Source organism: Aquisalinus luteolus, assembly GCF_009712425.2.
GTDB classification, from domain to species: Bacteria; Pseudomonadota; Alphaproteobacteria; order Caulobacterales; family Parvularculaceae; genus Aquisalinus; species Aquisalinus luteolus.
In genome coordinates, this window is the sequence record NZ_VCJR02000007.1 from 1 (window position 1) to 91,690 (window position 91,690).

Sequence of the window (91,690 nt, forward strand, 5' to 3'; positions counted from 1 at the left end):
CATAAGGGTGCCTCCTGTTGCGTTGACCTTGCGCTCACATCGTCGCGCGATGTGCGGAGGCCATCCACCCCATCAGGTTTGGCCCATGTTTCTAAAGAGCACGGGCAGGCTCTTTGGTCGTGATCCAACGGCGAATGCGTTGGTCATGGGGGTATCGGGGGTAGCAGGAACGCTCCCCTGATTGGCGGGTGTCGGGGGCCATTACCCTGACGAGTGATCCATCGACGATACGATGGCATGGCGGCGAAAAGGCTCAATGCCTGACAGTTGCCATTCGCCGGGGGGTGCAACGGGGGCCAGCATGGCCCCCTTCCGAGGCGCGCCAGCGCCGAAGCAAGCGGTGCGCTACGCGCACACAGCTTGCAGTCATCCTGAATTCTCTCTCGATGGCTCAAGTGAAGCGTAACTGACGCAATAGGGAAGTGTCAGTTCGAGGCACCAACTGCCCCCCTTCCCCGATCTGCAGCAACTCGAAGAAATTAGACAATTCCCCCAAATGGACCGAGGCGGCATTCTATTGATAGGGCGAAAGGACCTCGCTGCGCCTGCCTATGAAAACGGAAATTGATCTTTCTCCAGAACTTTTGACATGGCTATTCTCTCCGGAATGGCCAGACAAATTTCAGGATCAAAGTGTTTCTGAGAAAGTCCGCTTACTGCTCTTACTTCTTGCATCCGGCGAAGCACCATTTGTTACGGAGGACATGCCCACGTATGCCACCGAACTGCGCAAGGCATAGCCATATTTCAATAAGAGAGTGCGAGCCCGAGGCGCAGCCGAGAGCGAGCGCAACAATGCCCCCTTCCGCTTAAGCAAAATTTGCAGGCGAAGTCCCTGGGCGCAGACCAGTGACGAGCCCGCGTGAACTCGGCGCAGGACGTAGGCGAAGCACGAAGCCGGAGAGACGGGTGAGCTAAGCGAGGTCGTCTTCTTCGGCGACCGGCGAGCCGTAAAGCGGACTAGCCGGGTGGCTGCGTGTGCCGCATATCGATCATCAGATCTTTCGGCAGAAAAGAGCCTTCAAAGCGCCTCTTCGCCAGCCGGGATTTCAGGTGAAGATTCCGCGAACATTTGACGCCACCCCGAATCTCCTGGGTTATAGAGAGAATACTCGATTGCTCTCTGGAAATACTGAAAGGCAGACCTTTCCTTACTTTTTCGAATTACGATCTCCGGACGTTCTGCCGAGCCCCTTAGTAACAGTCTGGGAGAAAGTATGGCCACGCCCCGTTCAGAATTTCGATCAATGAACTTTATCGAAAACGGAAGGAAATACGCTCCCCAGATAGATAACCGGCCGAGGCCACTATCGGTGCTCATTTCCTGCCAGCGATCGGACCATTTCTCAAGCAAATTCCAGCAGTTTTTTGCTTGTTCCTTAAATCCAGGCGACTCCATATACAAGGACCAAACATCTGACGCAGACGGACAATTATTTTTATTCACTTTAGGTGGAATTGCAGATTCGTGCATCCCAATAATCGTGACATTGACGTTTCGAGCTAGGGCATCTTCAAACAGAGGCCAGAAGCGCTCGTCACCTCCCTTGTCAGCATTGGTCATAAACCAGTGATTTTGAGCTACCAAAACCAAATCCTGTTGAGCAACTTTTATGCACTCTTCCAGATCGTATGGGGAGGTCTCTTGTGCGGGAAATAGCAAGGGTCGTCCATAACCTACCCACCGACTCGTTTCATCCGTCACATAAGTGCGTGAGTGAGCAGTAGTAATGTCCGAAATCTCTGAGAATAGTTTCTCAAATTCCTTTGCCGTAACGCTCTCCTCCTTTCCCCCTAAGACATCAGAAATCCAAGTTCTAAGTTCCGTTTCTTGAAACTTTTTATACTGAAATTGTTCCATCGTTGTTGGCAGCAACTTTTCGGAGCAGTTAAAGAGAAGAATAGTTATCTGGGGGTCATAATGCGAAAGAGCTGCAAACTCGTAATCTATGTACTCGCTATCGATGGAATCTTGTGTGTAAATCACAAGGCCATGCGCAGATTGGAGCAATCCATCTTCAAGCTTTTGACGCCATACGCCGCTACCGATACTTTCGGAGGATAGGAAAGTCTCAACTCCGCCAATACTATCGAGGAACCTCTTGACCGCGCTAGCAATCTCGCCTCCATACTCGCCGGACCAAGACAGAAACGCATCATAAGAAATCTGTCGACCAGTTTCAATTTCGTCTTCAAACCCACGGTTTTCTAAGAAGACCTTTATCTCACCACAACGGCGAGCCAAAAACCAATCTATGATGCCATACGTAAAGGCTTTGCCACGCCCCTCGGGCACACGGTCAAGCTTTCTCATAAAATCTTGACGTTGAGAGTTAAGTTTCGATTCCTTTCCGAAGCCTTCAGTCTTCAACGGCGCGTTGCGTTTGTTGAGATAAGGGGATAATTCCTTAATTAGCGAGATATAGAAACGATTTTGCGGGTCCGTATTCTGCTCTCGCACAAGATCACGAAAGTCATGAAGGCCACTTTTTCCCTTTGCATTCTTGGTCTCAAATAGAAAATCATAGATTTCTTTTGAACTGCTCATTGCATTCTCCCTCGAAAGTTCTGGACTTGAGGTAGATTGAAGCAGTAATCCCAATAGGTCTAGTTACTCACGGATTAAGGTTTGGCAAGTTATTGTCTGGCGGGTCATACTTTTTTCCGTTCGACCAGTACTCTTGCTTTACGACTTTTCCAGTTGAGGGGTCACGTTCTATTATAGCGGGGCCGTCCGCTCTATGACATTTACCGTCAAGATACCACTCTTCTTTTTTAATTATCTTGGAATTTGGATCAGTATCGATGATCGCGGGACCATCTGCTCTTGAGTATCTACCGTCCTGAATAAATTCCTCATGATCGACGAATCCCTCTGCGTTGCGCTCTATAATAGCCGGTCCTTCGTCTCGATGATGTTCACCTTCGAAGTAGTAGCGCTCTTCAAAAATGACCCCACTTTCACAATCTTGAATTATCATTGCCGGTCCTCCGACCCGATGCAGCTGACCATTGAAATACCATTGCTCGGTACGCTGATCGCCATCGGAATGGAGAACAGCGGGACCGGAGGTCCTGTGTAGACGACCGCGCGAGTAGTACTCTTCGATAACTGTGTTCCCTGAATTTTTCTCAGTCACCGTTACGGCTGGCCCATTGTGGCGATCAAGTTCTTTTGCGAGATTGCGCCATTCTTCGCGCAGGTATTTTGTTCCCAATCGCCCCTTGTCGTCAAAAATATTCACCGCGTAACGCCACATACTCGTCATTATACAGAATATAGAAATTTCATTCAACAAAAAGCGCGCTAAGTGCGTTCCGGAGGTTTTGTGGAGGTTTTGGAGGGAAGTCCGCGTAGTCACAGCTTCTCTTGTTCCGTCCATACATGAAGTGCGCCTCGAGGATCGCAAGGGATGCGTTCTCGAGAAACTAACGGCCCGGGTCGTTCTCAAACCTTGGAGAACGACGATGTCATTGGGATTAGATGTATTTACGGCAGTTTCTGACGAAGCTCAGCCCGCAAAAATCGCCGCATTACTGAACACGGCAAGCATGTTGGTAGTCCCGCCGGACTTTATCCTGCTTTCTCCACGCTACAAGCATGAGGTGGCGAAAATCTTGAAAGAAACTAAGGAGTCTTTGAAAGGTACAGAGTACGCGTCAGAGCGCGAAGGTACAGCCGATTTCATATGCGCTTTGCTGAGCGCTCCCGCTTTTCCTCGCATTCAATACGTGTCTGGCAAAGGGTACCACATCTATCCGGACATGCTTTATGACGTCCTTCCGGAAGATATGTCGCTCTCGTGGTTCAGCGAACTTCTAAGCTATGCGGATGAAATGCCTAAGCGCAAATCCAGCGTCAAAATCCTTCCGCGGATGCGCCTCATGAGCGTGGTACTGGCCTTGTACGGTCGCCCTGTGCCGTTGCGGTATTAAACGTAGGCGGCGACGCCCAATAAGAGCGTCGCCGCACATCATAGTAGTGACATCTGCGTGTCATTTGGATCACTAATCCGATAAACCTGCCTCGTCATCGCGATAGTTGCTTTCCCCTGCCAGATTGGTTTCATGGAGACATGGTTATGGACCTCATGGGATACCCAGAGCTTCAGGCCTGCGCCCTGACGGGTGATGGAAAATTCATTTGGTCCGCCTGAACCGCTGAAGATGCCAAAGCAGGATTTTAACGCCTCGGCTATCTGCTCATCCGTCATACCGGCGGCAATCTCACCCGCATAGCGTCTCGCAAAATCGCGGGTGGCGGCCCGGAAGGCCGCCACTTTCTCAGATGGTGTCAGGGAGGACATCAGTATTCCTCCGCCAGCATGATGGTGAGAACCCGGTAGGACTTCGCCGGGTCAGCCGGGTCTTCTGCTCCGGCGCTGAAACTGTCATCGGTGTAGTAGTCGATCTTGAAGAAAACCCTCTCGCCCGTCGCCAGAATGATGCTGCCAAAGTCATGCTCACCATAGGGATCATTATCCTCGGTGAAGGCAGAGAAGCTGCGGACGCGCATCCAGACATCGACGATCTGTTCGGCCTCCAGGGCCATGATCCCGTGCGTCATCAGGATGGTGCCAAGCTGTGGCTCGTTTGCGCCGAGGAACACTGGCACCCCGACGCGGGCGCGAAGCTGATCGTTCAGCTTCGCTATGGTCTCGCGGCGGCTCATACGTCCAGCTCCGTATTGGCCGGACGATCGTCCTCGTTCACGGGGAGTAACAGGAGCACTCCATCCCGAAGGTCCGGAATCATGCGAAATTTTGCGACTAATCCGCGCTCAGCCTGTGCTCTTTGCCAGCACGACCCGAGTTCGATTGGGTAGCCTAGTTTTCGCTGTCCGTTGTTGTCGACACCATCATAGGGCGCAAAGCCGATGCGATAGACGGGTTTGGATTTTGGTTGTGTATCAGTCATGGTCTTAACCTTTCTTGTTCCGAACGGGGAAGTCCGTCCGTGAAAGGCGACAGGCCGGGCGCGATCCGGCGACGATCATGGGCAACACGGGCCTACGCCTTGCAAAGCAAAAAGGGGGCTTCAGCCCGCAAGGCGTTTGGCTGGTGCGGGCAGCCCATTGATCGCCCGTCAGGGTTTATCGGCGGGCAGCCAGGCAGGCTTTCAGATTGGACGGATATTCCCGAAACCGGCGGAACAGGTGAAGGCCAAGGCCCCTGATCACAGATCCAGACGATCCATAGCCCGCGAGAGCGAGGAGCGGCTGACTTTGTAAAACCGCGCCACTTCGGACAGCTTCTCGCCCCTGATCGAAATACGATGGTGTGCGTGCAGCGCCAGCGCAGGCGATACGACAGGCTTGCGCCCGATACGCTTTCCCTTGCGGCGGGCAGCATCAATGCCCTGCGTGGTCCGCTCAATGATGAAATCACGCTCGATCTCGGCAATAACGGAGAAGAGATAGAAGACGAGACGGCCACTATGCGATGAGGTGTTGATCCCCTCGCTCGCGGAATAAAGGTGGATGCCATCCTCGCCGAACTTGGCCAGCAAATCCGCCAGATGCAGTACGGAACGCCCCAGCCGGTCGAGCTTGAACACGATCAGCATGTCACCCTCGCGTAGTTCGGCCAGCGCCGCATCGAGGCCCGGACGCTTGGTCTTCGCGCCTGAGACGCCATGATCGCGGAAGATTTTCTCGCAGCCAAGCTGCTCTAACGCATTGATTTGCATATCGATCTTCTGCGAGGGCAGAGAAACCCGGGCATAGCCGAGCCTGCGCCCCGTGAAGTCCAGGTCCAGCCAGGTCATAACGCTTTCTCCTGCAACGGAAAAAACCGTCCGAAACCGAACGATTTCGGACGGGCGCCATATTTTGATCTCCGGGAAAATGCGCAAACGCTAAAATGCTGTAATTCCAATATAACCTCTCTTCAGATTTTTTCCATATCAAAGTTTTTCGGAACTGTCCGAATACGTTCCTTTTTGAACATGGCAGACCCAGCCCTCCCCGTCCCGGCAAAAGGCCGCTCCGCGCCGATTTATCCCCAGAGAACTCGCGCGGGAAGCGACGCAACTCAACCTCACCCGGAGGCCTCAGTCCATTTTCTTGACTTTGCCATGAAAAAAGAGCATATTATGCTCCGTATACGCACCAATATGGAGGGTGCAGGAATGAAACAGGCCTTTAGAAAATCACTGGCACCTTTTGCCGCCGTCGCTTTCACAGCGTTTGCGCCGCTGGCCGGTAATGCGCTGGCGGGAGAACCGGCAGAGCTCTCCAGAGAAGCGAGAGAGTATATGTCAGCGACAAAGCGAGCTGATGACTTTTCAAAAACACCTTACGGGTTTGGTATGGTCATTACCGGATATGTGGATGATGGCAATGGAAACAGAATTTCCGGTGAGCAGATCAAGGCGGATTTTGAACAGGCTCTCGTTGATAAATATCGTCTTTCGAGGCAAAACATTCTAATTGTGACGGCTAAGCCGGACCGCCGCGGAGCAAGCTGCGTTGTTTATATTGGAGGAACACCGATGGAAACTGGCGGGATTGATAAATGCGCCAGAAACATGAAAAATCTGGTCCGGCAATATCGTGAGCATTACGGTCTTGATAGTTACGCGATGAATAACCAGCCGAATTAAATCATCCCTGCACTGTAGGTATTCGACGCCTGATTATCTCGCTTGTTTGCAGCCTCTCCAGCTTCTACTTTCAATTCATTATCCGCAGAAGTTTCGTTGCCCATTTCGAGTAAGGCATCGTGGTTTTTCGATTTGAGCGCCTCAAGCTTTTCCGGGCCTTCGGGCAGTTCCGAGATTTCCTTCTCTATTTCTTTCGCGCGCTTCTCAACTGCTGACAGCTGACGTTCGTTGTCTTCGATCATCTCGGCATTGGATTGATCGGTATCGACGCCGATCAGGGCGGCTAATCGCATGTGCTCGCCATTGTCGCGGTCGAACTTTCCGTCCGCCAAGAGCTTGCGCAGTTTCAGACCGGCTTCCTGCTGCTCGCGCAGCATCTCATATTCTTCCATCAGTGCCGCGAGCTGCTCTTCCTGCTGCTGGCGCAATTCCTCAATGGCGAGCTGCAGGGATATATCCCCGTCCTTTTCTTTCTTCGCCGTATCTGTCTGGGTGTCATAGACCTCGGCGGCCATGTTCGCCGTCAGGAGTGATTTTGATGTGCTGTGGCCGCTACGCGCCGCCAGGACAAGCCCTTCATTGAACTTGTCGAACGCTTCCTGATTCACGCTTTTGGCAAAGTCTTCCGCCAACATCCACACTCCCCCGCCATATCCCCATACGGCGCATGTTTATTGTTCTTTATACTGATTATAAGGAGGTATGCTTAATAAAATGCTAACAATATGTAAAAGTCGTTAACTCGATCTTAACTTTCGATAAAATTTGTTTCGAATTTTATGGAGTTGAATCGGGCAGCGCGCGATAGGTGGCGAGGACGTATTCAAGCCGTTCCGGTGCTTCGTGCCGGATGATATCGCTCAGCCACTGGCGGATGCGGGCGGGCTTCACCTCGTGAGGCAGCTCCGGGTATTGCGCGAACAGCGCTTCGGGTTGCTGGCCAGTCCGGGCGATCTGGGTTTGCAGGTCTTGCAGATAGTCCTTCGAGATGCGGACCTTGCCGCTCGCGATGCTGCGCAGCTTTGCCAGTTCCTTTTCGCCCTTGCTGGCAAGATCGGATAGTGCGTGACGCAGGCGTTCATACTCTGCCTCCGGCATGGTTTTGCGGGAACCGGTGAAATATTTATAGAGCGTGATCGGCTTGCTCTCGATCTCGGGATAAAGGTCGCAGAGCGTTTCCGGTGCGATGTTCAGCCGCTCGAAATCCGTGCAAAGCTCCCGTCCTTCGGGACTGTCCATGCGTATAATGCCCCGGCGGCGCAGGTGGCGCGTATCAGTGCCCGCTCCATCGGGCAGCGAGGCATAGAGCGCAACATAGAACGCATACACATCGGCGCGTATCGTTTTGTAGTCGCCAAACAGCGAGCGCTCGACATTGCCCACGGTGAGGTTTTCGGGCCGGTTCTTCACCCCGCGCACAACGGCTTTCAGCCCAAGTCCCGTCCGTGTGATCTCCGCCTCGATATGCTCCCGCATATCATCCGTTACCGTCGTATAATTATATCTGCTTCGAATCTTCCCAGCCATTGCAGCAAAATTTTATCACGAAACTTCGCTCGCATAAAAATTCTTGTTTAATTCCCCCGGGAACGAATTCCGCCTGATCTATAACGCCTCCATCGGCAAACGAAATGGAGGCTCGATATGTACAAAAAGTCCGGGGACGGTGATCTCAGCGGCTTCTCTCGCACCCAGCGCTGGCTGGCAAATGCGGGGTCGGTCGTTTCGACATTCTTCATCACACCCCTTGTGTTCGGCTGGTCGATCGATTTCGTCATCGACTACGCAGAAGCTCAGTACTTCAACGGCATTGACTGGCTCGTCACCCTTGTCTGGGGTTTCATCCTGACCGTGACGATTTTCTTTCTGAGCCGTGCAGTCCTGGCCGTTCTCATCGAACTGAGCCGCATGCTTACCCACAAGCGGTTCTTTTAATCCCACAACAACCTGGAAGGAGGTCTCCAATGGGTAACCTTAGACATAAACGAACGACGGTCTCAAGTCAGTTCGAAGAAGAACCAGACGGCGGAGGTTTTTGGGGCTGGCTGCTGCTCGGCGTCATTATCCTCGTCATCCTGATCGCCGCTTCGTAACTGAAAGGAGGTCCGGCTATGGGCGGGAGCATTGCTCCCGCCCTTTTTTTGCGTGCAATACGGAGGATTTATGACGCACGGGCTTTTTGATCCCGAAGATCAGCGCTTCGGGTCCGCCCGCTTCGCGGGGCACGATGAAATCGCTCGGGCGGGTCTGATCCGTAATGACGGCATTCCAATCGGGTTTCATGAAAACAGGGCCCTGAAATTAAGTGGGGACGCACCGCTTCTCACAGTGGCCGGTTCGGGGTCCGGTAAACTCCGTGATAATCTGGCCTATGTCGTATGCAGCGGCTCAAACACGCCGATGATGTGGCTCGATCCGCGCGGCGAACTCGCGGCGATTTCGCTATGGATGCTGTCCGCGCACGGGATCTACGGCTTTACCTGGAACCCGACCGCGATGGCGGGCCTGCCGCAGCACTCATGTAATCCTCTGGACATCTTACGCCTCAACAGCCCGACATTCGAAGCCAATTGCAAATTCATTGCCGAGGGGCTTATCCCGCTATCAGGATCAGGCAATGGGAAATATTTCGAACTGCGGGCGCGGGACTGGGCTGAAAACATAACAAAGGCCCGCGTTGAACAGAACGGAAGCACCAGCCTTCCCGACCTGTACCGGACGATCAACATCATCGAATCCGATCCTGAAGCCTGGGCCGCTCAGCTGGAGTTCATGCTCTCATCGCGGTTTGAATCCGTTGCGCGGTGCGCCGCCGAGATGCTGACAAAGCAGCAGGAGGCACCGAAGGAATTCGGATCGATCCTTGGCGAGATTTATGCCTACACGTCCTTCTTGAACGATGCCGCCTTGCGGGAGTCCCTTGAAGGCGGAGATTTCTCTCTTGCCGATCTTGTCGATAACCCGCGCACCGTGCGAATTTACCTGAACGTCCCGGCAGACTACCTTTCCATGTGGTCTCCGGTCCTGCGCATTTTCTTCACCGTGGCAATGCTCTATAAGACCCGCTCGCCGCAAGCTCCGCGAATTTTACTGGGGGTTGATGAGGCCGGTCAGCTTGGTCGCTTCGAGGCGCTCAAGCGGGCATTCACCTTCGGGCGCGGCGCAGGCATTCGGACAATAGCCCTGTTCCAGGATATTGGCCAAATCAAGGACAACTTCGGTGCCGCAGGTGTGCAGGGTTTTATCGGCTCGTCCCAGTGCCGCCAGTTCTTCGGCGTACGGGATTACGAGACGGCGCAGCTGATATCCAACATGCTTGGCAACCAGACTCTGACTTATGATGACAGGTTGCGGCAGGAACAGGCCGAACGCCAGCGCTGGGCGGCGGCGCAACATATCATTTCAGGCGGCGATCCCCTTACCGCTGCCTATGATCTTCACCACTTTGAACAAGAAAGCCAGCATCGCACCAAGCAGCAGCGCCCCTTGCTGAGCCCGGATGAAATCCTGAGCCTGCCGGAAGATAGGCAGCTTCTTTTTGTCTCGGGCAAGAACCTGAAGCCGATCCTGGCTGAAAAGTATCCATATTTTTACCGGCGCGAGATGGCTGGGAAATACTTTCCAAACCCAAACCATCCGCCAATCGATTCAATTCTGATTCAAGGCCGCTTCCGGCGTCATCGCATACCCGTTCACAAGGGACCGGTGCCAGAAAACTATCGGCATTTCCCCCAGTACAAGGATGGTTACGGGCTATGGCTAGAGGGTTATCCACTCTAACGAAAGGAACTCTATGACCAAGGATCAAGGCCAGCATAATGCAGGCGAAGCCACGAAAGATACTGATATCAACAAAAAACAACCCAAAGAGGTTCTGCATGCAGATGATCGCGGGAAAACGACATACTACAACAAGGTAGGTGTCGCTTTCGACAAAAAGGATGGTAATGGGCTAGTCGCGCGGACGGTGTTTGGTACTCTTATCATTCGATCACCAGAAGAACGCCTCGAACAGCAAAAATCCGGCAGCGGCGTGCGTGAAACTGCTGACAAAGAACGCGAGGCCGGTGAATGAAAAACAGCTTCACCCAAGCCTCAAGAGGTCCGAAGCCCGATATTAAAACCAAAGCCGAGCTTCTTCATCACATCGCAAACCGCAAGAGGCCCATGCCGGAGCGCACCCTGACGCCCATGGGGCCGCAAAAGCTTGTCGCTCACCGGCAAGCATACCTGAGCACTGAAAAGCGCATCGCTCAATTAAAAGAGGGGCTAAATGGCGCTCAGGGAAAGCTGGAGAAGGGTCTTGCGCATACGAGGCTTCACGGAAAGGCGAGAATGGATTTCGGGCACTCAAGATAAAGCTGGACAAATCCGGAATTATTTGTTTGTATAAGGAATACTTTCCTATTATTGCGTCTGGATTCAGGCCTAAAGCTCGACAAAGCCCCGCCAATTCCCCCGGCGGGGCTTTTTTCATGCGGTAATATCCGGCGCATTTATCTTCAAGCCAAAACGGAGAACAAGCTATTGAAACCAACGCCCCCGCCATCCATTCAATTCAACTATGAAACCTACGCCCATCACCTCGCCGGACTTGACCTGACAGAAGATCAGGGACGGCAACTTCTGGACAGCCTCTTTACCATCATGGAGCAGTTCGTCGATATGGGTTTCGGCGTCCACCCGATCCAGGTCGGACAATTCGAAAGCGCCTGTGGAAAAGATCGTAAAATCGACTCTGACAGCCGTTTTTCAGGCCATTCCGTGCTATTATCAGATGACATGATCACTGCCTTGGATACGGCTAATGTTCAATCAGAGAATGATACGGGGGCAGAGTAATGCGCAAGAAATATGAAGGCTCGACAAGATCAGAAATCACCAAGGCATTGGTTTATTGCAGGGTTTCGACGGTCAAACAAACGGTCGTGGGAACGGGGCTGCAGACACAAGAACAACGCTGCCGCGCATACTGCCGCGATAAAGGATATGAAGTCGAGGCAGTGTTTCCCGATGATGCGTCTGGCGGCGGCGACTTTATGGCCCGTCCTGGCATGGTGGCGCTTCTGTCTTTTCTCGATGCCAATCCGCACACTAATTATGTAGTCGTGTTCGATGATCTGAAAAGATTCGCGAGGGATACGATCTTCCACTTCAATTTGCGACAAGCGCTCGCGATGCGTAAAGCAACCGTCGAGTGCTTGAATTTCCGCTTTGATGACACTCCAGAAGGTGAGTTTGTCGAGACAGTATTTGCCGCTCAAGGTCAGCTTGAGCGTAAGCAGAATGCCCGGCAAACGCTCCAGAAGATGAAAGCGAGAACGGCGGCAGGATATTACTGCCGAAACAAAGTCTGGGGCTACCGCTACAAGAAAATTCCCGGCAACGGAAAAATGCTTGTCCCGGACGGGGCCAGAGCAACGGTCATCCGGGAAGCCATTGAAGGATTTGCGTCCGGTCGGTTTGAAACCCCCGCTGAGGTCGCCAGATTTCTGAAAGCGCAACCATGCATGCCAAGTGGAATTACGCGCCAGAGAGCTACGGACGTGCTCAGGCGATCACTTTATGCAGGGTACATCACGCTGCCCTCCTGGGGCTTTCATATGCACCCGGCAAAGCATAAACCGCTGATCAGCCTCGCCACATGGCAGAAGGTGCAGGATAAGCTGGATGGCAAGAAGAAGCGCCCGGCGCGTAGCGACATCAATGAGCTCTTTCCGCTGCGGAATTTCGTGGCCTGCGAGTGCTGCGGGCGGGCGATGACCGGCGGCCAGTCGAAAGGCCGGAACAGGAAATACGCCTACTATGTGTGCCAAACCAAAGGCTGCGACTACCGCAATAAGTCTATCCGCACGGAAGTCGTGGAAAGTGCTTTTTCAAGCCTTATCCGGACAATTCGGCCCGCCCCTGAATTGATCAATGCAGCGAAGGATATGTTCGCTCGCATCTGGGATAACCGCGCGGCAATGGCTGAGCATCGCCAAGCCGAGATGAACGCGGCGCTAGCCGATCTGGAAGCCGAGAAGAGCAAAATGATAAAGCGGCTGGTAGCGACCAACAACGCCAGCGTTATCGCTGCTTATGAGGAGGAGATTGAGAAAATGGACCGTAAGAAAAGCGTCCTGACAGCACGGCAGTCAGCAAGACTTGAACCGCAAAATCCGTTTGATGAGAGCTTCAAAATGGCCATGAATTTCCTCTCAAACGCTTGGATTCTCTGGGAAAAAGGTGACTTCATGCAGAAGCGTTTTTTGCTCCGCCTCGTGGTGCCCGAACCTATTCGCTTCTGCAGGGAAAAAGGGTTCTTGAACCCGGATTTAGCCTTGCCTTTCAAGACTTTGCAGGCGCTCAATATTCAAAACGAAAATATGGTGCGGACGGCGGGACTTGAACCCGCATGCTCGAAGAGCGACAGATTTTAAGTCTGTTGTGTATACCAATTCCACCACGTCCGCGTCTTGGCACCATATCAGGCCAGGTCCGTTATAGACCGGTTTTCAGCAGCGGATGCAAGACCAACTCACCGGCAGGGGCAAGCGACTGCGGCCGGGCCTTGATGCCGGTAGAGAGCAGCCCGATACTGGCTCATGTCAGCCACATGCACACCAAGGACTGATCCGATGAGCCGGCCTGAAGCGCGCCTGCGCGATGCATACCCCCTGTTCCGCCCGATCCAGACCCGCTGGATGGACAATGACGTCTACGGTCACGTCAACAACGTCGTCTACTATTCATGGTTCGACACGGCGGTTAATGGCTGGCTGATCGAGGCTGCCGGGCTGGATATCCATGAGGGCAACGTCATCGGCCTTGTCATCGAGACACAGTGCAATTATTTCGCGCCGCTGGCCTTCCCGGACCGGATCGAGGCGGGCATCGCTACAGCCCATATCGGCCGGTCCTCCGTGCGCTACCAGATCGGCCTGTTCGCCGAGGGTGCGGACAAGCCTGCCGCGCAGGGCCATTTCGTTCATGTCTATGTCGACAGGGATGGCAGACGGCCCGTCGCCGCCTTGCCCGAAAAGATGCGCGCCGCACTGGAGATGATACAGCGCCCATAAAAAACCCTCCGCGATCAGGCGAAGGGTTTGTTTCTTGAAAATGTCGATCAGCCTTGCCGCGCCGGAATTGGCTCGATCAGGCCCCGTCAGGCGGCGGCAGGTCACGTGGGCTCGGGCGGTTCCCGTTGCCGCTGCTGGTCGCCTTGACGATAAGCCAGACGATCAGGGCAATGAACAGGAACGGGCTGGCGACCACCAGAATCGCGACGAATATACCGAAAAACGCGCCGAGTATGCCGATCATCGCGCCGATCAGCCCCATCAACACACCGAAGATGGTGGCGACAATAGCGACCAGTACGGCCACAATCGTGGCGAGCACACCGACAATAACGGCGATGATAGCCTCGAACGGGTTCAGGTCATGCAGCGTCTGGCCGTCAACGGTGACGATCCCGCCTCCGAAATGATGCAGGGACAGGCCGCTGACCGCGAACAGACCAGCGACGACGAGAAGGACGATCAGCCAGGTATGGGTGCGGTTGGAGCGACGCTCCGGATTCATGTCAGTCATAATTCATGGTTCCCTTTCAGGAACGCCCTCATGACTATCATTTATTGTTTTTCGATAAAAAGTCAAGGGCGCGAGGTAAACTGACAGCCATTATCTTTGCGTGGTCCAGCAAACCAGTGACCGCTCGTAACCGCTTCATCACCCGGCCTTGCGCCGGAGAGCCGCTACAGACCATCCTCTCTACAGGATATTGTCATGACCGATCACGAAATCAAACCTGCCCTGTTGCGCCGTCCGGTTACCTGGCGCGTCGATAATGCCTGCCTCCACCGGCAGGATCGCGCGCGTGAGCCGATCACCCTGCCCTTTGACCGGATCACCAGCCTGCGCATGACGCGCACCGTGTTCCGCGGCCAGCGGCTGGAAAGGTTCGAACTCACAGGCCCGTGGGGCAGCGAAATCATCAGCGTCAATACAACTGATGTCGTTGCAGCATCGAACGAGCAGCTTGCCGCCTTTCACCGCCTGCTGATCGATACCCTGCCCCGGATATCCGAGGTGCGCCCCGACCTGGCCGTTATCCTTGCCGAGCGAAAAGGACCGAAATGGGCGCTGTTCTCCATCGGCGTCATCGCCGTCGTGGCAGCGAGCCTGATGCTTGTCATCGCCATGCTGACGGCACAGGACCGGCTGTGGGCCGCCGCCGTGCCGCTCGGTACGCTGTTCCTGTTTGGCCTGATGATCAGCCTGAATGTGCGGCCGTGGCAGGACCCGCCATCGGTGACGCCGGACGACCTTGCCGCCGAACTACGGCAGGGCCTGGAAAAAAAGGCGGAAGCATCGAAGACAAAGACCTAGCCGGCAGGCTTCTCCGCATCATCCTCCGCCTGCGGTGTATTCGGCGGTTGCTGACCGGGTTCCTGGGCTTCGGATCTGTTCCGGCGTCGTGCCTCATCTGTCTCCCGCGCGAGGCGGATATAGTCGATCTTAGCCGCACGCCGGTCCATCCGGTTCTGCATCTTCTTTTTCGACGACCCGCCAAGCCCCAGAAAGACGTGGGCGTAAACCACACCGAACATCACGACGAAAGCAAGACCAAGCCAGATCACGGGAACGCACTCCATCAAAAAAGCCCTGTGCAGGATTGCTGCACAGGGCTTCGTTATTACGCGATCGTCGCGGAAGTGAAAAGCCCGTTCAGAAGGCCTCGGCATCCAGCGCCATCATCGTCTCAGCGCCGGTCTTCAGCTTGGCGAGGTGGGCGGATGTTTCCGGCAGGATGCGCTCGACGAAATATTTGCCGGTGATGAGCTTGCCCTTGTAATAGGGGTCGTCATCGCCCTGCTTCTCGATCGCGACCCTGGCCATCTGTGCCCAGACGAAGGCGAGCGCCGTCAGGCCGAACAGGTTGAGATAGTCATGGCTGGCGGCCCCGGCATTATCCGGGTTCGCCATGGCGTTCATGCCCAGCCATTGGGTCGCTTCCAGCAATTCGCCCTTGGCTTTCTTCAGGCCCTCGATGAACGGCTTCAGCTCTGCATTGCCCTCATTGTCAGAGCAGAACTCATCGATCTCGGCAAAATAAGCCTGCCAGTAGCGGCCACCATCGGCCATCAGCTTGCGCCCGACGAGGTCAAGCGCCTGGATGCCGTTCGTGCCTTCATAGATCATGGAGATGCGCGCATCGCGATAGAATTGCGACATGCCCCATTCCTCGACAAAGCCGGACCCGCCGAAGACCTGCATCGCGTCCTGACAGCCCTGCACGCCCTTCTGTGTCAGATATGCCTTGATGACCGGCGTCAGCAGCGCCATGTAATCATTGGCCTTCTGCTTTTCGGTTTCGTCCTGCGACTTGTGCGACAGGTCCTCCTGCAGCGCCGCCCAGTATGTCAGCGCCCGGCCACCCTCGGTGAACGCTTTCGTATCCATCAGCATACGGCGCACATCAGGGTGAACGATGATCGGGTCGGCCGGCTTGTCCGGGAACTTCGTCCCGGTGATGGAGCGCGACTGCAGGCGGTCCTTCGCGAACTCCAGCGCATTCTGATAGGCAACTTCAGACGCGGCATAGCCCTGCATGCCGACGCCGAGACGGGCCTCGTTCATCATGATGAACATGGCGCGCATGCCCTTGTGCTCCTCGCCGATGAGGTAACCCGTCGCCTCGTCATAGTTCATGACGCAGGTTGCATTACCGTGAATGCCCATCTTCTCTTCAAGGCCACCGCAGGAAACGGCGTTGCGTTCACCCGGCTCGCCATTTTCGTCGAGGATGAATTTCGGCACGATGAACAGCGAGATGCCCTTGATGCCTTCCGGCGCGCCTTCGATCCGCGCCAGCACCAGGTGGATGATATTATCCGACATGTCGTGTTCGCCGGCGGAGATCCAGATCTTCTGGCCGCTGATCTTGAAGGTACCGTCTTCCTGCGGCACGGCCTTGGAGCGGATGAGGCCCAGATCGGTGCCGCATTGCGGCTCGGTCAGGTTCATCGTACCGGTCCATTCGCCAGTCGTCATCTTGGGCAGGTAGGTCTGCTTCTGCTCGTCGGAGCCCACTGCGTGGATCGCGCGCATGGCACCGGCGGACAGGCCCGGATACATGGCGAAGGAATGGTTCGCCGAGGACGTCATCTCGTTGATCGCATAGGCGAGCACCACAGGCAGGCCCTGCCCGCCATATTCCGGGTCCTGCGCGATCGAGCCGAAGCCGTTCTCTCGGAACTGGTCATAGGCTTCCTTGAAGCCTTTCGGTGTCGTCACCGAGCCATCGTCATGGCGCTTGCAGCCTTCAAGGTCGCCGACCCGGTTCAGCGGCGTCAGCACATCGCGGTGCCATTTGCCGCTTTCCTCAAGGAAAGCGTCGATGACATCCGGCGTTGCATCGGCAAAGCCCGGCAGGTTGGAATAGTTCTGCAGGTTCAGCACCTCGTGCAGCAGGAACTGCATGTCACGGATCGGGGCATTATAGGTCGGCATGTGAGTCTCCTCGAATTGATCGAAAGCGGGCGTTCAGCCGCCACGCGTGGTTGAGTAGGACTTTAGCCGTCGTGCCGCTCCGATAAAAGCCGCTCTTGCAGTTGGCACAGGGTCAGATCGTAGCAGATCGAAAGAGGGCTGCAGGTGGCGCATTGAGGGCGTCTGATGTGCATAGATTTTTGCCCTTTTGGTCTTCACCTGCCCGGCGAACCAGCTTAGCGATTGAAAGGTTAACGCGCTGGGGTACCTCCCGGAATAGATGTAAAAACAGGGCGGACGCCATGAAACCGAATACGCCGTGGAGTATCAAGGGGATAGACCCGGACGCACGTGATGCTGCAAAAAAAGCTGCGCGCGCCGCAGGCATGACCCTTGGCGAATGGCTGAACCACCAGATCATGGAAAGCAGCCAGGGCGCCTCCGAAGACGATGAACCGGCACCCGCCCGTGCGCAGGCGACATCGATGACGGCAAGCCCGATCACGCTGGACCATCTGCGTGAGCTGGTCGCTTCCCTCAACCGCCTGAACGACAAGCTGCAGCGCAATGAGAAGAACAATCGCGAGGAGATCGCCGGGCTAAACCAGGGCCTGACCTCGGCGCTGGAGCGTATCCATTCCATGGAAGCTGCTCGCGCCAGCAATTCCACCGACGCGCTGATCGCCCGCATCGAGCGGATCGAGGCAGGCGGCGTCAACCGCCAGTCCATCGACGGGCTGAAGGCACTGGAAAAGGCGCTGAGCCGCACGCTCACCCAGTTCGAGTCGATCCGCGAAGAGACCATCGGCCGGGTCGAGGCGAACGAGACCGCGATCGAGGGGCTGATGTCCCGGGTCGAAACGATCGATGCGCAATTCTCCGAAGCCATCATAGACCTGCGCCAGAACGTCGATGCCGTGACGATCCAGATCGGCGCGACGGAGAAATCCGTCAGCGCGCTGATGCAGGAGGCGCGCGAGGCCTCGAGCTCCAATGACGAGGCCTTTATCGAGCGCACCTCGAAGAAAATGCGGATTCTTGGTAACGAGATCAAACGCACCAGCGACCGCATCCAGGCGCTCGATTCCAAGATCCTGAAACTGGCCGGCCGCATCGATGCTTCCGAACAGCGCTCGGCTGAAGGCATCAGCGAGATTTCCCGCACCGTGTCCGAACTGTCGAGCGAACTGACGGCCTTTGATCGTGATCAGGGCAGCACGGTTACCGAGGCTCGCAAGGTGATCGAGAGCGCCTCCAGCGCCGCTGATGATCGCCTGGCCACGCTGAAAAAATCCTTCGACACGATGTTGTTGCGCATCGAAGGCATTGCCGATGGCGAACGCGCCGCGCGCGAAAACCAGCAACCGCGTTCAGAAGCACCTCGACAAACTCTGGCGACCACACCGGCACCGTCGGTATCGGAGCCGGTCACGCCGGAGCCTGCCCCGTCAGATGATGACGAGTTCGACAGCATGGCCGCCGAGCAGGCCGCCCTGAACGAACGGGAAGAGCTCCTCGCTGATGAACCAGCCGAAGACGATCTGCCGCCGCCTGTGGCCGACCTTCAGGAAGAGGTCGAGCTACCGGAAATCGATGAGGAGCTTCCGCCTGAAGTCGTCACGACCCCACAGGTGACGCCGGAAAAGCAGGACCCATTGCGCAGCGCCATGAAAGGCGCTGACGATGCCGCGCCTAATGAAGAGGATTTCGACGCCATCTTCGGTGAACCGGTCGCACGCGATCCATCCGACTGGGATGATGACGACACGCCGGAGCTGGATGTCACGCCCCAGCGACCTGAGGAAACAAGTCAGACCGCTGATGTGAAACGTCCGGCAGCCTCCCGCCCCGAGGAGACGCTGACACCGAAACAGAAAGTCATCCTCGCCGCCCGCGCCCGTCGCAAGCGGCTGGAAGAGCAGTCCCGCCCGGTCCCGGAGCAGAAAGCCACCACACCTCAATCTGCACCAAAAGCCGCAAGGATGATGGCAGAACGCGAGGAGCCGAAGACTGAAAGCAACAGCCTGATCGCTGGCATCACCGCGCGCCTGCGTGGCAATGGCGACAAGGAAGACGCCCGCGAGACACAGGCCGAGAAGCTGCGCCGCAAATACAGCACCAATGGCGACGCCAAGGGCGGCCTGCCGATGATCCCGCTGATCCTCGCCGGTGTCTTGGCTGTCTGTCTGCTCGGCTGGTTCCTGCTGAGAGATACGCTGCCGCAGAACGTGTCTGCCATCGACAGGCCGCTGCAGCCCCAGCAGCAGGCCCCGGCCCAACCGGTCGCGACCCCGTCAGAAAACTACGACCGCGCCGAAGCTGCTTTCAGCGCCGGCCGCACGCCAGAAGGTGTCACCCTGCTGCGGCAGTCCGCACAGGCAGGCTATCCCCCGGCCCAGTTCCAGCTTGCCGAGCTGACCCGCAATGGCGAGCTTGGCGTCACCGCAAACCCGGTCATGGCCCGCCAGCTCTATAGCGATGCCGCAGAGGCTGGCAACGTGCCCGCCATGCACAAGCTCGGCTCGCTCTATGCGTCGGGCGAAGGTGGCGAAAAGAACGACTTCACCGCCCTGACCTGGTTCGAACAGGCTGCTCAATATGGCTATGTGGATTCCATGTACAATCTCGGCCTGCTCTACGATCCGGAGGTCAGCCTTGAGGTCGACGACCAGGTCCTCGATAGTGCAGCCCAGGCCTATTACTGGTATTCCCTCGCCGACATGCTCGGCGATCCGGATGCCGGCGAGCTTGCTACCGAGACCGGTGCCGGCCTGTCGGAAGCAGACCGAGCCCAGCAGGACCAGCGCATCGCCGCTTGGTCGCCGCAACAACCGATCCAGTCCGCCAACCGCGAATTCACCGGTCGCTGATCGAACGCGCTTGGGAAACCGATTCCCGGCGCTGTGCAGATCCGCCTCACTGCCCTATATTGTCTTCGGGAGAAGCAATAGAGCGGGGATCTGATGGAACGGCCCTTTTTCAAGACCAGTGAGGAACTGCTTGTCGAGCGGGCCACTCTGCTCGGCTATTGCGGCCTCATGCCATTCGTCATCACTGCGTTTGTCTTGTGGACATCTCCCCATGTCATCCCCTTCGGCTTCGCCGGTCAGGTGATGCAATGGGAGCTGTATTACGCAGCGATCATCCTGTCCTTCATGGGGGGTGTCCGCTGGGGCCTTGCCATGATGGAGCCGACGATCCACACGATCAGCGAGTTCACCATCACCCGGCTGACCGGCTCGGTCGCCCCGGCCCTGATTGGCTGGATCGCCCTCGTCCCGGACTGGTTCATCCCCTTCGGCGATCCGGGCTATGCCCTGCGCCACGTGATCATCCTGTTCGCGTTCGTATACCTGCTGGTCTCTGACCTGCAAGCGGTGCGCGATGGCGCCGCACCGCTCTGGTACGCGCCGCTGCGGCGCAAGCTCACCTTCTTCCTGGGCCTGCTGCTGGCGCTGATCATCCTGCGGCTGATCATGTGGGGCTGGTAGGCGCCTTAGCCCCTGAACATCACGCTCTGGCTGTCCGCCCGCAGCGCCTTGCGCGGCACACGGAAGGTCGATGACTTGCCAAGCATGTGGACATCGAAACCCTTGGTGAAAAACGGCTGGTAGGCAGCGTCCAATACATTCAGCCCGCCTGTATAGGCGCCGAAGGATGGCAGGATCAGCCGCTCGCCATCGCTGACAAAACAGCGCCGCCGCAACGACCGTCCCTCATGGGCGACCCTGGCGGCGGGGTGCATGTGGCCTGCGACCTGCCAGTTTCCGCTGGCACAGGGCTCGTGTCCGAAGGATAGCCCGCCGATCTCGACGTCTTCATGCACTTCCCCGGCGAACCGTGCCGGCGGCTCGGGGTCGTGGTTGCCGAGAATCCAGACCCAGCGCTGAGGTTTCATCAGCCCTTCCAGCGTGGCGCCATCGGCCTCGCTCATGCGGCCCTCGGCGCGGCGGTCATGGAAGGCGTCTCCAAGCGAAATGATTATCATTGGCCGGTATCGCTCGATCACCTCGCCCATCATCCTCAGCGTACGGCGCGTATCGTATGGCGGCAGGAAAATACCCTTCTCACCGAACGACGTCCCCTTCTCGAAATGAAGATCCGAAAAGACCAGCGTTCCGCACTCCGGCATCCAAAGCGCACCGGAGCAGTCATAGACCACGGGCACGTCGGCAAGCGTGGCGGCAGCCTGGCAAGGCGCGGGCGGCGGAGCTTTTCTCATCGGGGACGGATGCATGATGTGCACCCTAAAGCGATGCGCACGAAAGGGGAACAGACCATGCTGCCGCAGGGGCAGATTTTTCTCCCCGGCATGAGGGCTAGTCTTCGAGCGCCTCGAAACGGATCTCGTCGGTGTTGTCATCGATACGTACCGGTTTGCCGTTCCGTTCCGCCGGGGTGTAGCGCATCTCGCCGACATAATAGAGCGCAAGATCCTCGAATGTCGCCGGATCGGTCCCGCTAGCCACGGCAGAATCATAGACTCGCGCATTCAGTGGCACACCATCGGCACCGATATCATAGGTGACGACGACGCAGGCACTGTCGCCCGTGCCGGTATAACTTTCGGGCATCGCCACACCGCGATCGTCAGTCGTGTCGAGACCACTGATCAGCGATGGCGGGTCATAGTCGATATACTGGCCCGGCTCCGGGCGGAAGCCGTGCGGATGGGGCGTAAAACCATCGCCCGGGAAGGTGCAATAGGCAGGGGCGAGCGCCACAGGCAACGGTTCTGGCTCTGGCTCAATGACAGGTTCAGGTTCGATGACGGGTTCAGGGTCAGGTTCGATTTCTTCCACAGTCACCGGCTCGGCGACAGGTTCAGGCACATCGTCCATGCTGCACATGAACAACAGGAATGCGGCGATCGCCAGCACGATCAGCACGGCCATAATGCGTCTGAGATTTTCCATCCGTACCTCCCTCACCACCCTGAACATGGTAAACGACAAAGCGGTTCCATTCCAGTCGCTTGTGAGGGCCAGCCTTCAATGGGGCCAGAAGCTAGTCGCGCATATCGGCGAGCAATTCCGCCTGTAGCTCTTCAAGGATAGCCTCCGTCGCCTCCCCCAGCACCGTTTCGCGGTTGATTTCCATCATCACCGGCACGGCGAGCGGCGAGACTTTCTCCAGCGGCTGGTGGCGGATATGCCCCTTCACCCGCGCCAGCAGGCCGGACAACCGCCCGAGCGACAGGAACCCGCCTGCCGCATCGGCCCATGCCGCCTGCATCAGGATGTGGTCCGGCTCATGCTCGCGCAGCACGTCATAGATCAGGTCGGCGGAGAACGTGACCTGCCGCCCGGTCTTCTCCTGTCCCGGATGGCGCCGCTCGATCAGCCCGGCAATGATCGCGCAATTGCGGAAGGTGCGCTTCATCAGCATCGCGTCGGACAGCCAGGTTTCCAGGTCATCGCCCAGCATGTCCTCGTCGAACAGGTCGTCCATGTCGACATCGCCCATCGGCTTGCGGCCATAGACCGAAAGCGCATATTCGGTCGGGCAGAATCCCAGCGGCTGAAGCCCCATCCGGTCGAGCCGCTTGGTCAGCAGCATGCCCATGGACTGGTGCGCCAGCTGCCCGTCAAAGGGATAGCAGACAAGATAATGCCGGCCTGACCGCTCGAAGGTCTCCACCAGCAATTCATTCGGCTTCGGGATGATCGATTTTTTCTGCTGCAGCTCCAGCCACTCGCGCACCTGGTCGGGCAGTGTGTGCCAGCTTTCCGGCGTGTTGATGATCTGGCGCACCCGGTCGGCAAGAAAGGTCGTCAGCGGGAACTTGCCGCCATTCCAGGACGGTATTTTTACCTCCGAATTCGGCGCACGCGTACATAGCGCCTCCATCTCGGCCATGCCCTCGAATTTCAGTACCTCGCCGCCGAACAGGAAGGTATCGCCGGGCACCAGCTGCTCGATAAACCATTCCTCGACGGTGCCGAGCTTGCGCCCGCCACGTACGCTGCCGCGCATCTTGCCATCCGGCCCGCGCCGGGGGCGCCCGAGGCGCAGCGTGACCGCTGGCGCTTCTACGATGGTGCCTACATTGAGGCGGTATTGCTGCGCCGCCTGCGGATTGCGGATCTTCAGCATGCCTTTTCGCTCGTTCTTCGCATCAGGCACGATCCTGCGGAACCGCTCATAGGCTTTCAGCGCATAACCACCGGTCGCGACGAACTCGACGACCCTGTCGAACTGCTCGCGCGTCAGGTAACCATAGGGTGCAGCGGAAGAAACCTCCCGGTACAGATCGTCAGGATGGAAGGGCGCGGCGCAGGCAACACCCCAGACATGCTGGGCCAGCACATCGAGCCCGCCTTTCCTTGGTGGTTCTCCGTCGAGAATGTTCTCGATGATCGCCCCTTGAGCGGCGGTGCATTCCAGCACCTCGAACCGGTTGGCCGGCACCAGCAACGCCTTGGACGGCTCGTCGAGGCGGTGATTGGCCCGGCCTATGCGCTGGATCATCCGCGAGGAGCCCTTGGGCGCGCCGATCTGCACGACGAGATCGACCTCGCCCCAGTCAATGCCGAGATCGAGCGTCGACGTACACACCACCGCCCGCAGCGTACCTGCAGACATTGCCGCCTCGACCTTGCGCCGCTGGGTCACGTCGAGCGAGCCATGATGCAGCGCAATCGGCAGGTTGTCGTCATTCATCGACCACAGCATGGAGAAGATGATCTCCGCCTGGCTGCGCGTATTGGTGAAGATCAGTGCTGTCTTTGATTTCTTGATGCGCTCATAGATTTCCGCATAGGCGTGGCGTGCCGAGTGGCCGGACCACGGGATGCGCTCGCCGGAGGACAGCACCTCGATATCGGGCCGCGCACCGCCCTGCCCCAGCACCAGGTCAGCCAGCGGCAACACCCCATCCTCATCCGGCAATTGCGGCACGAGAAAGCGCTGCAGGGGCTCGGCATCGGGCACGGTCGCCGACAGGCCCGTGGTGCGCATGCCGGGCGCCAGCTGCCACAGCCGCGCAAGACCTAGAGAAAGGAGATCGCCGCGCTTCGACGCGACCAGCGCATGCAGCTCATCAAGGATAACATGTTTCAGTCCACTGAAGAATTCTGCGGCAGACGGATGAGACAGCAACAGCGCCAGCTGCTCAGGCGTCGTCAGCAATATATCCGGCGGGTTGTCGCGCTGGCGCTGGCGCCGGTTCTGCGGCGTATCGCCAGTGCGCGTCTCGATCCGGATCGGCAGCTTCATCTCGGCCGCCGGCATCTCTACATTACGCGCGACATCCACCGCCAGCGCCTTCAGCGGCGAGATGTAGATCGTATGCAGGCGCGGTTCCTCGGACGGGTTCGCGGCGAGATCGATCAGCGATGGCAGGAAGCCGGCCAGCGTCTTGCCGCCGCCGGTCGGCGCGATCAGCAGGACGGATTTTCCCTCCCGCGCCTTTTCGATCACCGCCGCCTGATGGTCGCGCAGGTACCAGCCACGCCCGGCGAACCAGTCGGAAAATGTCCGGGGCAGCACCGAAGTATCCACCTTCGCTTCGGGGGCCGTTCGCCGTTTCGTGGTTCTGGTCTTCGCCATGGAGACAGATATAGCGGCGGGTCTCGTGCCGCCAAAGCGCAATCAGGCCTTCGCTGCCCGGCTCGCCCTTTGGTCGGCAACGGCAGCAGATTCCATCAGCGCGATAGCTTCGTCCAGCAGCTCGATGAACAGCCGCATGGCGAGCGCCTCGTCGCGCGCCCTGATCGCATGGTAGATCGCTTCATGGGCATCAAGGTCAGCCTTGCTCACCCCCTTGGCCTCATTGGTCTTGCGGATGGAAAAGCGCAGCGCCGTTTCGACCATGGGCGCGAACTGGCGCAGGAACCGGTTCCGGCATGCCTCGAGAATGGAAACGTGGAAGGCGATGTCTGCACTCAGCGCTTCCTCGCCGGGTGAAGCGCGCCGGAAATCAGCCATCGCCGCGCCGATTATGTCGATATCGCTGTCGGTGCCATGCTTGATGACCTCCACCGCTGCCGCCGGCTCGATCACCCGGCGTACGACCAGGAACTCGCGCATCAACTCCGGCGAAAACTGGCGCTGGAGGATCCATTCCAGCACATCCGGATCGAGAAAATTCCAGTTCGATTCCTGCTCTACATAGGTCCCGCGCTTAGGGCGCTGTCCGACCAGCCCCTTGGCCGTCAGCATTTTGACGGCCTCACGGGTTACCGTGCGGCTGGCATTGAACATGGCGCACAGATCTGCCTCGATCGGCAGGTTTTCACCGGCCGCCACATCGCCGCGCACGATCATGGTGCCGATTTTCTCGGCAAGGTCGTGGGTCAGGTTCTTGCCGCTCTCGCTGCGCACCATCTTATCGGGAAGTCCTCTTGCACCGGCCGACCGCGCCGACCCGTGATTTCCTAGTCAAAGGCGTAAAAGCTGATATTCACGCTGGGATAAAAGAATGTCGACGCGGAAATCTTGATCTGCCCCGGCACGTCTCGCATCTCGCCGGTTTCGCGGCCATAGAAGCGCGTGATCGATGCTTCCTCCGTAGACAAATCACCTGCGCCATCGCTCTCGACGCGTTCCAGCATCGGCATGTTCATATAGGTAACCGGCTCACCGACGATGCCTTCATCGAGGCAAGCCTCGACCGAGGACGCAATGGCCGCATAGGTCTCACCGAGTGGCAGGTCCTCTGCAAGGCGCCAGGTACAGCTATAGACGGTACCGAGCGCGTCGGTTTCTGCAACCTGGCAGCTCTGGGCGGCGAAGGGCTTTACCGTGCCGGCATAGAGCTTGCCGGTGCCGTCTTCCTCAGGCGTCACATCATCGCCCTTCAGCCCGTCAAACCCGTCATAGGCAGCGCGCACGATCTCCGCGACCGGCGCACAAAGGTTTTGTTCGTTTTCTTCGACCGCCCCATGATCGTGGGCCATGACCGCGAGCCCGGCGATAGCGAAAATTGAAATGAACATGTATCTGCTCCCCTCTGCTTAATTCCAACACAGAATCAGAAGCTTACTCTTTCGATTTGCCCATTTCCACCATTTTGCGGGCCTCGTCGGCGAACTTGCGCGCTTCCTCGCTGTCATCGCCCTCCTTCAGCAGCTTGATGTCATAGGGCACCTTGATGCCTTTTTGCGCTGCAGGACGCTCCCTGATCGTGTTCACCCACCGTTGAAGATGCTCATGAGGCGCGATATCGACACCGGACCATTTCCATGTACGCACCCAGCACCAGTTGGCTATATCGGCGATGGAATAGTCACCGGCCAGATATTCATTGTCGGCAAGATGGCCATCGAGCACGCCGAACAGCCTCCCGACCTCGCCCTGATAGCGGTCGATGGCTGGCTGGATCTTCTCCGGGAAGTAGCGATAGAAGACGTTCGCCTGGCCCATCATCGGACCAATCCCGCCCATCTGGAACATCAGCCACTGTATCACCCGGCTGCGGCCCTTTTCATCCGTCGGCAGAAGCTGTCCGGTTTTTTCGGCAAGATAGATCATGATCGCGCCGGATTCGAAGACGGTGAAGTCGCCATTGTCCCTGTCGGCAATCACCGGGATCCGCCCATTGGGGTTCAGCTTCAGGAACCAGTCTTCCTTCTGGGTGTTCTTCATCAGGTCTATGGCATGGACCTCATAGGGCAGGCCCAGTTCTTCCAGCGTCACAGAAGCTTTCCAGCCATTCGGGGTCGGTGCTGTGTAGAGATCGATCATATTCTCTCCTTTTAGAGGTTCTTCAGATTGGCTGCTTCTGTCGCAATCAGCTCGCGGCCGGTTACGCCAGCCTCCTTCAGCGCGGCATGCCAGTCTTTCATATGGGGTGCATTGCCATGGGCCTTGAGGGCCTCCCAGCTTTCCCAGTATTCCAGTATACGGAACTTGTCCGGCTCGACCACATCTATGCCATAGGTATATTCAATACACCCCTTTTCCGCACGCGTGGCCGCGATCTGCTCTCTCATGGCGCCCCCGAGGTCAGCCAACGCCTCCGCGCTGCTGATTGTGACTGTGCCGGTTACGATTATCATATCTGGACCTCCGCTGTTTCCAGTGATTATGCCCCGTCCCTTTGCCGGAGAACAGATCGCAAAGCAGTCACGCAAACGAGAGGCCATCTCATCTTTGTAATGAAACTGCCCCTGCCCCCAGCGTGTAGATGGGTGTGACGCAACACCATAGGAGTTTCATCATGACACAGATCGACAATGCCAAGATCCTGATTATCGCGACCGACGGCTTTGAACAGTCTGAACTGTTCGAGCCCTATGAAAAACTGAAAGAATATGGCGCCGAAGTTCTGATCGCCGCCCCGGAAGAAGGCTCCATCAAGGCATGGAACAAGACAGACTGGGGCAAGTCCATCGACGTCGACATGACCCTTGAAGCCGTCAACGCCGACCAGTTCGATGCCCTCGTTCTGCCCGGCGGGGTGATGAACCCGGACAATCTGCGGGCCAACAAGACCGCGATCGCGAAGATTTATGACTTCGTCGCCGCCGACAAGATCGTCGCCGCAATCTGCCACGCACCCTGGCTACTGGCCGAGGCTGGCGTCGCGCGTGGCCGGGACATGACATCCTATCACACCCTCAAGACCGACATTATCAATGCCGGGGCGAACTGGAAGGATGAAAAGGTTGTTGTCTCTAACGGGATTATCACATCTCGCAATCCCGACGACATTCCCGCCTTCATCGAGAAAATCGTCGAAGAGGTGCGAGAAGGTGAACATGAACGCAAGGTCGCGTGACACCGGCCCTGTCATGACCGCTGTCAGTCACCTCTCCTGACACGGTTGCTGGAACCCGCCTTCGGTCGTGACTGCCGGGGCGGGTTTCGAGCATTTTCTGCAGGCAATCCGCATCATTTTGCGACGCAATAATTCAATGGTAACCTGCTGAAGAGTATGGAAGACTTGGAAAAGCGCACGGGATTGTGGCGCTGACAGTATCTGGGGGCGTTTTACGGCATGGCTATTCAGGCAGCGATCTATCACCTGACCCACTATATTTACGACCGGCCCGTCAGCCTCGGGCCGCAGATCATCCGCCTGCGCCCAGCGGCGCACTCGCGCACGAAAGTGCTCAGCCACTCGCTGAAGGTCTCGCCCTCCAACCACTTCGTGAATACCCAGCAGGATGCCTACGGAAATTTCCAGTCCCGCTTCGTGTTCCCAGACCCGGTTCGCGAACTGAAGATCGAAGTCGACCTCGTTGCCGACATGACGGTCTACAACCCGTTCGATTTCTTCGTTGAATCGGCAGCCGAGGAATGGCCGTTCGACTATGACGAGGCAATCCGCGAGGACCTGTCGATCTACACGACGCCGGAACCAGCCGGGCCCGAGCTTCAGTCCTTCCTCGCCGGTGTCGACCGCACGCCGACCCGCACCATCGATTTCGTCGTCGAGCTGAACGCCCGCATCCAGCGCGAGATCGGCTATGTCATCCGCATGGAGCCGGGCGTGCAGACCCCGGAAGAGACGCTGAAATCGGCCAAAGGCTCCTGCCGCGATTCCAGCTGGTTGCTGGTCCAGGCGCTGCGCCATCTTGGTCTCGCCGCCCGTTTCGTCTCCGGCTACCTCATCCAGCTGAAGCCGGACCTGAAGGCCCTCGACGGGCCATCGGGCACCGAGGTCGACTTCACCGACCTTCATGCCTGGGCCGAGGTCTACCTGCCAGGCGCGGGCTGGGTCGGCCTCGACCCGACATCAGGCTTGCTGACCGGCGAAAGCCACATCCCCCTCGCCGCAACCCCGCATTATCGCAACGCCGCGCCGATCTCCGGCACCATCGGCACCAAGGCCGAGGTCGATTTCAAATACGACATGAAGGTGACCCGCGTTGCCGAGCATCCGCGCATCACCAAGCCGTTCTCCGACGACAGCTGGGACGATCTCGACGCCCTCGGCCAGAAGGTCGACGCAATTCTGAAAGAACAGGATGTCCGCCTGACCATGGGCGGCGAGCCGACCTTCGTCTCCATCGATGATTTCGAGAGCGCGGAATGGAACACCGCCGCCGTCGGCCCAACCAAGCGGGCCAAGGCCGATGTGCTGATCCGCCGCCTGCGCGACCGCTTCGCGCCCAGCGGCTTCATTCATTACGGTCAGGGCAAATGGTATCCGGGCGAAACCCTGCCACGCTGGACTTTCTCTCTCTACTGGCGTCATGACGGCGAACCGCTGTGGCAGAACACCGACCTAATCGCCGAAGAAAAGAAAAGCGACCAGAAAGATAACAGGACGCATACGGAACAGGAGGCAGGCGCCCTCCTCTCTGCCGTCGCCGATGAGCTCGACCTCGACCGCGATTATGTCAGGCCCGCCTATGAGGACCCGGCAGAATGGCTGCTGCGCGAAGCAAAGCTGCCGAACAATGTCGACCCGTCCAATTCAAAGCTCGCCGATGCCGAAGAGCGCTCGCGCATGGCGAAGGTCTTCGAGCGCGGGCTGACCGAGCCTGTCGGCTATGTCCTGCCGGTGCAGCGCTGGAACACGCGTGCCAACGGGCTGAGCTGGCTTTCGGAAGTCTGGCAGACGCGCCGTGGACGGATCTATCTCGTTCCCGGCGACTCCGCTGCGGGTTACCGCCTGCCGCTGGGCACCCTGCCCTATATCTCCAAGGCCGAATATCCATACGTTGTCGAGGAAGACCCCTCGGTCGAGCGCGAGCCGTTGAAAAAGCCCGAGCGCAAGCCGAACCCCGGCGAGATCAGCGCCGATGCCCGCGAACAGGCAATCGCCTCCTTCCAGCGATCCGAGCCGACCCGACAGGTCCCGCAACAGGTCAGCGAGATCGAGGGCCGTGTCCGCACAGCCTTGTCTGTCGAGGTGCGGGAGGGCCGTCTGTGCGTGTTCCTGCCGCCCGTCGAACGGCTTGAGGATTATCTTGACCTGCTCGATGCCGTCGAGAATGCCGCGATCAAGACCGGGCTTCCCGTCCAGATCGAAGGCTATCCGCCGCCCCACGATCCGCGGCTGAACGTGATCCGCGTTGCGCCCGACCCCGGCGTGATCGAGGTCAACATCCACCCCGCCGCCAGCTGGCAGGAATGCGTGGAGACGACCAACACGGTCTATGAGGAAGCGCGCCAGAGCCGTCTGGGGGCTGACAAGTTCATGATCGATGGCCGCCATACCGGCACGGGCGGCGGCAACCATGTCGTCGTCGGCGGGGCGACACCGAACGACTCGCCCTTCCTGCGTCGCCCCGACCTCTTGAAGAGCCTCGTCCTCTACTGGCAGCGCCACCCGTCGCTGTCCTACATGTTCTCCGGCATGTTCATCGGCCCGACCAGCCAGGCACCGCGCATCGACGAGGCCCGCCATGACGGGATGTACGAACTGGAAATCGCGCTCGCCCAGGTGCCGAAACCGGGCGAAGGTGACGCGCCCCTGCCCTGGCTCGTCGACCGCCTGTTCCGCAACTTGCTGGTTGATGTCACCGGCAACACCCACCGCTCGGAAATCTGCATCGACAAGCTGTTCAACCCGGACTCGCCGACTGGCCGTCTCGGTCTTGTCGAGTTCCGCGGCTTCGAGATGCCGCCAGACCCGCGTATGTCGCTCGCCCAGCAATTGTTGATCCGTGCCCTGATCGCCCGCATGTGGAAGGAGCCGGTTACCGGCAAGTTCACCCGCTGGGGCACGCAGCTGCACGACAAGTTCATGCTGCCGCATTATGTCTGGGCCGACTTCATGGAAGTGCTGGGCGACCTGCGCGAGCATGGCTTCGACCTGAAACCAGAATGGTTCGAGGCGCAGCTGGAGTTCCGCTTCCCGTTTTGTGGCGAGACCAGCTACTCCGGCGTCAAGCTGGAGCTGCGCCAGGCGCTGGAGCCATGGCACGTCATGGGCGAGGAAGGCGCGATCGGCGGCACCGTCCGCTTCGTCGATTCCTCCGTCGAACGCCTGCAGGTGAAGACGCAAGGCCTGAACCCCGACCGCCACGTCATCGCCTGCAATGGCCGCCCTGTCCCGATGAAACGGACCGAGACCGCCGATGTCGCCGTTGGCGGCGTGCGCTTCAAGGCATGGCAGCCGCGCTCCGGCCTGCACCCCATGGTGCCGGTCAACGCGCCGCTGGTCTTCGATGTCTATGACACATGGTCGGGCCGCGCGATCGGCGGCTGCGTCTATCACGTTGCCCACCCGGGCGGGCGCAATTACGACACCTTCCCGGTCAACACCAACGAAGCCGAGGCCCGCCGCCTTGCCCGGTTCGAGGCCCATGGTCACCAGCCATCGGGCTATCAGCTGCGAGAGGAAAACCCGGCACCGGATTTCCCCTATACGCTCGACCTGCGCCGCCCGGCTGGCCTCTAGACATGTAATCGGTCTATGCATCTGGCAGGGAAATCTGACAGATTGACACGATGCTGACGGTTAACGACGACCATATCCCCCTGTTGAAGGGCTACAGGCCGCTTGAGGGCGCCGCCGACGAGATGGTCGACGAGACGGGCGCACTCAGGCCCGTCTGGCAGCGCTTCATGAAGGAGATCGGCCGCCTCGGCCCCGAGGAAATCGCCGCCCGCGCCCGCCGCGCCGACCAGTATCTGAATGATGCAGGCGTCTATTACCGCTTCTATGATCAGGCCGGCAGCCGCGAGCGCGACTGGCCACTGGCCCATTTACCGCTGCTGATCGACGAGGCCGAATGGCGCACCATCGCCGACGGCCTGTGCCAGCGCGCCGACCTCTTGGAACAGGTCGTCGCCGACATTTACGGCCCCAACCTGCTGGTCGAACAGCGCCTGCTTCCGCCTGAACTGATTGCCGCGAACCCGGAATATCTCCGCCCCCTCGCCGGTCATATCCCGCCCGGCGGCAATTTCCTGCATTTCTGCGCGTTCGAGCTTGGCCGTGGCCCCGACGGGCGCTGGTGGGTATTGTCCGACCGCGCGCAGGCCCCCTCCGGTATCGGCTTTGCGCTGGAAAACCGCGTTGCCACGACCAAGGCTTTCTCAGACATCTACAACCGCCTGCATGTCCACCGCCTCGCGGGCTTCCACCGCCGCTTCCGCGATGCACTGATCCAGTTGGCCGGCAGCCAGGACCTGACCGCGATCCTAACCCCTGGGCCATTCAATGAAACCTATTACGAGCAGGCCTATATCGCCCGCTATCTCGGCATTTCACTACTCGAGGGCGAAGACCTCATCGTCACCGACGGGCAGGTAAAGGTTCGCACCGTGTCCGGCCTGCAGCCGGTCAACGTACTCTGGCGGCGACTGGATGCCGGCTTCGCCGACCCGCTGGAGCTGGACCAGGACTCCCAGATCGGCACGCCGGGCCTTGTCGAGGCCGTGCGCAACCGCTCCGTACACGTAGTCAATTCGCTTGGCTCGGGTGTTCTGGAAATGCGCGCCCTCCTCGCCTTCCTGCCCCGCATCGCCCGCGCGCTCACCGGCCAGCCGCTGAAGCTGCCCTCCATCGCCACATGGTGGTGCGGACAGGACGCAGAGCGGGAGCATGTGCTGGAGCACTTCGACAGGATGATGATCGGCCCGGCCCTCTCGGCCCGCATGCCGTTCGAGGATCTCGACAATACCATCCTCGGCGGCCTCCTCGCCGACACCGACAAGTCGAAGTGGCAGGAGAAACTGCAAAAAAATGGCCCCGGCTACGTCGGCCAGGAATCCGTACGACTTTCAACGGCGCCCGTCTTCACCGATGGAAAGCTCGAACCACGACCCGTCACCCTGCGCGTCTTCCTAGCCCGCACCCCCAATGGCTGGGCGGTTATGCATGGCGGCTTTGCCCGCATCGGCCAGTCGCTTGATGCCAGCGCCATCGCCATGCAGCGCGGCGGCCGCGCTGCCGATGTCTGGGTCGTGAGCGATAATCCCGTGCCGCAGGAAACCCTGCTGGAAAGCGGCGAGACAGGATTCGTGCGCCGCCTGCCCGGTACCTTGCCCAGTCAGGCGGCAGAGAATCTGACCTGGCTCGGTCGGTACACGGAACGCCTTGAGGGTACCACCCGCACGCTGCGCGCATGGCATGTCCGCCTTGCCGAGCGCGAGGACCCTGATGCGCCACTTCTCGCCCTTGTGCGCGACCACCTCGCCACGCTGGAGGTCGATGTCGCCGAGCCGGTACCCGCGCGCCTCGCCGACTATATCGACCGCGCCGTCATCACCGCCGGCAATATCCGCTCGCGCTTCTCGCCCGATGGCTGGCTCGCCCTGCGCGACCTGTCCAAGACCATCCATCAGCTATCGGCCAGGGTCGAGCCCGGCGATGACGCGACCCGCGCCATGACCGTTGTCCTGCGCAAGCTTGCCGGTTTCTCCGGCCTCGTGCACGAGAACATGTACCGCTTCACCGGCTGGCGCTTCCTCGAGATCGGCAGGCGGCTGGAACGGGCGATCCACATGACCCGCACCCTCGCGCTCTTCACGCAGGACGATGTGCCCGTCGGCGCGTGGGACATGCTGCTGGAGATCGCTGACTCCACCATGACCCATCGTCGACAATATGAATCGCAGCTCAACCGCCTGACGCTGATTGACCTGCTCGCGCTCGACCCGAACAATCCGCGCTCGGTCATGTTCCAGCTCGACGCCCTGCGCACGGAGATCGCCGCCCTGCCCGTCCCCGCCGATGCAGACCGCCACCACCGCCTGCAGCGTCAGGTTCTAAAGCTGCACACGGACCTTCAGGTGCTGGAACCCGGCGACGTCACAGGCGAGTTTCTCGGCACCCTTCAGGACGGGATAGAGGCGCTCTATGACAGCCTCTCCCAGACCTATTACTGAGGGCGCGCGATGCTGTACGATATCAGGCTGAAACTCTCCTATCGCTATCAGGGCCTTGTCGGGGGCAGCCGCCATCAACTGCGCGTCGCCCCGCCCTCGATCGAGGGTGTGCAGAGGGTTTTCTCGCAATCCCTGTCGATAGACCCATGGCCCACCGAGCAATCGGGCTTTACCGACTTTTTCGGCAATGCCGTCACGGCCTTCGCCAATCGTGACCCGCACGACCGACTCGACGTAACGATGGAGACCCGGGTCGAAGTTACGAGGCCCGAACCCTCCCTCGACGTCTCGGCTGATCTTGACGGTCTCGCTGCCGATATCGCCGCCAGCCACTCCCTCGCCCCGCAAAGCCCCCACCATTTCCTGCATCAGGGCAATTATACACCGCAGACGGAGGAGATGACGGCCTATGCCCGTGAGTGTACACAGGACAGCCCGTCCGTCCTCGCCCTCGCCGACCGGCTCTGCCGCCGTATCAAGGACGAGTTCCATTATGACGGCACGGCGACCACCGTCACCACAACGGCCGCCGAAGCCTTCGCAGGCAAGAGCGGCGTCTGCCAGGATTTCAGCCATGTGATGATCGCGGCCCTGCTTGGACTCGGCGTACCCGCCGGCTATGTCTCCGGCTGCCTCAGGACCGAACCGCCGGAGGGCGAGGAGCGACTGGAGGGCGCCGACGCCATGCATGCCTGGGTCAAGGTCTGGTGCGGGCGCGAAAGCGGCTGGCAGGAATTCGACCCCACCAACGGCATCCCGGCGTCAAGCGATCACATCACCATCGGCCATGGCCGCGATTATGCGGACGTCACCCCGATCCTCGGCATGCTGAAAACCGCAGGCGAGCAAAGTGCCGCCCAGGCCGTCGACGTGATCCCGGTGAAATCATCCTGAAGACGGATCATGTAAAACCGGGACCGCCTCAATGCGGCCCCGGCTAAAGGTAGGCTGTTGATAAAGGCGCCTACCTTATGGCAGCGCCTTGTAAACGAAGTCCGTATACAGCACGTCCCCTGATGCGCCTGCAGAGAAGAAGGCAGGACGCAGGCTGAGGAAGTCCCCGAAGACATTCTGGTGGAGACCGGAAGTCTCATAGCGCCACGGATGCCGCTGCCAGTCAGTGCCGTTGACGCTGTATTCCATCGTCACGATATGCCGGTCATTGGTCATGCGCATATGCAGCCTGTCCGTGTCGACGGGAATGCGCAGCCATCCCTGATCCTGATTGTAATTATAGGTATAGACCTCGCCATTGCCGAAACCGAAGCCGACAAAGCCCTTGCCATTGTAGAACTGCAGCAAGCCGCCAATTGCCTCGCCACGAGGCTCGCAGATGATCGAGACCTGATAGGCATGATCGCCAGCCTTGCAGGCGATGGGTGAACAGTTTTGCGGCCCCTCACCCTTAGCAGCAACAAGAAGACCGCCTTCCGTATACTGAAGCCTTCTGGCTTCATTCGCACCCGGCTCACAGAAACTCCACTGGATGCCGAACTTGTTGGACGAGAAATCGTCCGACAGGGCGCGTCCTGCGGGGCCAGCCTTGCCACCCTTCGGCTTTGGCAATGGCTGTGACAGGTCACCGCCCAGCGCGCGGAACCAGCCATCTTCGGTCCATTCGATCGGGTCGAGCAATGTCTGCCGTCCCAGCGTGCGATAGCCGTTTTCATAGCCATGGTAGACCATCCACCAGTCACCACCCGGGCCTTCGACCACCGTCGCATGACCACGGGACCACCAGCGCTCGTCCGGGTCGCTGGTCCGCACAATCGGGTTGTACGGACATTGCTCCCACGGTCCGTGGATCGACTTCGACCGGGACACGACAACCATGTGGCCGGTCGGCGGACCGGCCGTGCCGCCGACGGCAGCGACGAGATAGAAATACTCCCCGCGCTTCATCAGCTTGGGGCCTTCGCCGGCATACATCTCGACTACCCAGTCATCCGGATACTGCCATAGTTCGAATGTCTGCTCCACGGGTCCTGCCGTCGCCAGGCCGTCATCGGTCAGTTCCACACGGCTGCCGGCATTCATGAACAGGTAGCGCTTGCCATCCTCGCCGACGACATGGCCGGGATCGATACGGTTCGGGATCCCGAGGTCGATGGGCTCGCTCCATGGCCCCTCGATATCGTCCGCATAGATAACCAGAATGCTCTGGCTGTTGTTCCTCAGTGCCGGGATGTAGATGAAATAGCGCCCGTCATGCTTGATCAGGTCCAGCGCCCAGACGGAGCCTACCGATTCAGGCAGAGCTGCCGTCACCGGCGTCCAGTTGACAAGATCCGTCGACTTCCAGATGACGATGCCGGGCACGGAATCGAACGACGAGAAAGACATGTAATAGACGTCGCCATCCTTCAGGATGGTCGGGTCCGGATGATCACCGGAGACGATCGGATTGAGGAACATGCCATTGCCCAGATCGGCGATGCGCTGTCCCTCGATACCTCGCCGCCATTGTGGCAGATTTTCAGGCGGGCACGGTGCAGGTGCGCTGCCATCCTGCGCTCTCGCCGTACCGCCAATGGCAAGGCTGCCAGCGCCGCCAAGCAGGGCGGATTTCATCAAGTCTCGTCTTGTGGTCACATCATTCTCCAAACAAACTCTGTTTACCTGCCTCAGGCAATATCTGTCGCATTCTTGGCAAGCTTCCTACGGCGCGCGCTGGGTATACATACCGGCAACAGCCCCGGTGAAGCCGCCTGCCTGTGCCGTAGTCAGGACTGAACTATCACCCGCGTCAAGCAGGTAGGCATAGTCTTCCCCGTTACTTCTATAGGCAAAAGCGATCTCGCCTTTATCGATTTCCATGCGCAGCTGCCATGGCCCATCGCCAGACAGCGCGCTTTGTGCGAGAACTTCTCCCTCTGCTGGCTCGTCGGTGGAGCCGCGACGGCGAAGGACGATCGATCGCTCACCATTCTCTTCCACCACGATGCCGAAGGCGTAGTAATGGGCGCTGTTCTGTATGGCGAGCAGGCCCGCCTCGTCACCAGGCGTTTGCGACATCGCTGAAAGCTCCGTCTCGACAGTGGCTGTCATATGTTGCAGGCGGCGACCGATGAAGGAGGGTTGTGCTCCCGCGCCAACCCGTTCTGCGCGGGGCTCCAGTTTCAATTGCCCGTCTTCCATCTGCCACCACTCGGCCTTGGGGGTACGGATGAACAGCCATTGCGGCGCGAGGCTGTCGCGATCGAACTCTTCCCGCACGGTAAAATTACCCGTCGTCGGCGGCGTTGCCACATCACCAGCAGGCAGGTCCGGCTTCTTGGCGACGGCAGGCACAGCCTCACCCGGCTCAAGTATGATCGGCCAGCCATCCTGCCAGGTGACGGGCAACAGGAATGTTTCCCGTCCGGTGTGGAAGCGTCCCGGATCCTGCGGCGGCACATCGAGATCGTAGACGCGCGTGGCAAGGAAAACTGCCCACCAGTTGCCATTCCCGTCATCGAAAATATCGGCATGGCCTGTGGCAGTAACGGGGTTGTCCCGATCATCCGGCAAGCCGAACTGGGTCAGCACAGGATTGCCCGGATAGGGCTCATAAGGGCCAAACACGTTATCAGAACGATAGACAAGCTGGCCGTGATAATACCCGGTGCCCCCGCCCGGCGCGGAGAGAATGTAGCTCCCATCAACTTTGTAGATATGCGGCCCTTCGATATACTCCGTATGCCAAGGGGCTTCTGTGGCGCCATCAACCAGCATGACATCATCAGAAACCTGCTCGAAGGTTTCCGGATCGACCTCCATGACATACAGGGCTGAATGGGCATCGAACGACTTCTCGGGCGGAGTGCGCTGGTGCACGATGAACATCCTGCCGTCATCGTCGAAGAAAATGGACGGATCGATCCCTTCAAGATGAGGAAGCCACACAGGATCAGACCACGGTCCTGCCGGATCCTCGGCCGTCACGATGAAATTGCCACCACACGCGATGCAGGTGGTGGTCATGTAAAAGGTGCCGTCCTTGTGTTCGATCGTTGGCGCATAAATGCCGGTCTGCCCCAGATGAAGCCTGTCGAACGGCATCATGTCCGGCCTGTCGATGACATTGCCAAGCTGCGTCCAGTTGACGAGGTCCCGACTGTGATGAACCGGAACACCGGGGTAAAAGCCGAAAGTCGAGTTGACCATGTAGAAATCCGCGCCCACACGAACGACGCTGGGGTCAGGATAATACCCGGCCAGAATGGGATTCCTGTACTGATCATCGCCGATCGAACCGGCAAACTGCTCATCGGCACCCGTATATTCAAACCATGAGAAGTTCGCGGTTTCAGATACCGGTTCCGTTTCAACATCAGTTTCGACGTCAACGGTATTCCCACCTGATTGCCCGCAAGCGGTCAGACAGATTGCGACAAACAATCCGGACAGAGTCTTCCTGTACATTCCGACATTTCCCTATCTTGTCTTTTGTTGTTCCGTTCTGATCAGGGCAAGCTGGTAGCCCCCTCAAAACGCCTTTTTAAGCGAAGGTAGCTGGTGAAAGCCGGTCACATCAAGAACGGTCTTCGACACCAGACGTCTCGAGCCACCTGTTTTGGGCCATTTTGAGGGATACCGCGTCCATTTCATTCCCCAAGACACCGATTTCATGAAACTGACGATCCGTCTCGCAACAAAAGCCCGGGGCAGGTTCACGAGCATGTTATGGGATTAATCAGCAGGGATCCGGCTTTTTGTGTGCTTGTCGTCTGACAGGACCGGACTGATGGTTGCGAATATGCTTCCCGGGGGTATGGCGTTGGGCAAACGTCCTCCAGCTCAACAGCCTGCCCATCGGAGGCAAAGGCGGGGAGGTCCTTTGTTTACTCCATCGCCTTTTCCGTACCCATCCGTCCAGAAGTCACGATCCTTGTGACCCAAAAGATAAACTCAAAAACATTTCCGCGTAGCGGGAGTGAGGGGAAGGAACAGAGATGAAGATCAACGAAATGCTCCTCGGAGCAAGCGTAATAGCCTTGTCCATGGCCGGCACCATGCTGCCGTCCGTCGCCTGGGCACAAGCCGATGAGAGTAATGCTTCGGCACAGGAAGAATCCGAAGACGATGGCGACACGATTGTCATCACCGGGCGCCGCCAGGCGCTTCAGAGCGCGGACGAGCGCAAGAAAAACGCCGGTGCCATCCTCGACGCCGTTGTGGCGGACGATGCGGGCAAACTTCCGGACAACTCCATCACCGAAGTCCTGCAGCGTGTATCGGGCGTATCCATCGTGCGTTTCGCCGCCCTTGGCGACCCGGACCACTTCTCCGTCGAAGGTTCCGGCATCCAGGTGCGCGGCCTTTCCGGTGTTGCCTCCCGCCTGAACGGCCGGGAAATCTTCAGCGCCAATTCCGGCCGCTCCCTGCTCTGGGGTGACGTCACGCCAGAGCTGATGTCCGCGGTTGATGTCTACAAATCGACCTCTGCTGACATGATCGAGGGTGGTACAGGCGGCACGGTAGACCTGCGCACCAAATTGCCTTTCGACTATGATTACGGCATGAACTTCGCTGGCTCGGGCGAATTGAGCTATGGCGACCTCGCCAAGGAAACCGATTATTCGGCCTCCGGCCTCATTTCCGGCAAGTGGGACACCGATATCGGTGATATCGGCTTCCTGATTGACGGTGCCTACAGCCAGTTCTCGTCGAACTCCGACTTTTTCCGTATGGAGACCTACTACCGCACGCGCCTGAATAACTCCGACTATTTCATTCCGGGCGGCTATGACTATGGCGAGCAGGACTTCCAGCGCAAACGCGAAGGCATCTATGCTGCCGGTCAGTGGGCGCCAAATGATGAATTGCTCTTCACCGGTATCTTCTTCCAGTCCCGGTATCAGAATGAATCCCATGAGTATGGTTCGTTCGTGACATCGCAGACGCTTGCTGTCGATCCGTCGACGAGCACGTTCGACGACCAGGGCGGCCTGCTTCAGTCGGACGCCGTCTTCCAGCGCGACACGGCGACCTTCGCCCCCAGCGGTGCAACGATCACCAGTGGCGGCAATATGGGTGTCGCCCTCAGCGACTCCAAGACACAGGATATGTCGCTCGCCTTCGACTGGAGCCCGGCGAATTCCCGCTGGCAGGTCCAGGGTGCCTATCAGCGTATCGTCTCCACCGCTGATGCAGACAGCGTCTCGATCTTCCGCGATGTCCAGTTCCCGACCAGCTTCGGCCTGGACCTGACCGGTGACCTGCCGCAGGTTTCCCTGCCCGCCAACTTCCAGGAAAGCCTGGACGATCCGGCAAACTATGTCTGGTCGGCTTCCATGCCGCATGGCGAAAACAACCGTGGTACGCTCGATGCCTTCAACATCGACGCCAGCGTCCTGATCGGCGATGGTTTCTTCCGCTCTGCCAAGTTCGGCGCGCGCTGGTCTGACCGCTCCGAACGCGACTTCAATAATGGTTATGCATGGTCGGCCCTTGGCCGTGGCTGGAACGGCGATCCGCAAATGACCTTTGCAAACGCCGCCCCTGGAGATGTCAGCCAGCACCTGTTCGAAGACTTCTTCCGTGGTGATGCAACGCTGCCGGGCGAATTGCTCTTCCCGAGCCTTGATCTCGCCCGTCGCTTTGCATCCGATCCATCCTACCGTGACGTGCTGCACTCCTCCCCGCCGGACAATTTCTGCGGTGCGCCGTTTGCCAGCGATCTCTGGTTCAACTGCTCACCATCCGGCCCCGCTCCGTCGACCGGCTATGGCGGCGCTGACTATCGCCAGCCCGGCTTCGTCCTGCCACAGGACCGCACTGACTACTCCACCAAACAGGTTGCCGGCTACGGCCTCGTCCGCTTCGGTCACAACCTGGACAATGGCGCAGAAATCGAAGGCAATGCCGGCCTGCGTGTCGTCGAGGTTGAAAACACCAGTGAGGGCTTCTTCCAGCAGTTCTCGACAACGTTTGTACGCGATGGCCAGACCTATACCCTGGCTGACCGTTCGGAAAATCGGGTCGATGGAGCGAAGTTCACGAAGTACCTGCCATCGGTGAATGTCAGCTATTGGCCGACGGAAGAGATCGTTTTCCGCGGTGCCTATAACATCACCATGGATAATGCATCCTTCAACGCACTGCGCGCCTCTGGCGATCTCGGGGTTGCGACGACGACGAACCCGAACAGCACACCGAGCAACAACCTGCCGGGCGTGTTCACCAACTACACCACGACATCGGGCAATCCGAGGCTTGAGCCGACGACGTCCAACAACTTCGACTTCTCGGCCGAATGGTATCCGCGTGCGGGTACGACATTCCACCTCGCCGCGTTCTACAAGGACCTCGAAAACCTGCCGATCTACTCAGCGACCCAGCAACCGGTCACTGTCTACTTCGACGATGGCACGTCCGAGGAAGCCTTCGCGACCGCGACCGATGTGCGCAATGCCGAAGAGAATGCCAAGGTCCGCGGTGTCGAGGTCGGGGGTCGTATCTTCTTCGACAATGCCCCGGGTCTGTGGAGTGGTTTCGGTGTCGAGGCGAACTACACCTACATCGACAGCGAGAACCCGGGCGACCTGTATCGCGACATCGATGGCGTGACCCGCAACGATGCTCCGCTTCAGGGGCTCTCAGAGCATAACTATAACGCTACCCTGCTTTACGAACGTGAACCGTTCTCGGCACGGATCGCCTATAGCTGGCGCTCGAAATACCTGCAGTCGACCAATGCCAACGGCACGAACGTGACCTACACCTATTTCTCCGAACCGGGTGTCAGCACGTCCATCGCCACGGCCCTGCCGGTCTATGGCGACGCCTATGGCACGCTCGACGCCGGTGTTCAGTACCGGGTCAATGATAACGTCTCGTTGTTCCTGCAAGGCACCAACCTGACGAACTCGACAGAGGAAACGCTGATGGGCGGCTATCCTGATGGCAAGCTCTATACCCGCAGCTGGTTCCAGAGCGACCGGCGGGTGAATGCAGGTGTCAACCTGTCATTCTAGTCTGTAAGAGTGTAAGAAAGGCGCGGGTAACCAATTGGTCGCCCGCGCCTTTTAACCAGTGCCGGGTATGAACGAAGAACACCATATACTTATCGTCGGGGGCGGAACCGCAGGCTGGCTGACGGCAGGTTACCTTGCCCGCATGCTGGGCGCAGACCGTCCCGGCGGCATATCCGTCACCCTTATTGAATCATCAGACATCGGCATATTGGGCGTTGGTGAAGGCACCTTCCCCACCATCCGCAACACGCTTTCGCGCATCGGTATCGATGAGGCCGAAATGATCCGTCAATGCGGCGCGGCGTTCAAGCATGGTGCCATGTTCGCCGACTGGCAGAACACGCCGGGCACACAGGGCCCCGATCACTACTTCCACGGCTTTCAGGAAACAGGCGACCAGGGCGGACCTGAGCTGCTTCCCTATTGGCTGCTGGGTGTCGCCAGCAATACGCCGTGGGCTGACATCAATACACCACAAAAGCGCGCCGCCGATGCTTCGCGCGCCCCGAAACTGCCCTCACACCCGGACTTTGCCGGGCCGCTGAATTATGCATTCCATTTCGATGCAGCCACGCTCGCCGTCATGCTGCGCGATCAGGGCATCAGGAATGGCGTCAAGCATCTGACCGGCACGATCACGAATGTCGAGCTGGCCGAGGACGGATCGATTGCCGGCGTCGACAGCGCTGAGCATGGCCGACTGACGGCCAGCCTGTACATAGACTGCACCGGCTTCCGCGCGGCATTGATCGGTCGTGCCATGGACGTTCCGTGGAACTCTTGCCAGGACACGCTTTTCTGCGACCGGGCCGTGGCATTGCAGGCCCCCTACGAAACACCGGATGCACCGATCAAGCCCTATACCCTGTCAACGGCGCAGGAAGCAGGCTGGATCTGGGACATAGGACTGGAGACGCGCCGCGGCCTCGGCCACGTCTATTCATCGGCGCACACTGACGCAGATACAGCCGAACAGGCCCTGCGCCACTATGCCGGGGCCGCAGGCAAGGAGATGGACGCACGCCATTTCAGCTTCAAGGCAGGCTACCGCAAAGTGAACTGGCAAAAGAACTGCGTTGCCATCGGCCTGTCGAGCGGCTTTTTCGAACCACTGGAAGCAACGGGCATCGTCTTTTCAGAGATCGCGGCCACCCTTGTCGCCAATCTCTACCCCTGGGCAGGCGACCTCGAGACCTCGGCACGACAATTCAATCGCATCATGTTGCAGCGCTATGAACGGGCGCGCGACTTTATCAAGATGCACTATTTCCTCAGTAAGCGGCGCGACAGCCAGTTCTGGATCGATAACGCCAATCCGGATGCAACGCCTGACAGCCTCCATGAATTGCTCGACCGCTGGCGGTATCGCCCGCCGAACGAGATGGATTTCGACACCAATATCGACATCTTCACCCAGTCGAGCTGGCAATATGTCCTGTACGGCATGGGATGGAAAACCGACCTGTCGCACAAGGCGGGTTTCTATCGCTATCATGAAGATGCCCGCGCTGCCTTCGCCAAGATCGACAGTCAGGCGGCCTATGCCATCAACCAGCTGCCGTCGAACCGGGAACTGGTCAGCTACGCCCGTGACCACTCGTTCGGGGGGCACGCATGACGACGCAACAGGCCGCTGCCCCACTTTCCAGCATTGTCATTGTCGGCGGCGGTACGGCCGGATGGATGACGGCTGCAGCCATATCCCGCATGGTCGCCGCCGGTATATCCGTTCAGCTGATCGAGTCCGACCAGATCGGCACTGTCGGTGTCGGCGAGGCGACCATTCCCTCACTGCGCGATTTCAACCTTGCGCTCGGCATCAACGAAAACGAGTTTCTACGCGCCGTACAGGGTACGTTCAAACTGGGGATAGAATTTTCCAATTGGGGCAATGTCGGCGAGCGGTATATACACCCTTTCGGGAAATATGGCCGCAAGACCCACGGCATCGATTTTCACCAGATCTGGCTGAAACAGAAGCATCGCGGCGGCCAGGCAGACCCCGGGCCGATCGATGATTATTCCATATCCATCGCGGCGGCGCGAAACGGCCGTTTCTCCCGCCCGGTCGCCAATCCGGACGCAATCCTCTCGGCCCTGAATTATGCCTATCACATCGACGCAGGCCGCTATGCACAATATCTGCGCGACTATGCCGAGGACCGCGGCGTGAAACGCATCGAGGGCAAGATAATCAGTGTCGAACAGGCCCCGGACAGCGGCAATATCACCGCCGTAAAACTGGAAGACGGCAGCCTGGTCGACGGTGATTTTTTCGTCGATTGCAGCGGCTTCCGCTCTCTGTTGTTGGGGGAGACACTGGGCGTCCCCTATATCAGCTGGCAGCACTGGCTGCCCTGCGACAGGGCCTTTGCCGTTCCCAGCGCACCCTCAGGGCGTCCTCGCCCCTACACACGAGCGATGGCCGAAGACAGCGGCTGGCGCTGGAATATCCCCCTTCAGCATCGTACGGGCAATGGCCACGTCTTTTCCTCAGCACACGGTGATGAAGACACGGCCCTGCGCAAGTTGGCGGACGGCATGGAGGGACAGGCCATCGGCGAGCCACGGCTATTGCGCTTCGTTGCCGGGCGACGCGAGAAACTGTGGGAGAAGAACTGCCTCGCCATCGGCCTGTCAGGCGGGTTTATCGAACCTCTTGAATCGACGAGCATACACCTTATTCAGTCCGGCATCTTCAGGCTCATGGCCCTGTTCCCTGATGCCGGGTTCGATCCTGTGGAGATCAGGGAATATAACCGCTGGCTGATCGAGGAATATGAACATATTCGCGACTTCATCATCCTGCACTACAGGGCAACAGAGCGCTCCAACACCGACTTCTGGAAGTATTGCCAGACCATGGAAATACCGGACAGCCTTGCCGCGAAGATAGAGCTGTGGCGCGGCAAGGGGCGGATATTCCCTGCTGGCAATTCACTCTTCACCGAGGAGAGCTGGATTGCGGTTCTGCTGGGGCAGAATATTATTCCCCATTCCGTAGATCCGGTAACTGCCATGCTCCCGCCAGAGGCAACAGACCGCTTCATGCAGCAGCTTCAGACGATAATCGATCAGGCAGCACAGTCCTTGCCGTCGCATGCGGATTACATCCTGGCGAATTGCCAGGCAGAAAAATAAACATCAGGAGGAAATAGATGTTCTTACGTTGGGTACTTACTATTGCAATTGCCGCCGTTCTGACCGGTTGCTCAGGCGGCGGCGGTGGTGGTGGCGGGGGTGGCGGCACAGGTGTTGCGCCGCCTCCGCCGCCGCCCCCTCCTCCGGCAAGTTCGGGCTTTCCGGACTACAATCCCAACCCGATCGCCCCGGACCCGAATGGCATGTCCAGTACCGCCAGCGAGATCATGGATTCCATCGCGGTCGGCTGGAACCTCGGCAATACTCTGGAGGCGATTGGTGGCGAAACGGCATGGGGCAACCCGGAAACGACACAGGCGCTATTCGCCCTCGTCAAGGCAAACGGTTTCGACGCCGTCCGACTGCCTGTCTCGTGGGATCAGTATGCCAATCAGGACACGGCTGAAATCCAGTCAGCCTGGATGGATCGCGTCGAGGAGGTCGTGGGCTTTGCCCTCGCCGAAGACCTGCACGTCGTCCTGAACATTCACTGGGATGGCGGCTGGCTTGAAGAGAACGTCACGGCGCAGGCCGAGGATGACGTCGCCGACAAGCAGCGGGCTTTCTGGCAACAGATCGCAACCCGCTTCCGCGACTATGACGAAAGGCTGATCTTTGCCAGCGCCAATGAACCCAATGTCGATGACGCAGCGCAGATGGCTGTTCTGGCAAATTACCATCAGGTCTTCATCGATGCTGTCCGCGATACCGGCGGGCGCAATGCCTATCGAGTCCTGATCGTTCAGGGGCCGCGTACGGACATCGAACTGACCGACGATCTGTGGAACCAGATGCCAGTGGACCAGGCCGTCAACAAGCTGGTTATGGAGATTCATTTCTACACCCCCTTCCAGTTTACACTCATGACCGAAGACGCGAGCTGGGGCGACATGTTCTATTTCTGGGGTGAGAATTTCAACTCCACGACCAACCCCGACAGGAACGCGACCTGGGGTGAAGAAGAACAGGTTACGGCGCTGTTCCAGTCAATGCACGACCGGTTCGTCACGGCTGGCATTCCCGTCATCATCGGCGAGTATGCCGCCATGCGCCGCACCAACCTGACAGGCGATGACCTCGATCTCCACCTCGCCTCGCGTGACTGGTATCTGGAATATGTCACCCGTGAAGCCGTCAGCATGGACATGACCCCGTTCTATTGGGATGCCGGCGGCCTCGGCAATTTTGGCTCGGGCCTGTTCGACCGTGACAACAACACTGTCTTCGATGACCGGGCACTAGACGCCATCATGGAAGGCGCTGGTAATACGCCTTGAGTTGAAGGGGTGTCTTTCTGACCTATGGAAAGACACCCCTGTCTCTTTGGAATGCCATTAACCGTGACAGCCAGCGAACGGGGGTCTTATAGTTCCCCGAAATACAGCCCCTGAGGACAAGCAGATGGCACAAGCAGGCATCGACAAGATCGCTGACAAGAATGACCGTCGGAAATACCGGCCAGGCTGGTGGCTTTGGTTGAACTCAAGCCCCTATGAAGCTGATGGCTCTCCGGTGCTTCCCTTTGCCAGCCATGAACTGACCCGGGCAGGCCTTGCCTGGCGCGTATTCCTGATCTGGACCGTGATCGGCGTTCTCGTGGCTCTACCCAACGCCATGCTGGAACCGCTCTGGGTCATCGTCCCGGCTAAGGTTCTTGAAGCGTGGTCCTGGGCACTATTCACCCCCCTCCTTCTCTATATCGATATCTATCTCAGCCGAAAGGGCATAGAGGGCTATCGATACATCCTGACATTTGCATTGCTGAGCGTCCCGATCTGCCTTGCGGAGGTCGTTGTCTCCGGCATCATGCTGTATCCGATCGAAGCCGTTATCTGGAACCCCTTGCGCGATCCCGAGTTCACCGTGCACTTCTTCGTAGGCGGATGGTTCACCTATTGCGCCATCGTCGGCATCATCCTCGCCGTCAGATATTACAGGAATTTCGTCACCAGCCGGTTCGAACTGGAGAGGATGGAGAGACGGCTGCTTGAATCACACCTGAACACATTGCGCCTGCAACTCGAGCCACATTTTCTTTTTAACGCCCTGAATGCTGTTTCGTCAGAGATAGGCAACAGTCCGGTCGTTGCCCGGAACATGGTCAGCAACCTGGCCGAGCTGTTGCGTCATTCGCTGGCGTTCAAGGACAGCACCCGGATCACCCTGGCGCAGGAATTGGCCCTCCTGGACCATTATCTGGCAATACAACGCATTCGTTTTGGCGACAGGATCGACATCAGTATCGATGTAGATCCTGACACGCTTTCTGCCGTGGTGCCCTGCATGCTGCTCCAGCCACTTGTCGAAAATGCCATACGACACGGTATCGAAAAACGCTTGTCCGGCGGGGCAATCACCATCACAGCACACACGACCCCTGATGGCATACAGATCAGTATTCTCGACGATGGCGTGGGCCTGCACCCGGGGTGGCGTATGGAAAAGCAGACCGGCCTTGGCATCAGGCTCAGCCGCGAGCGCCTCGCCGGCTTCTATAACCTGCCCGCCGAACAGATGTTCTCGATGAGTAACCGGCCTGACGGTGGCACAATAGTCGTCATCAATATTCCGCATCAGGAAAAGGTGGAAGATGAGTCGCGTCATGTCGCGGAATGAAAAATACCGCGTGCTTGTTGTCGATGACGAAAAGCCCGCCAGAAAGCGACTTGGCAATCTGCTGGAGCAGCACGACGCGATATCCGAGATCGTCGAGGCGAAAAACGGCGTGGAGGCGGTATCGCAGATTGAGACCAATCCTCCCGACATCGTTTTCCTTGATGTGCAGATGCCCGGCGTCGGTGGATTTGACGTCATCGATACCATCGGTCCCGAACATATGCCGCTGACGATTTTCGTCACGGCATATGACAAGTTTGCGCTGAAGGCGTTTGATGCCAGTGCGCTCGACTACCTGCTAAAACCATTCAGCGACAGCCGGTTCGAAACAGCCATGGACAAGGCTCTGGACCGGTTGGCTGAAAAATCGCCCCAGTCCCTTCACCAGGGGCAGGACAGCGAGGTGCTGGAGCTTATCGCAAGGCGCCAGAGACCCGGCGAGTTATGGAACTGGCTGGTCATCAAGACGGGCGGCGTTACCAGGTTCATCATGGCAGAGGACATCGACTGGATCGAAGCGGCCGGCGTCTATGTGAACATCCACTCCCAGGGCAAGGAATATCTCTATCGCGTCGGCATCGGCACAATCCTTGAACGCCTCGACCCGTTCCAGTTCGTCCGCATACATCGATCCAGCATCGTTAACGTGAAATCCATCAAGCACCTTGAGAAGCGCTCGCACGGGGAGTTCGATGTCGTGCTAAAGGACGGCACATACCTCACCCTGACGCGCAGCTATCGCGAAGCCTTCGAGAATGCCCTGGGCCAGTCTCTCTAGTTGCGAACGCCCGAAACCTAATAGGATTTCGGCAGGGAGCGTGACTCATTGCGCGCTTCATAACTGCCAAGCGTCACAATGAAGATTTTCTGGAGGTCGGTAAAGTTCAGGCCGTAATCCGTCTGATCACCATTCCAGCGACGCTGGAACACCCATGCACCATTCTCGTACATCACTTCATCCGCAGAAACGATGATCGCCTTTCGGCCCGGCTGGTCATCCTCGTCTGCGGTGAATTCAATCCGCGCATTGCGCCCGGTCACCAGATAGCGATCATCGTCCATCTTCGCCACGATGACGCCGGCATTGGGAAAATCGTCAGGGTCCTTCAGCCCTTCTGCATCGGGTGCTGACCAGGCCCGGTACCCGAATGGCCATTCATCGAAGCTGATTTCCCCTTGCCATTGCCCGAGATCGAGCAAGCGGTCGCTATTGTCATCCGGGCGACCAGCACCCCAGATACCATTTTCATATCCAAGCCGCGCCCACTCACCAGCCGCATCGCCGAGAAGCCGGTAGTTTTTTGCAAACTCCTCAATGGCATCATGCTCATAGCCGGGAACATCGCGCGGGATACCCTTGTAGGCATCGTCATCGATACCGAATGGCGAGAAACCGACCGCGCCGCGCCCGATCACCTCAAAGAAATATCTCGGATAGGAGGAATTCGCGCCGGTTTCGGAAACGAACAGGGCATTGTCGGTCCGCTGGTACTGGTCAAGCACATTAGAATAGTCCTCAGACCCCGGAAGATAGATATCGGGGCTCAGCATATCGATCGCGGGCGCTCCCGCTTTCCAGATATCCAGCACGTTGAATGTCGGCCCGCCTGTCGCATACTGGCCGGGCTTTGCCGGTGCAGTAGGATGGCGTAGTGCCGCGTTCGTATACATCGGCAGGTCGTATACGGCACGTCCCGCCTCTGCGAGCTCGCCGGTATACCGCGCAAAACCATAGGCCGTGAAATACTCATCGGCATCTTCTCCGAAGGCCCTCTGCCAGCTCCCCTCCTCCACATTCATGGCCTCTGCCAGGCTGGCGGGTATGTCCCGTTCGAACAACGAGGTCGCATAGGTGGAATGGTCCCGCACCAGGCCGTAAACACCGACTTCGTTTTCGACCTGCACCATGATGACGGTGTGCTGCGGATCCACCTTCTTCAAATGCTGCATGAAGGCGATGAATGCCTTCTTCTCGACCTCCAGCAATTCCGGTGTATGAGGCGACAGGGCATAATGATTGTCACCGTCCGGACGAACCATGCGGGGGAACCGCTCATTGTCCAGCTTCACCCATGCGGGACTATAGCTGGGCGAGGTATTCTTGAACGCGCCGAACCACAGCGGCACGAAACGGACGCCGCGCTCCCGCGCCTGTTCAACCAGCATGTCCACGAAGGAGAAATCATACTGCCCCTCGACGGGTTCGACCTGCTCCCAGGCGACCGGAATTTGCAGTGTATTGGCACCTAGCCGATCAACCATCTCCCAGACACTATCGAGTGCCGCAGGATAGTTGCTGGAATTGTTGGTCTGTGCGCAAAGCATCAGGAAAGGTTGGCCATCGACGAACAAAGCCGCCCTGCCATCGTCATATCTGAACTGCGGCATTGAGGTGCCGCCTGCCCTGTCAGCGGCTTGTGGCGACACGGTCATGAAAAAAAGGGCGGCAAAGATCATCAGGATTTTGGGCATGAATGCTCCCTTTGGACTATTTTGTACTGCCATCTGCATAGCAGCATGAACAAGAATAACCCGGCAGCAGGTCACAGCAAAGACCTGTCGGATTAGCCCAGATTGTCGTAGATCCGAATGTCAATTTGTGTACCGAGTCCGTTTACGGATCTTTTTTTCAGGGGTCGACCCGCAAAATGTTCGCGCGCCCGCGCACCTACCCGTCTTGTTGTTTTTAAGATGATATCTTACCAGCCCAGGCGGTACGCACTACCTGTCAAGCGATATACCACCAGACTTTTTCACCAACGGGTTCAGCGCAACGGCAGAGCGGTTCTGTACCGTGCTGAATAGGTGCTTGAGCCTTCAGCTCAAGTACGTCGCGCGCGGCTTACCGGGAAGAACGCAGTTCGTTCCATCTGTCATATTGTTCTTCATCTGTGGAATCAGGCTGTTCCTGACCTTTCAGCCAGAACAGGAACCACTCAAGATTAAGTATGGCAGACGCGCGCTTTAATTCAGGGTCGCGCAGATTGTGTCCGCTTTGCGGGTATATGACAAACTCGGTCGCGACACCCGCCTGCGTTGCTGCCTTCGGGCCACCCATCATGGTTATCGCCTGGGAATAAGCGCCAGCCTCAAACAAGATGGCTGTTTCAACACCATCGAAATGGAATTCCGGCGAAGTTTCCAGATAACGCTCCGGCCGCTCCCAAAGTCCGCCACCCCACAATTCATGATAACCTCGTTCATAGAGGTATGTCGGGCTATACAGATATGTCAGCATATTATTCTGCGGACCTTCAGCGAAAGACGCAGCGACAAACCGGTCTTTTTCTCTTGTCACGATCAGGGAACCAAGCCAGGCGCCATGGCTGTGCCCCGAAAGGCCCAGCCGCTCCGGGTCTGCGGTCCCCCGCGCCACCAGGCTCTCAATGCCGTTCAGAACATCTTCCAGTGCCTCGTCATCTGACGCACGGGGATTGGCAAAATCATTTCCAAAGCTCTGTGTACCACGATAATTCGGGATGAAGACTGCCACGCCCTCGAGAGCCAGGAGTTCAAGGGGATACGGCCAGATGCCACCATATTGAGTATAATATTGCGCAAATCTGGAGGTCATCGGCATCGCCGGGCCGCCATGGAGAAACGTCAGGAGCGGTAATGGTACCTGTGACGCAGAAGCGTCAGGTGGTAATAACAGCCAGCCCTGCAGCGCATCGCCATCCGCCCCTGTCCAGCTAACCTCCTCGGCAACCGGCAACTCTTTCCCGGCGATTGTGTCATTCGCACGGGACAACTGGACGAGCTGCCCGTCCTGCAAAAGGAAAATTTCCGGCGGGGCACCATGCTGTTCGTAAACAAAAGCGATGGTTTCGCCGCTTTCATCGAATGAGGCGAGATAGCTATCCCCCGAAAATTCTCCCAGAACATCAACCGGGCGGGCGCCTAACGTGCCTGGCTGGAAGACACTTTGTTGGCCAAGATACATTCCCTCGGTAACGGCTCGCCCATCGCCGAGCAGCGAAACCTCCCGACCCGGAGGATAGATATCATAATCATACCACGTTTCCGATTCACCTGTAGATCGATCATTGACATCGACGTACCGAATATGGCGCCTGTCCCGCCAGAGACTGGACTGCAAGACTCGGCGAATGATCAACTGATCACCACCGGCTGTCCATTCACCGCCGTTGTAATAGACTGCGTCATCACTCGTATCGAATGGGCGTGCCTTGAGGAGTGTCCAAAATTCATTCGTCTGCAAATCGAAAACACCGATGCTCGTATAAAGCGGGGCAAACGGGCTGTCTGGTATGTCATCGCCCAGATAGGCTACCGAAAGCCTTGTCCCGTCAGGTGACCAGTGAAAGTCTACTGCATCGCCCGGAATATCGACGGTGATGTCGTCTCCTCCCGAACGCCCGATGTGAAGACTCCGCCTTGAGGATGAGCGTCCCTCGGCAAAGTGTGGATTGACGAAGTGAAATTGTCGCAGGGAGGAATGGTCCACAATGATGGGCTCATTGCCTTTGTGAAATTGTTCAAACAGGGATGGTTCACGTGGTCCGGCAGGCTGCGCCTGTACTGACGTCCACGCGAAGCCGCCACTCCCTGACAAGGCATAAGCCGAAACGGGATCTGCCGATTTAGTCAGCTGTCTGGTTTCTCCTGAAAATATTTCAGTGGCATAAACCTGCCTCTCGCCATTGCTGGCGGACATATATGTCAGGCTGGTCCCATCATTGCCCCAGGCAAGTCCGCGGGCGTCATCCGGAATATCCATATCCAGCGGCTCTTGGTCAGGCAGCGCCCTTTGAACGATGACGGTACGTCCGAGGTCTGCTGCCCCGCCCCGCTGAACATATGCGATCCACTCGCCATCTGGTGACAATGCAAGTTCTTCGAAGGTATGGAGCCGATCATAATCATCTATAGTAAACCGGGTGGTGTCGGGGGTGGACAGCGCACTGTCCACCCCTATCAGTAGTGTACCGATTAATAGAAATAGTTCGGTCACTTACCAGTTCCCTCTATGGTTTCCCCAACACTGTCGTGTCAGAAGCTTGTCGACAGTTCTGCCGATACAAACCTGCCAAGCGGTGATGCGTTTGTCGGGTCATAACCGTAGACAGAGAATGTCGGCGCATTCGTCGTGCTGGGCGGATCGTTATCGAAGATATTCTGCACCGAGAACCGAACCCGTGGATCGCCCAGATTACCGCCGGCAAACTGACTGCCCAGATCATACGATACGGAAAGGTCGTATGTGGTCCAGGCATCCACTTTTTGAGCACCCGGCAAGTCGTCGAAACGATAGCTGTTGGTATAATTAACAAACAGGTTCGTCCTCAACGCATCCTTGGCAAAGCCTGTGCGACCGCGCAGGCGCAGATGTGTCGGATTATACAGAGTATCGATCCGCGAGACGGCAGGCGTTGTAGGAGTAGCCTGCTGCTCATACTCAAGAATATATGAACCGCTTACACCTAGTGAGAACTCACCATAATCAGTGTCAACACCATAATTCGTACTGAAATCGAACCCCTGAACGAGTGTTCTTGTCAGGTTCTTGGTCAGCTGGACAGTACTGATGATCTGGGCATCCAGCGGATCGACATCACCACGCAGCTGGATATTCTGCACACTGTTAAGAAGACTGTTGATTGTCTCCAGTGACGGCATGTACTCGACTGTTCCCGGTGGGAAGGCGGTATCATCCGCCCAGGCAATATTTGGCGCATCGAAAACGCTTCTGTTGTTGGGTACAGGCGTGTTGCCGAGACGGTTCTCAAAGTCGATATCAAGATATGTGGCTTCAAGCGAAAACCGGTGGGCACCGAAGTCCTTATCGAAATCGAACCCAGCCGTGAAGGTCTGCGACTCCTCCGCTTCCAGATTTCTGGCCGTGCCGGAGACATAGATGGCCGTCACATCTGCGATCGAAGGATCAGCCGGCGTTAACCCGAACACGTTGTTGATATCCGCAGTCCCGGCCACAAAGGCGGTATAGTCGAGCGCCCCGACACGCCCCAATGGCGGCGGATTAAACGACTTGCCGAAGGATGCCCGCAGACGAAGTGGTTCAACGGGAGCCCACAGCACACCGATCTTTGGGGTCGTCTGCGATCCGAAGTCACTATAGTCCTCGTATCGGCTGGAGAGGCTCAGATCGAGACGATGCGCACCTGCAATGCCATCCTCTTCGGAGATCAGTGGAACGTACAGCTCACCAAATACCGCCGAGACATTGCGATCTGCTTCGCGTTGCACCGTGTCAGTATCTATTCGAATGTTAGAGAAGGATTCTTCTCGATACTGACCACCGAAAGCACCATGCACATCCACACCCCAGAGCGTACCCAGAATACCGGAGGCCTTGGCATCAAGCGTCCATAAATCTGAATCGAGTTTGGTGTGCCAACTGGAATCCACTTCCGTGACTACATCGCCTTTGGTTTTGCTGTAGGCACCGATGAAATCGGCCGTCCAGTTTTCGGACAAGTTCCACTCGAGAGCCGCTGACGCAGATACGGTCGATGTATCGGGAAGGATACGGATGTAGTAGTTCGAACCAGACCAGTCCCGTTCGCCTGTTCGCTTGCCGTACAGCACATCCGACCTGAATCTCAGGTTTGGCGAAATGTCCTGCGTGACTGCGGCAACGACAGAATGACGCTCCGAACTCGGGAAAAGATCGTTCGGCAGAAACGCTTCCGAGGAGAAAGAACGGTCTGCCGCACTCAGGTTTCCCCGATTGAAATATTCATAGGCAATGATGGCGTTACCGCCGTCCCAAGCCTCACCATAAGTCAGGCTCGCCCTGTACTCGTCCAGATCCCCGTCCGTGACAGAGCCATATCGCACCATGGCTTCGGCACCGTCATAATCGTCACGAAGAATGAAGTTCATGACGCCGGCGACAGCATCGCCACCATAAATCGACGATGCACCATCGGTCAGAACTTCCACGCGCTCGATGGCAGAGGCAGGGAAAAGGGAAATATCGACAAAGTCGCCAAGCCCTGAAGATGGCGCGACACGGTGATTGTTGAGGAGCACAAGCGTACTACCTGAACCGAGACCACGCAGGTTGGCACTTGAGCCGTATGTCCCTGCACGCCCTGAGTTGTAACTCGCGCTGAAGTCGTTTGGCAGGCCACCGATCACCTCGGCATTGGAACCGCCACCGAAGTTTTGCGGCATCGTTTTCAGGAAGTCCTGGATTGTTGATGCACCGCTTTCCTGAATGTCTTCCCGGCTGAACACCTGGGTTGGCGAACTGTCTGGCGCGATCCCCCTGATGTTCGTCCCTGTAACGATGATTACATCATCACGCGCGGGTGTGCTTTCCGTTTCGGTGCTCTCCACCTCTTCGCCGTCACGATCCTCGATCTCTTCGACGTCCTGAGCGTATGCTGTTGCCGATGATATACCAGCGACCCCTGCCAGCAACGCCTTTACGAATTTCTTGCTACCCATTTTCTCTGTTGGCTCCCGTTCAATGCGCGAAATGACAATCACTTCGCTCTCGGTAAGGTCAGCAGAAAACTCAGTACCCCGAAGCAATTCGTTTAACGCCTCGGAGATGGTCATGTAGCCCGCAACGGGGTTTACACCCCGGCTTTCAGCCAATTCGTATGGGTGGAGATATCCAATTCTGGCCTGTCTTGATATTTCGGCCAGTGCTTCTCCCAAGGTCTCTTCATCAACATGAAACTGATATTGATGATCCTGCTCAAAACCCCGAGCTTCACCACCTGCTGCAAGCACACAGCAGCACACGGCGAAAGTCATCGCCGCATTCATCACTGCAACCCTTACAGCACCCACTCTCATTGGCCTAACGGATCATCCCCTCTGTGTTTTCGTCGGCCTTGTTAGTTCAGACTGACGAGAACGTAATATCCACAGTATAAAAACGATTATTTTATAAATTTTCTTTTTCTTCCCTATACGAAAGAACGATCATATCACTCGACTGCTCGACAGCGACAATGCCGAAGGCCCGTTCCAGCGACTCAAACATTCCACTGACGTTACCGGCCTCGAACGAGCCGGAAATCGGGAGCGTAGCGATTGCCTCATCTTCGATACGGATATCAACATCCGTATACCGCCTCATCTCTTCAACCACGTCCGCAAGTGGATCACCCGAGAAAGACAGGAACCCGTCCCGCCACATCAGGCTGCGGGCCAGTGCTGATGTCTCCAGCTTTTCCCTGCGTTCCTGCCGGTCATCGAACACAGCACGCTCGTTGACGGCAAGCGCCGCAATGGAATTCCAGCTTTCGGGATCTTCCCGCTGGAGCTGTGCCTGCGAATTGTTTCCCGTTCGCCGAAAGACTTCCACAATCCCTTCCTCAACCGTCACGTCCACTTCCTTATCGATCACACGGACGGCAAAGGCGGTGCCGACTGCCTCGACCACACCGCCGGCGGCAAAAACGCGGAATGGCCTGTCGGGATCTTCCGCCACAGCAAAATGCGCTTCACCCGATTCCAGGATGACCGTCCTGGAGCGACGACCGATATCGATATGGACTTCAGTGTCGGTGTTCAATACCACAACGGACCCATCGACGAGACCAACCTCACGACGTTCGCCTTTGACAGTTTCAGCCGTGAGTTGCTGTGTCGCAACCCAGAACTGGGTTGTACTGAGCACTATGGCACCGACGAGCAGCAGCAGGCACGCCGCAATGGCGCCGCCCATGAAGCGCGACCACGAGGCATCCGCCTGCGGCTCCTCCGCCAGCGGATCGATAAGCCGGTAGGCGGCAAGCCGGTCTGCATCGCTCCAGACGGTGGCCAGTCGTGTAAACGCCTCCTCGAACCGCGGGCTCTTGCGCATCCGCTCTTTCAGGCTGGCAATCATGTCAGGTGTTACATCTTCGCTGTCCAGCCGGATGATCCAGGCTGCAGCCTCCTCCTCGATAACGGCGTTATCGGGAAACTCGATAATGTTCTCTCTAGTCGCCATTGTGCAATGGCTCCTTCTCCCTTGTCGGCGCACCTGTTATTTTTTGATGGTGCGCTCTTGTTACTGTTTCGCCAAATTCCTGCGGATCATAGCCGTGCTCGCGCATATAGTTGCTGCACTTGATCAGGCCTTGGGCGGCATGTTTTTCGGCAGTAGACACCGCAATACCCAGTTTTTCGGCGACTTCCTTCATGGACAAGCCTTCGATCTTCCGCAAAATGAAGACCTTGCGGCAAACTGGCGGCAGCTGTGAAACGGCCATTGACAGGGTTGCCAGCTTTCGACGCGAGTCATGAATATCTTCAGCGCCGACGCCATCCCTATCCAAAAAGACCGCCTTGTCCTCCGTTTCCTCCATATAGCTAGTGGTTGTATTTGATTTTTTTGCCAGCTCGCTCAGGGCTGAATGCTTCGCAGCACGAAACAAAAGCGCTTTCGGGTTGAGGACAGGCCCCCGCAATTCGGTTGCAAAGACCTTTATGAACGCCTCATGGGCGATGTCCTCAACGTCTTGGGATCGTGAAAAAAATCTGTACAGATATTTCTTTATAGCCTTCTCGTGATGGAGATAAGCTTCCAGAATATTGCTCACATCAGCCCCTTTAACGCCTAGCCCGGTAGCCACAATACCTGCACGCAGGCCAGCCACCTCATGACTCCCCATCCAAAGCTAACCGACCACACAGCGGCTGGCGAGTGGTACAAACAAGAAAAAATCAGGAAAAACAGAAGTTTATGTAGCACCTGCGACACGATCCAGATTTTTTGCAGTTTTTCCAAAAGGTGACTAGCGGATTTTGCAGCCTCACCAGTCTTTACCCTGACAACGCATCCACAAAATCAAGCGAGAATATCATGAGCTCGACTTTTTCCCGCCGTCGGCTGCTGTCACTTGGCGGGGCTGGAACTCTTCTCGGCACGATCGCCACAACCGGTACGGGACTGGCAAGCGCGTCGCCTGTTGCCGGCAGTTTCTTGCATGGCGTGGCATCGGGCGACCCGGGCCTGACCTCCGTTGTTCTGTGGAGCAGGGTCTCGCCGACGGCGTCGCGCCAGCCGGGCATGGTAAGGTGGACCGTTGCAAAAGATTCCAAGATGCAGGATGTCGTTTCCACGGGCCAGATCGTGACAGGCCCCTACAGGGACTGGACGGCAAAGGCACTCATCGACGGCCTCCAGCCCGGCCAGACTTTTTATTACCAATTCAAGACGCTGGATAATGCCTCCCCGGTCGGCAGGACCAGGACACTGCCGGCAGGAGATGTCGACAAGGCACGGTTTGCCGTTGTGTCCTGCTCGAACTACTCGTCCGGCTTCTTTAACGTATACGACGCAATTGCCCGGCAGGACGACCTCGACGCGGTCCTTCACCTGGGCGACTACATATACGAGTATGGCGGCAAGGCCGGAGAGGACATCGGGCGCAAACACCTACCTGAGCACGAGATACTCACTCTTGAAGATTACCGCCAGCGCCATGCCCAGCATAAACAAGACCCTGCCAGCCAGGCGATGCACCGGAAACACCCATTGATACCCATATGGGACGATCACGAGGTCGCCGATAACTCATGGAAGGGTGGCGCAAACAATCATCAGGCAAAAGAAGAAGGCAACTGGGATGAGCGCCGGGGTGCTGCCCTGCAGGCTTATTATGAATGGATGCCTGTTCGTGAGCCAGCGACACCGCCCGAGGCATTCTATCGATCCTTCTCGTACGGAACACTCCTGCACCTCAGCGCGCTGGAAACGCGCCTGATGGCGCGAGACGAGCAGATAAGCTATTCCGCCATGCGCGCGCTGCAGTCATCTGAGGAAGTCGCAGCATTCGAGCGTGATATTCTGTGGAAGGACGACCGCGAGATGCTCGGTGCTGAGCAAATGCGATTCCTTCGCCGGGAGTGGGACGCTTCGGCACTGACGGGCCACAGCTGGCGACTGATTGCCAATCAGGTGCTTATGGCCAATGTCACGACACCGGATCTGAATGATCGTTTCGACGCGCAGGAAATCGATCAGATGACGGAAAAATGGTCCGGCGCACAATCTTTCGTTGATTTCTCGGCCTACCGTCTACCAATCGCCCCTGATTCCTGGAGCGGCTATCCGGCAGCCCGCGACCGGTTTTACCAACTGGCCCGTGAATTCGACAGCGGAGTCGTGGTCCTGACCGGAGATACGCATGCCTGGTGGGCGAACGACCTAATAGACGCAAATGGCAGCAATGTCGGCGTGGAACTCGGCGTGCATTCCGTCACTGCCAGCGCCGCCTTCTCGCCGGGAAGCTATGGCGGAAAGGGGTCGGAATATGCCCAAAGCCTGATCGCCGATAACCGGGGCGTGCGTTTCGTTTCGGGGGAAGGCCACGGCTATATCGACCTTACGGTGACCCCTGATACGGTGGAGGCTATTTTCAAAACAGTATCTACTGTCAAATCACCGGAATATCAGGTCTCTGATTATGCCGAGTTCAAGGTACGCCAGAATGGCGGTGTGTCTTCATTCGTCGATGACATGTAAAAGGAATGGCGCACCGTTGAGGATGAAAAAGAGTACTGGGAGGTCACGCTGAGGACTTAGCTGCTGACCCTGCCGGTGGCAACGATATCATAGGGCTGAGCCTCGGGAGACCTGCCACGTTTTATCTCAGCGCGCCCAGGAAGAAGCCGTAAGCGTTCTTGCGCCAGGAATTGACCCCGAATGGCCGAGGCAGCGGTTACGCGGCTCGGTAAGCGAGCGCCAAAAGGCGCTTGCGCGTAGAGCCAGATACCGTAACGGGGGCACCCTACACATTACTGTCACATTAATCTCTTAGATTACACAACCGAGGGTATATTCACGCCTATGTCGTGTATTCCAAAGCGGGGAATTTCATCGTTTCAAATCAGCTATGCCCAAGGCGTAAGGCCTTTGCTGCCGATCAAAGTTGTGAGCTTTCTCATTTCTCGGGGCATCGTAGGCGAGGTCCGTAAAGACGGTATTTCGAAGAGGGGAAGTCATGGAAACTGTTAAACCAAAGCGCCGGGGCATTTTGATCGCCCTCATCATCTTTCTGCTGATACTAATGGTTGTCGTGGCGTTCTTCATGACAAGGCCCGTGACAAGGGCGGCGGAAACTTGCGAAACGGCTAAATCCCCGGGCGATAATTTTGATTGTGTGAGTGTGTATTTTGCTAGCGCCCGGGCGCTAACAGGGCAAACGCTTCATGACGATCTGGATGTCGATGGTCTGCAAGGGCTACGGCAGTACGTTTCAGAAGAGAGCGAGGAAGAAGCGGTCTTGTTTTCCGATGGATTTGAGATCGGGTACACTGATGAATTGGTGATGGGCCGGGCCATAGTCTTCATGCCCCATTTGAACAAAAAGGACCAGGCCAAACGGCAGCAACCCAGCGAAGGCCGAACTGATCTTGACGCGATGATCCGTGCAAAGTTTCAGTACGAAAATGTTGTGATCCATAATGTGGATATCGCCCAAAGAGGGGACATAACTGTCAACACAAAGTATTTTGACGCGCTTTCATCGGATCTAATAGAAAAAGCTGAACTTCTCGGTGCCACCGATCAAGAAGAAAAGAAAGCAGCCCTCCTATTTGTCCATGGATTTGATTCCGACTACAAACAGAATGTCCGGCAAACAGCACGGTTGGCTGCTGATCTAAACTTTGACAAGCGGGATGCTGTCGGCAATGAAGCACCGTATGCTTTGGGTCAGCCGATGCTCTATACATGGCCGACGCAAAGAATGGACTATTCCAAAATCGGGCCTGCCTTCTTGAAGGGCGCTGGCCTTCAAGTGGTTGGAGCGCAAGACAAAAGATTAGGCGCTGCAGAAACTACCTATTCAGTGACCAGCGAAATCTATGATGAATTTGGCGGCGAAGCCGGACCATATTGTGTCAATGAAGGATCGATTGAAGCTGTAATAGCAAGCTCGCTCGACATGCCAGTGGTTAGTGGCTTTAAAAAGAACGTGGCGATAGCGGCGGTCGCAGGCACCGTAGACGCTAGCCTAGCTGCCTGGGACGGTACGATAGATCGCTATCTTGTATCCACGTGTCGGGCGGCTATCGCGAAGCGAGGCCTTGAAACCTATCTGAAGCGCATTGTTGCTGGTACCGAAGTGGAGCGCATCAATATCATCGGATACTCGATGGGCGCTAAAGTAACTGCTTTGGCTCTGCCGGAGTTCACCGACTGGCTTACAACAGAGTATCCGGGCCGCGCGATTGAACTCAACGTCGTCTATTATGGTGCCGATATTGGCCTATCGTCGTATAAAAATGTAACAGGCACCATAGACAATACGCTTGCAGTAGGGGCGGGCGATGAGGGTGTAGAGAATCGCACGACATTGTATACAAATGAAGAAGACTTCATCCTGACACTTTCTTCTGTTTTAAACGGTGAAGCAAGGGCTGGTCGCCATGGCGGAGAAAGTTACAAAACACCGTTTTACTTTGAGAGCGCTAGTGGAGAGGTCAGATTCTCCCATGAAACAGTAGATGCATCACTGTTTTCTCAGCCGTTCCAAATTGGAAGAAACCACGCATTGTTTGTCAATTCGCCGGAAATGCTGGGTGACATCTCATGCTTTCTCGGCGGATTATCAGCTGGTGAACGAGAACTCGCTCAGCAAGGCAATGGGGAATGGTATGACTTCTCAGGTCGCAGATCAGTTTGTGGCGGCGCCGCTTGGGACGCTGGTGACCTTAACTGCGATAGTTTCTTCGAAATGACCCGCGCTGGCGTCACTTCTATCTTTAGCAAGAACGAGCAAATGCGCTATGAGGAGGCGAAGCGGGAGTGCGAAGCCCTGCAGGGTGATCCGGTGGCGTGGTGCGAGAAGAACGAAGGTACACTGCTTGGCTCATTGTGCCCGACCGAAGAAGAAAAACTCGTATGCGAAGCCGAGATTACGGTTATTCCCGAACAGACTGTACGCGATACCTTCACATTCCAGCTTGGCTACTTACAAGAAGAAATGCCTAAAAGTGCGACCGCCAGAATCGACCGGTCGGTAGATAGAGTGCAGGCTCGTCAGTCATCGGAGCATCCGGATTGGGGATTTGAAGCAAATCCCGTCGAACTCACATTATCGCCTCACCAGGTAGAGGGAAAAACAGTTGGACTATCGGCTGAGCAAGCCAGTGCATTTAGGACCGTCCTCGAGTCCGGATTGCAGAGACCACTGACCGATGATGAATTGACACAGCTTAATGGATTGGTCGTGGATGATCCCGAGAAGAAAATTCCGCGGGGAATGAGCGGTTCCTTCTCTCGATACATCGCAGAAAAACAGATTTCCGAACCACTATGCAGAAAAAACGCACTCTAGGCTTTGCAACCCCTCGCAAGAGCTAGTTGCGGACTTATAGGGCTGGGTCACGCACGGACTGACCTGAGTTTTCTGGCTCACTCGTTGACATAGCGATTCTGTCATTCCTTATTTGAAAGATTTAATCGTCTGTGCTTGCTCACTTCCTTGGCACTCAAGGAAAATGTATCGACGTTCACTTCACACCCCAAAATAAATGGGATAGCTTCTAGACTTCCTCAGCCACTTCCTGAAAATGCGTTAGAGCCTCTTGCAGATTTTCGACAATCTCTGCAGCCAGGATATCCGGGTCCGGCAAACTATCGACGTCTTCCAATTTGTCATCTTTTAGCCAGAAGATATCCAAGTTTGTTTTGTCGCGAGCTATAAGGTCATCATAGGAAAACTCCCGGAATCGTTCTGACTCTTCCCGCTTCCCAATTTTGCCGGCCTTGTAAGCATCGATAAAGTCCTTGAGATCAGATGCGCCCAAAGGGTTCTTTTTCAACGTGAAGTGCTTGTTTGTGCGCAGATCATATATCCACAAGGCTTTCGTCCAGGGTTCCCCATCTTCTCGTGGCTTGTGCTTGTCGAAAAACAGTACATTGGCTTTCACGCCAGGCTTATAGAATATGCCGGTTGGCAAACGTAGCAGCGTATGAAAATCAAAGTGCTGCAGGAGGCGTTTTCTTATCCCTTCGCCGGCATTGCCAGCTTCGAAAAGCACATTGTCCGGCAACACAACCGCTGCCCGGCCGGTTGCCTTCATGATGGTCATAATGTGCTGCAGGAAATTCAGCTGCTTGTTCGAGGTGGTATATTTAAAATCGTCACGCTCGTAAGTTTCCTGCTCTGTCGTTACCTCACCCTCTTCGCCAATGATCTTGTAGCTCGACTTCTTGCCGAAGGGCGGGTTAGTCAGAATAATGTCATAGCTTCCGTAGGCCTCTGAAAGCGCGTCCCGCCGTACAATCGGGCTTTCACCATTTCCCAGTCCCCGCAAATACAGGTTCATCGCCGCGAGGCGCACGACATCGGAGACAATGTCCGCGCCAGAGAAGGTGTCTTCCCGCAGCTTTTTGATAAGGCTTCGATCCCCTTGCGTCTTGTCTTTGAGAAAAGCGTAGGCCGACAAGATAAAGCCACCGGTGCCACAGGCCGGATCGTGAATCGTATCGCCGATCTTCGGGCGCACGCACTCGACAATTGCATCGATCACAGGTCGCGGGGTGAAATACTGTCCCGCCCCGGATTTCACCTCGGACGCATTGCGCTCCAGAAGGCCCTCATAAATCTCGCCTTTGGTATCAACGTCCAGGCCGATCCAGGTTTCTTTATTTATGAGCGAGACAACGCGCGTTAGTTTCGCCGGATCAGAAAGCTTGTTCTGGGCGCGCTGGAACAGCGTTCCCACTAGTCCGGACTTCTTCGACAGAGTTTCGAGAGCTTCGCGATACTTCTTTTCCAATGCTTCGCCGTCGAGTGCGGCCAGTACGTCCCAGCGATATTCTGCTGGAATGATGGAAGGCTCATCAAGAAATTGATCCCGCTCCTGATCCATCTTCAAAAACAGGAGATAGGTGATCTGTTCCAGGTAATCGCCATAGGAAACGCCTTGATCGCGCAACACATGCGCGTAATTCCAGACCTTGGCGACAAGATCGTCATGTTTAGCCATAATAATCCTTCAGAGATCGAATAACTAGCCGATCAATTTCCATTTCCTATAGACGTTGTAGGCATTTTCACCCAAATCCCATTCCTTGATAAATTGTTTGAGCAAAGACGCCTGACGCGCTTGGAGAGCTTCAGGGGTCCATTCGTCAACAGCCAACAACTGTGCCGTCAGAACGAATGGCGTAGTTTCATTCTCGGTAAAATACTTGGTCTTTTTGACTTCCAGTTCCCAGTTGCTGGCTGAGGAGTTTTTTCTCTTGCTGAGTAGCGCAAGGTTTGCAAGGCGGTGTAGCCATTTCTGGTGTACCTTTTCGTCCGGAAACCAGCTTTCCCATTCACTTTCAGTTTTGATCGTTTGCGGACAGACATGCTCTACAGAGATAATCGGGAGTTCATAAGTCGCTGTGCCGTCGGACAAAGCCTGGTCCAAGCGTAGTAGTAAGGGCTTTACCACCCTTGTCTTGGAATAGATGTCGCCATCCAGCGCTTCGAGAAAACGATTAACCTCCTCGTCTGAAAGCTCGGTGCCCCCTGTTCCCCGAGTCTTTCCCCGTTTTGGGTCAAGCTCCTCTAGAACATCCGTATAGCGATAAATCCTGGTATTGATGTCGGCACGAGTAACGAAGAGGTAGTAGGCCAACCGCTCCAGCTTGAAGAGGAAATCGGTTGCATAGTCCCCATCTACAGTCCCTTCTGAAAGCTGCTTGAACATTTCTATGAGAGGAGCCAGCCAGTCCTTGTTATCCAGCCGCTCCAAAGACCGAATAAGCCGCACCGACTTCGCGCCCAACCTCTCTTCAAGGTCCGATTTGTCGTCGACCAATAACAGCGCATCGGAATAGGGCTCCAGCACATCATCGATAAAAGTCAAAGGCTGTTCCCGGAACGGGGTAACATATTGCGGAAAACCTTCCTCCAGAGAGGTTCGCGGTTTTTCGCGTTGGTAAATCATCCTGATCTGGACAAAGAGGTCGACGAATTTGCTCCGCCCCAGGGCAAGTTCGATTTCCTCCCAACGTGACGCCAGCATCTCTTCCTTCCTCGCTCCCGCATGCTCCAGTAGCCCGGCTTTGAGAATGTCTGCAGCAGAAAGGTCCAGACCGCGCGCATTCAGCACCGTGAAGATTCGCCGGGCTGCGCGATCTGTCGGCACCTCGACAACGACAAGAAAGCAATTTCTGAGAATAAATGAGATCAGCTGGTTGCGGTCATCTTCGTCCATTCCCTCCAATTCCCGCCGAAAATAGGCCGCATTTTCCACGATCCTCACCTGGCTGTCATCGAGCCCACCGGTGGGCGGTAGGTCGTTTGTCGCACCGCGATTCTGGATCGTCTTCTCGAAGAACGGTTGATCCTGCTTGCGCAGGAGCAGTCTCAATCTCTCATCTATTCCCTTGTCCGTGTCCGCAGCCTGCTTGATGTAGGACTCGCGCTTGTAGAGCTTCTCTTGGTCTGAAGTGAGGTCACGAAGAACGCTGAACAGGATGGTGAACGTCGTCAGACGCTGCTGCCCGTCAACGACCTTTGCATCGGTACCGTTCGGGCTTTTCACGAGAACGATACTGCCGAGAAAATAGAGCCCGTCGGCACCGCCTTCCGGCTTCATCGCAGTAATCAAATCGTCCAGTAGTTCGCTTGCCTGCTCCACATCCCAGGCATAGGGGCGCTGATAGGGCGGGATGCTGAAGGCATAGGCATCGCTAAATACAGTTGCGAGCGTTTTCTCTCCCGCCTCGATTCGCGCCAGTGCCGGTTCTGTCATGTCATTTCCCCCCTAATATTATCGCTGTGAGCCCTGCAGTCGCTGGATCAGCATTGACCAGTACAATTCCGCAGCGCCCTCCTGCGTTAGTTTCTTTTCCGAGTCGCCTCGCATGATGAAACTCATGCCCATCGGTTTCAGGAACAGGCTCTGATCATCATTCTCGACGCTGAGTTCTTCGTTGCTCGTGTTATCGCGGGCATTGTCACCCTCGGCATAGGCTATGCCACCGCCGAACATGCCGCCCAGTCGAACCGTGCAGGATGATATCTTAGTGCCGGTGCGATAGATCGCGGCGGTGAACTTGTTGCTGTCCACCCGGCGAAACCGGCCCTCGATACCATCATTGCGTTTTTGCAGCTCTTCCAGCGATCCCTCGAAGAACTTCGCGAGAAACTCGAAAGTCTCTTCGCGAAAGGCGTCCCGATCAGCGTCGGAAAACTGTTTCTTCAGGCGGAGGTTGGAGGATCGGGGCAGAACCGCAGCGGGAACCGGTTTCGGTTCAATCGCCCGATGCGGGCTGGCCGGTGCGCTCGCCTTGCCGATTTCCTCGATGGCACGGCGGATGGACTGCGTCACGTCGAGGAAGGCTTCGTCCTTGTCGGGCCAGCGCGTGATCGGTTGTGCATCTTTCGGGGTCAGGACATATCTGCCCAGATCGGTATGCGTCCAGTCACAGGGGCGCAGCACGACCGATATCACGCGGGCCGTTCCCTCGCGGTGCCGCTCCAGCGCATGGGCCTTCTCGATCTTGTAGCAATAGTCCGAGGCGAGGAAATCCGGGCTCAACAGCAACAGTACGATATCGGCGTCATCCAGTTCTCGGGAAACACTATCATCCAGATGATCGCCTGGCGTGAGGCGACGGTCGTGCCAGACATCGATCAGCCCCTGGCGTTTGAGCATGGCGAGATGAACTTCCAGTTCATCCCGCAAGGCCTCGTCCTTATGAGAATAGGAAATGAATACGCGTGCGCTCATGTTCAGCCTTTCTTCTCCTGTCTGATCCGCTTAAGGAGTTTTTCGGCGGGCTCGTCATCCGGGTCCTGCGGCACGAGGCGGCCTTCGAAGGCGGCTTTGAGGATGGATTGCCTGAGCGCCTTGGCGGCGCGCTCCTGTTCGTCCAGCGCCGCCGCGACACGATCGGCCTTGCTGAAAGCTTCCTCGACGCGGGATAGTATTTCTTCTTGCTCTTTTTGGGGGGGGAATGCGAGAGGCAGCTGCTCTATCTTTGAGATGCTTAGCGTATGAAGACCCGAGGTGGATGAAGCAACTTCTTCCACCAATGTTCGTCCGAATGGAGAACGCAACCAAACCATTGAATAACGCGAAGTTATGGAATCAGAGAAGCGCACTTTAATTAGATGGTTTTGATGGACACAGCCTTTTATCGAAGCATCCCAAAGAGCCGCCCGCCCAATTTGCTCTTTGCTACCGTTACCTTCGACAATGAGCAGGTCGAACCTTTGGAGTTCCACTCGTTCAAGCTCTCGTTCCGTTACTCCAATACTATGGATTTCAGTTAGATCGAGACGATTCTCATAAACATTAGCTACCCGGAGATATGGGCGAGTATGAGGTAATTCATTTCGTTTCTTATTTTTTGTTAGCCCACCAGACACATTGCCAATAGTAGAGAACGAAAGCCACAACCAGCTAATTGGCAATGTGGAATTGAATTCGTATTTTGGAGGTTTAGCTTCACCATACTTCTTCTTCCAGGCATCGCCTTTCGGCTCCTTGCCCTTCGCTTTCATCTTTGCCAGCTCGGCCTTTTCCCAGGCGGTGCGGCGGGCGTCGAGGATGCGGGTGAGAAGCTTGTCGGCGGGCTCCAGCCTGTCGCGGTTCTTCTCGCGCCAATCGGCGGTCAGCGCGCCGGTGACGGCGGCTTTCAGGACCGATCTGCGATAACGCTCCAGCGCCTTGCGCGCGCGTTGCAACGCCCGCTCCCCCGCTTCGATATCGCTGAACAGCTCGTCGATTTTCGAGACAATGCGTTTTTGCTCTGCCAGGGGAGGGATGGGTATTTCGGAATTGCGAACAAAGTCGGCGGGGACCCTCTGCTGCCCCACCGCTCCCGACATATTCCGTTTGGCCAAATTGCGGAATTTATCGCTCACGACAAAATAGAATAGATACTTTGAGATGATCGCTTCAGTCGGGCGTAAGATGTGAAATTCGGTAGTACCGCAGCCTCTTCCCTGATGAAGCCCCTTTGCAACTGCAACCTTCCCATTCTCCATACACGGAGTTATTTTTGCAAAAAGAACATCGTCTTCAAGGAAACGAGTAAAATTCTTTTTCACCGAAGCGAACTTGCGTGTTTCAGAGAGGTCAATTGTATTTGAAAGCGGCTCTACCGCCGCCATTGGGACGAAGCTGACAGTATCATCGTCGTCGAGTTTGATCTTGGCTTTGGACGGATTGACTTCGGCCACCTCACCTATGGTCGATACTGACCAAAGCCTGTCACGTTCGTCCAATTCTTCGGCCTTTGTCTTTTCTGCCGCCGCCGCACTCATGCCCCGAGCGCCTCGGTCATCTCATCCAGGAGGCCGGTCAGCTTCTGCCCGAACAAGGCGCGTGCCTTGACGACGCCACCCCGATCGGAAAAGGCGGGGCTCTGCATCAGGTCGCTGGCAGCAATCTCGGCATTGGCGGCAATATGGTCGCGGATCAGCATCAGCCATTCCATCTGTTCGGGAGCATAGTCGATGCCCGCTTTCTTCTGTCGCCCGATCCATAGATTGAATCGCCGCTCGACCTGAACCGAAATCGGCTCAAGCAAGTCGATCTGTCCCAGGGCGAAGCGCACGAGAGCGACAACCTCCGTCAACAGCCTGTCGGCGGGCGCGCCGCGCACCTTTGCCTCCTCGATCCGGCGATAGGCCTGCCAGACATCGGCGACCTGCAGGTAATGGGGCGGGTCGGCCAGCTTTGCCGTCAGCTCCCTGATCTGGGCATAGGTTAGCCGTTGCCTGCCGACCGGCTGGTTATAGAGAATCTGCAGGGCGGTGATCTCGTCGCGGTTCTCCTCGATGAAGGCCTTGAAGCTGGTGATCCGTTTTTGCGCCTCGCGCAGGTCGAAGCTCGCGCTGACGGTCTCGTCCGGGCTGATTTCGTCGATGACGATATCGGCCTTTGTCTTGATATCGATCAGCAGCTGGCGGGTCTTCGGATTGTTGAACGGTCTGCAGGCCTCGTCCTGCAGCCGCTCCGCGATTTCCGCCATGGCTTCCTCACCGGCAAACGAACCGGTCCGTGCCTTGATCACATCCGGATCGATCGAATCGAGCAGGCGGTTCGCCAGCGCGCGCAGGCTGTCACCGCCAGTGGCTGCCGTGATCCTGTCGGAATCCTCCTTTTCGATCTTGCGGTCGAGGGCCGCAAGGCGCGCCGCGAGAGAAGAGATTGCGTCCTCGTCCCTGCGGCCCTGCGCGATCTGCTCCAGCAGCTTGTCGAAGCCGAGCGCGCGTTTGCGTTCCATCGGCTGGGAGGCAGACTTGCAGCTCTCGGTCACGCCAACCGCGTCGATAAGGATAAAGCGGGTCTTCGTGCCGGCATCCGGCGTGACCTGCGCCAGCGAGCCATCATCGATGGTGCGCACGCCGCGCCCTTTCATCTGCTCGAAATAGCCCGACGATTTCACATCACGCATGAAGATGACGACCTCTACCGGCTTGATGTCCGTGCCGGTCGCGATCATGTCGACAGTCACGGCAATGCGAGGGAACGGATCGACGCGGAAAGCCTTGATCAGGGCCTGCGGATCCTCGCTGGTCTTGTAGGTGATCTTCTTGGCAAACTCGTTGCCCTTGCCGAAAACCTCGCGAACGATGGTGACGATTTCCTCTGCATGGTTGTCATCCTTGGCGAAGATCAGCGTCTTGGGCACCCATTCACCCGACCGATCAGGGAAAAGCTCGGTAAAGAGTGACTGGCGGTATGTCTCCAGAACTGTCCGTATCTGGTTGCGCGCCGTGACGGACCGGTCGAGTTCATTCTGAGAATAGTCGAAATCGTCTTCCAGCTCGCGATAACGGGTCGCGCGCGTGCGCTTGTCGCGCACCGGGATTGTATAGCCCTTGTCGATCAACGAGCCCTGGTCGCCAATTTTCGTCCGCACCCGAAAGACCTCATAACCGACATTGACACCGTCGGCGACGGACCGCTCATAAGGATATTCGGCGACAAGGTTCTGGTTGAAGAAACCGAGCGTATGGTTGGTTGGCGTCGCCGTCAGGCCGATGATGAAGGCATCGAAATAGTCGAGCACTTGCCGCCAGAGCCCGTAAATGGACCGATGGCATTCATCGGTAATGATGAAATCGAAGGTTTCAATGGGGATATCGGGATTATAGGCGACAGGCTTTATATCGCCATCTTCCACTTCCCATGTTTCAAAACCGGATTGTTCATCAGCGCCTTCCTCCAGCTCCTCACCGCGAAGCATCGAGTAGAGGCGTTGAATCGTCGTGATGACCACCTTCGCGTCTGGATCGAAGCGAGGGGATCGCAAATGCTGGGTAATATAAACGTCAGTAAAAAGATTACCGGCACCGGGTGGCTCGAATTCCTGGAATTCCTTCAAGGTCTGCCGGCCAAGATTAGCCCGATCCACCAGGAACAGAATTCTTTTCGCGCCTGCATGTTTCAGCAGGCGCCAGGAAGAGGAGCAGGCGGTGAATGTCTTGCCGGCACCGGTCGCCATCTGGATCAGGGAGCGCGGTCGGGCCTCCGCAAGGGATTTTTCCAGCCCATCAATAGCTTCGATCTGGCAGTCTCGCAGCCCTTCGGTCAGGAGCGCCGGCATATCTTCCAGACGGGCGCGCAATGACGCGGCAGCTTCAAGCCACTTCAACAGGGTTTCCGGCTTGTGAAAGGCAAAGACGCGTCGGGAACGCGGATGCGGGTCGCGCATGTCCTTGAAGATCGTTTCCTCGCCAGTGCTTTCATAGTCAAAGACAAGAGTATCCTGCCAGCGGGCCAGATGATCCGGCAATTGCGCCATGTATCTGTCGGACTGCTCGGAAACGCCGGAAAGTGTCGTGCCGATCTTTTTAGCCTCGATAACACCCGCTGCCTTACCCCGAACGAATAGCAGGTAATCGGCTTCATCCCGACCAAGCGCAAACTCCCGTACCGCAACGCCCAACGCTGCCGTGCGATCAAAGTCTTTCCGGTCCTGTATTTCCCACCCTGCAGCGATCAAGAGCTTGTCGATCTTGTGCCGGGCTTCCTCCTCAGGTGTCATTTCTATTTTCTACACCTGTAAGTTTTGGAGAAAAAGCCCTGTTTCGAAAGGCAATTTACCTGAAGAGGTTTCTAACGTAGAATACGAATTCGGATTCTATATCTGTCTCATAAGGAAGTTTGGTGTTCTCAAAATCGGGAAGAAAAAAGAAGGATCCAGTATCCGGCACTATGCAGGACCAACGGACCCGTGCCCTGTATCGGCAGGCCTGCGGCATGCTGACTGAAATGGATATGGACGAGATGTCCATTGCCAGGCTGGCAAAGCGCGCAGAATGTTCGGTCGGAGCCTTTTATGGCCGATTTCCCGATAAGACAGTTTTCCTCGATTTTGTGATCCGACAGACATTTCGGCGTCTTACCGGGGCCACTGAGCAATTCTTCGAAAGCTTGGAAAGAGACGTTAGTTTAGACAGCGCCGTCAAAAAACTGATTGACCATTTGGTCGAGACTTTTGGAGAGTCGGAAACTGCCGGCGTTCTCCGGGCGGCGACCAAGCTCTCTATGACTAACGCATCCACCAAGCAGCCCCTAGTAGACTATCGAAAATTTGTGGAGGAGAAGGCGGCAGAAATCCTGTCAAACATTCCTGACACTGATATTGACTCGGGCGAAACACGTAGCGTGATGCAAATTACTTTTGCCACACTTCTCGACATTGCACTTAACGACGCCGGCCCAATGCGCGCAGGTAGCGGTACCCTCAAAAGTATATTGTCAGAATTCGCGGTCGCTCAATTGGACGGGGCGTCGGGTCGCGTCGAAAGCGACAGTAAAGCTGATAGGAAGCGCGCGAAGTCTGAGCAAGCCACTATCGCGGATAAACTGGGATTAAAAAGGCGCACGGTTACCAAGCCTGAAACTGATAAAAAGAAAAGCAACCGAAATCGGCTCAACCGCGAGACAGAAAATGACAAGCTGTAGCCAAAGCGATCCTTTTAAGATTTCGCAAAATATCTTTTCTGCAGATTTCGTGCGCGATCTAGCGAGCTCGTACAAGATTGATACCGACCTGGAGTCGTTGCGGCACCAATTAATCCGTATTGGCGGTCTGTATCTGGCCGAATGCAAAAATAATCTGGATGAATTGCGCGCAGCGGAGAGAAAGGAATATCAGAAAATTCTCGCCGAAATTGACCGCTTTGGCGAAGCGCTGGAAACGGAAGAGAATTACGGTCTCGCGCCATTGATGCAATTCGCTGCCATACGGGCACAGGAACCACCACCGCAAACGACATTTCACAAAGTCACAGAATTTCAGAAATCACAAGCCGCCCCGTATTATCTCGAACTGGTCAGACTGTTGCGTTTGCTGCGCACCGGCGTGGAAGACCATATCACCATGATGCAGCCCCCAAAAGGTCGGAAGGGAAATTCGGCACTGAGAGATTTCGTCCTTCGACTTTCCATCTTTTGGACAGAGAATACAGGACGAAAATTCAGCTTCGATCACCATGAAGGTCAGCCGCTGACAGAAGCATATGAGTTTGTTCAAAGTGTAGCGTGTCACTTGGACCCGAATATTCCCGAGGCGCAGATAAAAACGGCGATGCGTTACGTTATCGGACAACGCAACGAATGGGAAAAGCGCGCCAACGAGGCTTCTAATGCCGCTTCTCCCTCACGGGAATAGGTCGGAATGAAAGCCTCCATTCTTGTGAGTGCGCCATGAAATGCCAGCAAATATGCCATGAAATCCTGATAGTGTTATGACGTGCACAGAGGGCTATAAGCTGATTGCATTGGTGGCATCGAAAAGGAGTTTAATCGATGCCAAAACATGCCCCAAACAAACCGCTGCCGCCGCCCGCCAACGACAATTTCAGCGATCTTAACATTGTCTGCGATGTGACGCAGGACTTGCCAATTACGCTGTCAGAGCTTCAAATCCTGGAAACCTATTTTTCAGGTGACATCGCAACGTTGATCAAAAATGCCGCCAATGACAATTCAGGTGACAACTGACAGGATACCGGAATGAAAAAAGCCGCTATCTATGCCCGCGTCTCTACCGGCAAACAGGCCGCCGGAGAATTGTCTATCCCTGACCAAATTTCACGATGCGAGGAATATGCGCGGGCACGCGATTATGCAATTACGCAACATTATATCGATCCTGGGGTCAGTGCCCGTTCTGACAAGCGCCCTGAATTCCAGCGCATGATACGAGAGTGTACTTTGGGCTCGCATCCGGTTGATGCGGTGCTCGTGCACAGCCAGTCACGTTTTGCCCGAAACACGCGCGATCTCCTAGTCTATTCCGAGATGTTGAAAGACCATGATATTCAGCTTCATTCTATCACCCAAGATGTCGGTGAAGGCGACACCGCCGATATCATGCGCACCATGCTTGGTGCTTTCGATGAATATCAGTCGAAAGAGACTAGCAAACATGTCTCACGCTCGATGATCGAAAACGCCCGTCAGGGTTTCTGGAATGGCGCACAACCGCCTTTCGGCTATAGGACTTATGTCGCTGAAACACGCGGCGCGCGGGCCAAGAAGAAAATCGAAATCGATGCGCAAGAAGCGGAGATCGTCCGACTTGTTTTCCGACTTTATTTTTATGGCGACGGGAAATCAGGCCCGCTCGGCGTCAAGCAGACGGTTTCCTGGCTAAACGAGAACGGCTTTGTGAACCGCGCTGGCAAAGCATTCCGTGTCCAGTTTGTCGATAAGATCCTGAGAAACCCCGCCTATATTGGCGAACATTATTTCAATCGGCGCGATTCACGGCGCGGTGTTGAGCGCCCTAAAGAGGAATGGGTTCCGTTCCAAATGCCGCGCATCGTCGAAGATGCAGTTTTTTATTCCGCTCAAGAAAAGCTCGACCGTCAGCATCCCTTAAAGACACCACCGCGCCTTGTCCGCAGCGATGTGTTGCTGACTAGTATCGCGACATGCGCGAAGTGCGGATCACCCTTGCGCAAGCAGTCCGGCAAAAGCGGTCAGTATCACTACTATAAATGTTCGCGCAAATCCGACACCGGCGAAACCGGCTGTTCCGGTGTCTCAATCCCGATGTCGCGGCTTGATGATGCCGTTATCGACACATTGGAGGAAAAGCTTCTCAATCCTGCAAGGCTCAGAAAGCTGACAGAGACACTTGTCGCCAGAGCGAGCGAACGCAGTCAAGAATATGGAGCGCGCGCCAAGCGCCTCGACGGGGACCGACGTAAGGCGAAAAGCCAAGTGCAGGAGCTCTACCGCCTCATCGGAACAGGTGAATTGGCGATGGACGCAAGCCTTTCGGCCCATATCAAGGGACTGCAGGACGGCATCGAAACCCTCAATCGCCAGATTGCTTATGTCGAAGATCAACGCGCCGCACCTTGCGACAGGCTGGATGATGTTGCCATCGATCGGTTTGGCCGTGCCGTCAGCACCGCCTTGCGGGACAGGTCAAACCCCGCATTCGCCAAGGCTTATATCCAGTCGATCATCAGTGATATCAGGGTGAGCGAAAACGAAATCCGGATTTCCGGCCCGAAGGCAGCCTTACTAGAGCAAGCAAGCGCCTTTTCAGGCGCAAACCAGCTGGTTCCATCTTTTGCACAGGAATGGCGCACCTCACAGGAGAATGTTCCAACTCCTGCGGGCCTGAATTATTCGAGGAATTGGGGCGCTGGAACGAGGTCCTGAAGACGCTGGAGCATGACGATCTGGGGCCGCAGCCATGACCCCGGTATCTGACGCCTTCGAAGAAGCCGCCAGCAAGCCACCGAAATCCAAGCCGAAATATCCTCCGCCCCTCTCTCTGCGTATGACGCCGGAAGAGCGTGAAAGGCTGGAGCGGGACGCCGGGCAACTCACCCTGAGCGCCTACATCAGGCTTTGCCTGTTTGGCGACGATGTTCCGAAGCACCGCACACGCGGCACCAAAGTGATCAAGGACCATGAGGCTCTGGCACTCGTGCTGCATCACTTCATGCATTCAAACATCGCCAACAATCTCAACCAACTGGCCAAGGCGACACATATGGGCACGCTGCCCATTGATGATGAAACGGCATCCTGCCTGAGGGAAGCGTGCACCGAGGTCGCCGAGATGCGGGCGGTTCTCGTTCAGGCGCTCGGCCAATCCGGGAGGCGTAAATGATCCTCGTCGGCAACTCACGCGGCGGCGGGCAGGATCTGGCCCGCCATCTACTCAAGGAAGAAAACGATCATGTTGAGGTGCATGAGCTGCGCGGCTTTGCCGCCAGTGATTTGCATGGTGCGTTCAAGGAGGCCCATGCCCTGTCACGGGCCACCAAAGCGAAGAAGTACCTGTTCAGTCTCAGCCTGAATCCGCCTGAAAACGAACATGTGGGAACCGAGGAGTTCGAGAGCGCAATCGTCCGCGTCGAAAAGGAACTGGGCCTGACGGATCAGCCCCGCGCCATCGTCTTCCATGAGAAGGAAGGCCGGCGGCACTGCCATGCCGTCTGGAGCCGGGTCAATGGCGAAGCGCTGAAGGTTATCCCGATGGACTTCCACAAGAACAAGCTCCATGCCCTCGCCCGCGAACTATACCTTGAACATGGCTGGCAGATGCCGCGCGGCTTCCTGAACGAAGAACCCAGCGATCCCAAAAATTTCACTCTGGAAGAATGGCAGCAGGCCAAGCGCCGGGGCCAGGATGCCCGGCAAATAAAGGCTGTCTTACAGGAAAGCTGGGCGATCTCGGACTCAAGAGCCTCCTTCACTCATGCCCTGAAGGAACAAGGTCTGATCCTCGCACGCGGCGACCGTCGCGGCTTCGTAGCCGTAGATCGCCACGGCGAGCCCTACGCCATTGCCCGCTGGGTCGGGGTGAAAACGAAAGCCGTCCGCGAGAAGCTCGGCGAAGCCGGAGACTTGCCAAGCATTGAAGAGGCGATGTCCCTCCATGCGAAGGAGATGAAACCCGCCTTCGACCGCTGGTCGGGCGAGCTGACAGATCGCGCAGCCACGCTCAAGACCGTGCAGGCAAAGCAGCGCGAAGCGCTCATCGCCAAACAACGGCAGGAACGGGCCGCGCTTCAGGAAAAGCTGGAACAACGCCGGATCGAGGAAGCCAAAGCAAGGCAGGCGCGATTCCGCAAGGGCCTGCGCGGTCTATGGGATCGGCTACGCGGCGAGCATAGGACCATCACCAAGCAGAATGAACGCGAAACACTCGCCTGCGAGAAGCGCGACCGCAAGGAAAAAGACCGGCTCGTCTTCGCGCACCTCTCCGAGCGTCGCGCCCTGAAAGACCGGCAGCGCGAACAGATCGAGGCATTGAAAACTCAAAGGCAAAGCCTGCGCGATGACTGGACGCACTATCGGGAAATGCGAGACACCGCGCCCGCTCGCGCCTCGCCGCCGCGCAAACGCGGCGGCCCGGATTTCGAGCGCTGATGCATGTGGCGGGTAATCCGGCCTACAGGTCGAACAGATCGCGCTGCTTGGTCAGCATCGTCTCGATCTCGCGCAGGATCGCGAAGTCATTATAGAGATGATTATGCTTGAGGCTGATGGCCGTATGGACATCGTTGCACCCTTGCGCCTCTTCCAATGCCCCGTGATCGCGATAGCGCCGCAACCGATTGACCTGTTTCCTGTAGCCGGACACATCGCGTTTCAGGTCTTCACGGACTTTCTCGCGAAGCTGACGCAGGCTATGGGATCGCTTCGGCTCCGGCTTCGTGTCGATCTCGTCCAGCCTGTCCGGCATATAGCCGCGATAATTGTTCTGCTCGGCTTCAAACCTGATCTGCTTCAGGCTCAGGACTTTCCCGCCGCGCACATAATACCAAGGATGACCGGGGCAATATCCTGTCTCGTTCGGGGGAAGGGAAATGCTCATGACTGCCCTCCCTAATTCGCCCGATAGATCAGCCGCGTTCCGGCGATATCGGTCTCGGTGTAATCAAAGGACAGGTCACGGGTGATGGCGTCGATATCGATGTAATTGGTCAGATGATCGGGAATCTCTCCGAACAGCCCTTCGGCGATGAACTCTTCGGCCAGCTCTTTCAGGCTGCCGAGATGATAGATATCGATCTCGAAATCCTCCGACCCGATGCTGTCGGGATCGAAGGAATAGCCGACTTCGCTCACCGCGATGATGAAACGCTGCTTCTCCTGCTCGTCCCATTCCCCGGCAAGCTCAAAGAACCGCGCCAGAGTGCCCTGGCTCAATCCCCACGCCTCAGCAAAGGCCGCATCGATAGCCTCGCCGTCGATGAACTGAATCTCGAACTCCTCGACCTTCTGGCCGTGATCATTCCTGAGCGTCGCCGCTTTCTCCGAAAACTCATCGGCAGATGAAAAATAGAAGCCATTGGCCGCAAGGTCATAGGGCTGGGCAAAGAGTGTGATCGACATGAATACCTCCCGTCAGGATAAGGGTTGCGCATGCAACCCTCTGCCCCTTGGCGAAAGCGGGGGGTGGGAGCGGAAGGCAAAAATCGGCGCAATTTTCTTGTCTTTCCAAGGCACGCCGGAAAGCAGGAAAATCTGCGTTCTATTTTTGTCGAAGCGACCGGGGGGCTGGCCCCCGAAAGCGCGAGGGATCGACGCCGAATGGCCGGGATCGCCACAAGCGGGCCCGGTTCACGAGAGCCCGGCCCGAAGGGCGCGCCCAATGGCTAAGGCATATCGCGATCACACAAATCTCAATGTTTTGTTTCTAGGTAGGGTTGTGTATATTTATCCGCCAGATAACAAGATAATGGGGAAGGCAATTGGATTATCTAAAACCTGCAGACATGCCTGCCGTTCTAGAAAGAACAAATTATAAGCATACAGATGAAAACTTTCTTCTACCTATTTATGAAGCAATATCAAACGCTATTTATTCTACCCAGAGCCGGTGGGGAGATGATGTTTCTAGTCAGGGACAAGTTCGCGTTTCGATCTCAACAGGCAATTTTGAAGCTGTCATTGCCGATAATGGCTTAGGCCTGAACAAAGAAAATTATGCATATTTTCTCACGCCGTTTACTGGATACCGCCTCAAAAAAGGCGGCAAGGGCTTTGGTCGATTTATCGCCTTCAAAGTCTTTGAAGATATAATTTACACCTCCAAATTTAAAGTTGAAAATAATACTGTCACAAGGGTATTTGGTTTCAACATATATCAAGAACCACAAATACTGGATTCACCCCTTAATCCACCGACTTTGCCTTTTGATCAGGGATGTGTGGTGCGATATCAATACCCGAAAGCGGAATTCGATAAGATAATTGAATCACTAGAAGGTGAAGAGATAGTCGAACGCACAATTCGCTACTTTTTGCCATTCTTCTTATCTGGCGATATGCCTGATTTAGCAATTACGGTTGATGGCGCAAAATTCGATGCCAGGTCACATTTTGCTGAATTTTTTAGCCCTGAGATTCAACAAACTGTCGACATTGATCTCGGTACGGAAACAAGAGAATTTAGAATCGACATTACGAAGGTTAAGCGTGAAAAGCTCTTCAAGGAGCATATGGCATTGCTCTTTGCAGATGGGCGAATTATTGGTACTGGGCGTAAAATATCAGGAAAAATAGGAAACGCACATTTTGATGCTCCTGATGGTTCTAAGCAAATTTACATTGCCTCTATTAGTGGTGATTTCTTAGACGAACGAGCGAACACAGCGCGGACAGAGATTGAAGCTACAAATGAAGAAATTGATGCGATAGTCGACCGCGTAACAGATTTCATCTTGGGCATAGAGTCCGAGTTTGTACAACGCCATCGCGCATCCCAAGCAGGCGGTGTAGCAAAAGCAATTGTACGTAACCCGCTTCTTCGAAGCGCGCTCAACGGAAAAAGTATTGCTGACTATGTCAGCAATAAACCGATGAACTGGAAAGCTGAGAATTTTGTTGCCGATCTTGCGCTTCAGCGTTTTCGCGATCAGAGAAATTGGCAAAAAGAGTTTGAGGAAGGCCTGAAGGCTCCTGAAAAGCTGATTGAGATGCGTGAAAAAATAGCTGAGCAGCTTGACGAGGAAAATAAGGATGCCCTCGCATCGTATGTAGCACACAGAAGGTCCGTTATTGAGCTCGCAGAAGCGGTTCTTGGCTTTCAAGACGATGGAAAAATGAGCCTGGAGGATGTTTTTCACGACCTCGTCCACCCACGCCATGAAGATAGCGATTCTACGAAATTCTATCAGCATAACCTTTGGCTATTGGATGAGAGGCTCGCGTTTTTTTCATACTGTTCAAGCGATCGTACGCTCCATGGAAAGCGTAGGCAGAAAGGAGATAAGGTTGCCGATCTAGTGATGTTCGATGATTGCTCGATCTATCGTGAAGGAGACAAAGATACAGTTGTTCTTATTGAATTCAAAAAGCCGGGACGGGATGATTATAGCTACGCCGACCCCAAGAGAGATCCGATCCAGCAGGTTATCGAAACTGCCGTAAAAATTCGTTCGACAGGTCGTTTGATAACAAAATCAGGCCGAACCATAGCTGTGCCCGATGGTGTGCGGCTGTATGCCTATGTCGTCGCGGATGTGGAGCCTACCCTCAGAACGGTGTGCGAAAACCATGACATGCATGACTCTTGGGACCAAAAGGGCTTTTACATGTATCATGCTAAAAAAGATATATTCATAGAGGTTATGGGCTACGATAAACTTCTAGATGATGCGAAGAAAAGAAATGCGGCATTCTTCGATGTGCTTTTAGGCGAGCTTGCAGATGGATGACACCGAAAACAAGGCTGAGTAAAAGAAAAGTACAAATAGTGGAGGAGCTTAACGGGCGAAGACCAAAGATCGCCACCCTGAACGAGCTACGTGTACGATCTTATTGGCAGGTCATGAAAAAACCGGGCTCGCGATCTTTGGCAGATCATAGAAAATCCTTCACGAGAACGGTGTTAGAGCATGGTGAGCCGCTTACTGTCTATGATCTGTCCCGCACCTATGAAGGAATTCCAGTTGCATTGACGACCGGAATCTTCGCTCGATGGGCTATCTGGGAATTTATTGAAAGAGGATATTTAACTGACCTGCCGGGGGCAGAAGACATTATCTTATATATGGGATGTGATGCCTGTACCGGCTTAGTACGTGTAAATGAGAATCTATATTCGATCACAGGCACTAGCTGCTATCTGCGATCCCTTTATTTAGTAAGCCTTGAAAATGATTATGACCTATTAAAGTCATTTTCTAACGTCGAATGGCCAATTCTGGGCGCGACAAAAGATGGAGCTTTCAGGCAAATCAATAACGACGTCTCAGTATATGAGCTAGGATTGCTACCATCTTACACCTCAGCGTTGAATGGTAAGCATCTTTCCCTAGCTAAAATTTCATTCAGATATTGATGGACACCGTTAATAGCTTAGTGTCCTTAGATTCTAAGACAGTAAGAGTATTTTTTTAATGCAACTAAGGCAGCATAGATCAAAATAAACTCGCCCAAAAAATTAAATGCCTGCAGTGCATCCAATACTAAATCCATACTGATAAATATAATTGACATGCCGTGAGAATGCAAACTTTTGTGCTTTGGTGTTTCAAATTTAGCTTTATCTAAGTGGGCAAAAACCAGATTCACAAGCTCGGGATTAGAAATAACGGCAGACGAACGGTTTGAGTATTACAGCAACTTTCACCGCTTTAGCTTGTCGAACAGATCGACCAGTTCAGCGACCTTGCCACGTTGTTCTTCGCTATTGCCCGAGCGGATCGCATCTTCGACGCAATGGGAAGCGTGGTCTTTCAGGATTTCGCTTTCGGCCCGCGCCAAAGCGGCCTTGACCGCCTGCATCTGGTGCAGGATGTCGATGCAGTAGCGATCCTCTTCCAGCATCTTCGTGATGCCGCGAACCTGTCCCTCGATCCGTCTCAGTCTCGTGATCGTGCGTTGCGATTTCATGATTTGACCTCATACCTATAGGGGGTATATCATGGCTATTGGAAGGAGCGTCAAGCATCCGATGAAGCATTTCGGCAAACAGGCAATGATCGTTACAATCGCGCTGATCCTCGGGATCGGCCAAGCCTGCGCCTGTCTGTCTCATGTCGGTGCATCGAGCCTCCATCAATCCGCTGCCGGGGCGCATGACGTCCACGCTTCGCATTCCAACCACGACGCAACGCATGAGGACCATGCAGGTCAGCAGCCCTGCGATGAGGATTGTCCGCATTGTGCTGACAGTTTCGCGATGGCGCTCCAGAGTGAGGCCAGTGCCTTCACATTATCTGCACCGGCATCGCAAGTCTTCCTGGCCAGTAGGCAAATAGACCCTTTCCCGAACCCGGTCTCCATTCCGCGCCAGTTTCTGGCGCTGAACTGGCATGGCCCGCCCGCACAAACGCCGGTCTCTCTCAAAATCGTCATGCGTGATTAAGCAGCACCGAACCGGCTCCGTTTCGAGAGCCGCTACGGGCGAACTTTGCCCGGCATTCTGCCATTCACCCTGACAAGAGAGAAAAACCATGGTTTCAAGACGACAATTTCTATCAACATCCTTGCAGGCGGGACTCGCGCTCGGCGCAACGAGCCTGCTTCCCGCATGGTCCTTGCCCGCCAGCCGGGGGAATACCGGGCTCAGCACCCTTACGGGCAACCGTTTCGATCTGAAGGTTGACCGTTTCCCCGTCACGATTGGCGGACGCTCGGGCATGGCGCTGGGCGTGAACGGTACGGTTCCAGCGCCTTTGATCCGCTTCCGCGAGGGCGAAGAAATCACCCTCAACGTTACCAACACTCTGGATGAGGACACGTCCATCCACTGGCATGGCTTGCTCGTACCGTTCCAGATGGACGGCGTGCCCGGCGTGACATTCCCCGGCATCCGCCCCGGCGAAACCTTCCAGTACAAGTTCGCTGTGCCGCAGAACGGTACCTACTGGTATCACTCCCATTCCGGTCTGCAGGAACAGCTCGGCCATTACGGCCCGATCATCATCGAGCCGAAGGGCGCGGACCCGGTCGGCTATGACCGCGAATATATCATGGTGCTTTCGGACTGGAGCTTTGAAGACCCCTACCGGATCTTCAAGAAGCTCAAGACGATGAGCGAGACCTATAATTTCAGCCACCGTACGGTGCCTGATTTTATCGAGGATGCCGGGGAGAAAGGGTTCGGCACGGCGCTGGAACAACGCGCCATGTGGGGCGGTATGCGCATGTCGCCGCGCGATATCGCCGATGTGACCGGCGCGACCTATCATTTCCTGATCAACGGCCATTCGACGGCGGATAACTGGAACGCGGTTTTCAATCCCGGTGAGCGTGTTCGCCTGCGGATCATCAATGCCTCGGCGATGAGCATTTTCAATGTCCGCATTCCCGGCCTTCCGATGACTGTGGTTCAGGCTGACGGGCTGCATGTCCGGCCACTTGAAGTCGATGAATTCCAGATCGGCGTTGCCGAGACCTATGATGTCATCGTCCAGCCGAAGGACGAAAAGGCCTATGCCTTCACGGCGGAATCCATCGACCGCTCCGGCCAGGTCGTGGCGACGCTGGGGCCCCGTCCCGGCATGAAGGCCAAGGAACCCGCCCTGCGGGCCGTTCCCACGCTGACCATGAAGGACATGGCGATGGATCACGGCTCCATGGATATGGGCGGTGACACGGCATCAGGCGGCATGAAGATGGCTGGCATGGATCACGATATGAAGGGCCATGACATGGACGCCATGTCCGACAGCGCCGAAGTCAAACGCGGGCCCGGTGTCACCAAGCTCGCCGCGATGCCGATGAGCCGTCTCGATGAACCGGGGCTCGGCCTTGAAGACGTCCCGCACCGGACCTTGCGCTATTCACAGCTCAGAAGCCTTGAACCGAACAAGGATACGCGCGCGCCCGAGCGTGAGATAGAAGTGCATCTCACCAGCAACATGGAACGCTACATGTGGTCGTTCGATGGGGTGAAATTCTCTGAAGTGACCGAGCCGATCATCTTCCATGAAGGTGAGCGTGTACGGATGACCATGGTCAACGACACGATGATGAACCACCCGATTCACTTGCACGGCATGTTCTTCGATCTGGTCAATGGCGGCGGAAATCATATGCCGCGCAAGCACACGGTCATCGTGAAGCCCGGCGAGAAACTCTCGGTCGATATCACGGCGGAGCATGTCGGCGACTGGGCGTTCCACTGTCACCTTCTCTACCACATGCATGCCGGGATGATGCAGGTCGTCTCCGTCCTCCCGAATGACGGCAGGAACAAGCCGATGTCTCATGATCATCCGCCGTCTCACAAGGCGTCGATGCAGATGGACGGGCAAGACATGAAACATGAAATGAGCTCACACGACATGGGCGCGCACGATATGGAGGGTCACGATATGGGCTCCCATGGCGATCACAAGATGGGAGGGCAGCACTGATGAGACAGACAGTCAGAACACTGAGCCTCGGCGCTCTCCTCGCCGCAACTCTTTCCGCAACGCCGGCACTCGCCCAGCACAGCCATGATGGTGACGACAGTCCCGCGCCATGGTCGCAGGCCGATGCCTATTACGACCCGGCGGAGATGGCTGAAGCCCGAGCGCAAGTCCAACACCATGCAGGCGGACAGAATTTCTGGTTCGTCATGGCTGACCGGTTTGAAATCCAGTCTCTCGACGGCGAGGAAACCGGCGTCTGGGATGCACAAGGCTGGTATGGCGGCGACATCAACAAGCTTTTCGTCAAGACCGAAGGCGAATACAGCTTCGAGGGTGACGAAGTGGAGGACGCCGAAATACAGGCGCTCTGGTCACGAGCGATCTCGCCATACTGGGACCTCCAGACCGGCCTTCGCTATGACGTCGAGCCTGACGGCAAGGCCCATGGCGTGTTCGGTGTGCAGGGCCTCGCACCTTATCTCTTCGAAGTCGATGCCGCCGCCTTTGTCAGCGAGGACGGCGATGTCACCGCCCGCACGGAAGTGGAATATGAGCTTCTATTGACCCAGCGTCTGATCCTGCAGCCGAGGCTGGAAGCGAATTTCTCCTTCCAGGATGTGCCCGATCGCGAGCTCGGTACCGGTCTCACCAATCTCGATGCGGGTGTTCGTCTGCGCTACGAAATCAAGCGCGAATTCGCGCCTTATGTCGGCGTGGAATGGCAAGGAGCATTTGGCGAAACCGCTGACATCATCGAAGCCGCTGGCGGCGATGCTCAGGGCACGGCCTTTGTCGCCGGTATCCGGGCCTGGTTTTAGGAGCCTTCCATGACCAATCTGATCGAACCGAACATTCATCCGATCCTTGTCCATTTTTCCTATGCCCTCACGGTCACGGCAGCGATATCCTACTTGCTGAGCCTTGTGGTGCCGGAACGGTTGCAGCGGACCTTGCGTCCCGCTGCAGACTGGATGCTGGCATTTGCGGCACTGGCCGTGGTGGCGACCATCGCCGCAGGGTTTCAGGCCTATTACAGTGTTGCCCATGACGGGCCGTCCCATGAAGCGATGACCACCCATCGAAACTGGGCCGTGCCCACAGGCATCGTCATCCTGCTTCTGGCTGGGTGGCGTTGGATGGGGCGAAAAGCGGCTGCTTCAACCCTTTTCACCGGTGCCGTTTTCGTTGCTGCAGTACTGGTCAGCATCACGGCATGGTGGGGCGGCACTATCGTCTACAAGCATGGCCTTGGCGTGCAAAGACTGCCCGAGGTGACGGGAGACGGGCACGATCACGACCATGGCGATGCGGTTTCAGGTAGTAACCAAGATCATGAAGATGAAGCGCATGGAGATGATCATCATGAGGAAAGCTCCCATGGCGAGGACGATCACCATGCTGACGAAGCGGATAAGACCGTATCGGCAGCACCGGCGGGATCACCGGAATCTGCCGTAGAGGCTTTCTCAGCCGCCCTGAAGGCAGGAGACGAGCAAATGGTGAAAGCCCTGCTGCTGCCGGATGTGATCATCGCCGAAGGCGGCGGCACGGAACGCTCCTTCGAGGAATATGCAGGTCACCACATGCCTGCCGATATGGCATTCACGTCGGCAGTGGAAACGACCCTGAAAGACCGTCAGTCCATCGTTTCCGGTGATATGGCTACAATCATTTCCCAGTCACAGCTTCACGGCAATGTCGATGGGAAAACCATCCATTCATCCATGATGGAGACCATGGTGTTGAGCAAGACCGATGAAGGCTGGCGCATCGCGCACATTCACTGGTCATCTGCGCCAATCACGGGAGAACACGAGCATTGACGGAAAACAAGCAGCAAGACAGGAACAGCGACTACGAAAAAGGAAGCCTCACTCTGGGCGGCACTGTCGCCATGGGAACGGGGGTGATGATCGGTGCCGGGATTTTCGCCCTGACCGGCCAGGTCGCCGAATTTGCGGGGCCTTATTTTCCGGCTGCGTTCTTTCTTGCTGCCGTTATCAGCGCCTTCAGTGCATATACCTATATCAAAATGTCCAACAAGTATCCGTCAGCAGGCGGTATCGCAATGATACTGCAGAAGGCATACGGACAATCCGCAATGACCGGTGCGTGTGCCCTGCTGATGGCATTTTCCATGGTCATCAATGAAAGCCTCGTGGCCCGGACATTCGGTACCTATACGCTCCAGCTATTCGATGTTGGAGACGATACAATCTGGGTACCCATCCTGGCGCTCGGCCTGATCCTTGTTGCTTTTCTGATCAATCTGGCAGGCAACCAGTATATTGGCGCCGTCTCAAAAATAACGGCGGTTTTGAAAGTTGGCGGCATCCTGTTGTTCGCAGGTGCCGGCCTCTGGGCCTCTGGCCTGTCATTCGAGGCCGTGGCCTCATCAGGCAACAGAGATTATTCCGCTGCCGGTTTTCTGGCCGGGGTAGCTCTCGCCATCCTGGCCTATAAAGGCTTTACCACAATCACGAATAGCGGCGATGAGGTCAAAAATCCGCAACGTAATGTAGGCCGGGCGATCATGATCTCGCTTGGGCTTTGCCTGCTGGTTTATATGGCCGTTGCCTTTGCGGTTGGCTCATCCCTTGGCCTCGAAGAGCTTGTTGCGTCAAAAGACTACGCCCTTGCAGAAGCCGCGCGGCCAACTCTTGGCCAATATGGCGTGTACTTTACTGTCGGCATCGCCATCATCGCGACCGCGTCCGGGCTCCTTGCCAGCATATACGCCGTTTCGCGCATGCTGGCCATGCTGACGGAAATGAACCTCATTCCACACAGCCATTTCGGCATGCCGGGACGAATTCAAAAACATACGCTCGTCTACACCGTTGTTGCCGCATCCTTGCTTGCGCTCTTTTTCGACCTCAGCCGGATCGCATCGCTCGGCGCGATATTTTATCTGGTAATGGATATCGCCATTCATTGGGGCGTTTTCCGCCATCTGCGAAAGGATGTGGGGGCGCGGTCCTGGGTGCTTCTCACGGCAATCGCTCTCGACACGCTTGTCCTTGGCGCTTTCCTGATTCTGAAGGCCCAGGCAGACCCGCTGATCATCATCACCGCTGTGGCAGGGATTATTCTGATTTTTGTCTTTGAAATATTCTATCTCGGAAGGCGGCGGGGAGAAAAAGGCGTACAAGCTGCCCAATCGTGATATTTGTTTTTGTACGGACCAAAAAGGAGACTATCAGGAAAGGAACGTAATATGGCACTGCTTCTAGGCTTGATATTGCTGGGCCTGCTCGGCATTGGCCATCACTACGGATTGCTTGGCATACGCGCATTAAAGCCGAGTTCTGATAACAGGCCGCAACTGGCGGTTATCGTCGTTTTCCTCGGGTTGGTCTGCCTGCACATCATTGAGATTGTCATGTTTGCCGCTGTTTACCGCGCAATTCTGGCATGGGGGACATTGGGTACACTCGGGGCCGATTTCGGGAATTCATGGCTCGATTTGATCTACTTCTCAGGGATCAATTTCGTGACTCTGGGCTATACGCAAATAGAGACCGAGGGCCCCTTGAAACTGATCAACATGCTTCAATCACTGGGCGGCTTTATGGTGCTGACCTGGTCTGCCACGTTTCTGTATGCCAATTGCGAAAAGGCGTGGAAAGAGTGATCCCGTGCTTGGGGTTTCGGTTGGCATAACCGAATGCGACCGTCAGATCTCCGAGAAAATGACGCTTGATTATACCCCCTGGGGGTATTATATGTCGCAAGCGCCGCAACGGTCAGGCGGTTGTCTTGCCTGACGTCCCGGACCAGCGAGAGAGAGCACCATGACCACACATCAACATGATCATTGCCACGGCCACGCCGACCATGCCTCCGGCGGCAGTAAAGCGTCCGGCAACTACGATATCGTTCCCGAAGGCTATTCAGGGACTGTCTACACGTGCCCAATGCACCCTGAAGTGCGCCAACCCAAGCCTGGCTCGTGTCCCCTGTGCGGCATGGCGCTGGAAGCGGAGGGCTTCGTCGAAGGCGAGGCTGATACCAGCGAACTCGATGACATGACGCGCCGCTTCTGGATCGGACTGGTCCTTGCTGTGCCATTGTTCGCCCTGGAGATGGGCAGCCACCTTTTCGGCGGTGCGGTGCATGGCTGGATCAGGCCGCAGCTTTCCGTATGGATACAATTCCTTCTTGCAACACCGATTGTGTTGTGGGCTGGGTGGCCGTTCTTCGTGCGTGGCTGGCAATCGGTCGTGCGGTGGAGCCTCAACATGTTCTCGCTTATCGCGCTCGGTACAGGCGCTGCATTTCTCTACAGCGTAGTCGCGCTGCTGGCGCCTGACGTGTTTCCGGATAGTTTCCGCAGCGAGCATGGCGTGGTGCCGGTCTATTTCGAGGCGGCAGGCATCATCATCGTGCTCGTCCTGTTGGGACAGGTGCTGGAATTGCGTGCCCGCGCCGGAACGAACGCCGCCCTTCGCGCTCTTTTCGACCTAGCCCCTGAACAGGCGCGCCGGGTGGCAGAAGACGGCAGCGAAAAGGATATCCCCCTGTCGGAAGTCCAAGCCGGGGATACGCTGCGTGTGCGTCCCGGCGAAAAAGTGCCGGTGGATGGCGACGTGCTGGAAGGCCGCTCGTCGGTCGATGAATCCATGGTAACGGGTGAATCGATCCCTCTGGAAAAATCACCGGGTGATATGCTGATCGGCGGCACGCTGAACGGCACCGGCAGTCTCCTCATGAAAGCGACGAAAGTCGGCAGCGAGACGATGCTATCCAACATCATCCATATGGTCGCCGAAGCACAACGCAGCCGCGCCCCGATTCAGGGACTGGCGGACAGGGTTTCGGGCTATTTCGTGCCAGCCGTGGTGCTCGTTGCCATTGTAGCATTTATCTGCTGGAGCGTTTTCGGGCCTACGCCCGCCCTAAGCTATGCCTTGATTGCGGCTGTCTCTGTACTGATCATCGCCTGTCCCTGTGCGCTCGGTCTGGCAACGCCGATCTCGATCATGGTCGGCATGGGCCGCGGCGCACAGGCCGGTGTCTTGATCAAGAACGCCGAAGCGCTAGAGCGGTTCGAGAAGGTCGATACGCTGGTCGTCGACAAGACGGGAACGCTGACCGAGGGCAAGCCGAAGGTCACTGCCATCATTCCGGTTGCCGATATCAGCGACGATGAAATCCTCAGGCTGGCCGCCGGGCTGGAACGGGGATCGGAACACCCGCTTGCCACGGCCATCGTCGACGCCGCCAGCGACCGGGGCATTTCCCTGCCGTCAGCGGAGGATTTCGATTCCATCACTGGCCAGGGTGTTCATGGCCGTATTGACGGTCAAGACGTTGCGCTCGGCAATGCCAGATTGCTGGAAACGCTCGGCATCGCCCTCGACCCCGCCGCAGCAGACAAGGCAGGTGAACGCAGGCGCGAAGGCGAGACCGTGATGCATGTCGCTGTCGATGGACGGTTGGCCGGACTGATCGGGGTCGCTGACCCAGTCAAGGAAACGACCGCGCAGGCACTGTCCGATCTGCGGGAAATGGGCGTCCACATCGTCATGGTGACCGGCGACAATGAGGCAACCGCGCAGGCCGTCGCCCGCAAGCTGGACATTGACGATATCCGCGCTGACGTTCTGCCGCAGGACAAGGGCGAAATCGTCCGGCAGATGCAGGAGCAAGGCCGTGTGGTCGGCATGGCTGGCGACGGGGTCAATGATGCACCGGCGCTGGCGCGCGCCGATGTCGGCATTGCCATGGGCACCGGCACGGATGTCGCAATCCAGAGCGCCGGGGTTACGCTGGTCAAGGGGACGCTCGACGGGATCGTCCGGGCCCGCCGCCTCAGCCAGGCGACAATGAGCAATATCAGGCAGAACCTGTTTTTTGCCTTCATCTACAACGCTGCCGGCGTTCCCATTGCTGCAGGGCTGTTATACCCGCTGACCGGTATCCTGCTCAGTCCCATCATCGCCGCTGCCGCCATGAGCCTGTCATCGGTCTCTGTCATTGCCAATGCACTTCGGCTGAAACGCTTGAAGCTGTAAGCGCTTTAAATACAGGAACTTTCCGACCATCAGCCCGTTGGACTTACGCTTATGGCTGAAACTTTATGGAGGAAAGTCCTGTGAATAACGGATCGAATTACTTGCGATTTGCAGCGATGATCGGCACTTCCATGGTGGTGATGTTCATCCTGATGTATTTCAACACCTATGCGTTTGAGCATGTACGCTGGAGCGAAACGCGGTTTTACATGACTTTCATCATGGGCGCTGCCATGGCCGTGGTGATGCTCAGCTTCATGCTCGGCATGTATAGCGACAAGAAGATCAATGCGGGCATCTATATCGGCAGCTTTGTCGTGTTGATCGCCGCACTGTTTCTGGTTCGCAGCCAGGTCACGGTCGGCGAGCGCTCTTACATGAACGCGATGATTCCCCACCACTCGATTGCCATCATGACGAGTGAGCGGGCACAAATCGAAGATGTTCGCGTTCGAGAGCTGGCCGACGAAATCATCCGCGCCCAGCGCCGCGAGATCAAGGAAATGGAATGGCTGGTCGATGATATCCGCAAGAATGGTATTGCAGAGAGCCAGGAGGAAGCCGAGGCCAGGCCTGTGCCGGAGTTCGAAGGCAAGCTCAACCCACAGGAACCTTCCGGCTCTGATGTCGAGTAGAATATCAGAATCCCTATCAGTGAGATCAGATGATGGTAATGTCTGGGAAAATGATAATGAAATGCATAGATTTGTGTGCTATCGATATTAGTGATGCGACGCTTCGGATTAAACAGAATTGCGAAACTCCTGCTGATGATGGCCCTGATGGCTTTCATCGCTACCCCGATTGTAGCCGAAGCCCATAACATTGCCGAGCTTTCCCATGAATGCGAAAGCAGCGCTGCATCAGATACTGACGATACTTCAGGCGATGAGAAACCGTCTCACAACAAGCATGTGCATCATTGCGGACCGTGTCACGGGCATATGCTCAACACGTCCCAACATCTCGTTGAACAGACCCTGATAGCGGACAAACAGGTATCCGAATCGATGCTTCGCCTGCCGCCGCCGCTCGTATACGGATTGTTCCGCCCTCCGCGTGGCTAACCGGCCTTTCTCGCCCTTCGAGGGGCGTTTTTCCGGTTAATCTACGTGGAGAATTTATCTCATGAAACGACACATATGGGGCGGCCTGTGCGCCCTTGGCATTCTTGCAATGCCGATCCAGGCCTATGCTGCGGCTTCGTGCGGCGGGACTTATCAGCCACGCCTGACATCTGCTCAGGCCGGAATGATAGAAGAAAACGAACCACTGACACTCGATCAGGTGCTAACGCAAATCAGGCATGCCTCGCCTGAAGTAAGGGCCGCGGCGCTCGAGACCAAGGCAAGGGCTGCCGAAGCGCGGCAGGCGGGCCGATGGTTAAACCCCTCCCTGTCTCTGGAGGTGGAGAATTTCGGCGGGGATGGTGCCTTTGATGGCTTCGACCAGTCGGATCGAACCTATGCCATTTCCCAGACCTTGCAACTCGGCGGCAAGCGCCAGAAGCAGGTGCGTGCTGCCCGCGCGCTTGAGGCACTAGGCAGTGCACAATGCGAAACCATCCTGCGCGAGGCAGAACTGGAAGCGGCGCTCAGCTTTTACGATCTTCATGCCACCATCCAGCTTGCCGAGATGGCGGACAGTGCCGCCGATCTGGCGGCCCGGTTCCGGGATACGGTCATTAAGCGATATGAGGCCGGCGCGGCGGCACCACCCGACGTCTCACGCGCCAAAACCGAAGCGGCGCGTCTCCAGGCCGCAGCAGCCGATCTGCAGGCTCAAATCATAGTGGAAAAACTGGCATTGGCCGCGCTCTGGGGCGCTGACACTGCCCGGTTCGGTAATCCGATCATTACCGCAACACAGGCTGCACCGTCGCAGGGGGAGGTTTCGTCGCATCCGGCGATCGTTGCGGCAGCCGCATCGCTTGAAGCCAGCCGGGCTCAGGAACAGCTGGAACGGGTACGGATCATTCCTGATATCACGGTATCGGCTGGTGTGAGGGAGTTCGAGGCAACGGGTGAAAGCGCGCTTGTTGCAGGGCTTGAGGTGCCCTTGCCGCTGTTTGACCGCAACCGGGATGCTGCCGATGCCGCCGCCTTCCGAGCGCAGGCAAGCGCTATCGATGCCGAAGCGACAGAGGCACGCCTGCGCGCTCGCCTGCAGTCTTCTATCGCCCAGCAACAGGCTGCTAGGCGCCAGCTCGACCTGCTGCAATCAAGTGCGTTGCCGGAAGCTCAGTCCGCCCATGATGCTGCCATTAGAGGGTATCAGGCAGGCAAGTTCGACCTGACAGCAACGCTCGATGCCAGGCAAGCGCTGATCGACACGCAGATCGCCGTCATAGAATCCAACCGAAAACTGAATGCGGAAAATGTGCTGCTGCAGAGCCTGATTGGCGCGGCACCATTCTCCGAGGGAGACATGCAATGAAAAAAATATTGATACTGATGATAGTGCTTATATTCAGTATACCTTTGGTCAGTGGGTGCGGTGAGGAAACTGCTGACACCGGCGCACAAGCCGACCATGCCGCGTATGAAGGAGACGCGCATGAAGAAGGTGATGATGAACATGGCCATGAGGATGAGGCCGATATCGTTGAAATGTCGCAAAGCGCTGCGAGTGCAGCCGGCATAACCTTGGCGAAAGCTGAATTGCAGAAGACCAGTGACGATCTGGAGCTGCCAGCCGAAATACGGACCAACCCGGACCGGGTTGCAAATCTCTCAAGTCCCGTCTCCGGCATTGTTACGAAGCTGATGGTCAGCGAGGGTGATCATGTGATTGCTGGTCAGTCCCTTGCCGTCATCTCAAGCCGAGAACTGGCTGATCTCAAGGCAGAATATCTTGCCAGCGTCTCGGCGGAGGATCTTGCCCGCAC

75 protein-coding genes, 1 tRNA gene and 1 pseudogene are annotated in these 91,690 nt (G+C 56.6%); 43 read left to right on the forward strand and 34 right to left on the reverse strand.

The window, feature by feature from the left end; all coding sequences use genetic code 11:
• Positions 1 to 1,021 precede the first annotated feature (1,021 nt).
• Together FF098_RS17080 and FF098_RS17085 are read right to left on the reverse strand one after the other, a co-directional pair.
• Positions 1,022 to 2,548: a TIR domain-containing protein gene (locus tag FF098_RS17080; protein WP_155142864.1), complete on the reverse strand. Its 1,527-nt coding sequence runs from the start codon at positions 2,546 to 2,548 to the stop codon at positions 1,022 to 1,024.
• Between the two features lie 67 nt (positions 2,549 to 2,615).
• On the reverse strand, positions 2,616 to 3,245 hold the full coding sequence (locus FF098_RS17085) for a hypothetical protein (RefSeq protein ID WP_155142866.1): 630 nt from the start codon (positions 3,243 to 3,245) through the stop codon (positions 2,616 to 2,618).
• 223 nt (positions 3,246 to 3,468) lie between these two features.
• Here FF098_RS17085 and FF098_RS17090 point away from each other — a divergent pair, with 223 nt between their 5' ends.
• The gene (locus FF098_RS17090; RefSeq protein ID WP_155142867.1) at positions 3,469 to 3,936 is read left to right on the forward strand and encodes a hypothetical protein; all 468 of its coding nucleotides are present in this window, start codon (positions 3,469 to 3,471) and stop codon (positions 3,934 to 3,936) included.
• Positions 3,937 to 3,974: 38 nt separating this feature from the next.
• Here the strand turns inward: FF098_RS17090 and FF098_RS17095 are convergent, their stop codons facing one another.
• The 4 genes from FF098_RS17095 to FF098_RS17110 form a co-directional block, all read right to left on the reverse strand.
• Positions 3,975 to 4,307, reverse strand: a complete 333-nt coding sequence (locus FF098_RS17095; RefSeq protein WP_155142869.1) for a hypothetical protein — start codon at positions 4,305 to 4,307, stop codon at positions 3,975 to 3,977.
• Positions 4,307 to 4,672: a DUF3768 domain-containing protein gene (locus FF098_RS17100; RefSeq protein WP_155142871.1), complete on the reverse strand. Its 366-nt coding sequence runs from the start codon at positions 4,670 to 4,672 to the stop codon at positions 4,307 to 4,309. Before FF098_RS17100 ends, FF098_RS17095 begins: the two co-directional genes overlap by 1 nt.
• The gene (locus FF098_RS17105; protein ID WP_155142873.1) at positions 4,669 to 4,917 is read right to left on the reverse strand and encodes a hypothetical protein; all 249 of its coding nucleotides are present in this window, start codon (positions 4,915 to 4,917) and stop codon (positions 4,669 to 4,671) included. Before FF098_RS17105 ends, FF098_RS17100 begins: the two co-directional genes overlap by 4 nt.
• 258 nt (positions 4,918 to 5,175) lie before the next feature.
• Positions 5,176 to 5,766 (reverse strand): recombinase family protein, encoded by a 591-nt coding sequence (locus FF098_RS17110; protein ID WP_155142875.1) that lies wholly within the window; start codon positions 5,764 to 5,766, stop codon positions 5,176 to 5,178.
• 309 nt (positions 5,767 to 6,075) lie between these two features.
• Between FF098_RS17110 and FF098_RS17115 the strand changes: the two genes are divergently transcribed.
• Entirely contained in the window at positions 6,076 to 6,603 is a 528-nt protein-coding gene (locus FF098_RS17115; RefSeq protein WP_155142877.1) for a hypothetical protein, read from the forward strand.
• On the opposite strand, the gene FF098_RS17120 is transcribed toward FF098_RS17115, so the two are convergent.
• The gene (locus FF098_RS17120) at positions 6,600 to 7,238 is read right to left on the reverse strand and encodes a hypothetical protein (RefSeq protein WP_155142879.1); all 639 of its coding nucleotides are present in this window, start codon (positions 7,236 to 7,238) and stop codon (positions 6,600 to 6,602) included. The genes FF098_RS17115 and FF098_RS17120 overlap by 4 nt on opposite strands.
• A gap of 142 nt (positions 7,239 to 7,380) precedes the next feature.
• Positions 7,381 to 8,079 (reverse strand): hypothetical protein, encoded by a 699-nt coding sequence (locus tag FF098_RS17125; RefSeq protein ID WP_166426614.1) that lies wholly within the window; start codon positions 8,077 to 8,079, stop codon positions 7,381 to 7,383.
• Positions 8,080 to 8,247: 168 nt separating this feature from the next.
• On the opposite strand from FF098_RS17125, the gene FF098_RS17130 reads away from it, so the two are divergent.
• From FF098_RS17130 to FF098_RS18075, 7 genes and pseudogenes are all read left to right on the forward strand, one after another.
• Positions 8,248 to 8,538: a hypothetical protein gene (locus FF098_RS17130; RefSeq protein ID WP_155142881.1), complete on the forward strand. Its 291-nt coding sequence runs from the start codon at positions 8,248 to 8,250 to the stop codon at positions 8,536 to 8,538.
• A 29-nt stretch (positions 8,539 to 8,567) separates the two neighbouring features.
• Positions 8,568 to 8,696: a hypothetical protein gene (locus tag FF098_RS17890; protein WP_268235299.1), complete on the forward strand. Its 129-nt coding sequence runs from the start codon at positions 8,568 to 8,570 to the stop codon at positions 8,694 to 8,696.
• A gap of 70 nt (positions 8,697 to 8,766) precedes the next feature.
• The gene (locus FF098_RS17135; RefSeq protein ID WP_155142882.1) at positions 8,767 to 10,383 is read left to right on the forward strand and encodes a type IV secretory system conjugative DNA transfer family protein; all 1,617 of its coding nucleotides are present in this window, start codon (positions 8,767 to 8,769) and stop codon (positions 10,381 to 10,383) included.
• Positions 10,384 to 10,396: 13 nt separating this feature from the next.
• Positions 10,397 to 10,678, forward strand: coding sequence for a hypothetical protein (locus FF098_RS17140; RefSeq protein WP_155142884.1), 282 nt, complete (start codon positions 10,397 to 10,399; stop codon positions 10,676 to 10,678).
• Positions 10,675 to 10,962, forward strand: coding sequence for a hypothetical protein (locus tag FF098_RS17145; RefSeq protein WP_155142886.1), 288 nt, complete (start codon positions 10,675 to 10,677; stop codon positions 10,960 to 10,962). Before FF098_RS17140 ends, FF098_RS17145 begins: the two co-directional genes overlap by 4 nt.
• Positions 10,963 to 11,013: 51 nt before the next feature.
• Positions 11,014 to 11,445, forward strand: a complete 432-nt coding sequence (locus tag FF098_RS17150) for a hypothetical protein (RefSeq protein ID WP_155142888.1) — start codon at positions 11,014 to 11,016, stop codon at positions 11,443 to 11,445.
• Positions 11,445 to 12,479 (forward strand): annotated as a pseudogene (locus FF098_RS18075) (recombinase family protein); the annotation flags it as partial. The gene FF098_RS17150 and the pseudogene FF098_RS18075, both read left to right, overlap by 1 nt.
• Before the next feature lie 493 nt (positions 12,480 to 12,972).
• On the opposite strand, the gene FF098_RS17160 reads toward FF098_RS18075, so the two are convergent.
• Positions 12,973 to 13,058, reverse strand: a tRNA-Leu gene (locus FF098_RS17160).
• Positions 13,059 to 13,223: 165 nt separating this feature from the next.
• On the opposite strand from FF098_RS17160, the gene FF098_RS17165 reads away from it, so the two are divergent.
• Positions 13,224 to 13,664, forward strand: coding sequence for an acyl-CoA thioesterase (locus tag FF098_RS17165; RefSeq protein ID WP_188544174.1), 441 nt, complete (start codon positions 13,224 to 13,226; stop codon positions 13,662 to 13,664).
• Positions 13,665 to 13,740: 76 nt separating this feature from the next.
• Here the strand turns inward: FF098_RS17165 and FF098_RS17170 are convergent, their stop codons facing one another.
• A complete protein-coding gene (locus FF098_RS17170; RefSeq protein ID WP_155142891.1) occupies positions 13,741 to 14,178 on the reverse strand; it encodes a hypothetical protein in 438 nt (145 codons plus the stop codon).
• Positions 14,179 to 14,373: 195 nt separating this feature from the next.
• On the opposite strand from FF098_RS17170, the gene FF098_RS17175 reads away from it, so the two are divergent.
• The gene (locus FF098_RS17175; RefSeq protein ID WP_155142893.1) at positions 14,374 to 14,976 is read left to right on the forward strand and encodes a hypothetical protein; all 603 of its coding nucleotides are present in this window, start codon (positions 14,374 to 14,376) and stop codon (positions 14,974 to 14,976) included.
• Here the strand turns inward: FF098_RS17175 and FF098_RS17180 are convergent.
• Together FF098_RS17180 and FF098_RS17185 are read right to left on the reverse strand one after the other, a co-directional pair.
• Entirely contained in the window at positions 14,973 to 15,227 is a 255-nt protein-coding gene (locus tag FF098_RS17180; protein ID WP_155142895.1) for a hypothetical protein, read from the reverse strand. The two genes, FF098_RS17175 and FF098_RS17180, sit on opposite strands and share 4 nt — an antisense overlap.
• Positions 15,228 to 15,315: 88 nt before the next feature.
• On the reverse strand, positions 15,316 to 17,100 hold the full coding sequence (locus tag FF098_RS17185; RefSeq protein ID WP_155142897.1) for an acyl-CoA dehydrogenase C-terminal domain-containing protein: 1,785 nt from the start codon (positions 17,098 to 17,100) through the stop codon (positions 15,316 to 15,318).
• A 281-nt stretch (positions 17,101 to 17,381) separates the two neighbouring features.
• Here FF098_RS17185 and FF098_RS17190 point away from each other — a divergent pair, with 281 nt between their 5' ends.
• Together FF098_RS17190 and FF098_RS17195 are read left to right on the forward strand one after the other, a co-directional pair.
• Positions 17,382 to 19,949, forward strand: a complete 2,568-nt coding sequence (locus FF098_RS17190; RefSeq protein ID WP_155142901.1) for an SEL1-like repeat protein — start codon at positions 17,382 to 17,384, stop codon at positions 19,947 to 19,949.
• A 93-nt stretch (positions 19,950 to 20,042) separates the two neighbouring features.
• Complete coding sequence (locus tag FF098_RS17195) at positions 20,043 to 20,570, forward strand: DUF3429 domain-containing protein (protein WP_155142903.1); 528 nt, start codon at positions 20,043 to 20,045, stop codon at positions 20,568 to 20,570.
• Positions 20,571 to 20,575: 5 nt separating this feature from the next.
• On the opposite strand, the gene pdeM is transcribed toward FF098_RS17195, so the two are convergent.
• From pdeM to FF098_RS17230, 7 genes are all read right to left on the reverse strand, one after another.
• A complete protein-coding gene (gene pdeM, locus FF098_RS17200) occupies positions 20,576 to 21,301 on the reverse strand; it encodes a ligase-associated DNA damage response endonuclease PdeM (protein WP_166426615.1) in 726 nt (241 codons plus the stop codon).
• Positions 21,302 to 21,398: 97 nt separating this feature from the next.
• The gene (locus FF098_RS17205) at positions 21,399 to 21,995 is read right to left on the reverse strand and encodes an energy transducer TonB (RefSeq protein ID WP_155142906.1); all 597 of its coding nucleotides are present in this window, start codon (positions 21,993 to 21,995) and stop codon (positions 21,399 to 21,401) included.
• A 91-nt stretch (positions 21,996 to 22,086) separates the two neighbouring features.
• The gene (locus tag FF098_RS17210) at positions 22,087 to 24,630 is read right to left on the reverse strand and encodes a ligase-associated DNA damage response DEXH box helicase (RefSeq protein WP_155142908.1); all 2,544 of its coding nucleotides are present in this window, start codon (positions 24,628 to 24,630) and stop codon (positions 22,087 to 22,089) included.
• A gap of 42 nt (positions 24,631 to 24,672) precedes the next feature.
• Positions 24,673 to 25,407 (reverse strand): FadR/GntR family transcriptional regulator, encoded by a 735-nt coding sequence (locus tag FF098_RS17215; RefSeq protein WP_155142910.1) that lies wholly within the window; start codon positions 25,405 to 25,407, stop codon positions 24,673 to 24,675.
• Positions 25,408 to 25,457: 50 nt separating this feature from the next.
• Positions 25,458 to 26,018 carry a hypothetical protein gene (locus FF098_RS17220; RefSeq protein ID WP_155142912.1) on the reverse strand — a complete coding sequence of 187 codons (561 nt, stop codon included), beginning with the start codon at positions 26,016 to 26,018 and terminating at the stop codon, positions 25,458 to 25,460.
• A 43-nt stretch (positions 26,019 to 26,061) separates the two neighbouring features.
• Positions 26,062 to 26,766, reverse strand: a complete 705-nt coding sequence (locus FF098_RS17225) for a glutathione S-transferase family protein (RefSeq protein WP_155142914.1) — start codon at positions 26,764 to 26,766, stop codon at positions 26,062 to 26,064.
• Between the two features lie 11 nt (positions 26,767 to 26,777).
• Positions 26,778 to 27,080: a putative quinol monooxygenase gene (locus FF098_RS17230; RefSeq protein ID WP_166426616.1), complete on the reverse strand. Its 303-nt coding sequence runs from the start codon at positions 27,078 to 27,080 to the stop codon at positions 26,778 to 26,780.
• Positions 27,081 to 27,241: 161 nt separating this feature from the next.
• On the opposite strand from FF098_RS17230, the gene FF098_RS17235 reads away from it, so the two are divergent.
• The 4 genes from FF098_RS17235 to FF098_RS17250 all read left to right on the forward strand — a co-directional run bounded on the left by FF098_RS17235 (position 27,242) and on the right by FF098_RS17250 (position 34,707).
• Positions 27,242 to 27,802 (forward strand): type 1 glutamine amidotransferase domain-containing protein, encoded by a 561-nt coding sequence (locus FF098_RS17235; protein ID WP_155142918.1) that lies wholly within the window; start codon positions 27,242 to 27,244, stop codon positions 27,800 to 27,802.
• 219 nt (positions 27,803 to 28,021) lie between these two features.
• Positions 28,022 to 31,378, forward strand: a complete 3,357-nt coding sequence (locus FF098_RS17240; RefSeq protein ID WP_155142920.1) for a transglutaminase family protein — start codon at positions 28,022 to 28,024, stop codon at positions 31,376 to 31,378.
• Between the two features lie 50 nt (positions 31,379 to 31,428).
• Complete coding sequence (locus FF098_RS17245; protein WP_155142923.1) at positions 31,429 to 33,813, forward strand: circularly permuted type 2 ATP-grasp protein; 2,385 nt, start codon at positions 31,429 to 31,431, stop codon at positions 33,811 to 33,813.
• Positions 33,814 to 33,822: 9 nt separating this feature from the next.
• Positions 33,823 to 34,707, forward strand: a complete 885-nt coding sequence (locus FF098_RS17250; protein WP_155142925.1) for a transglutaminase family protein — start codon at positions 33,823 to 33,825, stop codon at positions 34,705 to 34,707.
• A gap of 75 nt (positions 34,708 to 34,782) precedes the next feature.
• On the opposite strand, the gene FF098_RS17255 is transcribed toward FF098_RS17250, so the two are convergent.
• Together FF098_RS17255 and FF098_RS17260 are read right to left on the reverse strand one after the other, a co-directional pair.
• On the reverse strand, positions 34,783 to 36,405 hold the full coding sequence (locus FF098_RS17255; protein ID WP_205967559.1) for a family 43 glycosylhydrolase: 1,623 nt from the start codon (positions 36,403 to 36,405) through the stop codon (positions 34,783 to 34,785).
• Positions 36,406 to 36,471: 66 nt separating this feature from the next.
• The gene (locus FF098_RS17260; RefSeq protein WP_155142927.1) at positions 36,472 to 38,217 is read right to left on the reverse strand and encodes a glycoside hydrolase family 43 protein; all 1,746 of its coding nucleotides are present in this window, start codon (positions 38,215 to 38,217) and stop codon (positions 36,472 to 36,474) included.
• Between the two features lie 530 nt (positions 38,218 to 38,747).
• On the opposite strand from FF098_RS17260, the gene FF098_RS17265 reads away from it, so the two are divergent.
• The 6 genes from FF098_RS17265 to FF098_RS17290 all read left to right on the forward strand — a co-directional run bounded on the left by FF098_RS17265 (position 38,748) and on the right by FF098_RS17290 (position 48,306).
• On the forward strand, positions 38,748 to 41,771 hold the full coding sequence (locus FF098_RS17265) for a TonB-dependent receptor (RefSeq protein WP_155142929.1): 3,024 nt from the start codon (positions 38,748 to 38,750) through the stop codon (positions 41,769 to 41,771).
• A gap of 67 nt (positions 41,772 to 41,838) precedes the next feature.
• Positions 41,839 to 43,389 (forward strand): tryptophan halogenase family protein, encoded by a 1,551-nt coding sequence (locus FF098_RS17270; RefSeq protein ID WP_155142931.1) that lies wholly within the window; start codon positions 41,839 to 41,841, stop codon positions 43,387 to 43,389.
• Positions 43,386 to 44,912 (forward strand): tryptophan halogenase family protein, encoded by a 1,527-nt coding sequence (locus tag FF098_RS17275; protein ID WP_155142933.1) that lies wholly within the window; start codon positions 43,386 to 43,388, stop codon positions 44,910 to 44,912. Before FF098_RS17270 ends, FF098_RS17275 begins: the two co-directional genes overlap by 4 nt.
• 17 nt (positions 44,913 to 44,929) lie before the next feature.
• On the forward strand, positions 44,930 to 46,189 hold the full coding sequence (locus tag FF098_RS17280) for a glycoside hydrolase family 5 protein (RefSeq protein ID WP_205967560.1): 1,260 nt from the start codon (positions 44,930 to 44,932) through the stop codon (positions 46,187 to 46,189).
• A gap of 124 nt (positions 46,190 to 46,313) precedes the next feature.
• A complete protein-coding gene (locus FF098_RS17285) occupies positions 46,314 to 47,528 on the forward strand; it encodes a sensor histidine kinase (RefSeq protein ID WP_155142935.1) in 1,215 nt (404 codons plus the stop codon).
• Entirely contained in the window at positions 47,515 to 48,306 is a 792-nt protein-coding gene (locus FF098_RS17290; protein ID WP_155142937.1) for a LytR/AlgR family response regulator transcription factor, read from the forward strand. The genes FF098_RS17285 and FF098_RS17290 overlap by 14 nt, the downstream gene beginning before the upstream one ends.
• A gap of 17 nt (positions 48,307 to 48,323) precedes the next feature.
• Here the strand turns inward: FF098_RS17290 and FF098_RS17295 are convergent, their stop codons facing one another.
• The 5 genes from FF098_RS17295 to FF098_RS17315 form a co-directional block, all read right to left on the reverse strand.
• Positions 48,324 to 50,000 (reverse strand): DUF5597 domain-containing protein, encoded by a 1,677-nt coding sequence (locus FF098_RS17295; protein ID WP_166426617.1) that lies wholly within the window; start codon positions 49,998 to 50,000, stop codon positions 48,324 to 48,326.
• A gap of 370 nt (positions 50,001 to 50,370) precedes the next feature.
• Positions 50,371 to 52,503 carry an alpha/beta hydrolase family protein gene (locus tag FF098_RS17985; protein ID WP_155142941.1) on the reverse strand — a complete coding sequence of 711 codons (2,133 nt, stop codon included), beginning with the start codon at positions 52,501 to 52,503 and terminating at the stop codon, positions 50,371 to 50,373.
• A 38-nt stretch (positions 52,504 to 52,541) separates the two neighbouring features.
• Positions 52,542 to 55,292 (reverse strand): TonB-dependent receptor, encoded by a 2,751-nt coding sequence (locus FF098_RS17305; RefSeq protein ID WP_166426618.1) that lies wholly within the window; start codon positions 55,290 to 55,292, stop codon positions 52,542 to 52,544.
• Between the two features lie 121 nt (positions 55,293 to 55,413).
• On the reverse strand, positions 55,414 to 56,466 hold the full coding sequence (locus FF098_RS17310) for a FecR family protein (protein ID WP_155142945.1): 1,053 nt from the start codon (positions 56,464 to 56,466) through the stop codon (positions 55,414 to 55,416).
• Positions 56,456 to 57,115, reverse strand: a complete 660-nt coding sequence (locus FF098_RS17315; RefSeq protein ID WP_166426619.1) for an RNA polymerase sigma factor — start codon at positions 57,113 to 57,115, stop codon at positions 56,456 to 56,458. The genes FF098_RS17310 and FF098_RS17315 overlap by 11 nt, the downstream gene beginning before the upstream one ends.
• A gap of 206 nt (positions 57,116 to 57,321) precedes the next feature.
• Between FF098_RS17315 and FF098_RS17320 the strand changes: the two genes are divergently transcribed.
• Entirely contained in the window at positions 57,322 to 58,986 is a 1,665-nt protein-coding gene (locus FF098_RS17320; RefSeq protein ID WP_155142949.1) for an alkaline phosphatase D family protein, read from the forward strand.
• 478 nt (positions 58,987 to 59,464) lie between these two features.
• A complete protein-coding gene (locus FF098_RS17325) occupies positions 59,465 to 61,804 on the forward strand; it encodes an alpha/beta hydrolase (RefSeq protein WP_155142951.1) in 2,340 nt (779 codons plus the stop codon).
• A gap of 208 nt (positions 61,805 to 62,012) precedes the next feature.
• Here the strand turns inward: FF098_RS17325 and FF098_RS17330 are convergent, their stop codons facing one another.
• The 5 genes from FF098_RS17330 to FF098_RS17350 are packed head-to-tail and all read right to left on the reverse strand — an operon-like array spanning position 62,013 to position 70,476.
• Entirely contained in the window at positions 62,013 to 63,461 is a 1,449-nt protein-coding gene (locus FF098_RS17330; protein ID WP_155142953.1) for a type I restriction-modification system subunit M, read from the reverse strand.
• A 24-nt stretch (positions 63,462 to 63,485) separates the two neighbouring features.
• Complete coding sequence (locus tag FF098_RS17335) at positions 63,486 to 65,222, reverse strand: DUF262 domain-containing protein (RefSeq protein WP_155142955.1); 1,737 nt, start codon at positions 65,220 to 65,222, stop codon at positions 63,486 to 63,488.
• Positions 65,223 to 65,240: 18 nt separating this feature from the next.
• Positions 65,241 to 66,203 (reverse strand): toll/interleukin-1 receptor domain-containing protein, encoded by a 963-nt coding sequence (locus FF098_RS17340; RefSeq protein ID WP_155142957.1) that lies wholly within the window; start codon positions 66,201 to 66,203, stop codon positions 65,241 to 65,243.
• Between the two features lie 2 nt (positions 66,204 to 66,205).
• Positions 66,206 to 67,744, reverse strand: a complete 1,539-nt coding sequence (locus tag FF098_RS17345; RefSeq protein ID WP_155142960.1) for a restriction endonuclease subunit S — start codon at positions 67,742 to 67,744, stop codon at positions 66,206 to 66,208.
• Positions 67,741 to 70,476: a type I restriction endonuclease subunit R gene (locus FF098_RS17350; RefSeq protein ID WP_155142962.1), complete on the reverse strand. Its 2,736-nt coding sequence runs from the start codon at positions 70,474 to 70,476 to the stop codon at positions 67,741 to 67,743. Before FF098_RS17350 ends, FF098_RS17345 begins: the two co-directional genes overlap by 4 nt.
• A gap of 122 nt (positions 70,477 to 70,598) precedes the next feature.
• On the opposite strand from FF098_RS17350, the gene FF098_RS17355 reads away from it, so the two are divergent.
• From FF098_RS17355 to FF098_RS17380, 6 genes are all read left to right on the forward strand, one after another.
• Positions 70,599 to 71,399 carry a TetR/AcrR family transcriptional regulator gene (locus FF098_RS17355; protein WP_155142963.1) on the forward strand — a complete coding sequence of 267 codons (801 nt, stop codon included), beginning with the start codon at positions 70,599 to 70,601 and terminating at the stop codon, positions 71,397 to 71,399.
• Positions 71,386 to 72,108, forward strand: a complete 723-nt coding sequence (locus FF098_RS17360) for a hypothetical protein (protein WP_155142965.1) — start codon at positions 71,386 to 71,388, stop codon at positions 72,106 to 72,108. Before FF098_RS17355 ends, FF098_RS17360 begins: the two co-directional genes overlap by 14 nt.
• 137 nt (positions 72,109 to 72,245) lie before the next feature.
• Positions 72,246 to 72,440, forward strand: coding sequence for a hypothetical protein (locus FF098_RS17365; RefSeq protein WP_155142968.1), 195 nt, complete (start codon positions 72,246 to 72,248; stop codon positions 72,438 to 72,440).
• A 12-nt stretch (positions 72,441 to 72,452) separates the two neighbouring features.
• A complete protein-coding gene (locus FF098_RS17370) occupies positions 72,453 to 74,117 on the forward strand; it encodes a recombinase family protein (protein ID WP_155142970.1) in 1,665 nt (554 codons plus the stop codon).
• A gap of 34 nt (positions 74,118 to 74,151) precedes the next feature.
• Positions 74,152 to 74,574: a plasmid mobilization protein gene (locus tag FF098_RS17375; RefSeq protein WP_155142971.1), complete on the forward strand. Its 423-nt coding sequence runs from the start codon at positions 74,152 to 74,154 to the stop codon at positions 74,572 to 74,574.
• Positions 74,571 to 75,839, forward strand: a complete 1,269-nt coding sequence (locus FF098_RS17380; RefSeq protein WP_155142972.1) for a relaxase/mobilization nuclease domain-containing protein — start codon at positions 74,571 to 74,573, stop codon at positions 75,837 to 75,839. Before FF098_RS17375 ends, FF098_RS17380 begins: the two co-directional genes overlap by 4 nt.
• 22 nt (positions 75,840 to 75,861) lie before the next feature.
• Here the strand turns inward: FF098_RS17380 and FF098_RS17385 are convergent, their stop codons facing one another.
• Both FF098_RS17385 and FF098_RS17390 read right to left on the reverse strand, forming a co-directional pair.
• Positions 75,862 to 76,287, reverse strand: a complete 426-nt coding sequence (locus tag FF098_RS17385) for a hypothetical protein (protein ID WP_155142973.1) — start codon at positions 76,285 to 76,287, stop codon at positions 75,862 to 75,864.
• Between the two features lie 11 nt (positions 76,288 to 76,298).
• A complete protein-coding gene (locus FF098_RS17390; RefSeq protein WP_155142974.1) occupies positions 76,299 to 76,808 on the reverse strand; it encodes an antirestriction protein ArdA in 510 nt (169 codons plus the stop codon).
• A gap of 359 nt (positions 76,809 to 77,167) precedes the next feature.
• Here FF098_RS17390 and FF098_RS17395 point away from each other — a divergent pair, with 359 nt between their 5' ends.
• Both FF098_RS17395 and FF098_RS17400 read left to right on the forward strand, forming a co-directional pair.
• Complete coding sequence (locus FF098_RS17395) at positions 77,168 to 79,135, forward strand: ATP-binding protein (RefSeq protein ID WP_155142975.1); 1,968 nt, start codon at positions 77,168 to 77,170, stop codon at positions 79,133 to 79,135.
• Complete coding sequence (locus tag FF098_RS17400) at positions 79,132 to 79,761, forward strand: hypothetical protein (protein ID WP_155142976.1); 630 nt, start codon at positions 79,132 to 79,134, stop codon at positions 79,759 to 79,761. Before FF098_RS17395 ends, FF098_RS17400 begins: the two co-directional genes overlap by 4 nt.
• 287 nt (positions 79,762 to 80,048) lie before the next feature.
• On the opposite strand, the gene FF098_RS17405 is transcribed toward FF098_RS17400, so the two are convergent.
• Entirely contained in the window at positions 80,049 to 80,315 is a 267-nt protein-coding gene (locus FF098_RS17405) for a metal-sensitive transcriptional regulator (RefSeq protein WP_155142977.1), read from the reverse strand.
• Between the two features lie 31 nt (positions 80,316 to 80,346).
• Here FF098_RS17405 and FF098_RS17410 point away from each other — a divergent pair, with 31 nt between their 5' ends.
• The 10 genes from FF098_RS17410 to FF098_RS17455 form a co-directional block, all read left to right on the forward strand.
• Positions 80,347 to 80,790, forward strand: coding sequence for a hypothetical protein (locus tag FF098_RS17410; RefSeq protein WP_155142978.1), 444 nt, complete (start codon positions 80,347 to 80,349; stop codon positions 80,788 to 80,790).
• A gap of 88 nt (positions 80,791 to 80,878) precedes the next feature.
• Complete coding sequence (locus tag FF098_RS17415; protein WP_155142979.1) at positions 80,879 to 82,786, forward strand: copper resistance system multicopper oxidase; 1,908 nt, start codon at positions 80,879 to 80,881, stop codon at positions 82,784 to 82,786.
• Positions 82,786 to 83,604: a copper resistance protein B gene (locus FF098_RS17420; protein ID WP_155142980.1), complete on the forward strand. Its 819-nt coding sequence runs from the start codon at positions 82,786 to 82,788 to the stop codon at positions 83,602 to 83,604. Before FF098_RS17415 ends, FF098_RS17420 begins: the two co-directional genes overlap by 1 nt.
• A gap of 9 nt (positions 83,605 to 83,613) precedes the next feature.
• On the forward strand, positions 83,614 to 84,609 hold the full coding sequence (locus FF098_RS17425; protein WP_166426620.1) for a DUF2231 domain-containing protein: 996 nt from the start codon (positions 83,614 to 83,616) through the stop codon (positions 84,607 to 84,609).
• 71 nt (positions 84,610 to 84,680) lie between these two features.
• Positions 84,681 to 85,952, forward strand: a complete 1,272-nt coding sequence (locus FF098_RS17430) for an APC family permease (protein ID WP_155142989.1) — start codon at positions 84,681 to 84,683, stop codon at positions 85,950 to 85,952.
• A 51-nt stretch (positions 85,953 to 86,003) separates the two neighbouring features.
• A complete protein-coding gene (locus FF098_RS17435; protein WP_155142981.1) occupies positions 86,004 to 86,420 on the forward strand; it encodes an ion channel in 417 nt (138 codons plus the stop codon).
• Between the two features lie 160 nt (positions 86,421 to 86,580).
• A complete protein-coding gene (locus FF098_RS17440; RefSeq protein ID WP_155142982.1) occupies positions 86,581 to 88,803 on the forward strand; it encodes a copper-transporting P-type ATPase in 2,223 nt (740 codons plus the stop codon).
• An 80-nt stretch (positions 88,804 to 88,883) separates the two neighbouring features.
• On the forward strand, positions 88,884 to 89,438 hold the full coding sequence (locus FF098_RS17445) for a DUF305 domain-containing protein (RefSeq protein WP_229714617.1): 555 nt from the start codon (positions 88,884 to 88,886) through the stop codon (positions 89,436 to 89,438).
• Between the two features lie 493 nt (positions 89,439 to 89,931).
• The gene (locus tag FF098_RS17450; RefSeq protein WP_155142984.1) at positions 89,932 to 91,239 is read left to right on the forward strand and encodes a TolC family protein; all 1,308 of its coding nucleotides are present in this window, start codon (positions 89,932 to 89,934) and stop codon (positions 91,237 to 91,239) included.
• Positions 91,236 to 91,690, forward strand: a 455-nt coding sequence (locus tag FF098_RS17455; protein ID WP_155142985.1) for an efflux RND transporter periplasmic adaptor subunit, incomplete at its 3' end; no start/stop codon positions are given. The genes FF098_RS17450 and FF098_RS17455, both read left to right, overlap by 4 nt.

Excerpts from the sequence above, each read along its gene's own strand:
- FF098_RS17080 (WP_155142864.1), bottom strand. The coding sequence starts at position 2,548 with ATGAGCAGTTCAAAAGAAATCTATGATTTTCTATTTGAGACCAAGAAT.
- FF098_RS17090 (WP_155142867.1), top strand. The coding sequence starts at position 3,469 with ATGTCATTGGGATTAGATGTATTTACGGCAGTTTCTGACGAAGCTCAG.
- FF098_RS17095 (WP_155142869.1), bottom strand. The coding sequence starts at position 4,307 with ATGTCCTCCCTGACACCATCTGAGAAAGTGGCGGCCTTCCGGGCCGCC.
- FF098_RS17100 (WP_155142871.1), bottom strand. The coding sequence starts at position 4,672 with ATGAGCCGCCGCGAGACCATAGCGAAGCTGAACGATCAGCTTCGCGCC.
- FF098_RS17105 (WP_155142873.1), bottom strand. The coding sequence starts at position 4,917 with ATGACTGATACACAACCAAAATCCAAACCCGTCTATCGCATCGGCTTT.
- FF098_RS17110 (WP_155142875.1), bottom strand. The coding sequence starts at position 5,766 with ATGACCTGGCTGGACCTGGACTTCACGGGGCGCAGGCTCGGCTATGCC.
- FF098_RS17115 (WP_155142877.1), top strand. The coding sequence starts at position 6,076 with ATGAAAAAAGAGCATATTATGCTCCGTATACGCACCAATATGGAGGGT.
- FF098_RS17120 (WP_155142879.1), bottom strand. The coding sequence starts at position 7,238 with ATGTTGGCGGAAGACTTTGCCAAAAGCGTGAATCAGGAAGCGTTCGAC.
- FF098_RS17125 (WP_166426614.1), bottom strand. The coding sequence starts at position 8,079 with ATGCGGGAGCATATCGAGGCGGAGATCACACGGACGGGACTTGGGCTG.
- FF098_RS17130 (WP_155142881.1), top strand. The coding sequence starts at position 8,248 with ATGTACAAAAAGTCCGGGGACGGTGATCTCAGCGGCTTCTCTCGCACC.
- FF098_RS17890 (WP_268235299.1), top strand. The coding sequence starts at position 8,568 with ATGGGTAACCTTAGACATAAACGAACGACGGTCTCAAGTCAGTTCGAA.
- FF098_RS17135 (WP_155142882.1), top strand. The coding sequence starts at position 8,767 with ATGACGCACGGGCTTTTTGATCCCGAAGATCAGCGCTTCGGGTCCGCC.
- FF098_RS17140 (WP_155142884.1), top strand. The coding sequence starts at position 10,397 with ATGACCAAGGATCAAGGCCAGCATAATGCAGGCGAAGCCACGAAAGAT.
- FF098_RS17145 (WP_155142886.1), top strand. The coding sequence starts at position 10,675 with ATGAAAAACAGCTTCACCCAAGCCTCAAGAGGTCCGAAGCCCGATATT.
- FF098_RS17165 (WP_188544174.1), top strand. The coding sequence starts at position 13,224 with ATGAGCCGGCCTGAAGCGCGCCTGCGCGATGCATACCCCCTGTTCCGC.
- FF098_RS17170 (WP_155142891.1), bottom strand. The coding sequence starts at position 14,178 with ATGACTGACATGAATCCGGAGCGTCGCTCCAACCGCACCCATACCTGG.
- FF098_RS17175 (WP_155142893.1), top strand. The coding sequence starts at position 14,374 with ATGACCGATCACGAAATCAAACCTGCCCTGTTGCGCCGTCCGGTTACC.
- FF098_RS17185 (WP_155142897.1), bottom strand. The coding sequence starts at position 17,100 with ATGCCGACCTATAATGCCCCGATCCGTGACATGCAGTTCCTGCTGCAC.
- FF098_RS17190 (WP_155142901.1), top strand. The coding sequence starts at position 17,382 with ATGAAACCGAATACGCCGTGGAGTATCAAGGGGATAGACCCGGACGCA.
- FF098_RS17195 (WP_155142903.1), top strand. The coding sequence starts at position 20,043 with ATGGAACGGCCCTTTTTCAAGACCAGTGAGGAACTGCTTGTCGAGCGG.
- pdeM (WP_166426615.1), bottom strand. The coding sequence starts at position 21,301 with ATGAGAAAAGCTCCGCCGCCCGCGCCTTGCCAGGCTGCCGCCACGCTT.
- FF098_RS17205 (WP_155142906.1), bottom strand. The coding sequence starts at position 21,995 with ATGGAAAATCTCAGACGCATTATGGCCGTGCTGATCGTGCTGGCGATC.
- FF098_RS17210 (WP_155142908.1), bottom strand. The coding sequence starts at position 24,630 with ATGGCGAAGACCAGAACCACGAAACGGCGAACGGCCCCCGAAGCGAAG.
- FF098_RS17215 (WP_155142910.1), bottom strand. The coding sequence starts at position 25,407 with ATGGTGCGCAGCGAGAGCGGCAAGAACCTGACCCACGACCTTGCCGAG.
- FF098_RS17220 (WP_155142912.1), bottom strand. The coding sequence starts at position 26,018 with ATGTTCATTTCAATTTTCGCTATCGCCGGGCTCGCGGTCATGGCCCAC.
- FF098_RS17225 (WP_155142914.1), bottom strand. The coding sequence starts at position 26,766 with ATGATCGATCTCTACACAGCACCGACCCCGAATGGCTGGAAAGCTTCT.
- FF098_RS17230 (WP_166426616.1), bottom strand. The coding sequence starts at position 27,080 with ATGATAATCGTAACCGGCACAGTCACAATCAGCAGCGCGGAGGCGTTG.
- FF098_RS17235 (WP_155142918.1), top strand. The coding sequence starts at position 27,242 with ATGACACAGATCGACAATGCCAAGATCCTGATTATCGCGACCGACGGC.
- FF098_RS17240 (WP_155142920.1), top strand. The coding sequence starts at position 28,022 with ATGGCTATTCAGGCAGCGATCTATCACCTGACCCACTATATTTACGAC.
- FF098_RS17245 (WP_155142923.1), top strand. The coding sequence starts at position 31,429 with ATGCTGACGGTTAACGACGACCATATCCCCCTGTTGAAGGGCTACAGG.
- FF098_RS17250 (WP_155142925.1), top strand. The coding sequence starts at position 33,823 with ATGCTGTACGATATCAGGCTGAAACTCTCCTATCGCTATCAGGGCCTT.
- FF098_RS17260 (WP_155142927.1), bottom strand. The coding sequence starts at position 38,217 with ATGTACAGGAAGACTCTGTCCGGATTGTTTGTCGCAATCTGTCTGACC.
- FF098_RS17265 (WP_155142929.1), top strand. The coding sequence starts at position 38,748 with ATGAAGATCAACGAAATGCTCCTCGGAGCAAGCGTAATAGCCTTGTCC.
- FF098_RS17270 (WP_155142931.1), top strand. The coding sequence starts at position 41,839 with ATGAACGAAGAACACCATATACTTATCGTCGGGGGCGGAACCGCAGGC.
- FF098_RS17275 (WP_155142933.1), top strand. The coding sequence starts at position 43,386 with ATGACGACGCAACAGGCCGCTGCCCCACTTTCCAGCATTGTCATTGTC.
- FF098_RS17280 (WP_205967560.1), top strand. The coding sequence starts at position 44,930 with ATGTTCTTACGTTGGGTACTTACTATTGCAATTGCCGCCGTTCTGACC.
- FF098_RS17285 (WP_155142935.1), top strand. The coding sequence starts at position 46,314 with ATGGCACAAGCAGGCATCGACAAGATCGCTGACAAGAATGACCGTCGG.
- FF098_RS17290 (WP_155142937.1), top strand. The coding sequence starts at position 47,515 with ATGTCGCGGAATGAAAAATACCGCGTGCTTGTTGTCGATGACGAAAAG.
- FF098_RS17295 (WP_166426617.1), bottom strand. The coding sequence starts at position 50,000 with ATGCCCAAAATCCTGATGATCTTTGCCGCCCTTTTTTTCATGACCGTG.
- FF098_RS17305 (WP_166426618.1), bottom strand. The coding sequence starts at position 55,292 with ATGAATGCGGCGATGACTTTCGCCGTGTGCTGCTGTGTGCTTGCAGCA.
- FF098_RS17310 (WP_155142945.1), bottom strand. The coding sequence starts at position 56,466 with ATGGCGACTAGAGAGAACATTATCGAGTTTCCCGATAACGCCGTTATC.
- FF098_RS17320 (WP_155142949.1), top strand. The coding sequence starts at position 57,322 with ATGAGCTCGACTTTTTCCCGCCGTCGGCTGCTGTCACTTGGCGGGGCT.
- FF098_RS17325 (WP_155142951.1), top strand. The coding sequence starts at position 59,465 with ATGGAAACTGTTAAACCAAAGCGCCGGGGCATTTTGATCGCCCTCATC.
- FF098_RS17330 (WP_155142953.1), bottom strand. The coding sequence starts at position 63,461 with ATGGCTAAACATGACGATCTTGTCGCCAAGGTCTGGAATTACGCGCAT.
- FF098_RS17335 (WP_155142955.1), bottom strand. The coding sequence starts at position 65,222 with ATGACAGAACCGGCACTGGCGCGAATCGAGGCGGGAGAGAAAACGCTC.
- FF098_RS17340 (WP_155142957.1), bottom strand. The coding sequence starts at position 66,203 with ATGAGCGCACGCGTATTCATTTCCTATTCTCATAAGGACGAGGCCTTG.
- FF098_RS17345 (WP_155142960.1), bottom strand. The coding sequence starts at position 67,744 with ATGAGTGCGGCGGCGGCAGAAAAGACAAAGGCCGAAGAATTGGACGAA.
- FF098_RS17350 (WP_155142962.1), bottom strand. The coding sequence starts at position 70,476 with ATGACACCTGAGGAGGAAGCCCGGCACAAGATCGACAAGCTCTTGATC.
- FF098_RS17360 (WP_155142965.1), top strand. The coding sequence starts at position 71,386 with ATGACAAGCTGTAGCCAAAGCGATCCTTTTAAGATTTCGCAAAATATC.
- FF098_RS17365 (WP_155142968.1), top strand. The coding sequence starts at position 72,246 with ATGCCAAAACATGCCCCAAACAAACCGCTGCCGCCGCCCGCCAACGAC.
- FF098_RS17370 (WP_155142970.1), top strand. The coding sequence starts at position 72,453 with ATGAAAAAAGCCGCTATCTATGCCCGCGTCTCTACCGGCAAACAGGCC.
- FF098_RS17375 (WP_155142971.1), top strand. The coding sequence starts at position 74,152 with ATGACCCCGGTATCTGACGCCTTCGAAGAAGCCGCCAGCAAGCCACCG.
- FF098_RS17380 (WP_155142972.1), top strand. The coding sequence starts at position 74,571 with ATGATCCTCGTCGGCAACTCACGCGGCGGCGGGCAGGATCTGGCCCGC.
- FF098_RS17385 (WP_155142973.1), bottom strand. The coding sequence starts at position 76,287 with ATGAGCATTTCCCTTCCCCCGAACGAGACAGGATATTGCCCCGGTCAT.
- FF098_RS17390 (WP_155142974.1), bottom strand. The coding sequence starts at position 76,808 with ATGTCGATCACACTCTTTGCCCAGCCCTATGACCTTGCGGCCAATGGC.
- FF098_RS17400 (WP_155142976.1), top strand. The coding sequence starts at position 79,132 with ATGACACCGAAAACAAGGCTGAGTAAAAGAAAAGTACAAATAGTGGAG.
- FF098_RS17405 (WP_155142977.1), bottom strand. The coding sequence starts at position 80,315 with ATGAAATCGCAACGCACGATCACGAGACTGAGACGGATCGAGGGACAG.
- FF098_RS17410 (WP_155142978.1), top strand. The coding sequence starts at position 80,347 with ATGGCTATTGGAAGGAGCGTCAAGCATCCGATGAAGCATTTCGGCAAA.
- FF098_RS17415 (WP_155142979.1), top strand. The coding sequence starts at position 80,879 with ATGGTTTCAAGACGACAATTTCTATCAACATCCTTGCAGGCGGGACTC.
- FF098_RS17420 (WP_155142980.1), top strand. The coding sequence starts at position 82,786 with ATGAGACAGACAGTCAGAACACTGAGCCTCGGCGCTCTCCTCGCCGCA.
- FF098_RS17425 (WP_166426620.1), top strand. The coding sequence starts at position 83,614 with ATGACCAATCTGATCGAACCGAACATTCATCCGATCCTTGTCCATTTT.
- FF098_RS17430 (WP_155142989.1), top strand. The coding sequence starts at position 84,681 with ATGGGAACGGGGGTGATGATCGGTGCCGGGATTTTCGCCCTGACCGGC.
- FF098_RS17435 (WP_155142981.1), top strand. The coding sequence starts at position 86,004 with ATGGCACTGCTTCTAGGCTTGATATTGCTGGGCCTGCTCGGCATTGGC.
- FF098_RS17440 (WP_155142982.1), top strand. The coding sequence starts at position 86,581 with ATGACCACACATCAACATGATCATTGCCACGGCCACGCCGACCATGCC.
- FF098_RS17450 (WP_155142984.1), top strand. The coding sequence starts at position 89,932 with ATGAAACGACACATATGGGGCGGCCTGTGCGCCCTTGGCATTCTTGCA.